93 protein-coding genes, 2 pseudogenes and 1 riboswitch (1 of these 96 running past the window's edge) are annotated in these 115,343 nt (G+C 70.2%); of the genes and pseudogenes, 32 read left to right on the top strand and 63 right to left on the bottom strand.

Annotated elements, in window-relative coordinates; translation table 11 throughout:
• Positions 1–1,555: amino acid adenylation domain-containing protein (locus ACZ6BG_RS35725; RefSeq protein ID WP_469009553.1), on the bottom strand; the 1,555-nt coding region annotated here is incomplete at its 3' end.
• Between the two features lie 864 nt (positions 1,556–2,419).
• Between ACZ6BG_RS35725 and ACZ6BG_RS35730 the strand changes: the two genes are divergently transcribed.
• The 3 genes and pseudogenes from ACZ6BG_RS35730 (at position 2,420) to ACZ6BG_RS35740 (ending at position 4,313) form a co-directional block, all read left to right on the top strand.
• Positions 2,420–2,815, top strand: coding sequence for a TOBE domain-containing protein (locus ACZ6BG_RS35730; RefSeq protein WP_469009555.1), 396 nt, complete (start codon positions 2,420–2,422; stop codon positions 2,813–2,815).
• Between the two features lie 116 nt (positions 2,816–2,931).
• Positions 2,932–3,539 (top strand): annotated as a pseudogene (locus ACZ6BG_RS35735) (molybdopterin cofactor-binding domain-containing protein); the annotation flags it as partial.
• 180 nt (positions 3,540–3,719) lie between these two features.
• Complete coding sequence (locus tag ACZ6BG_RS35740; RefSeq protein ID WP_469009557.1) at positions 3,720–4,313, top strand: MBL fold metallo-hydrolase; 594 nt, start codon at positions 3,720–3,722, stop codon at positions 4,311–4,313.
• Positions 4,314–4,376: 63 nt separating this feature from the next.
• On the opposite strand, the gene ACZ6BG_RS35745 is transcribed toward ACZ6BG_RS35740, so the two are convergent.
• Positions 4,377–4,616: a hypothetical protein gene (locus ACZ6BG_RS35745; RefSeq protein WP_469009950.1), complete on the bottom strand. Its 240-nt coding sequence runs from the start codon at positions 4,614–4,616 to the stop codon at positions 4,377–4,379.
• A gap of 18 nt (positions 4,617–4,634) precedes the next feature.
• Between ACZ6BG_RS35745 and ACZ6BG_RS35750 the strand changes: the two are divergent.
• Positions 4,635–4,921: pseudogene (locus ACZ6BG_RS35750) on the top strand (IS630 family transposase); the annotation flags it as partial.
• Between the two features lie 42 nt (positions 4,922–4,963).
• Here ACZ6BG_RS35750 and ACZ6BG_RS35755 read toward each other — a convergent pair.
• Together ACZ6BG_RS35755 and ACZ6BG_RS35760 are read right to left on the bottom strand one after the other, a co-directional pair.
• On the bottom strand, positions 4,964–5,311 hold the full coding sequence (locus ACZ6BG_RS35755; RefSeq protein WP_469009559.1) for an ASCH domain-containing protein: 348 nt from the start codon (positions 5,309–5,311) through the stop codon (positions 4,964–4,966).
• 518 nt (positions 5,312–5,829) lie between these two features.
• Positions 5,830–9,198 carry a type ISP restriction/modification enzyme gene (locus ACZ6BG_RS35760; RefSeq protein ID WP_469009562.1) on the bottom strand — a complete coding sequence of 1,123 codons (3,369 nt, stop codon included), beginning with the start codon at positions 9,196–9,198 and terminating at the stop codon, positions 5,830–5,832.
• 633 nt (positions 9,199–9,831) lie between these two features.
• On the opposite strand from ACZ6BG_RS35760, the gene ACZ6BG_RS35765 reads away from it, so the two are divergent.
• On the top strand, positions 9,832–10,224 hold the full coding sequence (locus tag ACZ6BG_RS35765) for a hypothetical protein (RefSeq protein ID WP_469009564.1): 393 nt from the start codon (positions 9,832–9,834) through the stop codon (positions 10,222–10,224).
• 5 nt (positions 10,225–10,229) lie between these two features.
• Positions 10,230–10,898: a nucleotidyl transferase AbiEii/AbiGii toxin family protein gene (locus ACZ6BG_RS35770; protein WP_469009566.1), complete on the top strand. Its 669-nt coding sequence runs from the start codon at positions 10,230–10,232 to the stop codon at positions 10,896–10,898.
• Between the two features lie 122 nt (positions 10,899–11,020).
• Here the strand turns inward: ACZ6BG_RS35770 and ACZ6BG_RS35775 are convergent, their stop codons facing one another.
• The 4 genes from ACZ6BG_RS35775 to ACZ6BG_RS35790 all read right to left on the bottom strand — a co-directional run bounded on the left by ACZ6BG_RS35775 (position 11,021) and on the right by ACZ6BG_RS35790 (position 19,469).
• The gene (locus tag ACZ6BG_RS35775) at positions 11,021–12,607 is read right to left on the bottom strand and encodes a hypothetical protein (protein ID WP_469009569.1); all 1,587 of its coding nucleotides are present in this window, start codon (positions 12,605–12,607) and stop codon (positions 11,021–11,023) included.
• A gap of 728 nt (positions 12,608–13,335) precedes the next feature.
• A complete protein-coding gene (locus ACZ6BG_RS35780) occupies positions 13,336–14,667 on the bottom strand; it encodes a class I SAM-dependent RNA methyltransferase (protein ID WP_469009571.1) in 1,332 nt (443 codons plus the stop codon).
• 318 nt (positions 14,668–14,985) lie between these two features.
• Positions 14,986–17,034 carry an APC family permease gene (locus ACZ6BG_RS35785; RefSeq protein WP_469009573.1) on the bottom strand — a complete coding sequence of 683 codons (2,049 nt, stop codon included), beginning with the start codon at positions 17,032–17,034 and terminating at the stop codon, positions 14,986–14,988.
• A gap of 176 nt (positions 17,035–17,210) precedes the next feature.
• Positions 17,211–19,469 (bottom strand): MMPL family transporter, encoded by a 2,259-nt coding sequence (locus tag ACZ6BG_RS35790; RefSeq protein ID WP_469009575.1) that lies wholly within the window; start codon positions 19,467–19,469, stop codon positions 17,211–17,213.
• A 249-nt stretch (positions 19,470–19,718) separates the two neighbouring features.
• Here ACZ6BG_RS35790 and ACZ6BG_RS35795 point away from each other — a divergent pair, with 249 nt between their 5' ends.
• The 4 genes from ACZ6BG_RS35795 (at position 19,719) to ACZ6BG_RS35810 (ending at position 21,804) form a co-directional block, all read left to right on the top strand.
• The gene (locus ACZ6BG_RS35795) at positions 19,719–20,075 is read left to right on the top strand and encodes an ArsR/SmtB family transcription factor (RefSeq protein ID WP_033263899.1); all 357 of its coding nucleotides are present in this window, start codon (positions 19,719–19,721) and stop codon (positions 20,073–20,075) included.
• Positions 20,072–20,311, top strand: a complete 240-nt coding sequence (locus ACZ6BG_RS35800) for a hypothetical protein (RefSeq protein ID WP_469009576.1) — start codon at positions 20,072–20,074, stop codon at positions 20,309–20,311. The genes ACZ6BG_RS35795 and ACZ6BG_RS35800 overlap by 4 nt, the downstream gene beginning before the upstream one ends.
• 156 nt (positions 20,312–20,467) lie before the next feature.
• Positions 20,468–21,136: a potassium channel family protein gene (locus tag ACZ6BG_RS35805; RefSeq protein ID WP_030357311.1), complete on the top strand. Its 669-nt coding sequence runs from the start codon at positions 20,468–20,470 to the stop codon at positions 21,134–21,136.
• On the top strand, positions 21,136–21,804 hold the full coding sequence (locus ACZ6BG_RS35810) for a potassium channel family protein (protein ID WP_030357312.1): 669 nt from the start codon (positions 21,136–21,138) through the stop codon (positions 21,802–21,804). The genes ACZ6BG_RS35805 and ACZ6BG_RS35810 overlap by 1 nt, the downstream gene beginning before the upstream one ends.
• 462 nt (positions 21,805–22,266) lie before the next feature.
• On the opposite strand, the gene ACZ6BG_RS35815 is transcribed toward ACZ6BG_RS35810, so the two are convergent.
• From ACZ6BG_RS35815 to ACZ6BG_RS35870, 12 genes are all read right to left on the bottom strand, one after another.
• Complete coding sequence (locus ACZ6BG_RS35815; protein ID WP_468456135.1) at positions 22,267–23,037, bottom strand: DUF3159 domain-containing protein; 771 nt, start codon at positions 23,035–23,037, stop codon at positions 22,267–22,269.
• Between the two features lie 3 nt (positions 23,038–23,040).
• Positions 23,041–23,451 carry an OB-fold nucleic acid binding domain-containing protein gene (locus ACZ6BG_RS35820; protein ID WP_190119441.1) on the bottom strand — a complete coding sequence of 137 codons (411 nt, stop codon included), beginning with the start codon at positions 23,449–23,451 and terminating at the stop codon, positions 23,041–23,043.
• Between the two features lie 163 nt (positions 23,452–23,614).
• Positions 23,615–24,298 carry a response regulator gene (locus ACZ6BG_RS35825; protein ID WP_087886167.1) on the bottom strand — a complete coding sequence of 228 codons (684 nt, stop codon included), beginning with the start codon at positions 24,296–24,298 and terminating at the stop codon, positions 23,615–23,617.
• A gap of 74 nt (positions 24,299–24,372) precedes the next feature.
• Positions 24,373–26,919 (bottom strand): ATP-binding protein, encoded by a 2,547-nt coding sequence (locus ACZ6BG_RS35830; protein ID WP_469009581.1) that lies wholly within the window; start codon positions 26,917–26,919, stop codon positions 24,373–24,375.
• 256 nt (positions 26,920–27,175) lie between these two features.
• Positions 27,176–28,402, bottom strand: a complete 1,227-nt coding sequence (locus ACZ6BG_RS35835; RefSeq protein ID WP_469009585.1) for an alginate lyase family protein — start codon at positions 28,400–28,402, stop codon at positions 27,176–27,178.
• A gap of 204 nt (positions 28,403–28,606) precedes the next feature.
• On the bottom strand, positions 28,607–29,329 hold the full coding sequence (locus ACZ6BG_RS35840) for a potassium-transporting ATPase subunit C (protein ID WP_469009589.1): 723 nt from the start codon (positions 29,327–29,329) through the stop codon (positions 28,607–28,609).
• A 5-nt stretch (positions 29,330–29,334) separates the two neighbouring features.
• A complete protein-coding gene (kdpB, locus tag ACZ6BG_RS35845) occupies positions 29,335–31,488 on the bottom strand; it encodes a potassium-transporting ATPase subunit KdpB (RefSeq protein ID WP_469009596.1) in 2,154 nt (717 codons plus the stop codon).
• Positions 31,485–33,149 (bottom strand): potassium-transporting ATPase subunit KdpA, encoded by a 1,665-nt coding sequence (kdpA, locus tag ACZ6BG_RS35850; protein ID WP_469009599.1) that lies wholly within the window; start codon positions 33,147–33,149, stop codon positions 31,485–31,487. Before kdpA ends, kdpB begins: the two co-directional genes overlap by 4 nt.
• 8 nt (positions 33,150–33,157) lie before the next feature.
• The gene (kdpF, locus tag ACZ6BG_RS35855; protein WP_033264828.1) at positions 33,158–33,247 is read right to left on the bottom strand and encodes a K(+)-transporting ATPase subunit F; all 90 of its coding nucleotides are present in this window, start codon (positions 33,245–33,247) and stop codon (positions 33,158–33,160) included.
• Between the two features lie 350 nt (positions 33,248–33,597).
• A complete protein-coding gene (locus ACZ6BG_RS35860; protein ID WP_468456147.1) occupies positions 33,598–34,368 on the bottom strand; it encodes a DUF3710 domain-containing protein in 771 nt (256 codons plus the stop codon).
• A gap of 1 nt (position 34,369) precedes the next feature.
• Positions 34,370–34,876, bottom strand: a complete 507-nt coding sequence (gene dut, locus ACZ6BG_RS35865; RefSeq protein WP_468456374.1) for a dUTP diphosphatase — start codon at positions 34,874–34,876, stop codon at positions 34,370–34,372.
• A gap of 20 nt (positions 34,877–34,896) precedes the next feature.
• Entirely contained in the window at positions 34,897–35,481 is a 585-nt protein-coding gene (locus ACZ6BG_RS35870) for a PaaI family thioesterase (protein ID WP_469009610.1), read from the bottom strand.
• Positions 35,482–35,539: 58 nt separating this feature from the next.
• Between ACZ6BG_RS35870 and ACZ6BG_RS35875 the strand changes: the two genes are divergently transcribed.
• Positions 35,540–35,986, top strand: coding sequence for a DUF3093 domain-containing protein (locus ACZ6BG_RS35875; RefSeq protein WP_469009615.1), 447 nt, complete (start codon positions 35,540–35,542; stop codon positions 35,984–35,986).
• A gap of 111 nt (positions 35,987–36,097) precedes the next feature.
• Here the strand turns inward: ACZ6BG_RS35875 and ACZ6BG_RS35880 are convergent, their stop codons facing one another.
• From ACZ6BG_RS35880 to ACZ6BG_RS35895, 4 genes are all read right to left on the bottom strand, one after another.
• Positions 36,098–37,123 carry a hypothetical protein gene (locus ACZ6BG_RS35880; RefSeq protein ID WP_469009619.1) on the bottom strand — a complete coding sequence of 342 codons (1,026 nt, stop codon included), beginning with the start codon at positions 37,121–37,123 and terminating at the stop codon, positions 36,098–36,100.
• A gap of 13 nt (positions 37,124–37,136) precedes the next feature.
• Entirely contained in the window at positions 37,137–37,433 is a 297-nt protein-coding gene (locus tag ACZ6BG_RS35885; protein WP_030357326.1) for a DUF4193 domain-containing protein, read from the bottom strand.
• A 393-nt stretch (positions 37,434–37,826) separates the two neighbouring features.
• On the bottom strand, positions 37,827–39,074 hold the full coding sequence (locus ACZ6BG_RS35890) for a sensor histidine kinase (protein WP_468456155.1): 1,248 nt from the start codon (positions 39,072–39,074) through the stop codon (positions 37,827–37,829).
• 4 nt (positions 39,075–39,078) lie between these two features.
• Entirely contained in the window at positions 39,079–39,732 is a 654-nt protein-coding gene (locus ACZ6BG_RS35895; protein ID WP_016639100.1) for a response regulator transcription factor, read from the bottom strand.
• 316 nt (positions 39,733–40,048) lie between these two features.
• Between ACZ6BG_RS35895 and ACZ6BG_RS35900 the strand changes: the two genes are divergently transcribed.
• Positions 40,049–40,222 carry a hypothetical protein gene (locus tag ACZ6BG_RS35900; RefSeq protein ID WP_469009624.1) on the top strand — a complete coding sequence of 58 codons (174 nt, stop codon included), beginning with the start codon at positions 40,049–40,051 and terminating at the stop codon, positions 40,220–40,222.
• Between the two features lie 145 nt (positions 40,223–40,367).
• Here the strand turns inward: ACZ6BG_RS35900 and ACZ6BG_RS35905 are convergent, their stop codons facing one another.
• Positions 40,368–41,183 (bottom strand): inositol monophosphatase family protein, encoded by an 816-nt coding sequence (locus tag ACZ6BG_RS35905; RefSeq protein WP_469009626.1) that lies wholly within the window; start codon positions 41,181–41,183, stop codon positions 40,368–40,370.
• 21 nt (positions 41,184–41,204) lie between these two features.
• The gene (locus ACZ6BG_RS35910; RefSeq protein ID WP_469009631.1) at positions 41,205–42,332 is read right to left on the bottom strand and encodes a ferrochelatase; all 1,128 of its coding nucleotides are present in this window, start codon (positions 42,330–42,332) and stop codon (positions 41,205–41,207) included.
• 163 nt (positions 42,333–42,495) lie between these two features.
• Between ACZ6BG_RS35910 and ACZ6BG_RS35915 the strand changes: the two genes are divergently transcribed.
• Together ACZ6BG_RS35915 and ACZ6BG_RS35920 are read left to right on the top strand one after the other, a co-directional pair.
• On the top strand, positions 42,496–43,770 hold the full coding sequence (locus tag ACZ6BG_RS35915; RefSeq protein WP_469009635.1) for an MFS transporter: 1,275 nt from the start codon (positions 42,496–42,498) through the stop codon (positions 43,768–43,770).
• On the top strand, positions 43,694–45,049 hold the full coding sequence (locus ACZ6BG_RS35920) for a D-arabinono-1,4-lactone oxidase (RefSeq protein WP_469009638.1): 1,356 nt from the start codon (positions 43,694–43,696) through the stop codon (positions 45,047–45,049). The genes ACZ6BG_RS35915 and ACZ6BG_RS35920 overlap by 77 nt, the downstream gene beginning before the upstream one ends.
• A gap of 18 nt (positions 45,050–45,067) precedes the next feature.
• Here the strand turns inward: ACZ6BG_RS35920 and ACZ6BG_RS35925 are convergent, their stop codons facing one another.
• On the bottom strand, positions 45,068–46,345 hold the full coding sequence (locus tag ACZ6BG_RS35925; protein ID WP_469009642.1) for a hypothetical protein: 1,278 nt from the start codon (positions 46,343–46,345) through the stop codon (positions 45,068–45,070).
• 499 nt (positions 46,346–46,844) lie between these two features.
• Here ACZ6BG_RS35925 and sepH point away from each other — a divergent pair, with 499 nt between their 5' ends.
• Positions 46,845–47,900, top strand: coding sequence for a septation protein SepH (sepH, locus tag ACZ6BG_RS35930; protein ID WP_469009644.1), 1,056 nt, complete (start codon positions 46,845–46,847; stop codon positions 47,898–47,900).
• Positions 47,901–48,141: 241 nt separating this feature from the next.
• Here sepH and ACZ6BG_RS35935 read toward each other — a convergent pair whose 3' ends face one another.
• The gene (locus tag ACZ6BG_RS35935) at positions 48,142–48,996 is read right to left on the bottom strand and encodes a sulfurtransferase (RefSeq protein WP_469009647.1); all 855 of its coding nucleotides are present in this window, start codon (positions 48,994–48,996) and stop codon (positions 48,142–48,144) included.
• Positions 48,997–49,426: 430 nt separating this feature from the next.
• On the opposite strand from ACZ6BG_RS35935, the gene ACZ6BG_RS35940 reads away from it, so the two are divergent.
• On the top strand, positions 49,427–50,239 hold the full coding sequence (locus ACZ6BG_RS35940) for a VOC family protein (protein WP_469009648.1): 813 nt from the start codon (positions 49,427–49,429) through the stop codon (positions 50,237–50,239).
• Positions 50,240–50,287: 48 nt separating this feature from the next.
• Here the strand turns inward: ACZ6BG_RS35940 and ACZ6BG_RS35945 are convergent, their stop codons facing one another.
• The 4 genes from ACZ6BG_RS35945 to ACZ6BG_RS35960 all read right to left on the bottom strand — a co-directional run bounded on the left by ACZ6BG_RS35945 (position 50,288) and on the right by ACZ6BG_RS35960 (position 56,004).
• Positions 50,288–50,947: a thymidine kinase gene (locus ACZ6BG_RS35945; protein ID WP_468456171.1), complete on the bottom strand. Its 660-nt coding sequence runs from the start codon at positions 50,945–50,947 to the stop codon at positions 50,288–50,290.
• Between the two features lie 92 nt (positions 50,948–51,039).
• The gene (locus ACZ6BG_RS35950; RefSeq protein WP_469009649.1) at positions 51,040–52,269 is read right to left on the bottom strand and encodes an alkaline phosphatase family protein; all 1,230 of its coding nucleotides are present in this window, start codon (positions 52,267–52,269) and stop codon (positions 51,040–51,042) included.
• A complete protein-coding gene (locus ACZ6BG_RS35955) occupies positions 52,269–52,865 on the bottom strand; it encodes a DUF5998 family protein (protein WP_380860305.1) in 597 nt (198 codons plus the stop codon). Before ACZ6BG_RS35955 ends, ACZ6BG_RS35950 begins: the two co-directional genes overlap by 1 nt.
• A 118-nt stretch (positions 52,866–52,983) precedes the next feature.
• Positions 52,984–56,004 carry a bifunctional acetate--CoA ligase family protein/GNAT family N-acetyltransferase gene (locus tag ACZ6BG_RS35960; RefSeq protein ID WP_469009650.1) on the bottom strand — a complete coding sequence of 1,007 codons (3,021 nt, stop codon included), beginning with the start codon at positions 56,002–56,004 and terminating at the stop codon, positions 52,984–52,986.
• Positions 56,005–56,182: 178 nt separating this feature from the next.
• On the opposite strand from ACZ6BG_RS35960, the gene ACZ6BG_RS35965 reads away from it, so the two are divergent.
• Positions 56,183–56,464 (top strand): HPr family phosphocarrier protein, encoded by a 282-nt coding sequence (locus ACZ6BG_RS35965; RefSeq protein WP_030357341.1) that lies wholly within the window; start codon positions 56,183–56,185, stop codon positions 56,462–56,464.
• 242 nt (positions 56,465–56,706) lie between these two features.
• On the opposite strand, the gene ACZ6BG_RS35970 is transcribed toward ACZ6BG_RS35965, so the two are convergent.
• The 4 genes from ACZ6BG_RS35970 to ACZ6BG_RS35985 all read right to left on the bottom strand — a co-directional run bounded on the left by ACZ6BG_RS35970 (position 56,707) and on the right by ACZ6BG_RS35985 (position 61,698).
• On the bottom strand, positions 56,707–57,393 hold the full coding sequence (locus ACZ6BG_RS35970; RefSeq protein ID WP_469009651.1) for a GntR family transcriptional regulator: 687 nt from the start codon (positions 57,391–57,393) through the stop codon (positions 56,707–56,709).
• A gap of 297 nt (positions 57,394–57,690) precedes the next feature.
• Positions 57,691–58,518 carry a M23 family metallopeptidase gene (locus tag ACZ6BG_RS35975; RefSeq protein ID WP_469009653.1) on the bottom strand — a complete coding sequence of 276 codons (828 nt, stop codon included), beginning with the start codon at positions 58,516–58,518 and terminating at the stop codon, positions 57,691–57,693.
• Positions 58,519–58,531: 13 nt separating this feature from the next.
• Positions 58,532–58,693: riboswitch (cyclic di-AMP (ydaO/yuaA leader) on the bottom strand.
• A 261-nt stretch (positions 58,694–58,954) separates the two neighbouring features.
• Positions 58,955–60,340 (bottom strand): M16 family metallopeptidase, encoded by a 1,386-nt coding sequence (locus tag ACZ6BG_RS35980; RefSeq protein WP_469009655.1) that lies wholly within the window; start codon positions 60,338–60,340, stop codon positions 58,955–58,957.
• On the bottom strand, positions 60,337–61,698 hold the full coding sequence (locus tag ACZ6BG_RS35985; protein ID WP_469009951.1) for a M16 family metallopeptidase: 1,362 nt from the start codon (positions 61,696–61,698) through the stop codon (positions 60,337–60,339). Before ACZ6BG_RS35985 ends, ACZ6BG_RS35980 begins: the two co-directional genes overlap by 4 nt.
• 417 nt (positions 61,699–62,115) lie before the next feature.
• On the opposite strand from ACZ6BG_RS35985, the gene ACZ6BG_RS35990 reads away from it, so the two are divergent.
• Positions 62,116–64,569, top strand: coding sequence for a DNA gyrase/topoisomerase IV subunit A (locus ACZ6BG_RS35990; protein WP_469009660.1), 2,454 nt, complete (start codon positions 62,116–62,118; stop codon positions 64,567–64,569).
• On the opposite strand, the gene ACZ6BG_RS35995 is transcribed toward ACZ6BG_RS35990, so the two are convergent.
• Positions 64,570–65,787 carry a CobW family GTP-binding protein gene (locus tag ACZ6BG_RS35995; protein WP_469009664.1) on the bottom strand — a complete coding sequence of 406 codons (1,218 nt, stop codon included), beginning with the start codon at positions 65,785–65,787 and terminating at the stop codon, positions 64,570–64,572. It abuts the gene before it with no gap.
• Positions 65,788–66,133: 346 nt separating this feature from the next.
• Here ACZ6BG_RS35995 and ACZ6BG_RS36000 point away from each other — a divergent pair, with 346 nt between their 5' ends.
• The 3 genes from ACZ6BG_RS36000 to ACZ6BG_RS36010 all read left to right on the top strand — a co-directional run bounded on the left by ACZ6BG_RS36000 (position 66,134) and on the right by ACZ6BG_RS36010 (position 68,181).
• Positions 66,134–66,634 (top strand): DUF6082 family protein, encoded by a 501-nt coding sequence (locus ACZ6BG_RS36000; RefSeq protein WP_469009668.1) that lies wholly within the window; start codon positions 66,134–66,136, stop codon positions 66,632–66,634.
• Positions 66,635–66,727: 93 nt separating this feature from the next.
• Positions 66,728–66,964, top strand: coding sequence for a hypothetical protein (locus ACZ6BG_RS36005; protein ID WP_469009672.1), 237 nt, complete (start codon positions 66,728–66,730; stop codon positions 66,962–66,964).
• 641 nt (positions 66,965–67,605) lie between these two features.
• Positions 67,606–68,181, top strand: coding sequence for a DUF6082 family protein (locus ACZ6BG_RS36010; protein WP_469009676.1), 576 nt, complete (start codon positions 67,606–67,608; stop codon positions 68,179–68,181).
• A 16-nt stretch (positions 68,182–68,197) separates the two neighbouring features.
• Here the strand turns inward: ACZ6BG_RS36010 and ACZ6BG_RS36015 are convergent, their stop codons facing one another.
• On the bottom strand, positions 68,198–69,382 hold the full coding sequence (locus ACZ6BG_RS36015) for a citrate synthase/methylcitrate synthase (protein ID WP_469009679.1): 1,185 nt from the start codon (positions 69,380–69,382) through the stop codon (positions 68,198–68,200).
• Positions 69,383–69,502: 120 nt separating this feature from the next.
• Between ACZ6BG_RS36015 and ACZ6BG_RS36020 the strand changes: the two genes are divergently transcribed.
• From ACZ6BG_RS36020 to ACZ6BG_RS36035, 4 genes are all read left to right on the top strand, one after another.
• On the top strand, positions 69,503–70,831 hold the full coding sequence (locus ACZ6BG_RS36020) for a citrate synthase (RefSeq protein WP_469009682.1): 1,329 nt from the start codon (positions 69,503–69,505) through the stop codon (positions 70,829–70,831).
• Between the two features lie 36 nt (positions 70,832–70,867).
• Positions 70,868–71,773, top strand: a complete 906-nt coding sequence (locus tag ACZ6BG_RS36025) for a sucrase ferredoxin (RefSeq protein WP_469009687.1) — start codon at positions 70,868–70,870, stop codon at positions 71,771–71,773.
• Positions 71,774–71,856: 83 nt separating this feature from the next.
• Positions 71,857–73,527 carry a sensor histidine kinase gene (locus ACZ6BG_RS36030; RefSeq protein ID WP_469009691.1) on the top strand — a complete coding sequence of 557 codons (1,671 nt, stop codon included), beginning with the start codon at positions 71,857–71,859 and terminating at the stop codon, positions 73,525–73,527.
• Positions 73,524–74,198, top strand: coding sequence for a response regulator (locus ACZ6BG_RS36035; protein ID WP_469009695.1), 675 nt, complete (start codon positions 73,524–73,526; stop codon positions 74,196–74,198). Before ACZ6BG_RS36030 ends, ACZ6BG_RS36035 begins: the two co-directional genes overlap by 4 nt.
• A gap of 4 nt (positions 74,199–74,202) precedes the next feature.
• On the opposite strand, the gene ACZ6BG_RS36040 is transcribed toward ACZ6BG_RS36035, so the two are convergent.
• The 6 genes from ACZ6BG_RS36040 to ACZ6BG_RS36065 form a co-directional block, all read right to left on the bottom strand.
• Complete coding sequence (locus ACZ6BG_RS36040; protein WP_469009699.1) at positions 74,203–75,795, bottom strand: solute symporter family protein; 1,593 nt, start codon at positions 75,793–75,795, stop codon at positions 74,203–74,205.
• Positions 75,792–76,292, bottom strand: coding sequence for a DUF485 domain-containing protein (locus tag ACZ6BG_RS36045; RefSeq protein ID WP_469009704.1), 501 nt, complete (start codon positions 76,290–76,292; stop codon positions 75,792–75,794). Before ACZ6BG_RS36045 ends, ACZ6BG_RS36040 begins: the two co-directional genes overlap by 4 nt.
• 113 nt (positions 76,293–76,405) lie before the next feature.
• Positions 76,406–77,191: a response regulator gene (locus tag ACZ6BG_RS36050; RefSeq protein WP_469009707.1), complete on the bottom strand. Its 786-nt coding sequence runs from the start codon at positions 77,189–77,191 to the stop codon at positions 76,406–76,408.
• Complete coding sequence (locus ACZ6BG_RS36055; RefSeq protein WP_469009709.1) at positions 77,188–78,279, bottom strand: sensor histidine kinase; 1,092 nt, start codon at positions 78,277–78,279, stop codon at positions 77,188–77,190. The genes ACZ6BG_RS36050 and ACZ6BG_RS36055 overlap by 4 nt, the downstream gene beginning before the upstream one ends.
• Positions 78,280–78,403: 124 nt before the next feature.
• Positions 78,404–78,910, bottom strand: a complete 507-nt coding sequence (locus ACZ6BG_RS36060; protein WP_469009713.1) for a DUF1453 domain-containing protein — start codon at positions 78,908–78,910, stop codon at positions 78,404–78,406.
• 243 nt (positions 78,911–79,153) lie between these two features.
• Entirely contained in the window at positions 79,154–81,277 is a 2,124-nt protein-coding gene (locus tag ACZ6BG_RS36065) for a DNA gyrase/topoisomerase IV subunit B (RefSeq protein WP_405662059.1), read from the bottom strand.
• Between the two features lie 431 nt (positions 81,278–81,708).
• On the opposite strand from ACZ6BG_RS36065, the gene ACZ6BG_RS36070 reads away from it, so the two are divergent.
• Entirely contained in the window at positions 81,709–81,939 is a 231-nt protein-coding gene (locus ACZ6BG_RS36070; protein WP_030357361.1) for a DUF7455 domain-containing protein, read from the top strand.
• 197 nt (positions 81,940–82,136) lie between these two features.
• Here ACZ6BG_RS36070 and ACZ6BG_RS36075 read toward each other — a convergent pair whose 3' ends face one another.
• The 7 genes from ACZ6BG_RS36075 to ACZ6BG_RS36105 all read right to left on the bottom strand — a co-directional run bounded on the left by ACZ6BG_RS36075 (position 82,137) and on the right by ACZ6BG_RS36105 (position 93,699).
• Complete coding sequence (locus tag ACZ6BG_RS36075) at positions 82,137–82,967, bottom strand: S1 family serine peptidase (RefSeq protein ID WP_469009722.1); 831 nt, start codon at positions 82,965–82,967, stop codon at positions 82,137–82,139.
• Positions 82,968–83,107: 140 nt separating this feature from the next.
• On the bottom strand, positions 83,108–84,655 hold the full coding sequence (locus ACZ6BG_RS36080; RefSeq protein ID WP_468456213.1) for an RNA polymerase sigma factor: 1,548 nt from the start codon (positions 84,653–84,655) through the stop codon (positions 83,108–83,110).
• 675 nt (positions 84,656–85,330) lie between these two features.
• Positions 85,331–86,221 (bottom strand): FadR/GntR family transcriptional regulator, encoded by an 891-nt coding sequence (locus ACZ6BG_RS36085; RefSeq protein ID WP_469009730.1) that lies wholly within the window; start codon positions 86,219–86,221, stop codon positions 85,331–85,333.
• 162 nt (positions 86,222–86,383) lie between these two features.
• The gene (locus tag ACZ6BG_RS36090) at positions 86,384–88,558 is read right to left on the bottom strand and encodes an ATP-binding cassette domain-containing protein (RefSeq protein ID WP_469009733.1); all 2,175 of its coding nucleotides are present in this window, start codon (positions 88,556–88,558) and stop codon (positions 86,384–86,386) included.
• A gap of 216 nt (positions 88,559–88,774) precedes the next feature.
• Positions 88,775–89,536 carry an NUDIX hydrolase gene (locus ACZ6BG_RS36095; protein ID WP_469009738.1) on the bottom strand — a complete coding sequence of 254 codons (762 nt, stop codon included), beginning with the start codon at positions 89,534–89,536 and terminating at the stop codon, positions 88,775–88,777.
• Between the two features lie 131 nt (positions 89,537–89,667).
• Positions 89,668–91,773 (bottom strand): glycogen debranching N-terminal domain-containing protein, encoded by a 2,106-nt coding sequence (locus tag ACZ6BG_RS36100; protein WP_469009742.1) that lies wholly within the window; start codon positions 91,771–91,773, stop codon positions 89,668–89,670.
• 216 nt (positions 91,774–91,989) lie between these two features.
• A complete protein-coding gene (locus ACZ6BG_RS36105; RefSeq protein ID WP_469009744.1) occupies positions 91,990–93,699 on the bottom strand; it encodes a DUF4192 domain-containing protein in 1,710 nt (569 codons plus the stop codon).
• A 133-nt stretch (positions 93,700–93,832) separates the two neighbouring features.
• On the opposite strand from ACZ6BG_RS36105, the gene ACZ6BG_RS36110 reads away from it, so the two are divergent.
• Both ACZ6BG_RS36110 and ACZ6BG_RS36115 read left to right on the top strand, forming a co-directional pair.
• The gene (locus ACZ6BG_RS36110; protein ID WP_469009747.1) at positions 93,833–96,019 is read left to right on the top strand and encodes a RecQ family ATP-dependent DNA helicase; all 2,187 of its coding nucleotides are present in this window, start codon (positions 93,833–93,835) and stop codon (positions 96,017–96,019) included.
• Positions 96,020–96,232: 213 nt separating this feature from the next.
• Positions 96,233–96,868, top strand: coding sequence for a hypothetical protein (locus ACZ6BG_RS36115; protein WP_469009750.1), 636 nt, complete (start codon positions 96,233–96,235; stop codon positions 96,866–96,868).
• A gap of 349 nt (positions 96,869–97,217) precedes the next feature.
• Here ACZ6BG_RS36115 and ACZ6BG_RS36120 read toward each other — a convergent pair whose 3' ends face one another.
• From ACZ6BG_RS36120 to ACZ6BG_RS36130, 3 genes are all read right to left on the bottom strand, one after another.
• Complete coding sequence (locus ACZ6BG_RS36120; protein WP_469009752.1) at positions 97,218–97,889, bottom strand: hypothetical protein; 672 nt, start codon at positions 97,887–97,889, stop codon at positions 97,218–97,220.
• A gap of 77 nt (positions 97,890–97,966) precedes the next feature.
• Positions 97,967–98,668, bottom strand: a complete 702-nt coding sequence (locus ACZ6BG_RS36125) for a ribonuclease HII (RefSeq protein WP_469009755.1) — start codon at positions 98,666–98,668, stop codon at positions 97,967–97,969.
• 108 nt (positions 98,669–98,776) lie between these two features.
• On the bottom strand, positions 98,777–99,391 hold the full coding sequence (locus ACZ6BG_RS36130; RefSeq protein ID WP_469009758.1) for a TetR/AcrR family transcriptional regulator: 615 nt from the start codon (positions 99,389–99,391) through the stop codon (positions 98,777–98,779).
• Positions 99,392–99,517: 126 nt separating this feature from the next.
• Between ACZ6BG_RS36130 and ACZ6BG_RS36135 the strand changes: the two genes are divergently transcribed.
• The gene (locus ACZ6BG_RS36135; RefSeq protein ID WP_469009762.1) at positions 99,518–101,074 is read left to right on the top strand and encodes an MFS transporter; all 1,557 of its coding nucleotides are present in this window, start codon (positions 99,518–99,520) and stop codon (positions 101,072–101,074) included.
• Between the two features lie 124 nt (positions 101,075–101,198).
• Here the strand turns inward: ACZ6BG_RS36135 and ACZ6BG_RS36140 are convergent, their stop codons facing one another.
• From ACZ6BG_RS36140 to ACZ6BG_RS36150, 3 genes are read right to left on the bottom strand one after another with little or no spacing between them, the layout of a single operon-like run.
• The gene (locus ACZ6BG_RS36140; protein WP_469009766.1) at positions 101,199–102,131 is read right to left on the bottom strand and encodes an ADP-ribosylglycohydrolase family protein; all 933 of its coding nucleotides are present in this window, start codon (positions 102,129–102,131) and stop codon (positions 101,199–101,201) included.
• A 12-nt stretch (positions 102,132–102,143) separates the two neighbouring features.
• A complete protein-coding gene (locus ACZ6BG_RS36145; RefSeq protein ID WP_468456238.1) occupies positions 102,144–102,803 on the bottom strand; it encodes a histidine phosphatase family protein in 660 nt (219 codons plus the stop codon).
• A gap of 34 nt (positions 102,804–102,837) precedes the next feature.
• The gene (locus tag ACZ6BG_RS36150) at positions 102,838–104,448 is read right to left on the bottom strand and encodes an ABC-F family ATP-binding cassette domain-containing protein (RefSeq protein ID WP_469009772.1); all 1,611 of its coding nucleotides are present in this window, start codon (positions 104,446–104,448) and stop codon (positions 102,838–102,840) included.
• 202 nt (positions 104,449–104,650) lie between these two features.
• On the opposite strand from ACZ6BG_RS36150, the gene ACZ6BG_RS36155 reads away from it, so the two are divergent.
• The gene (locus tag ACZ6BG_RS36155) at positions 104,651–105,283 is read left to right on the top strand and encodes a TetR/AcrR family transcriptional regulator (RefSeq protein WP_469009776.1); all 633 of its coding nucleotides are present in this window, start codon (positions 104,651–104,653) and stop codon (positions 105,281–105,283) included.
• Between the two features lie 130 nt (positions 105,284–105,413).
• Here ACZ6BG_RS36155 and ACZ6BG_RS36160 read toward each other — a convergent pair whose 3' ends face one another.
• Positions 105,414–106,019 carry a YdbC family protein gene (locus ACZ6BG_RS36160; RefSeq protein WP_469009781.1) on the bottom strand — a complete coding sequence of 202 codons (606 nt, stop codon included), beginning with the start codon at positions 106,017–106,019 and terminating at the stop codon, positions 105,414–105,416.
• Positions 106,020–106,052: 33 nt separating this feature from the next.
• On the bottom strand, positions 106,053–106,874 hold the full coding sequence (locus ACZ6BG_RS36165; protein WP_469009784.1) for an arylamine N-acetyltransferase family protein: 822 nt from the start codon (positions 106,872–106,874) through the stop codon (positions 106,053–106,055).
• Between the two features lie 121 nt (positions 106,875–106,995).
• Here ACZ6BG_RS36165 and ACZ6BG_RS36170 point away from each other — a divergent pair, with 121 nt between their 5' ends.
• Positions 106,996–107,523: a TerD family protein gene (locus ACZ6BG_RS36170; RefSeq protein WP_469009789.1), complete on the top strand. Its 528-nt coding sequence runs from the start codon at positions 106,996–106,998 to the stop codon at positions 107,521–107,523.
• Positions 107,524–107,659: 136 nt separating this feature from the next.
• On the opposite strand, the gene ACZ6BG_RS36175 is transcribed toward ACZ6BG_RS36170, so the two are convergent.
• Positions 107,660–110,551, bottom strand: coding sequence for a vitamin B12-dependent ribonucleotide reductase (locus ACZ6BG_RS36175; protein WP_469009792.1), 2,892 nt, complete (start codon positions 110,549–110,551; stop codon positions 107,660–107,662).
• A gap of 131 nt (positions 110,552–110,682) precedes the next feature.
• Complete coding sequence (nrdR, locus tag ACZ6BG_RS36180) at positions 110,683–111,225, bottom strand: transcriptional regulator NrdR (RefSeq protein WP_030362803.1); 543 nt, start codon at positions 111,223–111,225, stop codon at positions 110,683–110,685.
• A 494-nt stretch (positions 111,226–111,719) separates the two neighbouring features.
• Here nrdR and lexA point away from each other — a divergent pair, with 494 nt between their 5' ends.
• A complete protein-coding gene (lexA, locus tag ACZ6BG_RS36185) occupies positions 111,720–112,505 on the top strand; it encodes a transcriptional repressor LexA (protein ID WP_030362804.1) in 786 nt (261 codons plus the stop codon).
• A gap of 215 nt (positions 112,506–112,720) precedes the next feature.
• Here lexA and ACZ6BG_RS36190 read toward each other — a convergent pair whose 3' ends face one another.
• Together ACZ6BG_RS36190 and ACZ6BG_RS36195 are read right to left on the bottom strand one after the other, a co-directional pair.
• A complete protein-coding gene (locus ACZ6BG_RS36190; RefSeq protein ID WP_469009796.1) occupies positions 112,721–114,751 on the bottom strand; it encodes an ATP-dependent DNA helicase in 2,031 nt (676 codons plus the stop codon).
• A 40-nt stretch (positions 114,752–114,791) separates the two neighbouring features.
• Positions 114,792–115,343: the final stretch of an IucA/IucC family protein gene (locus ACZ6BG_RS36195; RefSeq protein WP_469009799.1), read on the bottom strand. Its footprint extends 1,404 nt past the window's final position; the window shows 552 of its 1,956 coding nt (coding positions 1,405–1,956); its start codon lies off the right edge, out of view; the stop codon is at positions 114,792–114,794.

Genomic DNA, 115,343 nt, shown 5'->3' on the forward strand with positions numbered 1-115,343 from the left:
CCGGCAACGCCTTCTTGTCGACCTTCCCATTCGTCGTCAACGGCAGCCGGTCAAGCACCACCACCGTCGCCGGCACCATGAAATCCGGCAACCGCTGACCGAGGTAGCCGCGCAGCTCACCGGTGGAGAAGCCCGAGTCGAAGGTCATGTGGCCGGTGCCGCCGCTCTTGGCGGCCTCTTCCCGCGCGGCCTCCGCGTCACCGGCTCCGGCCGGGACGACATAGCCCACGAGCTGCTTGCCGGTGCCCCGGCCCTCGTGGACGGTCACGACGGCGTGCGCGACGCGCGGGTGCGCGAGCAACGCGGCCTCGATCTCGCGCAGTTCGATGCGCAGACCGCGGATCTTGACCTGGGTGTCGGCGCGGCCGAGGAAGACGAGCTGTCCGTCGTCGCCCCACCGCACGAGGTCGCCGGTGCGGTACATCCGCTCGCCGGGCCCGCCGAACGGGCAGGCCACGAAGCGCTCACCGGTCATGGCGGGACGGCCCAGGTAGCCGCGGGCGAGGGGCGCACCGGCGATGTACAGCTCGCCCGGGCTGCCCTCGGGGACCGGCTTCAGGTCGTCGTCGAGGATGTACGCCTGGGTGTTGGACAGGGGCGCGCCGATCGGCGGGGCCTGGCCGTCGCCGGTCAGCGGGGTGCTGAGGGTGACGGCGACGGTGGTCTCGGTGGGGCCGTAGCCGTTGATCATCCGGCGGTCGGCGGCCCAGGTGGCGACGAGTTCCGGCGCGGTCGCCTCACCGGCGACCGCGAGGCTGCGCACGGTGGGCAGCGAGCCGGTCGGCATGGCGGCGAGCACGGCGGGCGACATGACGGCGTGCGTCACGGCGTGCCGGTTGATGGTCTCGACGAGCGGGGCGCCGGGGGCGAGGGCGTCCTTGTCGGCCATGACGAGGGTCGAGCCGGAGAGCAGCGACATGCCGAGCTCGCCCACGGACACGTCGAAGCTCGGGGAGCAGAACTGCAGGATCCTGCTGTCCGGCGTGACGTTCATCCGGTCGAGCATGGCGCCGACGAGGTTGGCGATGCCGGTGTGGGTGACGGTGACGCCCTTGGGGCGGCCCGTGGAGCCCGACGTGTAGATGACGTACGCGGCGTTGGCGACGGTCAGCGGGGTGGCGCGCTCGGCGTCGCCGACGTCCCCGGCGTCGTACGCGGCGACGGCGACGGTGACCGCCGGGTCGTCGAGGCGGACGACGGGGGCGGGCAGCTCGGGCAGCAGCCCGGCGGTGTCCTCGTCGACCAGGACCATGACGGCCGCGGAGTCCTCGACCATGTACGCGATGCGGTCGGCGGGATAGGCCGGGTCCACCGGCAGATAAGCGCCGCCGGCCTTCATCACGGCGAGCACCGTCACGCACCACTGGGGCGACCGGCGCAGCGCCACGCCGACGACGGTCTCCGCGCCGACGCCGCGCTCAATCAGAAAACGCGCGAGACGATTCGCGCGCGCGTCAAGGTCGGCAAAGCTCAGCGACTCGTCGCCGAAGACCACTGAGGTCGCATCCGGCGCCGCGACGACTTGCCGCTCGAACAGTTCAGGAATCGTCCCCACCGGTACCGGAACCTCCGTGTCATTGAGCTCGCCCCGCAACGCACCCTGCTCAAAAGAACACAAAGCGACCATCCCCCACAGTGGTTAGACGTTGGACCTGAAGCCAGGATCATTGATTAATCCGTGCCGCGGAGGCCGAGCGGCAAGCGCGCACGAATGACAGGGCGTGAAAACCCTATTCACCGGCGCAATTGATCGCCCGCATCGCTCGTTCGGTTCGGCCGAGCAGCCAGAACCCGCTCGCTGGGCAGCTCTTGTACTCCCGTTGCTCCGACAGGCTCGTACCTCGCGGCTACGGAGTCAACCGCCATCAAGATCACCCCGATTGCGCATCGCCGGAGCCCTCCGCACACCTTCACGCCGATACGTCAACCCCAAAGTCCCACCGCGGAAGACTCTTAACGAATAACATGCGCACACCGTTGTCCGCAGGCGTGGCGACGGCCACTCGGCGGAAATGCTGAGTGAAATAAAGAAGACCGGACGGCGGTCGCTCCTGAACCCCCGACGAGAAATGCCCCCGCTCCCGTGCAACGAGCCTATGAGCACCCTTCGGCAGGGGCAAGGAACGGCCCGTACGGGCACTTTGCGCCACCGGGAACGACAGCACGCGGAACACTCGCCCGGAAAGCGGAAGTGGCTCGGGAAACCGAACCGCACCCCGCGAAAGTGTCAACATTCAGCTCGCGAACACGCGATGGTTTGCCATGTCCCGTCGCCAGGACAGCACAAGTCGGGCGGCCGGACGGGGCCGCGTCCGGCTGACCGGCGACGCCGGGGAGCGCACCCGGAACCCAAGCGGAATCCAAAGTTCCGCCCAGCGGCGAGGACGGTGCGCTCCCCGTGGAGTGCGGCTGTGCGGCTGTGCGGTCTTACAGCATTGGGCAGGCAGCGGCGCTCCCCAGCGTGAGCGCGGAGACCGTCCGCCGGTGGGCGGACGGCGGTCGACTGCGGATGGAGCGGGACGGCACGGGGAACCGGACCGTCGACGGCCCCGCACTCGCGGCGTCCGCGAAGGAGCGGGCCGCGAGCCGGCATCCGGTTCCGGAGGGCGTGGCCACGTTCGTGCGCAACTCGTTCGCCGGGATCGTCACCGCGGTCCGGCTCGACGACGTGGCCGCGCAGGTGGAGATCCAGTGCGGCCCGCACCGCCTGGTGTCCCTGGTGACGCGGGAGTCCGTGGCGGAACCGGGCATCGAAGTCGGGGTGATGGTCACGGCACGGGCGAAGTCGACGAATGTCTGTGTCGATGTTCCCTGAGGCCCGTGTCCCCCGAAGGCCTGTACTCCCGGCGGCCGCTGCCCTCCTGAAGTCCGCGTCCCCCGCACGCCGTTCGCGCCTCAACGGCAGAGCAGGGCGGCCCGCGGGTCCATCCCGACGGAACGCACCAAGTGGCCGCAGGAACAGCGGAGTTCGGCAACGGCGCCACCACGGTCCACCAGCGATCACGGCAGGAGCACTGCACACGACGGAGGACCGGGTGACGATCCGCCAGTCGGACACGGCGACGGCCACTGGGGCGACACCCCGCGCTCGGCGGCGCTCAACGCACACTGGTTCAAGGTGGCCGTGGACCCCGGCACCAACGACATCCGCGTCCTGCGCAGCGTGCACGCCGCGGACGCGGGCAAGGTGATGAACCCGATGCAATGCCGCCGGCAGGTGGAGAGCGGTGTCGCCCAGGCGCTCGGCGCGACCCTCTTCGAGGAGACAAGCGTCGACGACCGCGGCGAGATCACCACAGCCGCGTTTCCGCCGCTACCGCCTACCGCAGTACACGGACGCCCCCCGCACCGAGGTCCACTTCACGCGGGCCAGGGACGCCATAGGCCCCCTGGGCGCCAAGTCCATGAGCGAGAGCCCTTTCAACCCGGCGGCCCCCGCCCTGACCAACGCCCTGCGCGACGCCACGGCCACCCACTTCACCACTCCCCGTGACCCCCGTGACCCCCGTGCCCCCCCGACCGGGTGCGGCTGGCGCTGACGGCCCCCGGATCACCGCCACACCCTGACCTTGGCCGTACCCCTGGCGCGCACCCCTGGCACAAACCACTGACACAAACCTCTGACACAAACCCTTGGCACAAACCCTTGGCACAAATCCTGCGATCGCAGGCAGAAGTGCCACTCGTGGGAGCTGACGGCACTCGGAAGAATCAAAGCCATGACGAACACACGGCTCGGCCGCACCGCCACCTACACCATCCTGACCACCGGCTACGTGGGCTCCACCGGCCCCGGCGTCGCCGCCACCGTCTCCTACATCGCCGACGCGGGCCGCCACATCATCTTCGACCCCGGCATGGTCGCCAGCCGCGACGACATCCTCGGCCCCCTCGCCGAACTCGGCCTCGGCCCCGACGACATCACCGACGTCGTCCTCAGCCACCACCACCCCGACAACACCCTCAACGTCGGCCTGTTCCCCCAGGCCCGCATCCACGACCACAAGGTCGAGTACCAGGGCAACTCCTGGACGAACCGGGACGCCGAAGGCCACGAACTCACCCCGTCCCTCCGCCTGATCCGCACCCCCGGCCACAGCCCCGAGGACATCACCCTCCTCGCGGGCACGGACTCCGGCGTGATCGCCTTCGCGGGTGACCTCTGGTGGCACTCGGCAGGACCGGCGGACGACCCCGTAGCCCCGGACCGCGACGTCCTGCGCGCGTCCCGCATCCGCGTACGCGACACAGCAGACGTGATCGTCCCGGGCCACGGCGCCCCGTTCACGCCCGACGACACCACACCCCTCTAGCCACCCGGCAGTTGACGGGCGACGAGGGGAGCCGTACGGAAACGAACTACCGCCGACGCTTCCTCACGGATGCCGATACTTCCACGCGGTCACGGGCGACCCGAGCCCGTGCAGAGCGACGCTGCCGAGCACGGTGACCACGAAGGCCGTCAGCACAAGAACGGCGTCGTCATCGAGGCTCAGCTCGTTGAAGGCCAGCAGCCCGAACACGATGGACGTGGTCCCCCGAGGCCCGAGCGACCCAATGAGCAGCCCTTCCCTGACGGGCACCCGCGACCCGATGAGCGAAACGATCACAGGCACGATCCGCACCACGGTGAGCGCCGCCGCACAGAAGAGAACAAGGTCAAGCTGTGCTTCACACCCACCTACGCGTCCTGGGCCAACCCCATCGAGGCCCACTTCGGACCGCTGCGGCAGTTCGCCCTGGCCAACTCGCACCACCCCAACCACACCGTCCAGACCGGGGGTCCCGCACGCCTACCTGAGCTGGCGCAACAACATTGCCCCGCCACCCCGACGTCCTGGCCGCCCAGCACCGTCAACGTGCCCGCATCCGCAGTGAGCGTCAGCAGTGCTGGGGCCACCCACGTCCCGAAGCGGCGTGATCATGCGGGGAGTCACTCCAGTCGATGCCTGAGGTCACTCGCTTATTTCGCCAACCGGAAGTGCACGATGGCGATGGTGTCGGTCGGCTCGATCTGGGGGTAGTGAAACCGCAGTCTGTCGTGAAGCTCGGCGAGATCACGGAAACCGTCCGCTCGGGCGTCCGACTCGCTCAGCTGGGCAATCGTCTTAGCAGTGACCTGCGTGACGACACCCGGTAGTGCCACCTCGTCGTCCAACTCGAACACCAGGCTCACCGGGCCCGTCTCCACCGGGTCACGGAAACGTACCGTGGTCGTCTTCTGTTCGGCGCGTACTGCATCGAGATAGTCAGGATGGAAGTACAGGGTCTGAGTCGCCGTCGAGTGCTGCCGTGAAGTGCTGTCGTCCATTCGGCGCACCCTAACGGAACGAGCAAACCCTCCGTGTCACACAGTCCGGTGGATGCCCCGGGCCCCGAGCCGGTGAACGCTACTGAGCCCCAAAGTGGGCCACAACCCACGGGTTTCCTCCAAGAGACAGCAGAGAAGCAACCCCGACAGGCCGCACCCGACGCATCGACACCAGCGCGAACGGCCGCCTGACGTTCCATCGGAATGTGCGTCAAACGTGCGTCACGTGCGTCACGTGCATCGGATATGCGTCAAGGCATCGCCCGAAACGCCCACAGCGCACATAATGCACACTCGGCGAATCAGCAGGTCAGCGACCCTTCTCGGCGGGCTCCAGAATCACCACGCACTCCACATGATGCGTCATCGGAAAGGTGTCAGCCTGAGTGAGTCATGGAAAGGACCAGTTCAGAGCAGCTTTCTTGGCTCGCTGAGCAGCGTGAGGGCGCCCAGAGCGTCACGACTGGCCGGACACACCCGCCCTCGGTACGGCAGGCGCGTCACCTTCATCAAGAGCTCTACGGATCTTGTCGCTTTCTGCGGGACGACTGCGCGGCGCCGGGGTTCCTACTCCTCCGTGGCAGCGTGGGAGCGTCGGCCGGAGAGGACTTCTCTACGGTGAGTGGCCTTACGGCGTGCGGCTCACGCCCCTCGATCCCCTCGGTCCCGGGGATAGGGTCGGTCTGCAACGGTGCGGGAGCAGAACGCTGGGCGTTGTCCGGGACGGGCAGGACGTTCCGACGCTGCAACTCGGCGACGCTCACCAGCGGTGACATAAGAACACGGTCGAGCAGCTCATTCTGAGCCGACTGCAGCTCGACCAGATGCCACAGAACGGACAACACGTACTGGAGTTCCTCACTCCAGGCAGGTAGCCACCGCTCGGGCCGGATGTGATCCAGCTGGCTGACGGCTCTGCGAGACGGCGGTCCCGTCCTACGTTTCAACCAGCCGTCGAGAACGTTCTGTCCGCTGACCTGGTAATCCCGCATTTGCTGAGTTACCGCACCGAAAACTCCTCGGCCGAAGTGGAGTTCCAGACGGTCGGAGTCGTAGACGAAACTCTCGGGTAGTTCGTCCCTGCCGACCTGTCTCCGGTACGTGATCGCCGGCTGTGCGGTCGTCCAGACCTCCTGGGGTCCGCCGGGCCTCCCCGCCACCGGGTCCACGAATCTCTCTCCGAAGGTGGAGGCCCAGATCACCTTCCGCCCGATGTGCAGCGCCTCCGACCACAGCGTGGCGTCACCGGTGAGCGGTACGCGGACGCCGACGGTGGTGAGTTCGTCATCGAAGCGGGACCGGAAACCAGGGTGGGCCGTGATTGCGGCGATGTACGCGAGCAAGTCCTCGGCGGAGACAGCCAGACCGCCGAAGGAGTTACGAAGGTGCTGGAGAAGGCCGGGGGTCACATTGGGGGTGCCGTCTTTCTGCAGGAAGGGGATCACCCTGCCACCACCCCAGCCAGCGAAGTGATGCATGTCCGGCATCAGCGCGGTGAACAGCGTGGCGGGGCCGTCACCGAACCGTTCTGAGTGCAGCTCCACGATGTGCATCTGGCCCTCGGCCCGGTTCTCCCACAGCTCCGGCGAGCACCTGTCAAGGACTCTGTTGTCCGGGATGATCCACTGCCGATCGAAAGGGCGGAAGGCCACAGGCACCGGCTCCGGACACTCGGGGCCCGCCTCCAGCATCGACCGCCTTCGCTGTGCCGATCCCGGGAGCGGCTTGACCGGCCGGTCGATGGTACGGCCGCCTTTGGTCTCCCTGAACAAGGCACGCTTCTCAGCCAGGTCCGTCTCGGCGGTCAACCTCCGCCATCGGGAGCGCAGCGTATCGGGGTCCGCGGAGTAGACCCACGTCCGCTTGGGCAAAATGCCGGGCACTGTCCATGGCAGCAGATCATCCAATGCGGGATACGTATCCCATGCTCCGATGGCCGCAGGGGTGAACGGAGCATGGGCATCCTGACGCACCGGGCGCCACTGGTCACTGTCCGGCCCGAGAGCCTCGAGCTGTGCGTACTTCTCCCCACGAGTGCTGCCGTCCAGGGCGACGTACCTGATACGGGCAGGTTCGGTGTCGGCTCTGCTGCGGACGAACACGGCGATCGTCAGTTGCTGCTGAACGCCCTCGAAGAGGCGTGTCCGTAAAGGTGGCTGGATACCCTCGGGGCTGAGGTCAATGATCCAGCCCTCGGAACAAGTCTCACGCAGGTACTTCCTCATCCCTCGGAAACCGGGCCCGCTGAGGAAGCCCGCGGTACTGATGAAGGCGACGATTCCGCGGTCCGACTCGGAACGGTGCTGTTCGAAGACCTTGAAGGTGGCCCAGCGCCAGAAGTAGACGTACAGGTTCTTGAGCTTGTTCTCGTGTACTCCGTTTCTGCCACCAAGGCGGAAGGCATCGAGCAGGGGTGCTTTGTCCTCCCCCTCGCGCCCCTTCTCCACCCAACCGCCCTCCCCCTCGGCCCTCTCCCGGTCCGGGGGGTTACTGATCATGACAGTGACCTTCTGCTCGCGCTTGATCCAGTCCGCCTTGCGGGTGTTCTCGACCAGAGGATCGCCATCGGGCAGGAACGTGAAGAGCGTGGCCCTCTCGTAGGGGTCTGCGAGGGTGTCGGCGAGATGGAGCCGCAGATCGCCGAGTTCAGTGTCGGTGACTTGCCTGCGGAGGGTCTGGGTGATTCTCATCTGGGCGACCGCGTAGGCGGCCATCTGACGCTCGAAGCCGATCAGCCGTCCCGCTAGCTGTTCCACCGCTTCGCCGCGGAAACCCTCCCCGCGGCGGGAGCGTTCTTCGGCGACCTTGTCGATAATCTCGCTGAGGAACGTGCCGGTGCCCATCGCAGGGTCGACGATCGTCACCTGCTCGTCGGCGAAGCCCTCCACACAGCCCAGGCGGGTACGCAGGACTGCGTCGGTGAAGCGAACCATCTCCTTCACCAGACGGGACGGGGTGTAGTACGTGCCGGAGCGTTTACGCAGATCGCGGTCGTACTCCTGGAGGAAATCCTCGTAGAGATGAACGTGGGCGTTGGGCGTCCGTGCTCGGATAGCCTCCCAGTCGACAGCGTCGATGACCTGCACGAGCGTGTCGATTCGGCGGGCGAACTCGGCGTCCACCGTCTCCGTCAGCAACTGCAGGGCTCGACCCATGACCGTGTTCTCTGCCTTCAACTCATGTGCAACATCAACGAAGTTGCGGTCGGCGAGCGGTACGTTCTCGATACGGGCCAGCAGCAGGGCGAAGGCGATCGTCTGGGTATAACGGTCGGCGAAGAGGTGATCGGGGTCTTGCCCATCGGTTGAGGGAAAGAGCACCTTGCTCCAGTGGTGTGCCAAGGCGGTGAACGGCTTGGGGACAAGTCGTCGGCTGCGAGTACCGTCTGGCGTTCTGCGTTCGAGGGCGAGCTGCTCCAGCACCTCCTCGCGCAAGTACTGACACAGCGGAGCAATAGACGACACCAACTGGCCAACAGTCGTGATGCGCCGGGGCTGCCACCCGAGAAATTCCCGCAACAGATCCCGAAACGCCGCTCCATCGGCTGCACTGATACGCAACCGGCTGCCGGACCGGTACAGATCACCTTCGAGCCGAACCGTGCGCAGAGGCCGCGACCCGCTTCGGTACAGGCACCAGGTGTGACCGTTGCTGTACAGCACATTCGGCAGTCGGCGCATCAGCTCCCACTGCTCCCGGTCCCGCTTCGTGAAGCCGTCAGGCGTGACGTCGTGCCCCGGGGCCTTCAGCTCGAGGAACCCGGTGATGCGCCCCGATGCCTCCACCGCGTAGTCCGGACGCACCCGGGCCTCGGGCAAGGAATACTCAGGATGAAGGCGAGGTCGCAGCTTCCAGCGCGCCCCGAATGTCTCCACCAGCTTCGCCACCGGCAAGCTGATAGACGCCTCCGTGTCGCTGACCCGCAGCCGCTCCCTGCACTCGGACCCAAAGTCCGACACGAGAGTCCGTATCCACTCCTCCGGCACCTTGTCCCCTCCAAGCTGTGGACGCGGACGGTGGATCACCGCAGACACAGCTTGTTGGAGGCGAAAGGACCGCCTCAGTGCGCACGGGGGGCGCGTGAGGGGCACGGACGGCGCGTTCCGTGACCGCTGGGAAAGGGGGGGGCGGATGTTGGTCGGGAAGAGACCTCCAGAGCCCGCTTGACCGCCCTCTCAGGCGGGAAGGCGCTCTCGGGACGCCATTCCCGATTTACTACCGGGGTGCTGGAATCCTTCCTTCATTCCGTCATCGCAGCGATGCACAGTGTGCGAATCACCGAAGGCGAGCGGCCCCTCTGCCCCGCCTTTCGAAAGTCCTACAGATGCTTGCCGCCATACACCCGCTGGACGGACGCCCCGAGGACGGGACCAGCGCCCGGCGGACTGCCAGGAGTCAGTACCGCTCACGGAATAGCAGACTGCGGCAACCAGCTCACCAGGAGATCCGTCCCTTCTCGCTCCGGACGCCAGCTCGCTCATCATGACACTCGCAACGTCTCCGGCCGCCACAATGGAGTCATGCCCTCCAGCCCACAGCACCCCGCACCCACCCCAAGGGACGTCTCGGGAGCGGACGCCGAGGACCTCGCGCTGTACCGGGAGAAGTTCCGTCGCCGTCTGCCGGAGTCGCTGGACGAGCTGCGCGGGCCGACACACGGTGTCGTGGATCTGCCGCTGCACCTGGCCTGGTCCGGGATGAACTCGTACGACCTGGGCAAGCCGCGCCAGCGTATGGGCCTGTACCGCACCGTCTTGCACGAGGGCCTGCACGACGACCTGCCCCGCTACCTCAACCAGGACCTGCTCCTCCATCTGTGGCCAGTGCTGCGCGCTCTCGTCGGCCGCACCGTGCGCGCCGTGTGGGAGGACGCCTTCCCCGAGCTCGCCTCGCGCACCCGGGCGGCCGCGTGACGGACATGCCGGAGCTGCACACGCGGCTCCTGGCGGATGTGATCGCGCTCGGTTCCCCGTATCCACTGGTTCTCACCGGTGGATACGCCGTGTGGGCACACCGCCTCGTTAACCGCCCCAGCCAGGACCTCGACGTCGCCACCGAGAACCCGGCGCCCATGGCCGACATCGCCACCACGCTGCACCCCGGCCTGGAAGCCCGTGGCGGGAAGGTGCACGCGCTGGAGACCGCCCCGCTGTCCGCCCGCTTCACCGTGACCGACCCGGCCACCGGGCAGGAATGCGAAGTCGACATCCTCAGGGAGAACTTCTGGCGGCCGGTCGCCCAGAGCCCGTACGGCCCCGTCCTTGCGGAGGAGGACGTGATCGGGACCAAGGTCCGCGCCCTCGCCGACCGCGGAGCGCCCCGCGACCTGATCGACGTGTTCGCAGCCTCCCGCCGCTGGACCAGTGCCGAGCTCGAAGAGTTCGGCCGCCGCCACGCCCGCGGCCGCTTCGAGCGCGAGGATCTGCAGGCGAACCTAACGGGCGCCGAGTGGACCGACGATGAAGCCTTTGCCGCCTATGGGCTCGATGACGCCACCATCACCGCTCTCCGCTCCTGGGCCGTGGAGTGGGCGGACGACCTCGCGACCCGTCTCCTCGAAGAGTCTGATGATCCACACATCGACTGATCACGTTCAAATGAGGGTTCGCACTGAGACTGCGGGGCTTGCGCGCTGAAATCCGCCGTACCGTACAGTGCCAGAGTGGTCACCATGAGTGCCCACGGATACAAGGTGCCCGCCGGGGCCGGCTACAGGTGCAGTCCCACATGGTTCACGATGAACCGCTTCTCCTCGGAGTCGAGAGCGAAGTAGATGCGTCCGACCTCATTGGGCGAGACGGCGTCCCGGACCTTAATGTGCGGCAGTCCGTCCCAACGCTTTCCTTTGAACTTGAAGTAGCGCTTGTCCTTGTCCTTGCTGAGTTTCTCGTCGTTGGGCGCGAATTTCAGTCCGTGGTTGTCGTAAAACCACTGGGCCAGCCTGGGCATCCTGCCGGAATTGGAGTACAGGTCAGTCGCAGCCTGCGCAAGGGCGGTCAGCCGGTCGGTCATCTCCTGGGGGTACGGGTAGCGGGAGTCCTTCCAGGCGCGCGCCGCTCTCGCCGTGAACGCGATGTGCCCCTCCGATGCCTTAACGAGAGCTTCGAAAGTGGGTGCGGCGTCCGTCCCCAGAGGAGGGATCTCGCTCCAGGCGTCGAATGTGGCCGCCTGCCCGCTCCCGCCCTTCGACAGGTTTAGGTACTCGTTCTTCCAGTAGTCCCGGTCCTGACGCAGGGCCTCAGCGGTGGCGGCATCGTCTCGCGCCTTGTCGCGTTCCTCCATGCAGCTCTGTGCCATGTCCTCCCAGGATGTGGCGTCCTCTTCGAGCTGCCGGACACGTTTCTGCAGCGCTTCGAGCTCGGCGGTCGTGTCTCCAGCAGCCTGGGCGCGCGACAACTGCTCCGCCACCCTGCGGGCTCCCGCGCGGTACGACGCCTGTCGCGCACGCTCCCACGCCGTGTCACTGCCGCGGGCGATGACAGAGAGATGAGCGAGCGACGGCATCAGCCGCCGTTCCACGAAGGACGTCTGAGACACCTCCTCCCGCGAGTAGGCGGGGTGCTCCAGGCCGAGGTCGGGCCAGACCAGCCGGGCGCCACCGCTGGGTACGGCCACCTGCTCGTGGGCTCGGCGGACGGCCTGTGCGGTCACGTAGTTCAGGGTCACCACCTGGGCCAGGCCCGCGAGTTGCCCCGACGCATCGGCCGCCGCGCTCCATCCCGCCTGGTCCCTGGGGTGCATCAGGAGAATGGGGAGGCGCGTGCGCAGCGCCAGGACGTCGAGGAGTACGTCAGCGTGACTCTCCTCCCGGATCCTCTCGTATCGCCCCGTGGCAAGCTGGCTCAGCACCCGCACTTCAAGTTGCTCGTCGCCTAGCACCGCTCGCAACAGGTTGGGGCGCTTGAGCGGCGGATCCTGCACCGGCGCTATCCAACCGTCGGGGATCTCCCTGCCCATGACGATCCTGAGCCCGCCGCCTTCCCCCGACTGGGAGACCGTGACCCGGGTGACAAACTGGGCCGGTCCCGTAGACAGCGGCTGGTGGATGGTCATGCGCAGGGCGCGGGTGAGTTCGTCGCCCGCCACGGTCCAGTTCACTGTGCGGTCACCATGGCCGGGAATCTTGCCGGCGAGCACCGCCCGGCCATCCCTGTCGAGTTCGGTCGCCGACGGTGCCTGTACACGTCCGTGGTGGCCGAGCCAGTCGGCGAGATGGCCGCGAAGGCTCTCGTAGACGTGGCCCGGCTGCTCCTGGGCGGACCTGATGTCGAAACTGACGGCATACAGCGCCTGCACGGCGGCTCCCCTCACCCCCGATGCCCTGTGCGACGACCGTTTCCCCCTCGAAAGCGGTCAGGGCACCGCTCGGAGAGCAACCGTATTACCGCCACGCTCAGGTGCGTAATGCCCTGGGCGTGGCTTCGGGGCCGACCGTCCGGTCAGGGGAGCCGTCGTGCACTCCGCCAGACCGTCTTGCCGGGCCGGGGCTGTCGCGTACGCCCCAGTCGGCGGCGAGCGGATCGACAAGAAGCAGTCTGTGACATCCGCCCTCGTCCGGATCGGGAGCCGGTCGCGCCGGCCGGGAGGGGTGAATGTCGGTCAACTCGATTCGGACGACGCCCAGACTCTCGTCGTGAGAAAGAGTGGGGCTAAGCACCGCCCGGGGCGCGGCCGTGGAGAACGGCGTTCGCGGCGAGTTCGGCGACGACCGTGTCGTGTGCCTCGGCACCGTGCGGGTGGCCCCCCACCCGGTTACTGACTTTCGAACTCCGAGAACTGAGCTGCCCGGTGTGGTGCGAGACGCCGAGATCATCCCGCGATGGCCTCAGTAATGCCCAGAGCCCCGAAGCGAGCGTCAGCCGAGCTTCAAGATTCCTCGGCGGAACCCCTGAAAACGCCGCCGAAGCGACCGTCTGCCTCAAGAAGTCGCAGGTCAGGCAACCTTCAAGGATCGATCCATCCATTCGACCCGCTGCATGGAGAGGAACAGGTCGGTCGAACCGCCTGCGACACAAAGCCGCAGGTCAAGCGCCCTTCACGGCCGGCTCCAGAATCGCCACGCACTCCACATGATGCGTCATCGGAAACAGATCAAACGCCCGAAGCATCCGCACCTTGTACCCGCCCTCCCGGAAATACCCCAAATCCCGGGCCAACGCCGCCGGATCGCAAGCCACATAAGCGATTCGGCGCGCGCCGAGGCCCGCCAGGTGGCGGACCGTCTGCTTGCCCGCGCCCGCGCGGGGCGGGTCGAGGACGATGACGTCGACCTCGGTGATGCCGGTGCGCGGGAGGACCGATTCGACCTTGCCCTGTTCGATGCGGACGCGTTCGAAGGAGGCGAGGTTGTGGCGGGCGTCCTCGACGGAGCGTTTGCCGGACTCGATGCCGAGGACGGCGCCCTCGTCGCCGACGCGGTCGGCGATGGCGCCCGCGAACAGGCCCACGCCGCAGTAGAGGTCGAGGGCCGTCTCGCCCTTGCGCGGGAGGAGGCCCTGCATGACGGCCGTGACCAGGGTGTCCGCCGCCTTGGGGTGGACCTGCCAGAAGCCGCCGTTGCCCACGCGGTACGTACGGCCGTCGGCGCGCTCGCGGACGAAGGGGCGGCCGTGGACCCGGTGCACCCCGCCGTCCTTCTCCTCCACGCGGAGGACGGAGACCGGCTTGTCCAACTCGACCAGAGGGAGGCGCGCCCCGGGACGGGGAGTCAGGATCACCTGGCGGTCCTGCGAACCCGTCGCCGCGATGGCCTCGACCGACGCCATGCCGGGCCAGTCGCGCCTCTCGACGCCCAGTTCGGTGACGCCCTCGGCCGCGATCATGCAGTGGTCGACCGGCTCCACCTCGTGCGAGCGGTGGCGGCGCAGGCCCGCCCGGCCGGTGTCGGGGTCGACGGCGTACTGGACGCGGGTGCGCCAGGACGGGACCTCCCCGGCGGGGAGCTTGTCGCCCTCGGCGGGCATGACCGTGCCGTCCCAGCCCGCCTCCTCGGGCGTGAGCCCGGCGAGCCGCTTCAGCTGTTCGGCGATCACCTCGCCCTTGAGGCGCCGCTGCGCGCCCGGCTTCGCGTGCTGCCAGTCGCAGCCGCCGCAGCGGCCGGGGCCCGCGTAGGGGCAGGGGGCCTCGACGCGGTCCTTGGAGGCCTCCACCACCGTCACGGCGTCGGCCCGCAGGAAGCGCGCGCCCTCCTCGCCCTCGGTGACGCGCGCGACGACCTTCTCGCCGGGCAGCGCGTGCCGTACGAAGAGGACCTGGCCCTCGGCCGTTCGGGCGACGCAGTGCCCGCCGTGCGCGACCGGCCCGACCTCGACCTCGTACTCCTCGCCCACCAGTGAGTTCTTCGGTTCAGCCTGCATGGCGGGGTGACTCCACAACGTAAGAGGTAAGGGCGGTGGTCGACGACGTCGAGAACATCGAGAACATCGAGAACGTCGAGAAACACGGGCGCCCGGACGACAGCCCACCAGTCTACGTTGACCTTGCCCGGCCGCCCGCCAGGGAGGGCCCGCCGGGCGAGGCCGAGCCCCGTCGAGGAGCGAGCCCTGTCGAGGACCGGGTCGCCCGCCAAGGAGGGCCCACCCGGCAGGGACGCGGGCCCCACCGGGGACGGGCCCCGCCGGGCCAGGGGCCCCGCCAGGGACCAGCCGGCCCCCCAAGGAGCGCCCCGCGCCCCCTCACCCCTTCTTGCTCGTCTCCTTCGCCCGCTTCTCCACCGGCCCCCGGCGCACCGAGCCCGGCGCGTTCCACTCCTGGCGCCTGCGCGCACGCCGCTTCGCGGCCTCGGAGGACTCCAGCTGGTAGGGGACGGAGGTGACCATCACGCCGGGCGTGAACAGGAGGCGGCCCTTGAGGCGGAGCGCGCTCTGGTTGTGGAGCAGGTGCTCGTACCAGTGGCCCACGACGTACTCGGGGATGATCACGCTGACGGCGTCGCGCGGGCTCTCCCGGCGCAGCGACTTCACGTACTCGATGACCGGGCGCGTGACCTCGCGGTAGGGCGAGTCGAGGACCTTCAGGGGCACGCTGATGCTGCGCCGCTCCCACTCCTCGCGCAGGGCCTTGGTCTCGGCCGGGTCGACGTTGACGCTCAAGGCCTCCAGGGTGTCCGTGCGCATCAGCTTGGCGAACGCGAGGGCCCGCAGCGTCGGCTTGTGGATCTTGGAGACGAGGACGATGGAGTGCACGCGGGAGGGGCGGACGCTGTCGTCGGAGGGGCCCTCGGCGGCCGCGATCTCGTGGGCGACCCGGTCGTAGTGGCGGCGGATCGCGGTCATCGTGGCGTAGAAGATGACCATGCCGAGCAGCGCCACCCACGCGCCGTGCGTGAACTTCGTGACGAGTACGACGATCAGGACCAGGCCGGTGAAGAAGGCGCCGAAGGTGTTGATCGCCCGGGAGCGGATCATGTGGCGGCGCTTGCCCGGGTCGCGCTCGGTGGCCAGGTGGCGGTTCCAGTGCCGGACCATGCCGATCTGGCTGAGCGTGAAGGAGACGAAGACGCCGACGATGTAGAGCTGGATCAGGCGGGTCGAGTCCGCGCCGTAGATCCAGACGAGCATGGCCGCGGCGCCCGCGAGGAGCACGATGCCGTTGGAGAAGGCGAGGCGGTCGCCGCGGGTGTGCAGTTGGCGCGGCAGGTAGCGGTCCTGCGCGAGGATCGAGCCGAGCAGCGGGAAGCCGTTGTACGCGGTGTTCGCGGCGAGGAAGAGGACCAGCGCGGTGGCCGCGGCCAGGACGATGAAGAGGAAGCTGCCGTCGCCGAAGACCGCCTCGGCGACCTGGGAGATCACCGGGTTCTGGACGTAGTCCCCGCCGAGCGGGACGCCGTTGTCGAGGAGGTCCTTGGCGGGCTTCTCGGCCATGTGGACGTTGGTCGCCATGGCGAGGCCGATGATGCCGCAGAACATGGTGACGGCGAGCGCGCCCATCAGGGCGAGGGTCGACGCGGCGTTCTTGGACTTGGGCTTGCGGAACGCGGGCACGCCGTTGCTGATCGCCTCGACGCCGGTGAGCGCGGCACAGCCGGAGGAGAAGGCCCGCAGGAGCAGGAAGACCATGGCGAAGCCCGCGAGGCCCTCGTGCTCGGCCTTGATCTCGAAGTCGGCGGTCGGGGCCTTCATGGTGTCGTCGAGGATCAGGCCGCGGTAGGCGCCCCACGCGATCATGATGAAGACGCCCGCCACGAAGACGTACGTCGGGATCGCGAAGAGCTTGCCGGACTCCTTCACGCCGCGCAGGTTCATCAGGGTCAGGAGCACGATGACGCCGACTGCGCAGAGCACCTTGTGCTCCACGACGAACGGGATCGCCGAGCCCAGGTTCTCGATGCCCGAGGAGATCGAAACGGCCACCGTCAGGACGTAGTCGACGAGCAGCGCGCTCGCGACGGTCAGTCCGGCCTTGGGCCCGAGGTTGGTGTTGGCGACCTCGTAGTCACCGCCGCCGCTCGGGTACGCGTGCACGTTCTGGCGGTACGAGGCGACGACCGTGAACATCAGCACGACGACCGCGACGGCGATCCAGGGGCTGAAGTGGTAGGCCGACACGCCCGCGACGGACAGGACGAGCAGCACCTCGCCGGGCGCGTACGCGACGGAGGACAGCGGGTCGGACGCGAACACGGGAAGGGCGATGCGCTTCGGCAGGAGCGTTTCTCCGAGCCGGTCGCTGCGCAGTGCGCGCCCGATGAGGATCCGTTTGGGCACGTCGGTCAGTTTGGACACGCAGAGGATCGTAAGCGCTGCGTCAGTGCGCCGCCCACCCAGTACCCCGGTCCTGTCAAGAGCTTCTGGTCAGAAGGTTAAAGAGATGTTCAAAAGGCGAGCGGGCGGACCGGTCGGCGTGCTTGCACCGCCCGGTCCGCCCACTCAGCGTTCACGGCCGCACGCCGCGCCTCCGCTCACCGCTCGCGGGCCGTTCCCGCCTCCGCCATCGGCTGCTGGGCGCTCTCGCCTGCCGGGGCCGCGTACCCACGGGTCAGGCGCTCCTCGGCCCGCCGCACCGCCTTCGACGGCCACCATGTCGCCCGGCCGAGCAGCAGCAGCGCCGCCGGCAGGATCATGACGCGGATCACGAACGCGTCGAGCAGGACGGCCACCGCGAGGACGAAGCCCATCTGCTTCATCTCCAGGATGTGCAGCATCACGAAGCTGGCGAAGACGGTGACCATGACGATGGCCGCGCTGGTGACGACCTTGGCGGACGCCGCGATCCCGTCGATGACGGCCTGCCGGGTGGGCACGCCGTTCAGGGCGGCCTCGCGGATCCGGCTGACCACGAACACCTGGTAGTCCATCGAGAGCCCGAAGAGGATCACGAAGAGGAACAGCGGCACGCGCGAGGAGATGCCGTGCAGGGAGACGAAGGACAGCAGGTCCTCGGCCCACTCCCCCTGGAAGACGAGCACGAGCAGCCCGAGCGCGGACGCGGCCGACAGCAGGTTCAGGCCGACGCCGAGCAGTCCGAGGACGACGGACCGGAACGCGTACACCGTCATCGCGAACGTCATCAGGAGCAGCAGTCCGAGGACCAGCGGCAGCTTCTGGCTCTGGTGGTCCACGTAGTCCACGCCGCGCGGCACGTCACCGCTGACGGCGGTCTCGACGCCGTCGAGCTTGCCGACGGTCGCGGGCAGGTAGTCGTCGCGGATGCGGTCGAGGGCCTGGACGGCCTTGTCGGAGTACGTGGCGTGCCGGGCGCCCAGGTCCAGGGTGCTGACGCGGCGGTCGGCGGAGGTCCTGATGGCGGGACGGTCGTGGCGGGCGAGGAGCGGATCGGCGGCGGCCCTGCGGTCGAGGGCGCGCAGGGCGTCCTTGACCTGACCGGCCCGGCCGGGCTCGGCGGCGACCACGACCTGGTAGCGGATGCGCAGGTCGGGGAAGGCGGCGAGCATCCGGTCGTAGCCCTGCATGGCGGGGATCTCGCGGGAGAAGCTGTCCCGGGCCGGGTCCTTCAGCTTCATGGTCGCGGCGGGGGCCGCGAGGCCGAGCAGGACCAGGACGGACAGGCACAGGGTGAGCGCGGGGCGCTTGCGGGCGGGGGCGAGCAGGGCGTCCCAGACCCGGCCCGGCTTCTTCTCGGCCTCGGACCGCACGGTCTTGCCCGCCGCCCGGCGCCTGTCCGCGCGGCGCTCCGCGCGCTTCCCGAGCTTGACGAGCATCGCGGGCAGCACGGTCACGGAACTGACCACGGCGACGGCGACGACCAGGATGGTGCCGGTGGCCAGTGAGTCGAAGATGACGTCCCCGGCCAGATAGAGCGCGGCGGTGGAGACGATCACGGCGAGCCCGGAGATCACGATGGCGCGGCCGGCGGTCGCGGCGGCGGCCTCGACCAGCGCCTCCGAGGAGAGCCTGCCGCCCGCGCGGGCCCGCTCCTCGCGTTCGCGCTTGAGGTAGAAGAGCGTGTAGTCGACGCCGACGGCCATGCCGATGAGCAGGATCATGTTCATCCCGACGCCGGTGTCGGGCAGCAGGTGCGAGGCGAGCATCGCCAGGCCCATGGTCGCCATGATCGAGGTGATGGCGAGCAGCAGCGGTACGCCGACCATCAGGACCGAGCCGAACACCAGGGCCAGTGTGATCAGCGTGACCGGCAGCGTGATCATCTCGGAGAACGCCAGGTCCTTGCCGCGCTGGTCGTTGACGCCCTTGCTCACGGACGCGGCACCGGTCTCCTCCACCACGACGTCCGGGTGGGCCTTCTTCACCTTCTCGGTCGCGGCCTGGAGCGGGACGACGTTCTTCTTGCCCTCCTGCTCCGGCCCCTTCAGGGTGACGGGCACCCGGACGACCCGGCCGTCCTGCGAGCGGACCGGCGGGGCGACCTCGTCGACCTCGGGCAGGGCCCGCATGCGCCGGGTGACGTCCTGGACGGCCGCGTCGACGGCGCGGGGGTCCAGGCGCCGTCCCGGCTCGGCGCTGATGAGGATCTGCTCGAGCGGCTTGATCTGGAGGTCGCCCCGCGCCGCCATGGCCTCGGCGCGCCCGGCCTCACCGACGCGGAAGTCCGCCGACGTCGCCTGATTCATCCCGGCCGTGATGCCCGCCCCCAGGCACAGCACCACGAACACGAACCAGCCGACGATCGCCCGCCCCGGATGCAGCGCGCTCCACCGCGCCACCCGCACCGTCATCGGCTGCCTCGCGCCGCGCCTCATGTCCGGCCCCCTCGCTGCCATAGCGACCCTCCCGTCCTTCATGTGTAAGTTGAGACTGACAGGTGAAGGTCCGAGACGTCAACTGTCAGGATCGAACGCGGCTGGGTGCGTGAGCAGGCACACGGCGTCCGTGAGCAGGCACGCAGGAATGGAAGAGTCCGATCGACGGAGGGTTTGACAGTGGTTCAAGCCATGCGTAAGCCTTGGCCGACGGGTATCGGGACGGCGCGAAGGCGGGCCATGCAGGCCATGAACAGCGAGGAGCTGCTGGCCTTTCTGGCGGCCGTGGGCCACGCCCAGCGCATCCGGATCATCACGGAGCTGGCCACGGGGCCGCTGTACGTGAGCGAACTCGCCCGCCGCCTCGGCGTCTCGCGGCCCTTGCTCTACATGCACCTGGAGCGCCTGGAGAAGGCCGGTCTGGTGATCGGCAGGCTGGAGCTCTCCGACGACGGCAAGGCCCTGAAGTACTTCGAACTCGCGCCCTTTGACGTGCAGTTGAACGTCGATACGATTCTCGCGGCTGCCCGCCTCGACGGGGCGGACGCTCCACCGGACGGGACGGGCGAAGCCGGAAAGCACTCACCAAAGGGGACGCCCCAATGAGCGACGCGATCATCCCGATCGCTTTCTTCCTGATCCTTGCCGGCGCAATCGTGACGGTGGCCAAATTCCAGACGCAGCGCAGCCGTGAGCGCGACCTCGAGTACGCGCAGGCGATGGAGGGCTACCGCAAGGCGCTGGACTCGGTCACGGCCCAGCAGGAAGCCATGCGGACCCAGCTCACCGAGCTGAACGTCCGGGTGCAGTCCATGGAGAGCATGCTGCGCGCCGTCGAGTGAGCCCCCGCCCGGTCCTGGACCGTCCCGCGGGATCCGACCCGGGTGAGGAAGCCGTTAACGTGGACTCGAGCAAACACGGGGAACATGCGAGGGCGAGAGTCATGAGTAGGGCATTTACGCAGGTCACGAGGGCCATGAGGAGCGCGGGGTAACGACGTGCACATCGTCATCATGGGCTGCGGGAGAGTCGGTTCCGCTCTCGCGCAGACCCTGGAACAGCAGGGGCACACGGTCGCCGTCGTCGACCAGGACCCCACCGCATTCCGCCGTCTGGGCTCCGGCTTCGGCGGCCGCCGTGTGACCGGCGTCGGCTTCGACCAGGACACCCTGCGCGAGGCCGGCATCGAGGACGCCGGTGCCTTCGCCGCCGTCTCCAGCGGCGACAACTCCAACATCATCGCCGCCCGGGTGGCCCGCGAGATGTTCGGCATCGAGAACGTCGCGGCCCGTATCTACGACCCGCGCCGCGCCGAGGTCTACCAGCGTCTTGGCATCCCCACGGTCGCCACGGTCCGCTGGACCGCCGACCAGATGCTGCGTCGCCTCCTTCCGTCCGGCGCGGAGCCGCTGTGGCGCGACCCCACCGGCGGTGTGCAGCTCGCCGAGGTGCACGCGTCGGCCGCCTGGATCGGCCACAAGATCAGCCAGCTGCAGGAGGAGACCGGCGTCCGTGTCGCGTTCCTCACCCGGCTCGGCGAGGCGGTCCTGCCGACGTCGCAGACGGTGCTGCAGGAAGGCGACCTGGTGCACGTGATGATGCGCACCGACGAGGTCGAGAAGGTCGAGGCGGCGTTCGCCGAAGGCCCCGAGGAAGGCGGTCACTGATGAGGGTCGCCATTGCCGGAGCCGGCGCGGTGGGCCGTTCCATCGCCGGTGAGCTCCTGGAGAACGGGCACGAGGTCCTACTCGTCGACAAGGCGCCGACGGCCATCTCCGTCGAGCGCGTCCCGCAGGCCGAGTGGCTGCTCGCCGACGCCTGCGAGATCACCTCCCTGGACGAGGCGGCGTTGCAGCGCTGCAACGTCGTGATCGCGGCGACCGGCGACGACAAGGTCAACCTCGTCGTCTCGCTGCTCGCCAAGACCGAGTACGGCGTCCCGCGGGTCGTCGCGCGCGTCAACAACCCCAAGAACGAGTGGCTCTTCAACGAGTCCTGGGGCGTCGACGTCGCGGTGTCCACGCCGCGGCTGATGTCCGCGCTCGTCGAGGAGGCCGTCAGCGTCGGTGACCTGGTGCGCCTCCTTCGCTTCAGCCACGGCGACGCGAACCTCGTCGAGCTGACGCTGCCGCCGGAGTCCGCCCTCGCGGGCACCCGCGTCGGTGACGTCCAGTGGCCCGAGGACACCTCGCTGGTCACCATCATCCGGGGTACGCGCGTGCTCGCGCCGACGCCGGACGACTCGCTCGAAGCGGGTGACGAGCTGCTCTTTGTCGCCGCGCAGGCGCGGGAGGAGCAGTTGGAGGACCTGCTGTCGGTCCGTCGCGACGTCTAGCCCCTGGGCTCTACGCAGGTGGGGGCGCCCGGAACGTTCCGGGCGCCCCCACCTGCGTGACCGCCGGACGGGCTCTCCCCCCGCCCACCCGCCCGAGCTTCCTCCGGCCTGATCGACAGCCCGGCACCCTCAGCCCTGAACGGGCCGCCCCCGGTCGCGCTCCGCGCTCGTCCTCAAAGGCCGGACGGGCTTTCTCCCACCCTCCCGCCCCCACCATTGCTTCGGATGGAGTGGTCCGCACCGCCTGCCCGGTGCCCTTCAACCCGCCTCGGCGAAGTAGCTCTCAGCCCGTCCGGCGATTGAGGACGAGGCGCGGAGCGCCGATCGGCGGCGGACCGTCCCACGGCAACGGGACACCCGCCCCCGGGGCCCAGGGGCGGAGCCCTGGGAACGGTGAAGGGGTGGGGCCCCTGGGAACGGTGCAGGGGTGGGACCGGGGCGCCCCGCGAAGGCCCGCCGGCGCTAGCCCTGGCGCTGCTGAGCGGCCGCCGCCTTCCGCTCCGCCTCGGCCTTCTCCTCGGCCTCCATCTCCGCGAACACATCGATCGGCGGCGGCGCCTTCGCCAGGAACACCCAGGTGAAGTAGACGGCGAGGACCATCGGCGGCAGCTTGAGGGCGATCAGGACCCAGCCGAGCTGCTCGGTGTCCGCCCACCAGTACAGCGGGAAGAGGATGGCGTACTTGGCGAGGAAGATCAGGCCCCAGGCGAGGGACGCCTTCGTGTAGGCCTTCTTGCGGCCCGGATTGCGGGTGCGCCAGGAGAGGTTCTCGCGGAAGACCGGGCCGAGCAGCAGCCCGAGCAGCGGATAGCCGACGAGCGCGGAGAGGAAGAAGGCCGCGCCGAGTCCGGTGCCGTAGATCATGCCGGGCAGGTAGAAGTCCTTGGCGTTGCCCGTGAACATGGCGAAGGCCACGCCGAAGGCGACGCCGAAGACGCCGCTGAAGGCATGCTTGACGGTGTCGCGCCGGACGAGGCGGACCACGACGAGGATCAGCGCCACGGCGAGGGCCGCGATGGCCGACAGGTGCAGGTCCTTGTTGATCGTGTAGATCAGCACGAACAGCAGGCCCGGCACCATCGTCTCGACCGTGCCGCGGATGCCGCCGAAGGCGTCGAACAACGCGGCCTGGGTGAGCGCCCTGGTCTCGGCGTCCTGGGCCGCGCGCGCGGCCTCCGCGTCCTGCGGGCGGTCGCCCACGGCCTGGTCGGTCGGCTTGTCGACTGACGTCACCGGTTACTCCCGTCCGAGCGGTCTGAGTTCGTACTTGGGGTTGAAGAGCACTCTGCGGCCGCGGTCTATGGAGATCCGCCCCGACGCGATCAGGCGGCGCCCCGGCTCGATCCCCACGATGGAGCGCCGGCCGAGCCACACCACGTCGAGCGCGGCGGAGCCGTCGAACAGCTCCGCCTCCAGGGCGGGGACGCCGGCGCGGGGCCGCAGGGTGACCGTGCGCAACGTACCAGTAACGGTGACTATCTGGCGGTCGTGGCAGTCGCCGATGCGCGTACAGCCGGCCGTCTCTGCGTCCTCGCGCAGCTCCTGCGACTCCAGGTCCTCCTGGGAGGACGACAGCCGGTCGAGCATGCGCCGGAAGCGGCCTGCCGGCTTGCCGGATCCAGGGGCAGAACCAGGAACAGCACTCATACCCGAAGCGTACCGGTGGTCACCGGCGGCCCCGCAATGGGTGCGCTCACCTGTGCTGATGCCCGCCCAGGACGGGCCTCAAGCCTCCGCCCGGCGAATCCCGACCACCGATCCGGCCGCCGATCCCCCGCGGTCACCGCTCCCCCGCCGTCACGCGACCGCGCTACCGCTCGAACCGGTATCCCATCCCGGGCTCCGTGATGAAGTGCCGGGGGTGCGCCGGGTCCGCCTCCAGCTTGCGGCGCAGTTGGGCCATGTAGACGCGGAGGTAGTTCGTCTCCGTGCCGTACGAGGGGCCCCACACTTCCTGCAGGAGCTGCTTCTGGCTGACGAGACGGCCCGCGTTGCGCACCAGGACCTCGAGGAGGTGCCACTCCGTGGGGGTCAGGCGTACGTCGCGGCCGTTGCGGTTGACCTTCTTCGCGGCCAGGTCGACGGTGAAGTCCTCGGTGTCGACCATCACGTCGTCCTCACCGGCACCGGTGGGCTCCGCGCGGCGGACGGCGGCGCGCAGCCGGGCGAGGAGCTCGTCCATGCCGAAGGGCTTGGTCACGTAGTCGTCGGCGCCGGCGTCGAGGGCCTCGACCTTCTCGTCCGAGCTGTGCCGGGCCGAGAGGACCAGGATGGGCACGCGGGTCCAGCCGCGCAGCCCCTTGATCACCTCCACGCCGTCCATGTCGGGCAGACCGAGGTCGAGCACGATCACGTCGGGGTGGCGGGCGGCGGCGAGCTGGAGGGCGGTGGCGCCGTCCGGGGCCGCGTCCACCTCGTACTTGCGTGCCTTCAGATTGATCACGAGGGCGCGTACGATCTGCGGCTCGTCGTCGACCACGAGCACCCGGGTCATTCCTACCTGCCTTTCGGGCTTGTCAGCGCCGCTGACGCGGCTTTCGGCGCCACGTACGGGGCGTTCGGTGGCGGTCACGAGGTCATCTGGGCGGAGAGGTCCGGTACGACGGGCGGTCGTCCGGCCGCCGCCTTCAGCGTGAGCACCATCGTGAGGCCGCCACCAGGAGTGTCCTCCGCATTGAGGGTTCCCCCCATTGATTCCACGAAGCCACGGGCAACCGCGAGACCGAGGCCTACGCCGCTTCCGCGTGGAGCGTCACCGTAGCGCTGGAACGGCTCGAAGATGCGGTCCTTGGCGTCATCGGGGACCCCGGGCCCCCGGTCGACGACCCGCAGTTCCACGCGGTCGCCGAGGGCGCTGGCCGAGACGAACACGGGTTCCTCCTCGGGCGCGTACTTGACGGCGTTCTCCACGATGTTGGCGACCGCGCGCTCCAGGAGGCCCTTGTCGACGGCGACCATCGGCAGGTCCTCGGGGATGTCGAGGTCGACGCTGCCGTCGGGGACGCCGCCGAGAGCCATCGGGACCACCTCGTCGAGGTCGATCTCGCGGATCAGCGGGGCGACCGTGCCGGTCTGCAGGCGGGACATGTCCAGGAGGTTGCCCACCAGGTGGTCGAGGCGGTCGGCGCCCGCCTCGATGCCCGCGAGCAGCTCGGCCTGGTCCTCCTCGGACCACTCCACGTCCTCCGAGCGCAGCGACGACACGGCGGCCTTGATCCCGGCGAGCGGGGTGCGCAGGTCGTGGCTGACGGCGGCGAGCAGGGCGGTGCGGATGCGGTTGCCCTCGGCGAGGGTGCGGGCCTGGTCGGCCTCGGTCTGCAGGCGCTGGCGGTCCAGGACCACGGCGGCCTGCGCGGCGAACGCGGCGAGGACCCGGCGGTCCTCGGCGGGCAGGACGCGGCCGCTCAGGGCGAGCGCCATGTGGTCGCCGACGGGCACGTCCACGTCGGCGTCCTCGGGGCGGCCGACGTGGGCGCGGGCGCCGACACTGCCCGCGCAGGTCCACGGCGTCACGTCGCTCTCGCGCTCCAGCAGGGCCACGGACTCCATGGCGAAGGTCTCGCGGACGGTCTCCAGGAGGGAGTCCAGGCTGTTCTCGCCACGCAGCACGCTGCCCGCGAGGTGGGAGAGGATCTCCGACTCGGCGCGCAGCCGGGCCGCTTGGTGGGTGCGACGCGCGGCGAGGTCCACGACGGAGGCCACGGACACGGCCACGGCCACGAACACGCAGATCGCGACGATGTTCCGTGAGTCGGAGATCGTCCACAGATGCAGCGGCGGGGTGAAGAAGTAATTGAGCAGCAGCGAGCCGACCGCCGCGGACGCGAGGGCCGGAAGCATGCCGCCGAGCATGGCCGCCGCCACGGTCAGCGTCAGGAACAGCAGCATGTCGTTGGCGAGACCGAGGTCCGTGTCGACGTTGGTGAGCAGCAGCGTCAGGAGCGCGGGCCCGACGATGCCGACCAGCCAGCCCCAGATGATCCGGGAGCGGCCGAGCCGGGCACCGCGTGCCACGGGCAGCCCGCGCCCCTTCGCCACCTCACCGTGCGTGACGATGTGGACGTCCAGGTCGGGCCCGGACTCGCGGGCGACGGTGGCGCCGACGCCGGGTCCGAAGATGTACTGCCAGGCCTTGCGGCGCGAGGAGCCGAGGACGATCTGGGTGGCGTTGACGCCGCGCGCGAACGCGAGGAGAGCCGCCGGGATGTCGTCGCCGATGACGTGATGGAACGTTCCGCCCAGATCCTCCACGAGGGTCCGCTGGACGGCCAGCTCCTTCGGCGAGGCCGCGGTGAGGCCGTCGCTGCGGGCGATGTAGACGGCGAGGATCTCGCTGCCCGAGCCCTTGGCGGCCATCCGGGCGGCGCGGCGGATGAGGGTGCGGCCCTCGGGTCCGCCGGTGAGGCCGACGACGATGCGTTCGCGGGCCTGCCAGGTGGAGCGGATGTTGTGCTCGCCCCGGTACTGCTGGAGGTATTCGTCGACCCGGTCCGCCACCCACAGCAGCGCCAGCTCGCGCAGGGCCGTGAGGTTCCCGGGGCGGAAGTAGTTGGACAGGGCCGCGTCGACCTTGTCGGCCTTGTAGATGTTGCCGTGCGCCATCCGGCGGCGCAGCGCCTGGGGCGACATGTCGACCAGCTCGATCTGGTCGGCGCGGCGCACCACCTCGTCCGGCACCGTCTCGCGCTGGCGGACACCGGTGATCGACTCGACCACGTCGCCCAGGGACTCCAGGTGCTGGATGTTGACGGTGGATATGACGTCTATGCCCGCTTCGAGCAGTTCCTCGACGTCCTGCCACCGCTTGGCGTTGCGCGAGCCGGGCACGTTGGTGTGCGGCAGCTCGTCCACGAGCGCGACGGCGGGGGCGCGACGCAGCACGGCGTCGACGTCCATCTCCGTGAACCGCGAGCCGCGGTACTCCAGCTCCTTGCGGGCGACCTGCTCCAGGCCGTGCAGCATCACTTCCGTGCGGGGACGGTTGTGGTGCTCCACGAAGGCCACGACACAGTCGGTGCCGCGTTCGATACGACGGTGCGCCTCGGCGAGCATGGCGTACGTCTTGCCGACGCCTGGTGCCGCACCGAGGTAGATCCGTAGCTTGCCGCGTGCCATGGCCTCATTGTCTTCCTGAAACTGCTGTGTACGCAGCGTCGACCTTACGGCCAATAATTACGGCAAACCGGACGAGGTCGACCTTCCTGAGGCTCCTTGACGCAACCCTGATGCCCTCCAGTGCGTCCGGGGCGGGGCGAAAGCCGCCATTTTCGGACAGCGCTCGGGGCCGCCCCGGCGAGCGGAGCGGCCCCGATCCGGACCAGTACGGCGGCGTACGGTCACGTACGGCCTCGTAGGGACCGATGCGTACAGGTCAGCGCGGATTGTCCCCGTGTGTCAGCGTCTCCCAGGCCACGAAGAGATTGTTGGACCCGGCCGGGCGGTTCCGCTCGGTCAGCCGCTGAGTGTTGGCCATGGGCAAGCCGAGACGATGGTGCAGGGCGTTGTAGCCGACCTCCGTGACCGGCCCGAGGCCGCGGTGCACGGAGCCGCCGCACAGCCATCCGGGCGGCGCCTCGCCCAACTCGTACTTGGCCTGGAAGCCGAGCGCGTGCTGGAGGCGCTCGCCGACGTCCGTGCCGTACAGGTCCTGGCCCTGGATCCGGCTGGTCTCGGCGACGTGCGCGATGGCGGAGATGCCGTAGCCGGTGTGCGTGAAGTCGCGGCAGGTCTCCTGGGTGAGCCCGGCGACGAAGGTGCCCTGCCCCTGCCAGTACTTGACGATCTTCTCGCGGGTGTCGAGGTTCTGGCTCGGCACGGTCTTGGGCAGCGCGCCGTCGGAGGGCAGATAGACGTAGGCGGCGGTGCGCGTGCGGAACTTCGCCATGGCCTTGTCGTACGACGCCTTGTCCTCCAGGAAGACGGAGATGCCGATCGCGGCCTCCATCATCGACAGCTCCCAGTTGCCGTTGGAGTGGGAGCCGTTGATGATCTTCGGAAGGTAGACGTTGCGCAGCATGGTCGCGAAGCGCCCGGAGTTCGCCCAGGTGCCCGTGTACGTGTGCTTGATGATCTCCGCGGCCCTGGGCCAGGAGGAGCCCGCCCAGCCGGTCTGGAGCGGGGCGTTGCTGTTGATGTGGTCCTTGATGGTGCCCGACCAGGCGTCCATCAGCTCGATCGACTTCTTCGCGTACCGCTCGTCACGGGTGACGTACCAGGCGAGGGCGGTGGTGTACGCGGCCAGCGCGTCCTCGCGCTCGTCGGTGCAGCCGTAGTTGGGGTTGGAGTACGAGCCGCACTCGACGATCGCGCGGGGCTTGGGGGTGCGCGAGAGGGAGGCGTACCTGCTCCCCATCATCTGGTCGTAGGCGCCCTTCCAGGGCTGGGCGCCCGCGTTCACCTTCTCGCGGGTGAAGTCCAACTGGCTCTTGGAGACGGTCACTCCGGGGTGCGCGAAGGCGGCGGGGGCCGCGTCGGCGCGGTCGGCGCCGGGCCAGGCGAGCAGGGTGGCGGCGAGGGCGGCCACGGCGGTGGCGGCGGTCGCGAGGAGGGCCGGGCGTGCTCTGCGGCGGTGGCGTACGGGTGTGGGGGTGGGCGCCATGAGGAGGCCATCCGTTCGTGTATGTGAACTTCAAGTGCCTTTCTGAACACGCGTGTTGAACGGTGACCATAGGTACGGACCTGACTTCCGTCAAGGCTTGAAGAAGGCGGGAAGCAGGCAGAAAGAAGGCGGGAGCAAGGTACGAAGAAGGCCCCCCGTGGTCCGGCGAACCGGACCACGGGGGGCCAAAGGCGCTCGGGAAGGTCAGCCCTTCTCCGCCACCAGGTGCTTCAACGCGATGTTGAGCTTGAGGACGTTGACGCGCGGCTCGCCCATGAAGCCGAGGATCCGCCCGTCGGTGTGGTCGTCGACCAGCTTCTCCACCTGCTTGACGTCCAGACCGTTCTTGTCCGCGACGCGGTGGGCCTGGAGGTCGGCGTACTTCGGGGAGATGTGCGGGTCCAGGCCCGAGCCCGAGGACGTCACGGCCTCCGCCGGGATGTCCGAGGGCTTGACCTTGTAGTCGGCCGTCTGGTTGTCCTTGATGACGGCGTCCCGGGCGGCGAGGACCTGGGCGCACAGCCCCTCCTCGGCCTTGGGGTCGCAGACCTCCTTGCCGTCCTTCGTCTTCATGGACCCGGAGTCGCCGGCCAGGTTGGTGGCGCCGGACAGGATCAGCTTGTACTGCGTGTTCACACTGTTCGCGCCGAGCCCGTTGGACGGCCGGGGCTGGAACCACTTCAGGTCCGGCTCCGGGGTCTCCTGGCCCTTCTTCAGCGGCAGGTCGTAGCGCTGTCCGATCAGCTCGGAGCCGACGACCTTGCCGCCGTCCTTGATCTCGGAGCCGTTGGCCTTGTTGTTGAACAGGGCCTGGGCGACGCCGGTCACGGCGAGCGGGTAGATCACGCCACAGATCACCGTGAGCACGAGCAGGGCCCTCAGTCCGGCGCCGAGCAACCGCGCGGTGTTTCCTACGGACTTGTTCATGGCGATCAACCGATTCCGGGGATGAGGGAGATGATCAGGTCGATGATCTTGATGCCGATGAACGGCGCCACCAGACCACCGAGCCCGTAGATGCCGAGGTTGCGCCGCAGCATCCGGTCCGCGCTCATCGGCCGGTACTGCACACCCTTGAGAGCCAGCGGTACGAGGGCCACGATGATCAGCGCGTTGAAGATGACGGCCGACAGGATCGCGGACTTGGGGCTGGACAGGTCCATGACGTTGAGCTTGTCCAGGCCCGGGTAGACCACCGCGAACATCGCCGGGATGATCGCGAAGTACTTCGCGACGTCGTTGGCGATCGAGAAGGTGGTCAGGGCGCCGCGGGTGATCAGCAACTGCTTGCCGATCTCCACGATCTCGATGAGCTTGGTCGGGTTGGAGTCCAGGTCCACCATGTTCCCGGCCTCCTTGGCGGCCGAGGTACCGGTGTTCATGGCCACGCCGACGTCGGCCTGCGCGAGCGCGGGCGCGTCATTCGTGCCGTCACCCGTCATCGCGACCAGCTTGCCACCGGCCTGCTCGCGCTTGATGAGCGCCATCTTGTCCTCGGGAGTGGCCTCCGCGAGGAAGTCGTCCACACCCGCCTCGTCGGCGATCGCCTTGGCCGTCAGCGGGTTGTCACCCGTGATCATGACGGTCTTGATGCCCATGCGGCGCAGCTCGTCGAACCGCTCCCGCATGCCCTCCTTGACCACGTCCTTCAGGTGGATGACGCCCAGGACGCGGGCGCCCTCGGTGTCCTCCAGGGCGACGAGCAGCGGCGTGCCGCCCGCCTGGGAGATCTTGTCGGTGAGCTCCTGGGCCTCGGGCGTGACGGTGCCGCCGCGCTCCTCGACCCAGGCGACGACCGAGCCGGTCGCGCCCTTGCGGACCTTGCGGCCGTCCACGTCCACACCCGACATCCGGGTCTGGGCGGTGAAGGCGACCCACTCGGCGTCCACCAGTTCGCCCTGGTGGCGCTCGCGCAGGCCGTACTTCTCCTTGGCGAGCACGACGATGGAGCGGCCCTCGGGCGTCTCGTCGGCGAGCGAGGACAGCTGGGCGGCGTCCGCCACCTCGGCCTCGGTCGTCCCGCGCACCGGCACGAACTCGGAGGCCTGGCGGTTGCCGAGCGTGATGGTGCCGGTCTTGTCGAGCAGCAGCGTGGAGACGTCACCGGCGGCTTCCACCGCACGGCCGGACATCGCGAGGACGTTGCGCTGGACCAGGCGGTCCATGCCCGCGATGCCGATCGCGGAGAGCAGCGCACCGATGGTCGTCGGGATCAGGCAGACAAGGAGGGCGGCCAGGACGATCATGGACTGCTCGGCGCCCGCGTACACCGCGAACGGCTGCAGCGTGACGACCGCGAGCAGGAAGACGATGGTCAGCGAGGCGAGCAGGATGTTCAGCGCGATCTCGTTGGGCGTCTTCTGCCGGGCCGCGCCCTCGACCAGGTTGATCATCCGGTCGATGAAGGTCTCGCCGGGCTTCGTCGTGATCTTGATGACGACGCGGTCGGAGAGGACCTTCGTACCGCCGGTGACGGCCGAGCGGTCGCCGCCGGACTCACGGATGACCGGAGCCGACTCACCGGTGATCGCCGACTCGTCGACGCTCGCCACGCCCTCGACGACGTCGCCGTCGCCGGGGATCACGTCGCCCGCCTCGCAGACGACCAGGTCACCGATCTTGAGCTCGGTGCCGGGCACCTGCTCCTCGGTCTTGCCGTCGCTGGAGAGCCGGCGCGCGACGGTGTCCGTCTTGGCCTTGCGCAGCGTGTCGGCCTGGGCCTTGCCGCGGCCCTCGGCCACGGCCTCCGCGAGGTTCGCGAAGATCGTGGTCAGCCACAGCCACGCGGTGATCGCCCAGCCGAACCAGTCGCCCGGGTCCTTCACGGCGAGCACGGTGGTGAGCACCGAGCCGATCAGGACCACGAACATCACGGGGGACTTGATCATCACCCGCGGGTCGAGCTTCCTGATGGCGTCCGGGAACGACTTCAGCAGCTGCTTGGGGTCGAACAGGCCGCCGCCGACCTTGCCGTCGTCCGGCTTGTGTCCGGTGGGCATGTCCTGGTGCGGCGCACGCGTCGGAGTAGCGGTGGACGTAGAGGACATGGAGCTGGGCTCCTCTTGCTTCCTGGTGTCGGTGGTCATGACGCGAGCCCCTCCGCGAGGGGCCCGAGCGCGAGCGCCGGGAAGTACGTCAGACCGGTAATGATCATGATGGTGCCGACCAGCAGGCCCGTGAACAGGGGCTTCTCGGTACGGAGGGTGCCCGCCGTGGCCGGGATCGGCTTCTGCTCGGCCAGCGAACCGGCGAGCGCGAGGACGAACACCATCGGCAGGAACCGGCCGAGCAGCATCGCGAGACCGATCGTGGTGTTGAACCACTGCGTGTCCGCGTTCAGACCGGCGAAGGCCGAGCCGTTGTTGTTGGCGCCGGAGGTGAAGGCGTACAGGATCTCGGAGAAGCCGTGCGCGCCGCTGTTGGTCATCGAGTCCTTCGGCGTGTCCATCGCCATCGAGGCGCCGGTGAAGCCGAGGACGAGCGCGGGCGTGACGAGGATGTAGCAGGCCGCGAGCTTGATCTCGCGGGTGCCGATCTTCTTGCCCAGGTACTCGGGCGTACGGCCGACCATGAGACCCGCGATGAAGACCGCGATGATCGCCATGATCAGCATGCCGTAGAGGCCGGAGCCGACACCGCCGGGCGCGATCTCGCCGAGCTGCATGCCGAGCAGGTTGATGCCGCCACCGAAGCCGGTGTTGGAGGAGTGGAAGGAGTTCACCGCACCCGTCGAGGTGAGCGTCGTGGAGACCGAGAAGATCGCCGAGCCGCCGATCCCGAAGCGGGTCTCCTTGCCCTCCATGGCGCCGCCCGCGAGGTCGAACGCCGGGCCGCCGTGGTGGAACTCGGTCCACATCATCAGGGCGACGAAGCCGAGCCAGATCGTCGCCATCGTGGCGAGGATCGCGTAGCCCTGCTTGACCGAGCCGACCATCTTGCCGAAGGTCCGGGTCAGGGCGAACGGGATGACCAGGATCAGGAAGATCTCGAAGAGGTTCGAGATCGGGTTCGGGTTCTCGAAGGGGTGGGCGGAGTTGGCGTTGAAGTAACCGCCACCGTTGGTGCCCAGCTCCTTGATGACCTCCTGCGAGGCGACCGCGCCGCCGTTCCACTGCTGCTCGCCGCCCATGAACTGGCCGACGCCGTGGATCCCGGAGAAGTTCTGGATCGCGCCGCAGGCGACCAGGACGATCGCGCCGATGACGGAGATCGGGATGAGGATGCGGACGACACCACGGACCAGGTCGGTCCAGAAGTTGCCGAGCTCACCGGTGCGCGAGCGCGCGAAGCCGCGCACCAGGGCGACGGCGACGGCGATGCCGACGGCGGCCGAGACGAAGTTCTGCACCGCGAGGCCGCCGGTCTGCACGACATGGCCCATGGCCTGCTCGCCGTAGTACGACTGCCAGTTGGTGTTCGCCACGAACGAGGTCGCCGTGTTGAACGCCTGGTCCGGGTCGATGGCCTGGAAGCCGAGCGAGCCCGGCAGCGAGCCCTGGAGCCGCTGCAGCAGGTACAGGAACAGCACACTGATCGCGGAGAAGGCCAGCACGCCGCGCAGATAGGCGGGCCAGCGCATTTCGGTGTTGGGGTTGGCACCGATGCCCTTGTAGATCCACTTCTCGACGCGCAGGTGCTTGTCGGAGGAGTAGACGCCGGCCATGTAGTCGCCGAGGGGGCGGTATGCGAGGGCCAGTGCGGCGACGAGCGCGAGCAGCTGGAGCACACCAGCGAGGACGGGACTCATTTCTTGACTCAGAACCTCTCCGGGAACACAAGGGCGAGGACGAGATAGCCCAGCAGGGCGACGGCCACGACGAGGCCGACGATGTTTTCGGCGGTCACAGCTTCGCCACCCCCTTGGCAACGAGTGCCACCAGCGCAAAGACCGCGATCGTGGTGACGACGAAGGCCACGTCGGCCATCGTGTGCTCCTAGATGAGATTCGGAATTACTGACGTGTTGAGGAAACCGCTTCGCTGGCGGGTTTCGATCGTCGTTGACACCTCCCTTACGGGCATTGGCGCCGCATTGACGACTCTCTTACGCGTTCCGTTTCAACCTGGGAAAACGCCGATGGGCCGCACTTCCCAATAAGGGAGTGCGGCCCATCGGCTCGCAACTTTTCCGATCAGCCAGGACCGCGGGACCGGTGTCCCGGGGTCACCCGTTCGGACGCGTCGGCGGCTGGATCGTCAACGTACTTCGGTGATTTCCGGCCCGCGCGCGAGCTGGCCCATGCCACCGGAGAACCGGGAGGTCTCCTGGTCCTCCTGCTGGACGCCCTCGGGCACCATCTGCGCGTCGTCCGGCAGCTTCAGGACGATCGGGTCGCGCGGGGCCATCGGACCCTCCCCGCGCACCACGACGGTGTCCCGGAAGATCTGCTCCAGGAGCCCGGCGGCCTGCGGCTGCACGGCCCCCTGCCCGGAGATCACACCCCGCAGGAACCAGCGCGGCCCGTCCACACCGACGAACCTGACCACCTGGAAGCCGCCCGTGCCGTCCGGCAGCTGCACCGGCACCTGCGCGCGCAGCTCCCAGCCGAGCGGACCCTCGACCTCGTCGATGACACCGCCCTGCTGCGTGATGCCCGAGGCGATCTCCTCGCGGACCTCGCCCCAGATGCCCTCGCGCTTGGGGGCGGCGAAGCCCTGCAGCTGCACGGCGCTGTCCTGGAGCACGACGGTGGCCGCGACGATCGCGTCACCGGCGACCTCCACGCGCAGCTCCATGCCCTCGACCCCCGGCACGAAAAGACCGCCCAGGTCGACCCGGCCCTCGCCGGGCTCACGGACCTCGGAGATGTCCCAGGGACCGTCGGGGCGCGGCTCCGGCTCCAGCCTCACCCGCTGCGACCCAGCGCCCTCGGAGTCCTCGGCCTCGTTGTCGATGCCGTCGACGACCTGCTCGGCCTCGCTCGCCGCGTCCTCGGCGGCACCGCTCTTCTTGCGACGTCCGAACACGTCACTGTCCTTCCCGGTCGGATACGACCGACGCGTATCGATTCCCACCCGTTTGTTCATCGGCGCTGACGCCCACGGCGGCATGACCCCCGGTGGACCCGAATCCCCCTTCGGCCCGCACCGAGCCGGGAAGCTCCGCCACCTCCTGGAAGCGCACCTTCTCGACCTGCTGGACGACCAGTTGGGCAATCCGGTCGAAGCGCTCGAACCGCACGCTCTCGCGCGGGTCGAGATTCACCACGATCACCTTGATCTCCCCACGGTACCCGGCATCAATCGTCCCCGGGGCATTCACCATGGCGACACCGCAGCGTGCGGCGAGGCCCGACCGGGGGTGCACGAAGGCCGCGTACCCCTCGGGCAGCGCGATGGAAACCCCGGTCGGCAGCACCGCCCGTTCACCGGGCGCCAGTTCGCAGGCCTCGGTCGTCCGCACATCGGCACCGGCATCGCCGGGCTGCGCGTACGACGGCAGCGGTACGTCGGGGTCGACGCGCCGGATCAGCACGTCCAAAGGGGCAGGGTGGGTCACGGGTTCACCTCGAAGGCGCGGGCGCGCCGGATCTGGTCCGGGTCGTTCATGGCCGCGCGGATCTCCTCCGGGCGGCCGTTTTCGATGAAGTGGTCCACCTTCACCTCGATGAAGAGGGCGTCGGCACGCACGGCGACAGGGCCTTCGGGCCCGCCGATCCGGCCGGTGGCGGTCGAATAGATCTTCCGTCCGGCCACGGCCGTCACCTCGGCCTCGAGGAACAGCACGGTGCCGACCGGAACAGGCCGCCGGAAGTCCGTCTCAAGACGCCCGGTCACGGCGATCACCCGCAGCAGCCAGTTCAGGGAGCCGAGCGTCTCGTCGAGCGCGGTGGCGAGCACGCCGCCGTGCGCGAGCCCCGGAGCCCCCTGATGCGCCTCGCGCACCGTGAACTCGGCGGTGATGGCGACGCCTTCACCGGCCCGCGCCTCCAGGTGCAGCCCGTGGGCCTGCCCTCCCCCGCACCCGAAACAGTGCTCGTAGTGCGCGCCGATGAGCTCGCCGGGCGCGGGCGCGTCCGGGTGGCGGGCAGGACGTATGGCGTCCGCCGGGGGTGTCAGAGCTGCTGATGTACCACTCACAGGCGCAGACCTTACCTCCGCGTCAGCGACCGTCGCGCACCGTGCCAAGCTTGGCTTCATGCAGCCTTACGAAGAACGCCTGACCGCGCCCCGTTCGTGGTGGCTCGTCTCGGTCCTCGTCGGTATCGCGGCGGGCCTGACGATGCTCCCGTTCGGCACGCTGCCCCTGCTGGGCGGCCTGGTCGGCGGGACGGCCCTGGCGGCGGTCCTCACCAGCACGTACGGCGCGGTGCGGATCCGTGTCGTGGCGGGCTCCCTGGTCGCCGGTGACGCGAAGATCCCGGTGACGGCGCTGGGGGCGGCCGAGCCCCTGGACGAGGACGAGGCCCGCGCCTGGCGGACCTACAAGGCGGATCCGCGCGCGTTCATGGTGCTGCGCAGCTACATCCCTACGGCACTGCGGGTAGAGGTGACGGACCCCGAGGACCCCACTCCGTACGTGTATCTGTCGACGCGGAACCCCGAGGGCCTGGCGGCGGCCTTGAACGCCGTACGCGCGGCGTAGTGCCCTTGGTCCCCCGATGGTCCCCCCGACGTGCCCTTGGCTCCTCGGCAGGCCGGTCCTCGACGACGAGTCGCTGACGGCGGAGCCGGGGCTTCGGGGACTTCGGGGGTTTCAGCCCCCGAGCTCCTTGGGCTTGTGACCGAGCCGCAGCGGATCGACGGGGGCCTCCAGCGGCGGCAGGCCCTCGAGCGCGTCCCACGGCACCTGGGTCCGGCGCAGGTCGGCCCGCACGCGCTCGGCGAGCTTCTTGGTGTCCCTGCGGTTCATCACGGCGCCGACCGCCGCGCCCACCATGAACGGCAGCAGGTTCGGCAGGTTGCGCACCATCCGCTTCATGATCTGCTGGCGCAGTTCCCGCTTCATCTGGCTGCCGAGCGCCGCGTTGATCGACGCGGGCTTGACCACGTCGATGCCGCGCTCCTCGGTCCAGGCGCGCAGATACGCGGCGCTGCGCTCCTTGAGGTTGCCCTCGGGCCGGCGGCCGTAGACCTCGTGCAGCTCCGCGACCAGCTTCAGCTCTATGGCCGCGACGCCGGTGATCTCGGCGGCCAGCTCGGCGGGCATCGCGGGCGGCACGGGCAGCATCGCCGCCGCGCCGATTCCGGCGCCCACCGTGGAGGTCGCGTTCGCCGCCCCGGCGATGAGCTTGTCCGCAAGCTGCTCGGGGCCGAGGCCCGGGAACTGCTTGCGGAGCGTCGCCAGGTCGCGGACCGGGACCCGCGGGGCGTTCTCGATGATCCGGTCGGCGAGATAGCCGATGCCGGCCTTGGCGCTGCGCCCGCCGCGGCGCACGCCGTTCTTCAGTCCGTTCGTGACGGCGGTGAGGCGGCGGCCCTTGCCGCGGGCCCCCTGCTCGTCCGTCTCCGTGCCTTCCCCGTCGAACTCCCTGTCCGCCGCTGCGAGAGCGGCCGTCTGCGGCACTGCCAGGGCGGAACCGCGCACCAACACGGGAACCGCCTCGTACGCCGCCTCAGCGACGTCCTGTGCCCTTGTGGCGCCGTCGCCGTGCGACGCGGCACCGGCAGGGTCGAGCGAGGCCTCAGGGCCCCGCTCGGCCTCCGACGCGCGCTCGGGCGCGTCCGCGTCCGCTCCCTGGTCCTGGAAGCGGTGCTTCCTGGGCGGGGTCGAGCCTGTCACGGCCGACCCCGCTTCAGTCGCAGTCGCGGCAGATCGGCTGGCCGTTCTTCTCCCGGGCCAGCTGGCTGCGGTGGTGCACCAGGAAGCAGCTCATGCACGTGAACTCGTCCTGCTGCTTGGGGAGCACGCGCACGGCGAGCTCCTCGTTGGACAGGTCCGCGCCGGGCAGCTCCAGGCCCTCGGCGGCCTCGAACTCGTCGACGTCTACCGACGACGTCGACTTGTCGTTCCGCCGGGCCTTCAGTTCCTCGATGCTGTCCTCGTTGACGTCATCGTCGGTCTTGCGTGGGGTGTCGTAGTCCGTTGCCATGTCGCTCTCCCCCTCTGGGTGTCTGCGGTGTCTCAGCGCACGTAACGCGTGAGAGGCCGGACTTGTGCCCGACCTGAGGCGGAGATTTTGCCTCACATCAAGGTCTGTTACTCAATCGACACCCAACCGCACCCCTGAAGAGGTGATCGGTTTGGATGGCGATCGGGACCGTACACGGTCCGAATGTCGCACTTCACGGGCGCCACCCCGAGTACTTCCCGTGATCAAGACCCCCGAAAACCCGGATTTTCCCGGCTTTCCGGCGACTTCAGCGGTCACGGAGAGTAGATGGCCGAAAAATCGCTCCTGTGATCGATCACACAGGAATCCCCGGGGAACAGGTCCCGAAAATTCCGCGTAAAGCGAACATCTTGGCGCTTGTGCGGCAGCATCTCAGATCGGCAGGGTGACTCGCATCACGAGCCCACCCCCCTCGCGCGGCTCCGCGATGATACGGCCCCCGTGGGCCCGCGCCACCGACCGGGCGATGGACAGGCCGAGACCGACCCCCTTGTCACTGCCCGTGCGCTCGGTGCGCAGGCGGCGGAAGGGCTCGAAGAGGCTGTCGATCTCGTACGCGGGCACCACAGGGCCGGTGTTGGTCACCACGAGGACGGCCTGGCCGTGCTGGGTCTCCGTGGCCACCTCGACCCAGCCGTCCTCGTGGACGTTGTAGCGCACCGCGTTCTGCACGAGGTTCAGCGCGATGCGCTCCAGGAGCACGCCGTTGCCCTGCACGACCGCGGGGCCCCGCTCGCCGCGGATCTGCACGCCCTTGGCGTCGGCCTCGGACAGCGCCTGGTCGACGGCGCGGTCGGCGACCTCCGCGAGGTCCACGGGCTTGCGCTCCACGATCTGGTTGTCGCTGCGGGCGAGCAGCAGCAGGCCCTCCACGAGTTGCTCGCTGCGCTCGTTGGTCGCGAGCAGCGTCTTGCCGAGCTGTTGCAGCTCCACGGGTGCGCCGGGATCGGACAGGTGCACTTCGAGGAGTGTGCGGTTGATGGCCAGGGGTGTGCGCAGTTCGTGCGAGGCGTTGCCGACGAAGCGCTGCTGGGCCGTGAAGGCGCGCTGTAGTCGCTCCAGCATCTCGTCGAAGGTGTCCGAGAGCTCCTTCAGCTCGTCGTCCGGGCCGTCCAGCTCGATGCGGCGGGACAGGTCGGAGCCCGCCACCGCGCGCGCGGTGCGGGTGATCCGGCCGAGCGGGGACAGCACGCGGCCCGCCATCGCGTAGCCGAAGGCGAAGGCGATGACCGCGAGGCCGAGCAGGGCGAGCAGCGAGCGGCTGAGCAGGTTGTCCAGGGCGACCTGGCGCTGGTGGTCGGTGCAGGCGCTGATCGCGGAGTTGAACTCGGGGATCAGCAGGTTGCCCGAAGAGGCCTGCGGACAGTTGTCGCTGGTCACCCGGATCTCCCGGCCGCCCACGATCTTGAACAGAGGTTCGTTGCCGGTGTTCAGGGCCTGCGCGGCGAGGAGGTAGATGATCGAGAGCAGCAGGATGCCCGCGATCAGGAACATCCCGCCGTACAACAGCGTGAGCCTTATCCGGATGGTCGGGCGCAGCCACGGGAAGGGCGGATCGATCTTCCTCGGGTCCCAGGTGGGCTTCGGGGGCGCCCCTGGCGGCGCGGGCGTCGCGGCCACCGGGTCAGATCCGGTAGCCGGAGCCCGGCACCGTCACGATGACGGCGGGCTCGCCGAGCTTGCGGCGCAGGGTCATGACGGTCACCCGGACGACGTTCGTGAACGGGTCCGTGTTCTCGTCCCAGGCCTTCTCCAGGAGCTGCTCCGCGGAGACGACCGCGCCCTCGCTGCGCAGCAGCACCTCCAGGACGGCGAACTCCTTGGGGGCCAGCTGGATCTCCTTGCCGTCGCGGAACACCTCGCGGCGGTTCGGGTCGAGCTTGATGCCGGCGCGCTCCAGGACGGGCGGCAGCGGCACGCTGGTGCGCCGACCCAGGGCACGCACCCGCGCGGTCAGCTCGCTGAACGCGAAGGGCTTGGGGAGATAGTCGTCCGCGCCGATCTCCAGGCCCTCGACGCGGTCGCTGACGTCGCCGGAGGCGGTGAGCATCAGGACGCGCGTCGGCATGCCGAGCTCGACGATCTTGCGGCAGACGTCGTCGCCGTGGACGACGGGCAGGTCACGGTCCAGGACGACCACGTCGTAGTCGTTCACGCCGATGCGTTCCAGGGCGGCCGCGCCGTCGTACACGACGTCGACTGCCATGGCCTCCCGGCGCAGTCCGGTGGCCACCGCATCGGCGAGCAGCTGCTCGTCCTCGACGACGAGTACGCGCACGTCGCTTGTCCTTCCTCTGTGCCCGGCGCGCGGACGCGCCAGGGCAGGCCTGTACGTGGAGTGAGACCTCCATCCTGCCCCTTTCGGCCATAAACCGGCTGTAAGGCGGCCTCGGACCCCGGGAATACGGGATTTTCTGCTCCGGTTGAGGTTTCCGTCGAAGGGGGCGGGGGGAGGACGGCCTTACACCCGCGATCACGCTTCGTATGTGGCACGCCACGACCTGCTTCACGCAGCGGGCGCCGGACGTGATCGCCCCTTCTCCACGGCACACCCCCGTGCCACCGACCCACGACCCAGCCGAGGGGGCGCAACCATGGACGCATTCACCGCAGGTCTCCTGCAGCGCATAAAGACCACGGAGTCCGACCTCACGCGGGCCCGCGAGACAGGCGACGACTTCCTGGCCGAGGTGGAACTGGCCGAGCTGGAGGATCTGCACCGCCTGGCAGCCGAGCACGGCGTGGAGGTCGCCGCCCCGACCCGCTGACCGACCCACTGACCGACCCACTGGCCGGGACGACTCCAGCGTCCGGTCCGGGCCGCACGCGACAGGGCCCCGACACCTCCTGGGAGGTGTCGGGGCCCTGTCGCGCGTGGGTCCGGGCGCGGGGCGCCGGGCTGGGCGGGCCAGGTCAGTCGTGCCAGGCGCCGAGGTCGTCGAGGAGGGCCTGGAGGGGCTCGAAGAGGCCGGGCGGGCCCGCCACCGTCAGCTCGCCCGAGAGGGGCTCTCCGGGGCGGCCGCCGGTCAGGGCGCCCGCCTCCCGGGCGATGAGGTCCCCGGCGGCGAAGTCCCAGGGGTTCAGCCCCCGTTCGTAGTACGCGTCCAGGCGTCCCGCCGCCACGTCGCACAGGTCGATGGCCGCCGAACCGGCCCGCCGGATGTCCCGCACCCGCGGCAGCAGGTGCCGGGCGACCTCGGCCTGGTGGGCGCGCCGCTCGGCGACGTACCCGAAGCCCGTGCCGACGAGGGCCTGCTCGAACGGCGGCGCCGGGCGGACCCGGGCGGGCCGGTCGTCGACGTACACGCCCTGCCCGAGCACTGCGCGGAACGTCTCGCCGCGCACGGGCGCGTGGACGACACCGACCAGGGTCTCGCCGTCCTTGCGGGCGGCGATCGACACCGCCCAGTCCGGGCGGCCGTACAGGTAGTTCACGGTGCCGTCGATGGGGTCGATGACCCACTGGACGCCGCTGGTGCCCTCGGAGCTCGCGCCCTCCTCGCCGAGCACGCCGTCGCCGGGCCTACGGTCGGCGAGGAAGTCCGTGATCAGCTTCTCGGAGGCGATGTCCATCTCGGTGACGACGTCGACGGCGCTGCTCTTGGTCGCGGCGACGCCGAGGTCGGCGGGGCGGCCGTCGCGCAGCAGCTCACCGGCGCGGCTCGCGGCTTCCAGGGCGACGGCGAGCAGTTCGGCCTTGAGCCGGTCCTTGGGGGCGGGGTCAGTCACGGTGCTCCTCGGTGCGGCGCGCTAGGCGAACGGGCTGTCGGCGCCCGCGGCCGCGGGCTTGGGGGTGCGGGCGGGGCAGCAGCCCACGGGGCACAGGTCGTGGCTCGCGCCGAGGGCACCCAGGGCGCAGGGCGCCGCGGCACGCCCGCTCTCGGTGGCGGCGCGCTCCAGGACCAGCTCCCGGACGGCGGCGGTGAACCGCGGGTCGGCGCCGACGGTGGCCGAGCGGCGCACCGGCAGGCCCAGCTCCGCGGCCTTCGCGGTGGCCTCGGTGTCGAGGTCGTACAGGACCTCCATGTGGTCCGACACGAAGCCGATCGGGACCATGACCACGGCCGGGGCGCCGGCCTCGTGCCGCTCCTCCAGGTGGTCGCAGATGTCGGGCTCGAGCCAGGGGATGTGCGGGGCACCACTGCGTGACTGGTAGACGAGTTGCCAGGGGCGGTCGACGCCGGTCTCCGCGCGGACCGCGTCGGCGACGAGGGCCGCCACGTCCAGGTGCTGGCGCACGTACGCGCCGCCGTCGCCGTGGGTCTCGGCGGGGCCGGAGGTGTCGGCCGCGGCGGTGGGGATGGAGTGCGTCGTAAAGGCCAGGTGGGCGCCGTCGCGGACGTCCTCGGGGAGGTCGGCCAGGGACTTCAGGACGCCGTCGATCATGGGGCGCACGAAGCCGGGGTGGTTGAAGTAGTGCCGCAGCTTGTCCACGCGGGGCACGTCGAGGCCCTCCTCCCGGAGGGTGGCGAGGGCGGCCGCGAGATCTTCGCGGTACTGCCTGCAGCCCGAGTAGGACGCGTACGCGCTGGTGGCGAGGACCAGGACGCGGCGGCGGCCGTCCTGGACCAACTCGCGCAGGGTGTCCGTCAGATACGGCGCCCAGTTGCGGTTGCCCCAGTACACCGGCAGGTCGAGGCCGTGCTCCGCGAAGTCCTTGCGCAGGGCGCCAAGGAGGGTGCGGTTCTGATCGTTGATGGGGCTCACGCCGCCGAACAGGAAGTAGTGCTGCCCCACCTCCTTCAGGCGCTCCTTGGGGATACCGCGGCCACGCGTCACGTTCTCCAGGAACGGGACGACGTCGTCCGGCCCCTCGGGGCCGCCGAACGAGAGCAGCAGCAAGGCGTCGTAGGGAGTGGGATCCAGCGCTTCGGACATGTATTTGATCCTGCCACTCGCCACTGACAGCGGTGAAACCGCCACCCGGCGGCGTGGAAAACACGGTGCGCTCACGCCCTGGCGGCCGTAAGCTGTATCGGCCATCTTCACGCCTTACCGGAGTCCGCTGTCCGAGCGCTCCGCCGCCCCCGCGGAGTCCCACGTGCCGAGCCCCTACCGCGCCATATTCGCCGCCCCCGGCTCCAAGGGGTTCTCCGTCGCGGGCTTCCTCGGGCGGATGCCGCTGTCGATGATGGGCATCGGCATCGTGACGATGATCTCCCAGCTCACCGGGCGGTACGGCCTCGCGGGCGCGCTGTCGGCCACCGTCGCGCTGTCCGCCGCGGCGATCGGCCCGCAGATCTCCCGGCTCGTGGACCGGCACGGCCAGCGGCGGGTGCTCAGACCTGCGACGCTGGTGTCCCTTGCCGCGGTGTCGGGGCTGCTGCTCGCGGCGAAGTTCGAGGCGCCGGACTGGACGCTGTTCGTCTGCGCCGCGTTCGTCGGCTGCGTACCGAGCGTGGGATCGATGGTCCGCTCCCGCTGGGCGGCGCTGTACCGCGACACCCCGCAACTGCACACGGCGTACTCCTTCGAGTCCGTCGTGGACGAGGTCTGCTTCATCTTCGGGCCGATCATCTCGATCGGCCTGTCCACGGCCTGGTTCCCCGAGGCCGGTCCGCTGCTCGCGGGCGCCTTCCTCGCCGTCGGTGTCTTCTGGCTGACGGCACAGCGGGCGACCGAGCCGGTGCCGCATCCGCGCGAACACCACACCGGGGGCTCGGCGTTGCGCTCAGGGGGCCTGCAGGTCCTGGTCGCCACGTTCGTCGCGACCGGCGCGATCTTCGGCGCGGTCGACGTGGTCACGGTGGCCTTCGCCGAGGACGAGGGCCACAAGGGCGCCGCGAGCCTGGTGCTCGCCGTCTACGCGCTCGGCTCGTGCCTGGCGGGCGTCGGCTTCGGGCTGCTGCACTTCAAGGGGGCTCCCGCACGCCGATGGCTGCTGGGTGTCTGCGCGATGGCCGTGAGTATGATCCCGCTTCAACTGGTCGGGAATCTTCCGTTTCTGGCCGCGGCGCTCTTCGTCGCGGGTCTGTCCATCGCGCCGACGATGATCACGACAATGGCCCTCGTCGAACAGCACGTCCCACGCGCGAAGCTGACCGAGGGCATGACCTGGGTCAGCACCGGACTCGCCGTCGGTGTGGCGCTCGGCTCCTCCATGGCCGGCTGGGTGATCGACGCCGCGGGCTCGCGCGCGGGGTACGTGGTCCCGGGGGTGTCCGGGGCGGTCGCGGTGGTGGTGGGATTCCTGGGGTATCGCCGGCTGCAACGGCCGGTTCCGCGACGGGGAGGGACCCATGAGCACGGGAACGGGCAGGGGCACGGGAGCGGGAACGGCAGCGATCGGCTCGAAAAGGCCGACGACGTGGCGTAACTGGGCGGGCACGGTCACCACGCGGCCCGCGCGCGAGGCGACGCCCGCCTCGGTCGACGAGCTCGTCGCCGCGATCCGAGGGGCCCGTGAGGACGGTCTGAAGGTCAAGCCCGTCGGCACCGGCCACTCCTTCACGGCCGCCGCCGCGACCGACGGCCTCCTGGTGCGGCCCGACCTCCTCACCGGCATCCGGGACATCGACCGCGCGGCCGGGACCGTCACCGTGGAGGCGGGCACGCCCCTGAAGCGCCTGAACGCCGCGCTCGCCCGCGAGGGCCTGTCGCTGACGAACATGGGCGACATCATGGAGCAGACGGTGTCCGGCGCCGTCAGCACCGGAACGCACGGCACGGGCCGCGACTCGGCCTCGATCGCCGCCCAGATCACCGCACTTGAGCTGGTCACCGCCGACGGCCGGGTCCTTACCTGCTCCAAGGACGAGCACCCGGACGTGTTCGCCGCCGCCCGTGTCGGGATCGGCGCGCTCGGTGTCATCAGCGCGATCACGTTCTCCGTAGAGCCCCTCTTCTTCCTCAGGGCCCGCGAGGAACCGATGACCTTCGACCAGGTCACCAGCGGGTTCGACCAACTCGTCACCGAGAACGAGCACTTCGAGTTCTACTGGTTCCCCCACACGGACAACTGCAACACCAAGCGCAACAACCGCAGCGTCGGCCCGGCCGCTCCCCCGAGCGCGATCAGCGCCTTCGTAGAGGACGAACTGCTCTCCAACGGCCTCTTCCAGGTGGCCAACTCGCTCGGCAGGGCGCTGCCCGCCACCATCCCCACCATCGCGAAGCTCTCCAGCAAGGCCCTGTCGGCCCGCACCTACACCGACATCCCGTACAAGGTCTTCACCAGCCCGCGCCGAGTGCGCTTCGTCGAGATGGAGTACGCCGTCCCGCGCGCGGCCCTGGTCGAGACGCTGCGCGAGCTGAAGTCGATGATCGAGCGGTCACCGCTGCGCGTCAGCTTCCCCGTCGAGGTCCGCACCGCCCCCGCCGACGACATCACGCTCTCGACGGCCTCGGGCCGCGAGAGCGCGTACATCGCCGTCCATCTCTACAAGGGCACGCCCATGCGCCGGTACTTCGGCGCCGCGGAGCAGATCTTCACCGCCCACGAAGGACGGCCCCACTGGGGCAAGCTCCACACCCGCGACGCCGCGTACCTGGCCAAGGCCTATCCGCGCTTCGGCGAGTTCACCGCCCTGCGCGACCGGCTCGACCCCGACCGCCTGTTCGCCAACCCCTACCTGCGGCGGGTCCTCGGCGACTGACGCGGCCCGCCCTACGGGTCACTGCTCCGGCGCCTGCTGCGGTTCCTGGCCGTCGCCGCTCCCGTTGCCGTCGCCGCCGCCGTTCGACGGGGTCGGCGTGGGCGTCGGAGTCGGCGTGGGGGTGGGCTTCGGGTCGGGCTTCGAGCCGTCGCCGGAGCCGTCCCCCTTGTCCGTGCCGCTGCCGGTGCCCTCGTCGCCCTTGTCCGTGCCGGAGCCGTTCCCGGAGCCGGTGCCCGAGCCGGTGTCGTCACCGGGCGAGGGCTTGCCCGACGGGTCCTTGGACGGGTCGTCGCCCTGTTGCGTGCCGTCGTCCGATCCGGGCGTGCCGTCGTCCGACTGCTGTCCGGGGTCGTCGGTGGACGGCTGGTCGTCCTTCTTCGACGAGGAGCCGCTGTTGGAGAAGACGTCCCGGACGGTGGTGCTCTTGTCGTCGCCGCTGAAGCTCGTGCCGCTCACCAGCTCGTACGTGGTGATCCCGGCGAGCGAGACGCCGAAGACCAGGGCGGCGGCCACCAACGGCCGCTTCCAGCTGCGCACGCGAGTGCGGTGAGTGGTCCCTTCGGAGAACTCGTCCGAGGGGAGCGGGGGGTCGGCCGGGGCGGGACCGCTGGGGGGCACGGGGCCTACGGGTCCGGCGGGAGCGGCAGGTCCGGCGTGGCCGTTGGGTCCGGCCTGGCGCAGAACGCGGGTCTGCTGGTCGTACGGCAGGAGCTGGGTGGCGTCCGCGGAGCCGAGCAGTTGGGTCCGCTCGGGGTCGGTTCCGGCCACGGGGAGCGCTGTCGTGGGGTCGGCGGGGTCGGCGGGATCGACTGCCGGGAGGGCGGCGGCGGGGTCGGCCGGGTGGACCGCCGGGAGTGCCGCAGTGGGGTCCGCCGGGTGGACCACCGGAAGCGCCGTCGTCGGGTCGGCGTCCGGGACGGCCCTCCCCCACGTCGTGGTGACCGGGCCGCCGCCCGCGTGCGCCCGCGCCTGGAACGTCTCCGGCACCGGCGTGGCCTGCGTCACCGGGACCTGCTGGGCCTTCGGCTTGGCCTGCACCGCCACGTCGCGTATCTGCTCGCCCGTACGCGAGAAGAAGTGCTGGAAGACCGTGCCGCCGCAGGTGGCGATGCCGCTCACCACACCGGCGCCGAGGATCGTTCCGTAGACGCCGAAGGAGGAGGCGAGCTTGGCGGCCACGACGGCCGCCACGGCGCTCCCCGCCACCTGCGGCACACTCAGCTCGAACCGCTTCTTCTCCGGCTCACCCTCCGTCGTGCCCGTCGACTCCCCGCCGGTTTCCGGCTTTTCACGCATGTGCGGACCTTGCCTGCCCTTCTCGACTTCACGCATGATTTACGCATTCACGTATGAGCTACGCGAGGTACATGAGAAAGGGACGTACACCCGAAGCAGATAGTTCCGTTTTTGGCTTTTTCGTGAAGAGCGCCACGCGCGCGCGGGGGACTCACGGCATCGACTGACGCCAACTCCCTTCCCCCATGAGAAGTTCGGCGGCGTGCCGGTCCACCCGGGTGGCCCGAATGGAGTAGTGTTGCGAGCCCTGGGTCCGGTCTCCAACCAGGGTGCCCGGGGCCAGCCAGGACCGCCGGGAGGGGGATCGCTGCACAGGGTGATCGAGTTGGTCACTTAGCGTTGCGAATCGGTAACCGTGCCATAACGGCGATCCAGGGCCCATGCCCGACACGCCGGGCAACTCGGCAAGGTTGTGGCAGGCTGCACCCGGGCAGGCCACACTCGACTAGCGGAAGCAGCGACGCACGTGACGTCGGCAGGCACCACCCGGGAGGTCCCCATGCCCGAACTGCGTGTCGTGGCCGTCAGCAACGACGGCACACGGCTGGTGCTGAAAGCTGCGGACAGCACGGAGTACACGCTTCCGATCGACGAACGGCTGCGCGCCGCCGTGCGCGGCGACCGGCCGCGGCTCGGACAGATCGAGATCGAGGTGGAGAGCCACCTCCGCCCCCGCGACATCCAGGCCCGTATACGTGCCGGTGCCAGTGCGGAAGAGGTCGCCTCGCTCGCCGGGATCCCCGTCGACCGCGTCCGCCGCTTCGAGGGCCCCGTGCTCGCCGAGCGTGCCTTCATGGCCGAGCGGGCCCGGAAGACCCCCGTGCGCCGTCCCGGCGAGAACACCGGACCCCAGCTCGGCGAGGCCGTGCAGGAGCGGCTGCTGCTGCGCGGCGCCGACAAGGAGACCGTCCAGTGGGACTCCTGGCGCCGCGACGACGGCACCTGGGAGGTCCTGCTCGTCTACCGCGTCGCGACCGAGCCGCACTCCGCGAGCTGGACGTACGACCCGCCCCGGCGGCTCGTCCAGGCCGTCGACGACGAGGCCCGCGCCCTGATCGGCGAGACCGACGACATCGCGGCGCCCGAGCCCAGCTTCCCGTTCGTGCCCCGCATCGCCCGGCTCCCCCGGGACCGGCCGCTCGACCGCGCCCTGGAGCGCCCGGGCGCACCCGAGACCGAGCAGGAGCCGGCCGCGCCCGCCGCCGTCGCCGAGCAGGAACGCGACTCGCTCACCAGCCTCCTGGAGGCCGTGCCGAGCTTCCGCGGCGACATGGTCGTCCCCGAGCGTCCCGCCGCGGCACCCGCCGAACTGCCGTCCGCACCGGAGGAGCCCGAGCAGGAGCCGGAGGCCGAGGAGCCGCCCGCGACCGCCGCGTCGGCCGGTTCCGCGTACGCGGACGTCCTGATGCCGCGCGCCGTGGCCAGCCACCGCGACCGCCTCGTCGGCTCCACGGACCGCCAGGCCGAGGCCGACGGCGTCCGCCCCGGCCGCCGCGCCGCCGTGCCGAGCTGGGACGAGATCGTGTTCGGCACCCGGCGCAAGAAGCAGGAGTAGCGGCGCCCCGCAGGACCGATCGGCGCGCGGCGCACACAAAAAGGGCCGGCGCACGCCGGTCCGAGCGGTCGAGAACACAGTGAATGGCCTGTACGCGATACGCGCACAGGCCCTTCACTCTTCCACCACGACTCACTCCGAGCGGCGCCCGCGCGCAGCGAACGGTCCCGGCCGCCCGACCCGGCTCGCGAGGCCGGGCGCTCGGTCAGCGGTGGCGGGCGCTCCGTTCAGCGATGCCGGACTACTGCGGCTCCGGCCCCGTCGCCACCGGACGCTCCGGGTCCGACGACCACTCCGACCACGAGCCGACATACAGCGCCGCCGGGATGCCCGCCACCGCGAGGGCGAGGACCTGATGGGCGCCGGAGACGCCCGAGCCGCAGTACACGCCGACCTCTGAAGTTCCGGACGCCCCCAGGGACTTGAAGCGGGCCGCCAGCTCGTCGGCGGAGTGGAAGCGGCCGTCCGCCGCGACGTTCTCCGTGGTGGGCGCCGAGACCGCGCCGGGGATGTGGCCGCCGACGCGGTCGATGGGCTCCACGTCGCCCCGGTATCGCTCCGCGGCGCGGGCGTCCAGGAGCAGACCCGAGCGGGCCAGGGCCGCCGCGCCGTCCGCGTCCACGCGCCCCACGGACTCCGGGACCGGCGTGAACGTGCCCGCCACCGGCGCGGTCACCTCGCCGGACTCCAGCTCCCCGGTCCACGCGGCGAGCCCGCCGTCCAGGACCCGCACCGACGGATGCCCCGTCCAGCGCAGCAGCCACCAGGCGCGCGCGGCGGCCCAGCCCTGCCCGCCGTCGTACACGACGACCGGCCGGTCCGCCGAGACCCCGGCCGCCCGCATGACCGCGCCGAAGTGCTCGACATCCGGAAGCGGATGCCTGCCCCCGGCACCCGCCGGGCCCGCTAGGTCCGCGTCGAGGTCGACGAAGACCGCCCCGGGAACATGCCCGGCCGCGTGCTCGGCCCGCCCGTCGAAGGCCGGCTCTCCGGCCGCCTTGGCCGTACTCAATTGCCAACGGATGTCGAGCAGCACTGGCGGATTCTCGCCCGCCAGGTCGCTCGCGAGTTCGGATGCGGAGATGATGGCATTCATGGGCCCCATCCTTGCGCACGGGGTGGCCGCCGCGCTCAGCTCCGGATACCCTGCTCGGCCGGACCACGCCCGGACACGCGGCGTACAGAAACGAGCACACCGCGTACCGCAGATGGACACAACCCTGCAATCGCGTGTTAACGGATGAGAAATGGTAAATCGGGCATCTCCGCGAGGGAGCCCACGAGCGCGGCGCGGCCGGGGCGCGCCGGGCGACAGGTGATGCGAGCATCTGCACGGACGGGCATACGCGCGGCGAAAGCACGCGCGTTCGGACAGCGAATCGAACCGGAATCGAAGCGGAGTGGCAGCGGCCGGGCGACGACGGATGACAGCTAACAGACAACAGGTGCCAAAACTCGAACTCTGTTAGTCGTGGTCCGTCGTCGCCGGGCCGCCGAAGTCACGAGGGCCCGAGGAGAGAGTGACGATGACCGAGGCACGGTGGCCGGACGACGGACGCGCCGAGGGCGCGCGGCGCACACCCGGCACGCCCTGCTGGGTGAGCCTGATGGCGCACGACCTGGCTGCGACCCAGGAGTTCTACGCGGCGCTTTTCGGCTGGGCCTATGAGCCCGGGCCGCAGCAGCTCGGCCCCTATGTGCGGGCGATGCTCGACGGCTGCGAGGTGGCGGGAATCGGACAACTGCCGGCCGACCGTCATCTGCCCATCGCGTGGACCCCGTATCTGGCGTCGGACGACGTGGGCGAGGTCGCCGAGAGGGTGCGGCACTGCGGCGGCACGGTCGGCGTGGGGCCGCTGGACGCGGGCGAGGCCGGGCGGATGGCGATCGCGTCGGACCCGGCGGGGGCGGTGTTCGGCATCTGGCAGGCGTCGTCGCACGTGGGCACGGCGGTCGCGGGCGTGCCGGGCACCCCGACCTGGAACGAGCTCCTGACGCGGGAGACGGAAGAGGTCGCGAAGTTCTACCAGATGCTGTTCGGCTACGTCGAAGAGGCCGCCGCCGACGCCGACTTGGACTACCTGACACTGCGTCTTGACGGCGTCCCGGTGGCGTCGGTGCGCGGTGTCGGGCAGGAGCTGCCGGGCGACCGGGGCGCGCACTGGATGACGTACTTCGAGGCGGCGGACGTGGACGCCTCGGTGCGGCGGGTGGTCGAACTGGGCGGCCATGTCGTCATCCCCGCGCGCGTGGGTCCCTATGGGCGGGTCGCGACGGTGGCCGACCCCGAGGGGGCAGTCTTCACGCTCATCCGCTCGGAGCGTCCCGGCGCGGAGTGACGCCTCCAGGTGTGGCCCTCCGGGGTGCGCGGGACGGCTCCAGGGCGGCTAGGACCGCTCCAGGGTGTCGACCGGCAGCACGTCGGGGGACAGCGCGCCCGCGCGCGCGGAGGCCGCCGTCATGCGGCGCCGGTAGTGGCGGCGGCACAGCACCTCGTAGCCCACCTTGTCGGACGCCTGGTTGACGTCGCCGACGACGACCTGGGCTCCCTCGACGACCATCTGGCCGCCGCTGGTGCGGGCGTTGTGGGTGGCGCGGGCGCCGCACCAGCACAGGGCCTCGACCTGGAGGACCTCGACGCGGTCGGCGAGTTCGACCAGGCGCTGGGAGCCGGGGAACAGCTTGGAGCGGAAGTCGGTGGTGATGCCGAACGCGAAGACGTCCACGCCCAGATCGTCGACCACGCGCGCGAGCTGGTCGATCTGCTCGGGCGCGAGGAACTGCGCCTCGTCGGCGATCACGTAGTCGGCGCGGGCACCGCGCGAGAGGTGGTCGACGAGGTAGGCGTAGATGTCGAGGTCGTCGGCCACCTCGATGGCCTCCGTGACCAGCCCGAGCCGCGAGGAGAGCTTGCCCTCCCCCGCCCGGTCGTTGCGCGCGAAGATCATGCCCTGCAGGCCGCGTGCCGAGCGGTTGTGCTCGATCTGCAGCGCGAGGGTGCTCTTCCCGCAGTCCATCGTTCCGGAGAAGAACACCAGCTCAGGCATGGGGGGTTGAGCGCCTTTCGGTGGGTGCGCGAGGAAGCGCGCGGGGGCGTACGAGGTGGGGTGCCGTCAGTGACGTACACGTCAAGAAGCAGCTAGGAGCGTACTTCGAGGAGCGGTACGAGTTGTTCGGCGGGGGTCATCGAGCCGTGGTTGCCGACCATCGCGGACTCCCTGGGCTCCTTCTGGGAGGCGGTGATGAGGACGTCGGCGTGGGCTGCGGCGACGACGTCCCCGATGCGTCCGAGGACGCGTTCGTCGACGCGCGGGCCGAACCAGCCGGCCGCGATCGCCTCGTCCCGGCTCGCCACCCAGAACTGCTCGCCGAGCACCTCGCGCCAGACGGTGAGGACGTCGGCCTCGGCTCCGGGCACGGCGTAGACGTGCCGGGCGCGGCCCTCGCCGCCGAGCAGGGCGACTCCGGCGCGCAGCTCCCAGTCTTCGTCGAAGTCGATGCGGGAGGCGTCGTCGAAGGGGATGTCGAGCATGCCGTGGTCCGCGGTGACGTACAGGGCGCTGCGCGGCGGGAGCTGCTCGGCGAGGCGCTGGACGAGCCGGTCGACGTACATGAGCTGGCCGCGCCAGGCGTCGGAGTCGACGCCGAAGCGGTGGCCCTTGCCGTCGACTTCGGCGTAGTACGTGTAGACCAGGGTCCGGTCGGCGGCGGCGAGTTGCTCGGCCGCGAGGTCCATGCGGTCCTCGCCGGAGAGGCGGCCGCGGAAGGTGCCGCCGCTCAGGGCGATCTTGGTGAGCGGGGTGTGCTCGAAGGTCGGCGAGGACACCTGGGCGGTGTGGATGCCCGCGTCGTGGGCGCGCTGGAAGATCGTCGGGTACGGCTGCCAGCCGTGCGGGTCGGTCCAGGGCTTCCAGCGGAGCTGGTTCATCAGCTCGCCGCTGTCGGGGTTGCGGACCGTGTACCCGGGCAGGCCGTGGGCGCCGGGCGGCAGGCCGGTGCCCACGGAGGCCAGGGAGGTCGCCGTGGTGGCCGGGAAGCCCGCGGTGATGGGGCGGCCGGTGCCACCGCGCGAGGAGCCGAGCAGCGAGGTCAGGAAGGGGGCTTCGGCGGGGTGGGCGCGCAGCTGCTCCCAGCCGAGTCCGTCGATCAGGAAGACGCAGTTCCGGTCGGCGGGGGCCAGCTCGGGGATGAGCGGGGCGAAGCCGTCCACTTCCTGGTGGGCGACCAGGGTGGGCAGCACGTCGGCGAGCGATCCCGTGCCGTACGCGGGCAGGGGCGCGGAGTCGAGGGCGAGCGGCTGGACGTCGTCCCAGGCGGCGGGCACGGAGCGCCCTCCGTCAGGGGAGGTGGCGGAAGACGGGTGGGACATCAGCGGCCGGTGTCCGTGCCGGCCGCGGTGGCCTCGGAGAGGGCCTGGGCGAAGGCGAGGGTCTGGCGGACGGTGTCGGGGCCGTCGCCCGCCTCGCTGACCCGCAGGCTCAGGTCGTCGGCGGTGGAGCTGCCGGTGTAGCCGTGGTCGGCCTCGCAGTTGGGGTCGCCGCAGGCGGCGGGCTCCAGGTCGATGCGGGAGACGGCGCCCCAGCCGATGGTCAGGACGACCTCGCGGGGCAGGGATCCCGGAACGTACTTCTCCGGGTTGGCGACGACGCGGCTGACGACCACGGACGAGATCCGGCCGATCTTCACGGACTCGGTGGAGGTGGTGGCGTACGGCGTCGGGGACGTGGAGTCGGCCGCCTGCTCGTCGGTGTGGCTGACGATGAAACGGGTGTCCGTGAGGACGAGGACCGTCACATGGCGGCGGACCTCGTTCGCGTCGAACGTGGTCTCCTGGTGGACCAGGTACGACCCGATGGTCTCGCCGCCGATCGCGGCCTCCACCGCCTCGGCCACGAGGGCCGGGTAGTAGCCGCTGCGCTCGATCGCCGCGCGCAGCCCCTGGGTCGTCGTACCGGTCTTTGCCATGCCGCCCATCCTACGGCCCGGCGCCTGGCCCAAGGTGCCCAGTGGCCGCGCGAGCACCCCCCGTGCGCATTCGTCGGCCACGCGCGCGGGGCGTCGGCGGGGCCACGGGCGCGCGCCGTCAGTACGCGGGCAGGGTGCGCGGGCCCAGGTCGTCGCGGGCGGGCGGCGGGGCGAGGCGGACGGCCGCACTGAGTACGGAAAGCCCTTCCTGGGCGACGACCACCGGCTCCAGTGAGACGGTGACCACTTCGGGGTGGTCGTCGACGAGCCGCGAGACGCGCATCAGGAGCTCTTCGAGGGCGGGGGTGTCCACCGGGGCCGAGCCGCGCCAGCCGAACAGCAGGGGCGCAGTCCGGATCGACCGGACGAGGGTGCCCGCGTCCCGGTCGGTGACCGGAATCAGTCGGTGAGCGGTGTCGCCGAGCAGCTCGGAGGCCGCTCCGGCGAGCCCGAAGGACAGCACGGCACCGGCGACGGGGTCGTGGCCCGCGCGCACGACGGTGTCCACACCGCGGGCCACCATGGCCTGGACGACGGGGCGCAGCTCGGCGGGCCTGCCGAGGGTGTGGGTCAGTTCCCGGTAGGCGCGCCGCAGTTGTTCCTCGTCGGCGAGGTCGAGGCGGACGCCGCCGAGGTCGGGGCGGTGGCGCAGGTGGGGCGCGGTGGTCTTGAGGGCGACGGGGTAGCCCGCCTCGCACGCGGCCCGGACGGCGGTGTCGGCGTCGGGGGCGGGCAGGGCCCTGCGGACACCGATGCCGTACCGCGCGAGCAGGTCGTGGGCGTCGTCGGCGTCGAGGGTGACGCCGCGGGCGTCGTCGGCCTTGGCCAGGAGGCGCTCGATCAGTTCGCCCGCGCCCTGTTCGTCGATGTCGTCGTACTCGGGCACCTTGCCGGGCTCGGCGATGTCCCGCCGCCACTGGGCGTACTTGACGGCCTCGGCGAGGGCACGGACGGCGCGTTCGGCCGCGGGGTAGGCGGGGATGCGGTGGTGGGGCGGGGGGTCGGCCTGGGGGGTGGGGGTCGGCGGGTCGGCCGGGGGCGGAGGCGTGCCGGGGCCGGCTTGCGGGCACGGGGGGTCGGCCGGGCGGGGAGGGTGGGAGGGGCGGGCCGGGGGCGTCGGTCCGCCCTGGTCCGCGGGGGCCGCTGGGTGGGCGAGGTCCGCGGGGTGAGCCTTGTCCACGGGGTGGCCCGATCCCGCCGGGCGAGCCGTGCCCACGGGGTGAGCCGGGTCCCCCTGGTCCCCCTGGTCCGCGATCGCCGCCGCGCGCGGACCCGTGCTCGCCGCGGCGGACAGGGCCTTGGCCAGGCCGCCCAGCTCCACGTGGACGACCGTGACCGGCTTCGTGGGGCAGCTCGCGGCGGCGGCGCGCAGGGCCGCCGCCAGGGACTTGTCCTCGCCCTGGCGGGTGGACTCGCCGAGGGACGGGATGACGGTGACGACGACCGCGTCACAGCCCTCGTCGGCCAGCGCTGCGGCGAGCGCGGTGCGGAAGTCGTCCGGGGACGCGGCGGTCGTCAGGTCGAGGGGCGGCAGCGGCCGCAGGCCTTCGGCGACGCAGGCGTCGTACGTGAGCAGGCCGAGCGACTCGGAGTTGCCGAGGATGGCGACGCGGGGTCCGGCGGGCAGCGGCTGCCCGGAGAGGAGCAGTCCGGCGTCGACGAGTTCGGTGACGGTGTCCACGCGGATCACCCCGGCCTGCCGCAGCAGCGCCGACACGGTGGCGTGCGGGAGGCGGGTGGCGGCGCCCGCGTGGCCGGTCGGCGCGATGCCGCTGTGCCGGGCGCCCTGGACGACGACGAGGGGCTTCACGGCGGCGGTGCGGCGGGCGAGGCGGGTGAACTTCCGGGGGTTGCCGATCGATTCGAGGTACATCAGGGCGACGTCGGTGTCCGGGTCGTCGTACCAGTACTGGAGTACGTCGTTGCCGGAGACGTCCGCGCGGTTGCCGGTGCTGACGCACGTGGACAGGCCCCACAGGCCCGAGCCGCGGCGGTGCAGCCGGGACAGGAGGGCGATGCCGATGGCGCCCGACTGGGTGAACAGGCCGAGGCGTCCGGCGGGCGGGAGGTCGGGCGCCAGGGAGGCGTTGAGGCGGGTCTCCGGAGAGGTGTTGATGACTCCGAAGGCGTTCGGACCGATGATGCGCATCCCGTAGGAGCGTGCTTGGCGGACGAGTTCACGCTGCCGTTCGCGTCCTTCGGGGCCGCTCTCGGCGTATCCGGCGGAGATGACGACGAGCCCCTGGACGCCGTGTTCGCCGCAGTCGGCGACGGCCTCGGGGACGCGTTCGGCGGGGACGGCGACGACGGCCAGGTCGACGGGTTCGGCGATGTCCCGCACGGAGCGGTGGGCGGGTACCCCGTCGATGTCGGTGGCCCCTTCGGGGAGGGCGCTGTTCACGGCGTACAGACGGCCGGTGAAACCCGCGCCCAGGACGTTGCGCAGAACGCCCCGGCCGACGCCGTCCGGGGAGCGGCCCGCTCCGATGACGGCGACGGAGCCGGGCGCGAGCAGGCGCTGCACGGAGCGCGCCTCGGCGCGCTGTTCGCGGGCCCGCTGGACGGCGAGGGAGCGATCGGTGGGCTCCAGGTCGAGTTCCAGGCGTACGACGCCGTCCTCGAAGCTGCGCTGCTGCTGATAGCCGGCGTCCGTGAAGACCTTGACCATCTTGGTGTTGGCGGGCAGGACCTCGGCGGCGAAGCGGCGGATGCCGCGCTCGCGGGCGACGGCCGCGATGTGTTCGAGCAGCGCGGAGGCTACGCCACGACCCTGGTGGGCGTCCTGCACGAGGAAGGCGACCTCGGCCTCGTCGGCGGGCGCGGAGGCGGGGCGGCCCTGGGCGTCGATGCGGTCGAAGCGGACGGTCGCGATGAACTCGCCGCCCACGGTGGCCGCGAGGCCCACGCGGTCCACGTGGTCGTGGTGGGTGAAGCGGTGCACGTCCTTGGCGGACAGCCGGGGGTACGGCGCGAAGAAGCGGTAGTACTTCGACTCGTCGGAGACCTGCTCGAAGAAGCTGACCAGGCGGTCGGCGTCTTTGGCGGTGATGGGCCTGATCCGGGCGGTGCCCCCGTCCCGCAACACCACGTCGGCCTCCCAGTGGGAGGGGTAGGGGTGCCGGTCCGGCGGGGTCTGCATGGGGCCAGGGTACGGGTCGCGCGGTCGCCCGGGCCGGGGCAGTGTAGGAGTGGTCGAAGGGCGACCGGGTAAGGGACGTACGTCCGTGGCGGGTGGTGACGGACGTCGGCAAGAGCATTCAGGTCGGCATGAGATAATGGTCTAGACAAGTGTGAGACACCTGGAAGGGCAGCAACACATGGCTGAGCGCCGCGTCAACGTCGGCTGGGCCGAGGGCCTCCATGCCCGGCCCGCCTCCATCTTCGTCCGCGCGGCCACGGCCGCCGGCGTCCCCGTCACGATCGCCAAGGCCGGCGGCAACCCGGTCAACGCCGCCTCCATGCTCGGGGTGCTCGGTCTGGGCGCGCAGGGCGGCGAGGAGATCGTGCTCGCTTCGGACGCCGAGGGCGCGGATGCCGCTCTCGACCGCCTGGCGAAGCTGGTCGCCGAGGGGCTCGAGGAGCTTCCCGAGACCGTCTAGTACGCCTGGCGCTCTGTGCGCAGAGAACGCCGCCCGGCACTACGCGAGGGGTCCGTCCTGAATCCAGGGCGGACCTTTTGCGTATCCGGCACATCTCATGACGTATATGAGGTCGCACGCCGACGCTTATTCGGTCGCGCACCGCACGCGCATTTCGACGCATATCTGAAGTCGAAAAGTCGAAATGCAGGCAGCGAAAAATGCCACCGCGAACACGTCTCTCTTTGTATACGGCGCCGCCGTTAATTCCGGACGCTCACCGTGTTGACGGCATGTTGCGAATCCCTCACACGCCCGGCGCGGGGGCCGGTCCGCGGCCTGTGTGCCGCGGCGGACCGTTCGGCGTGCAGCACGGTCAGCGTACGGGCCCGCTCCGCGTCGCCGCGGGCCACGGCGTCGACCACGGCGGCGCGCTCGGACCAGGTCTGCGCGGGGGCGGCCTGGGGCTCCGTGACGCACATCCAGGCGATCTTGTGGCGGAGCTGGGTGAGCAGGGTGATCAGGCCGGGGCTGGAGGAGGCCTGCGTGAGCGTCTCGTGGAACCAGCCGTCGAGCGAGCGGAGGTCCTCGGTGCCGCCGCGCCGGGAGCGCTCCTTGCCGAGCCGGACGAGCCCGCGCAGGACCTTCAGATGGGCGTCGGTGCGGCGCTGGGCGGCGCGGGCGGCCGCCAGGGGCTCCAGGAGCGCGCGGATCTCCAGGAGGTCGGCGGCGTCCTGCTCGGTGGGCTCGGCGACGCAGGCGCCCGCGTGCCTGCGGGTGACGACGAAGCCCTCGGCCTCCAACGTGCGCAGGGCCTCGCGCACGGGGACGCGGGAGACGCCGTAGCGGCGGGCGAGCAGTTCCTCGGTGAGGCGCGTGCCGCGTTCGTAGACACCGGAGACGATGTCGTCCCGGATGGCCGTGCATACCGAGTGCGCGGGAATGCGCATGACGGACCTCCGCTTTAATGCCCGCGAAACGCGTCGGTCGGCGCGTCGGCCGACGCGTCGAATGGCGCTCGTTCAACGACTCCATGGACCCTGCCGCCATGAACTCTATTGCAGAAGTCCGGGTTTTCCGACGGGAGGCCGGAATCCATGGATATCTTTTGGCCAAAGGGGCGTGCATACGCGTGAAAGCCCCGGCTCGGGTGAGCCGGGGCTTTCACGCGTCCGGGAGGGTCCCGACATCGGGATCCAGACGTTGACGCCGGGATGAGGTCGGGATGCGGACGTCGGCGTCGGGAATCAGACGCTGACGCCGTGCGAGCGGAGGTACGCCACGGGGTCGATGTCGGAGCCGTAGTCCGCGCCGGTGCGGGCCTCGAAGTGCAGGTGCGGGCCGCTGGAGTTGCCGGTCGAGCCGGAGAGGCCGATCTGCTGACCCGGGGTGACCGTCTGGCCGACCGTGACGCTGAGGGACGACATGTGGCCGTACTGCGTGTACGTGCCGTCGTTGTGGCGGATCACGACGTTGTTGCCGTAGGCGCCGCCCCAGCCGGCCTCGACGACGGTGCCCGCGGCGACCGCCTGGACCTGGGTGCCGGACGCGGCGTGGAAGTCGACGCCGGTGTGGCTGCCGGAGGACCACATGGCGCCGCCGGTCTTGTAGCCGGTGGAGACGTAGCTGCCGTCGATCGGCGAGACGTAGGAGCCAAGGCGCTTGCGCTCGGCCTCGCGGGCGGCGCGCTCCTTGGCCTCGCGCTCCTTCTGGGCCTTCGCCTTCGCGGCGGCCTCGGCCTTCCGCTTGGCCTCGGCGGCCTTGCGCTTGGCCTCCGCGGCCTGGGCCCGGGCCTCGGCCTCGGCCTTCTTCTGGGCCTCGGCCTCGGCGGCGGCGTGCTTCTGCGCGGCGGCCTGGGCGTCGATCTCGCCGGCCAGGGAGTCGCCGACGGAGATGGACTGGGTGAGGCCGGTGTGCGCGTACTCCGCGGAGCTGCCTTCGGCGGCGAGGGCCGGCGCGGCCAGGCCCGAGATGACTCCGGTGGTGGTGAGCGCGGCGACGCCCGCGGCGCTGGCGGTCGTGCGCGAGATGCGGCTCGGACGGCGGTGCTTGCCGGTCGGGCGGGTGAACGCCATGAAGCGGCTGATCCTTTCCTTCCTTCTCGCCTACCGGGTTAGCTGACGGGTTCGGAGCAGGAAGGTCTCCTACGGGCTCCTCGCCTCGCGGCAAGGGGTCCGATTCACCCCAGGGGACGTGTGGGTCCCCGGCTCCCCTGGCTCGCGCCGTACGGGGACTCGGCGATGGCTGTCCGGTGCCGCGGACGCGGCGTACTGCCTGACGGACAGCCGGACCGACGCTAAACGCCTCATCTTTCAATCGACAAACGAATCAGGCCTTTTGTAGCGCACGCCACAGGCCAGACGAGCAACCTCCATGTCAATTCGGACATATGGCGGCATGCAGGGACCCCAGCGGCTTCCTGAGCCACTGGGGTCCTTGTCCTCGCGAGGCGTTGATACCGCTATGTCCAGCTTTACGTCAGCGGCGGCCTCGGTCCGTCCCGTCCGGCAATCAGCCGGTGACCACCGTCACTTCACCGATGCCGAGCGCCTTGACGGGCTCCTCGATCTGCGCGGCGTCGCCCACGAGGACCGTCACCAGACGGTCGTCGGGGAAGGCGCTCACGACAGCCGCGGTGGCCTCCACGGTGCCCGTCTGCGCCAACTGGCGGTACAGGTGCGCCTGGAAGTCGTCCGGCAGGTGCTGCTCGACCTGGTCGGCGAGGGTGGCGGCGACGGCCGCCGCCGTCTCGTACTTCAACGGGGCGACGCCGACCAGGTTCTGCACGGCGACATCGCGCTCGGGGTCCGTCAGGCCCTCCGCGGCGAGCGTGCGCAGGACCTTCCAGAGGTCGTCCAGAGCCGGGCCCGTGTTGGGGGTGTCCACGGAGCCGCTGATGGCGAGCATCGCGGCGCCCGTCCCGTCCGGGGCGGAGCGAAGGACCTGGGCGAAGGCGCGCACTCCGTAGGTGTAGCCCTTCTCCTCGCGCAGGACGCGATCCAGGCGCGAGGTGAGGGTGCCGCCCAGGCAGTACGTGCCGAGGACCTGCGCGGACCACACGCGGTCGTGCCGGTCCGGGCCGACGCGGCCGATGAGCAGCTGCGTCTGGACGGCGCCGGGGCGGTCCACGATAACGACGCGGCCGCGGTCGTCGGCGGTCACCGGGGGCACCGGGCGCGGCTCGGCCGCCCCACCGGTCCAGGCGCCGAGGGTGTCGGCGAGGACGGCGTCCAGGTCGATGCCGGTGAGGTCGCCGACCACGACGGCGGTGGCCGTGGCGGGGCGGACATGCCTTTCGTAGAAGGCGCGTACGGCCGCCGAGTCGATGGCGGAGACCGTCTCCTCCGTGCCCTGGCGCGGGCGCGACATGCGCGAGGACGCCGGGAACAGCTCCTTGGAGAGCTCCTTGGCGGCGCGGCGCGCCGGGTTGGCGGCCTCGTGCGGGATCTCGTCCAGGCGGTTGCGGACCAGGCGCTCGACCTCGCTGTCGGCGAACGCGGGCGCGCGCAGGGCATCGGCGAGCAGGCCGAGGGCCTTGGGCAGGCGGGAGACGGGCACTTCCAGGGAGACCCGGACGCCGGGGTGGTCCGCGTGCGCGTCGAGCGTGGCGCCGCAGCGGTCGAGCTCGGCGGCGAACTCCTCCGCGGAGTGCTTGTCGGTGCCCTCGGAGAAGGCCCTCGCCATGATCGTGGCGACGCCGTCCAAGCCCTTGGGCTCGGCGTCCAGGGGGGCGTCGAGGTGGATCTCCACCGCGACGAGCTGCTGGCCGGGGCGGTCGCAGCGCAGCACCGTGAGGCCGTTGCCGAGCGCGCCGCGCTCGGGGGCCGGGAAGGCCCAGGGCTTGGCGGTGCCCGCCTGGGGCTGCGGGTGGAACTGCATCGTTGCGGCCTCGGTCACTTCGCCGCCTCCTCGTCTTCCTCGTCGGTGCCGGCGGCGTCTTCCGCGTCCACGGGGCCGGTGGGTTCGTACACCAGCACCGCGCGGTTGTCGGGGCGCAGGCGGGCCTTGGCGACCTCCTGGACCTCCTCGGCGGTGATGTCGAGGACACGCTGGACGGCGGTGAGGGCGAGCTGGGGGTCGCCGAACAGGACCGCGTACCGGCACAGTTCGTCCGCGCGGCCCGCGACCGTGCCGAGCCGGTCCAGCCATTCGCGCTCCAACTGGGCCTGGGCGCGCTCCATCTCCTCCGGGGTGGGGCCCTCCGCGGCGAACCGGGCCAGCTCCTCGTCGACGGCGGCCTCGATGACGGGGACTTCCACGTCGCCGGACGTCTTCACGTCGAGCCAGCCGAGGGAGGGCGCGCCGGCGAGACGCAGCAGGCCGAACCCGGCGGTGACGGCGGTGCGGTCACGGCGCACGAGGCGGTTGTAGAGGCGCGAGGACTCGCCGCTGCCGAGGACCGTGAGCGCCAGGTCGGCCGCGTCGCTCGCGCGCGTGCCGTCCTCCGGGAGGCGGTAGGCGGCCATGAGGGCGCGCGCGGGGACCTCCTCCTCGACGACCTCGCGCAGCTCCTTGCCGATGCGCTCGGGCAGCGAGCCGTCGCGCGGGGGCTGCTTGCCGTCGTGCGAGGGGATGGAGCCGAAGTACTTCTCGACCCAGGCGAGCGTCTGCTCGGGGTCGATGTCCCCGACGACCGAGAGGACCGCGTTGTTGGGCGCGTAGTACGTACGGAAGAACTCGCGCGCGTCTTCGAGGGTGGCCGCGTCCAGGTCTGCCATGGAGCCGATGGGCGTGTGGTGGTACGGGTGGCCCTCGGGGTAGGACAGGGCGGTCAGCTTCTCGAAGGCCGTGCCGTACGGAACGTTGTCGTAGCGCTGGCGGCGTTCGTTCTTGACGACGTCCCGCTGGTTCTCCATCGACTCCTCGTCGAGCGCCGACAGGAGCGAGCCCATGCGGTCGGCCTCCAGCCAGAGGGCGAGCTCCAGCTGGTGGGTCGGCATCGTCTCGAAGTAGTTGGTGCGCTCGAAGCTGGTGGTGCCGTTCAGCGAGCCGCCGGCGCCCTGCACCAGCTCGAAGTGACCGTTGCCGTGCACCTGCTTCGAACCCTGGAACATCAGGTGCTCGAAGAGGTGCGCCAGGCCCGTACGGCCCTTGACCTCGTGGCGGGAGCCGACGTCGTACCAGAGGCAGACCGCGGCGACCGGGGTCAGGTGGTCCTCGGAGAGCACCACGCGCAGGCCGTTGGCCAGCCGGTGCTCGGTCGCTGTCAGGCCGCCGGAGCCGGCCTCGGCTGTGGCCGTGTGACCCATGGGCATGTACGTCCCTTCGATCGCGAAATCCTCGATAAGTGCTGTCAAGTCCTGCCACTGTAAGCAAGGCCTCGGACCCCTGGCGAAGTTCCCGCTCCGCCCTCGGCGTAGTCGGGTTTCGCCCTCGGCGTGATCCGCAGCGGGTGCGGGCGCCGTCCGGCCGGGCGGGTGAGCGGCGGTGGCGGTGCGGGGGGTGGGGCGCGCGGCCGGTGCGGGTGCGCCGTGGGGTCGGTGTGGGTGCGCCGTACGGTCGGTGTGGGTGCGCCGTACGGTCGGTGTCGCGGGGTCGGTACGGGTGCGGCGCGCGGTTGACGCGCGGTCGGGGCCCGCCCGCCACCGGGTCGTGGTCGGCGTTGTCAGTGGGACAGTCCACAATGGTCGGCGTCAGATCCCGCACTTGTTGGTGAAGGAGCCGCAGCAGCGATGGCCCGCCGCAGCACGAAGACCCCGCCGCCCGACGACTCGTTCGAGGAGAAGATCCTCGACATCGACGTCGTCGACGAGATGCAGGGCTCCTTCCTCGAGTACGCCTACTCCGTCATCTACTCCCGCGCCCTGCCCGACGCCCGGGACGGCCTGAAGCCGGTGCACCGCCGCATCGTCTACCAGATGAACGAGATGGGCCTGCGCCCCGAGCGCGGCTATGTGAAGTGCGCCCGCGTCGTCGGCGAGGTCATGGGCAAGCTGCACCCCCACGGCGACGCGTCGATCTACGACGCCCTTGTGCGCATGGCGCAGCCCTTCTCCATGCGCCTCCCGCTGGTCGACGGCCACGGCAACTTCGGCTCCCTGGGCAACGACGACCCGCCCGCGGCGATGCGGTACACCGAATGCCGCATGGCCGACGCGACGTCCTTGATGACGGAGTCCATCGACGAGAACACAGTCGACTTCGAGCCGAACTACGACGGCCAGGAGCAGGAGCCGGTCGCGCTCCCCGCGGCGTATCCGAACCTCCTGGTGAACGGTTCCTCCGGCATCGCCGTCGGCATGGCGACGAACATGCCGCCGCACAACCTGGGCGAGGTCATCGCCGCCGCCCGACACCTGATCAAGCACCCGGGCGCGGACCTCGACACGCTGATGCGGTTCATCCCGGGCCCCGACCTGCCCACGGGCGGCCGTATCGTCGGCCTGTCGGGCATCAAGGACGCGTACGAATCGGGGCGCGGCACCTTCAAGATGCGCGCCACGGTCTCCGTGGAGTCCGTGACCGCGCGCCGCAAGGGCCTGGTCGTCACGGAACTGCCCTTCTCCGTGGGCCCCGAGAAGGTCATCTCCAAGATCAAGGACCTGGTCGGCTCGAAGAAGCTGCAGGGCATCGCCGACGTCAAGGACCTCACCGACCGCCAGCACGGCCTGCGCCTGGTCATCGAGATCAAGAACGGCTTCGTCCCGGAGGCCGTCCTGGAGCAGCTGTACAAACTGACGCCGATGGAGGAGTCCTTCGGCATCAACAACGTCGCCCTGGTGGACGGCCAGCCGCTCACGCTCGGCCTCAAGGAGCTCCTCGAGGTCTATCTCGACCACCGCTTCAACGTCGTGCGGCGCCGCAGCGAGTTCCGCCGCGGCAAGAAGCAGGCCCGGCTGCACCTGGTGGAGGGGCTGCTCGTCGCCCTCCTGGACATCGACGAGGTCATCCGCCTCATCCGCTCCAGTGAGAACTCCTCGCAGGCCAAGGAGCGCCTGATGGAGCGCTTCTCGCTGAGCGAGGTCCAGACGCAGTACATCCTGGACACGCCGCTGCGCCGCCTCACCAAGTACGACCGCATCGAGCTGGAGTCCGAGCGGGACAAGCTGAAGGCGGAGATCGAGGAGCTGACGCGGATCCTGGAGTCCGACGCGGAGCTGCGCAAGCTGGTCTCCGCCGAACTGGCCGCCGTGGCCAAGAAGTTCGGCACGGACCGGCGCACGGTGCTCCTGGAGTCGGCGGGCGCGCCCGCGGCCGCGGTGCCGCTGCAGGTGGCGGACGACCCGTGCCGGGTGCTCCTGTCGTCGACGGGCCTGCTCGCGCGCACGGCCAACGGCGAGCCCTTCGGGGAGAGCGACGGCAAGCGCGTCAAGCACGACGTGATCGTCTCCGCGGTGCCCGCGACGGCGCGCGGCGAAGTGGGCGCGGTGACGTCCGAGGGGCGCCTGCTGCGGCTCTCCGTGGTGGACCTGCCGCAGCTTCCGGACACGGCTTCGGCACCCAACCTCTCCGGAGGGGTGCCGGTCGCGGAGCTGCTCTCCCTGGAGGGGGACGAGAAGCTGATCTGCCTGATGACGCTGGACGAGTCCTCGCCCGGCCTGGCGCTCGGTACCGAACAGGGCGTCGTCAAGCGCGTGGTGCCCGACTATCCGGCCAACAAGGACGAGCTGGAGGTCATCACCCTCAAGGACGGCGACCGCATCGTCGGCGCGGCCGAGCTGCGCACGGGCGAGGAGGACCTGGTCTTCATCACGGACGACGCGCAGTTGCTGCGCTATCCGGCGGGGCAGGTCCGCCCGCAGGGCCGTCCGGCGGGTGGCATGGCGGGCATCAAGCTGGCGGACGGCGCGAAGGTCCTGTCCTTCACGGCGGTCGACCCGGCGGCGGACGCCGTGGTGTTCACGGTCGCGGGCTCGCGGGGCACGCTCGACGACTCGGTGCACACGACGGCCAAGGTCACGCCTTTCGACCAGTATCCGCGCAAGGGCCGGGCGACGGGCGGCGTGCGCTGCCAGCGGCTTTTGAAGGGCGAGGACTGCCTGAGCTTCGCCTGGGCGGGTCCGACGCCGCCACGCGCGGCCCAGCGCAACGGCCTTCCGGCGGAGCTGCCGGAGGTCGACCCGCGCCGGGACGGCTCGGGGGTGTCGCTGGCGAAGTCGGTGGCGGCGGTGGCGGGGCCGGCGTAGTCAGTCGTCGGAGCCGGGCTCGTCCGAAGCGAGTTCGTCCGGACCGGGCTCGTCCGGACCGGACGCGGAGGCCGCGTGCGAGTCCGGCCCCGGGACCGGCTCCACCTCCGGCTCCTGTACGTAGCGCAGGACGCCCCACATGCCGAACTCATCGGTGTGCGGGGCGTCCTCGTCGTTCTCCCGGCACAGCGTCAGCTCCCCGTCCAGGGCCGCGACGTCTATGCCGGAGCCGATGAGGACGAGCTGGGTGAGCCGCTTCTCGCCGGGTTCCCACGGCTCGGGGTAGAAGCGCAGGAAGCGCCCCACGGAGTGCACGGCGTAGCGGTTGCGGGCGTCGGCGGCGCCGAAGTCGACGTACCCCTTGATGCGGTACAGCCCCTCGGGCCTGCTGTCGAGGAAGGCCATCAGACGGCGCGGATTGAGGGGCGCTTCGGAGGTGAAGGCGAGGCTCTCGTAGCCGGCGTGCAGGTGGTGGTGGGCGGGGTCGTCGCACCCGCAGGGAGCGTGGCCGTCGGCGTCGGGCCGGTCGGAGTCGAGCCCCTCCGCGTCGGGCCGGTCGGCCTGTTCAGCGTGGTCGTGCAGGTCGTCGAAGGACAACTGCCCGACGCGTTCCCCCACGGGCTTGCGGTCGAGCAGGAGCGCCACGTCGACGCGTCCGTACGAGGCGGAGACCACGGCCGCGCGGTCGGTGAGGCGGTGCACCTCGGCGAGGACGCGCTCCCGCTCTGCGTCACTCACCCGGTCGGCCTTGTTGACCACGACGAGGTCGGCGATGCCCAGGTGCCGGTCGACCTCCGGGTGCCGCTGCCTGGTGGCGTCGAACTCGGCGGCGTCGACGACCTCCACGAGGCCGCCGTACACGATGTTCGGGTTCTCGCTGGCCAGCACCATCCGCATCAGCTCCTGCGGCTCGGCGAGCCCGCTGGCCTCGATGACGATGACGTCGATACGGGCGGCCGGGCCGGTGAGCCGCTCCAGGTACTCGTCCAGTTCGCTGGCGTCCACGGCGCAGCACAGGCAGCCGTTGCCGAGCGAGACAGTGGAGTCGCCGAGCGCTCCGGCGACGGCCATCGCGTCGATCTCGATGGACCCGAAATCGTTGACGATCGCGCCGATCCGGCTGCCTCCGCTGCGGTGCAGCAGATGGTTCAGGAGTGTCGTCTTTCCGGAGCCCAAAAAGCCAGTGAGGACGACAACCGGAATCTGCTGTTCACGCACGTGCGGCCCCTCGCGTCAACTCTCATCAAGATGGATCAAGTCGCTCAAGACGTGTACACATCGCGGGCGACGAAGCTGTACGACGATTGAAGACCGCTCCAGGATATGTGCGCGTAGACGCGCCGGTTGGTGAACGATTGTTAGCGGCGCTCGCGGGGCACACACTGGGCACGGCGCAGGGAAATGTGGGCACCCTTTCCTTCCGTGCGCCTCCTCTCCGCCTCCCGGCCGATCAGAGCCGCTCGGCACCCTGGGAGACGGCAAGCGCCGCCCATCGCTCGCCGGTCCGCACCCTGTCGCCCCGCACCCGACGACCGGCGGACGGTCGCCTGATTCGGGGGTTGACATGACCACACAGAAACGCTGGACACGAAGGGTAGGCTTCGCCGCTGCCGCCGGGCTCGGGTTCGCACTCGGGACGCTCACCACGCGCAGCGCTCAACGGGGCAGTCAGGCCGCGCTCACACAACAGCATCGTCTCCACTTCGACCTGCTGTGCAGGGCCATGAACGACGCCGCCCTAGCCGCCGTACTGGACACGTACGACAGCAACGTGCCATTGGACAAGCAACGCCAGTACCTCTTTGCCAACGCCCTCTACACCAACGCATTGCACGCGCACCGCATAGGCGCCCTGGACATCGAAGAGCTCTACGGACACCTGCGAGTGATGTGCCAGAATCAAATCTTCCGGGACTACTGGGAGGCGACGCGGCACCATCGCGCGAGCTTGCACAGCGCCTCCGCAGAAGCTCAATTGGGCCGAATGATGGACCGGCTGACCCGTGACCTCGCGGACGCGGACACCGACGATTGGTGGGTCGTGGGCGAACCGCCCACTCAGTAGGTTCGGTTGGTGGCAGTCACAGCACTCGATCCCGGATCAAGCCGCTAATCTGTCCCCGCCGTGACCACCTATCCCCCAAGGACCGGGATCCCCTTGAAGATCGTGCGCCGAATCGGCGCGCCTCCGCGCGAGCGGGGCAGCGCAACCGGCCAGACATGCCCCGACATCTTCGAGCTCAGCGACGGCAACTTCGCCGTCATCGGGACAGACAGGACCGAGGCGCTCGAACGCGAACTGCCGAGCGACGCTGCACGTGCCGACTACGAGCGCATCGTCGTCATCGACCGGGCCACCCTCATCCGAGCCAAGGCCGACATCCCTGAGGCCTGAGGGGCCCGTACAGCCGTCGTTGCGCCACACCCCGGCCCGCAACACGGCCCTCTGGTCACAAAAAGTGAACACCCTTTCACAGCAGTGACACTTCACCCCTTTGCCTGGCGCAAGGACCGCAGAATGGCTGCTACTCCCGGGCATGAGGCTGCCCGCCCACTCTACATAAGGCGCCGAATAGGCCGTGCCCCGCACCGTCGGGGCAGCCTCACCGGCACAACCTGCCCGATATCTTCGAACTCAGCGACGGCAACTTCGCCGTCATCGGAACAGACAGAACCGACGGGTTCCGACACCTCTTGGCGGCGGAAAGCGAGGATACGCGCGTCGTTGTCATCTCGCGCGAGACACGCGTCTACGCCAGGGCGTCCATACCTGACACGTAACAGCGATTGCCGCCAGCTGATCAAGGGATCTGGGCGGCAACCGCCGTCGCAAGCCTCGGCCTCATCCCAAGGCCGGGGCCCGTTTCCCTCTCCACACCACGGGAAGGATTCCGCGGACCCAGGGAGGCGCTGATGGTACGGCAGCGAACATGGCGTTCGGCACGCTGGTTCCTCTGGTGGGCCACGGCGGCCACAGCAGGGGTTGCCCTCGTCGGTGTCGCCTCCGTCGCAGTCAGCGGCTGGCTCATACAAGGCGTGGAAGCCGTCAACGGCGACAGGCGCACGGCTGCGGAGCGCAGTTCCCTCGGCGACTACTTCGGAGGAGTGAGCGCGGTCTTCTCCGGCCTCGCCCTACTTCTCCTCGTCATCACGCTCTTGTTCCAACAGCGAGAGCTACGCATGCAGCGCCGCGAACTCTCCCTGCAACGGGCAGAGCTGACCGCATCCCGTGACGAACTGCGCCGAAGCGCCGAGGCCGACATGCGCGCTCTGCACGTCCAACTGACACAGATGGCCATGGACGATCCGGACCTGGCTGCAGTATGGAACGACCACCCGGACATGGCCCACCCCCCGTTACGCCAACACCTCTTCGCCAACCTCACCTTCAATCACTACGTGCTCGCACTCAGCTGGGGCAGCTACACCGAAGCCGACCTGCTCATCCATGCGAGGAGCCTGCTCGACAGTCCTACCTTCCGTGACTACTGGCATGCCGCTCGAGCACGCAAGGCTGAACTGCCCGCCGACAGCTTCGAGGGACGATTGTTTCAACTATTCGAACAGGCCTACGCCGACTCAGGGAGGGGCGTGCCTCCGTCGTCAGCGTAGGCCTGCCCCGCTCGCTTCAGACGGACCCCTCCGGCGCGGGCACCGGAACCGGCGGGACCGGCCCCGCATACCGCGCCGCAGGCCGAATGATCTTCGAGTCCTCCGCCTGCTCCAGGATGTTGGCGCTCCACCCGACCACTCGCGCCGAGGCGAACGTCGGCGTGAACATCTCGCGTGGCAGCCCGCACAGTTCCATGACCACGCCCGCGTAGAACTCCACGTTCGTGTGGAGTTCGCGGCCCGGCTTGAGCTCCGCGAGGATCGCCTCGACCTGCCGCTCCACCTCGACCGCGAACGCGACCAGCTCCCCGCCGAACCCTTGCGCGATCCCGCGGAGCATCCGGGAACGCGGGTCCTCGGTGCGGTACACCGGGTGCCCGAAGCCCATGATGCGTTCACCCGCGAGGACCCGTTCGCGGATCCATGGGTCGATGCGGTCGGGGGTGCCGATGGCGTCGAGCGTGTCCAGGGCCCGGCTCGGGGCGCCACCGTGAAGGGGCCCCGACAGCGCGCCGACGGCACCCACGAGACAGGCGGCCACATCCGCACCGGTCGAGGCGATGACCCGGCCCGTGAACGTGGACGCGTTGAATCCATGGTCAATGGTGGAGATCAAGTATTGCTCGACCGCACGGGCCCGGTCGGCGTCCGGCCGTGAACCCGTGAGCATGTAGAGGTAGTTGGATGCGTACGGAAGGTCGTCACGCGGCTCGACCGGGTCGAGGCCTTGGCCCAGCCGGTACAGCGCGGTGAGCAGCGTCGGTACGACGGCGGACGCGGCGAGCGCGTCGGCGCGCCGCCCGTCACCGTCGATGTCGTACACCGGGCGGAAGCCCTTGGCGGCCCCGAAGAGCGAAAGGGCCGAGCGCAGCCCGGCGAGCGGCCCCGACAGGGCGCTGGCCCGGGCGATGCCGGGCAGGGCCGCCCGCACCTCCTCGGGGAGGTGCCGCAGCGCGGCGGTCTGTTGGGCGAAGGCGGCTCGCTGCGCGGCGTCCGGCAGCGAGCCGTGGAACATCAGGTGCCAGACGTCCTCGAAGCTGCGGGTCTGCGCGAGCTCCACGGCGGAGTACTGGCGGTAGTGGTAGAAGCCCTCGCGCCCCCGGACGTCACCGAGTTGAGTCTCGGTGACGACGACGCCCGCGAGTCCACGTGGGACCTGGACGGGAGCGGTGGGGGTGGCGGCGGAGCCATTGATCGGCATGTTGTTCCTCGACTTCCTCCCTGGACTTGATTCGACTGTCCATGCTTGACTGAAACTCTGTCAATATTGATTGAATCAATATGCTGATGCGGATATCGGGACATGGATACCGTGACGCCCATGACGGATCAAGAAGCGGGGCACAGCGCCTCCGCGCGCGCAGACCGCCGCCTCAGCACCAAGGAAGCCGCGGAACTCCTCGGCGTGAAGCCGGAGACCGTGTACGCGTACGTGAGCCGCGGCCAGCTCAGCAGCCGCCGCGGCCCCGGCGCGCGGGGCAGCACCTTCGACCCCAAGGAGGTCCAGGCGCTGGCCCTCAAGAACAGGCGCGAGCCCGCCGCGGCCTCCGGGGCCAACGAACTCTCCGTACGCACCCGCATCACCCTGATCGAGAAGGACCGCTACTACTTCCGCGGCGTGGACGCGGCCGCGCTGGCCCTGCGCCATTCCTACGAGGAGGTCGCCGAGTGGTTGTGGACCGGCGTGCTGCGGCCGGGCATCCACTTCACGGCACCCCCGGAGCCGTCCGGCTCGGCACGTCTGGCCGTGCGCGCGCTCCCGGAGCACTGCGGCCCCACGGACCGTCTGCGCGTGGCGGCCATCGCCGCGGGAGCATCCGACCCGCTCCGCTTCGACCTCTCCGAGGAAGCCGTCATCGGCACGGCCCGCACCCTGATCCCGACACTCGTGGCCGCGCTCCCGCCCCTGCTGCCCACCCACCGGGACGGCGGCCCGCTCGCCGGACGCCTGTGGGGACGCCTCAGCGTCCGCAAGCCCGACGACGCGTCCCTGCACGCCCTGGACACCGCGCTCGCCCTGCTCGTCGACCACGACCTGGCGGCGTCCACACTCGCAGTCCGCGTCGCGGCATCGGCACGCGCCCACCCGTACGCGGCCGTGTCGGCGGGGCTCGGCGTCCTGGAGGGCCCCCTGCACGGCGCGGCCAGCGGCCTCGCCCACCGCATGATCCTGGAGGTCCTCGACCGCGGCACGGCGGCGCCCGTCGTCGCGAACGAGCTGCGCGCGGGCCGCCGCGTCCCCGGCCTGGGCCACCGCGTCTATCAGGGCGAGGACCCCCGCGCGCAGGCGCTGTTCGGCCTCCTGGAGACGATGCCGAAGGCCGGCCCGGCGTTGGCGGCGGCCCGTGACGTGATGGCCACCACGGCCCGCCACACCGACCTGCACGCCAATGTCGATCTCCCGCTCGCCGTCCTCACGGCGTCGTCCGGCATGGCCGCGGAGGCGGGCGAGGCCGTCTTCGCCGTGGCGCGCACCGCCGGGTGGATCGCGCACGCCCTGGAGGAGTACGGGGAGCAGCCCATGCGGATGCGTCCCGTGGGGCAGTACGTCGGGGTGCGGCCGCCCCAGCCGCTGCCGGAGGCGCAGAGCCTGCCCGGCGCGACCGAGCTACCCGGCGCGACCTCCGCGCCCGGCTCACCCAGCAGGTGAAACCGGCTGGTCCGGGCGCGGGTTAGGCTCACCTCCGTGAGTACGTGCGCGACCGCCTCGCGGGATCTGGACGAACCTCTGGCGGGCACCGCGGCCACCGCCAGGACCTGGCTGCTCCTGGAACAGCCCGGCCCCTGGGGCGCCAAGGCACTGACGTCGAGCCATCTCGATCCGGACGTGGGCCGCGCCCTGGAGCGGGCGGCCGAGTCGACCGGCGTACGGGTCGCCCTCATCCGGCGCCCGGGGCGTCACGCCGACTGCCACACACCCGCGCGGCACCGCGTCTACGTAGCTCACACCGTCCCGGGCAACGCCTGGCTGCGCTCCCATGTGGTGGATGAACCACGGCAGTTGCTGGACCTTGACTTCGCGGCGCTCGGCGCGGGTGACCACGGGGGTTTCGGCACGCCGCACACGGGCGAGCCGCTGGCGCTCGTGTGCACGAACGGCAAGCGCGACCGCTGCTGTGCCTTGCTCGGCAGGCCGCTGGCCGACGAACTGACCGCCTCCGGAGAGGAAGGCGTCTGGGAGATCACTCATCTGGGTGGTCATCGCTTCTCCCCCACGCTCCTCGTCCTGCCGCACGGCTACGCGTACGGCCGCACGGAGGCGCACGCCGTCAAGGAGGTCCTGCAGGCGGTGCGTGAGGACCGCGTCGTCACCGAAGGGTGCCGGGGCTGCTCCGCCTGGGAACGCCCCGGTCAGGCCGCGGAGCTGGCGGTGCGCACGGCCGCGCGGGAGGACACGCTGGGAGCGCTCAGCGTCGTGGGCACGACGGGTGGCGCTCCACGCTGGGAGGTGACGGTCACCCACACCGACGGTCGGCGTTGGCGGGTCACCGTCGCGCAGGGTGCCTCGTTGCCGCCGCGTCCGGAGAGCTGCGGGGCGGCGCTGGGGTCGCCCGCGCGGATGGACGTGATGGCGGTGCGGGAGATCGTCTAGGGCCGCACGGCCGACGGGCTCCCGGGAGATCCACGCCACACTCCCTTCGGAGCGGGCCACCCCTCGCCGTACCGTTCGTACACATGAGCCCGACTCCACCTGCCCGACGCCTACGCCTCGGCCTGCCGCGGCGCGTCTTCTCGCAGGTGCTGCTGATGCAGCTGGCGATCGCCGCCGGGGTTGCCGTGCTCGCCACCGGGCTCTTCCTCGCGCCGCTCAGCGACCAGTTGGACGACCAGGCGATGCGCCGGGCCCTCGCCATCGCGCAGACGACGGCCGCGCAGCCCCGGATCGCCCAGGATCTGGCCTCCTCGCGCCCCGCGGCCGACGGACCGGTGCAGGCCGCTGCGGAGCGGATCCGCAAGGCCAGCGGCGCCGAGTATGTCGTGATCATGAACAAGGAGGGTGTGCGCTGGTCGCACACGGACCGCGACGAGGTGGGCAGGGTCGTCTCGACGGACCCCAGCGACGCGCTCGCCGGCCGCGACGTCATGGAGATCGACAACGGCACGCTCGGCCGCTCCGCGCGCGGGAAGGTGCCCTTGCGGGACACGAGCGGCACGATCGTGGGTGCTGTCTCCGTAGGCATCGAGTACGACAGCGTGCGCGCCCGGCTGATCCATACGATCCCGAGCCTGTTCGCGTACGCGGGCGGGGCGCTGGCCGTCGGGGCGCTCGCCGCCTATCTGATCTCGCGCAGGGTGCACCGTCAGACGCGTGACCTCGCGTTCTCCGACATCTCGGCGTTGCTCGCGGAGCGCGAGGCGATGCTGCACGGCATCCGTGAGGGTGTCGTCGCCCTGGACCGCGGCGGCAGGATCCGGCTGCTCAACGACGAGGCGCAGCGGCTCCTGGGGATCGGTACGGAGGCCATCGGGGAGTCCCTGGAGGCGGCGCTCGGCGAGGGCCGCACCACGGATGTCCTGTCGGGTCACGTCACCGGCACCGACCTGCTGACGGTACGCGGCCAACGTGTCCTGGTCGCCAACCGCATGCCCACGGACGACGGCGGCGCCGTCGCGACCCTGCGCGACCGCACCGAACTGGAACAGCTCGGCCGGGAACTCGACTCCACGCGCGGCCTCATCGATGCCCTCCGCGCCCAAGACCACGAGCACGCCAACCGCATGCACACACTGCTCGGCCTGCTCGAACTGGAGATGTACGAGGAGGCCGCGGAGTTCGTGGGCGAGGTGGCGGGCGCGCACCGGGTGACCGCCGAGCAGATCACCGAGAAGATCCACGACCCGCTCCTGTCGGCCCTGCTGGTCGGCAAGGCGACCGTCGCCGCGGAGCGCGGCGTGACACTCGCCGTCTCGGCGGACACCGCTCTGCCCGACCGGCTCGTCGACCCCGGTGGTCTCGTCACGATTGTCGGCAACCTCGTCGACAACGCGCTGGACGCGGCGGGAACCCTGCGGCCCGGGGCGGCAGGCATCGGGCACGCGCGCGTGGAGGTGGCTCTTCGCACCGAGGGGCCGGAGGGGCGCACGGTGGTGCTTCGGGTACGCGACTCGGGTCCCGGTGTGCCGGCGGAGCAGCGTGAGTCGGTGTTCACGGAGGGCTGGAGCACCAAGGAGCCGCCGGCGCACGGGAAGCGCGGTATCGGGCTCGCTCTGGTGCACAGGCTCGCCGAGCGGCAGGGCGGGAGTGTGGCGGTCGGTGCGGCGCCCGGCGGTGGCGCCGAGTTCACGGTCGTACTGCCCGAGGGGCTCGCGGAACTACGACCGGTGGCCACGGAGGATGCACGATGATCGAGGTTCTGGTCGTGGACGACGACGTGCGCGTGGCGAACGTCAACGCGGCCTACGTGGAGAAGGTTCCGGGTTTCCGGGTGGCCGGGCGCGCGCACAGCGCCACCGAGGCGCTGCGCCTCGTCGAGGAGCTTCCGGTCGACCTGGTGCTACTTGATCACTATCTGCCGGACGAGACGGGCCTGGCCGTGGTCCGCTCGCTGCGTGAGCGCGGGCACCAAACCGACGTGATCATGGTGACGGCGGCCCGTGACATCGCCACGGTGCAGGCCGCAATGCGTCACGGCGCGCTGCAGTACCTGGTCAAGCCCTTCTCGTACGCGGGACTTCGCGCCAAGCTCGACGCGTACGCGACGCTGCGCCGCACTCTCGACGGCGGCGGCGAGGCGGAGCAGGCCGAGGTCGACCGCATTTTCGGTGCCCTCTCGGCCACACCGGCGCCGGAGCTGCCCAAGGGGCACTCCCCCACGACCGCGGAGCTGGTCCGCAGGGCGCTGATGGCGGCTGAGGGGCCGATCTCCGCCCAGGAGCTGGCGGAGTGCACCGGGTTGAGCCGCCAGACCGCACAGCGCTATCTGAAGCTTCTGGAGCGCACTGGCCGTGTGCGGCTGAGCCTGAAGTACGGCGACACGGGGCGCCCTGAACACCGCTACGCGTGGTCGTCCTCCTGACCTGCTACGCGGCGCCCGCTCCGGTCAGCGAGCGCACCTCTGTCTCCGCGTGCTTGGCCTTGTCCGCGGGGTCCGACGAGGTGACCGTGCCGAACCATCCCGCGAGGAAACCGAGCGGAATCGACACGAGGCCGGGGTTCTCCAGCGGGAAGTACTGGAAGTCCACACCGGGGAAGAGGGAGTTCGGGCCTCCTGAGACCACGGGCGACAACACCACGAGCACCAGCGAGGGCAGCAGCCCGCCGTAGACGGACCAGACGGCGCCCCGTGTGGTGAACTGCCGCCAGAACAGCGAGTAGAGCAGCACCGGCAGGTTCGCGGACGCCGCGACCGCGAAGGCCAGGCCGACGAGGAACGCGACGTTGAGGTCGCGGGCGACCAGGCCGAGCGCGATCGCGACCGCGCCGATCCCCACCGCCGCGACCCGCGCCACCGCGACCTCACTGCGCGGCTTGGCGTTCTTGCGCCGCAGCGAGGCATAGAGGTCGTGGGCCACGGACGCCGAGGAAGCGAGCGTGATCCCGGCGACCACGGCAAGGATCGTGGCGAACGCGACGGCAGCCACGACCGCGAAAAGAACCGTTCCGCCCGTGGAGTCCGCACCGCCGCCCAGATCGAGCGCGAGCAGCGGAACCGCGGTGTTCCCTGCCGCGTTCGAACCGCGCACCGCGTCGGTCCCGACGATCGCCGCCGCGCCGAAGCCGAGCACGATCGTCATCAGGTAGAAGCTGCCGATGAGGCCGATGGACCAGACGACCGAGCGTCGGGCGGCGCGTGCGGTCGGCACCGTGTAGAAGCGCGACAGGATGTGCGGCAGTCCGGCGGTGCCGAGCACCAGCGCGAGACCGAGGCTGATGAAGTCGAACCGCGAGGTCCAGTCCCCGCCGTACTTCAGCCCGGGCGCCAGGAACTGCCCGCCGTACCCACTGCGGTCGGCGGCCGTCCGCAGCAGTTGGTCGAAGTCGCCGTGGAAGCGCATCAGTACGAGCACGGTCAGCGCGATCGCCCCGGCCATCAGCAGGACCGCCTTGACGATCTGGATCCACGTGGTGGCCCGCATCCCTCCCATCGACACATAGATGACCATGAGCGCGCCGACGCCGATCACCGTCCAGGTCTGCGCCGCCTCGCTCGTCCCGCCCAGCAGCAACGCGACCAGCGAGCCCGCCCCCACCATCTGCGCCACCAGATAGAGAACGGACACGGTCACCGAGGAAGTTCCCGCGGCGATCCGCACCGGCCGCTCCCGCATCCGCGCCGCCACCACGTCGGCGAGCGTGAACCGCCCGCAGTTGCGCACCAGTTCGGCCACCAGGAACAGCACGACGAGCCAGGCCACCAGGAAGCCCACCGAGTAGAGCAGCCCGTCGTAGCCGTAGAGCGCGATCAGCCCGGAGATACCGAGGAACGAGGCCGCCGACATGTAGTCGCCCGCGATGGCAAAACCATTCTCCATGGGCGAGAACAACCGACCGCCCGCGTAGAACTCCTCCGCGGAGCCGTGCCGGTTGCGGCTCACATACGTCGTGATCCCCAGCGTGACCGCGACGAACGCCCCGAACAGGACCAGCGCCAGTGTCTGGTGATCCCCCGTCACCGCTCGGCCCCCTGGCGCAGCTCCTGCTCCCGCTTCTGCTCGAACACGACCCACCGCAGATCGAGCGCCGCCTTGTCCCGCCGCAATCGGGCATGCCGTGTGTACGCCCATGTCAGCAGGAACGTTGTGGCGAACTGCGCGAGGCCCGCGACCATCGCGACGTTCACCGCTCCGCTGACGGGGCGCGCCATCAGCCCCGGCGCCGCCGTCGCGGTCACGACGTACGCCACGTACCAGGTGAAGAAGGCTGCCACGGCGGGGATCACGAACCGTCGATACCGGCGGCGCACCTCCTGGAAGGCCGCGCTCGCCTGCACCTCCAGATAGATGTCGGCGGCACTCCGCTCCGGCGCGGCGGCCGGCGCCGGTACGGCGGGCGCCGTGGGTGCGCCGGTGCCGTCCAGCTCGCCCCATCCGGAGGCCAGCTCGTCGTACCACGGATCCTTCAGATCACCGGGTCGGACCCGCCCGGCGTCGCGGCCGTCGTGCTTCTCCACCGAACTCTCCTTGTCCGCGGCCTGATCCGGCCGCGTGCCCAAGGATGGGCAGATCGGGAAGATCCGTGACTCCGCTCTCCCCGCTCTTCACCCCATCAGGTGACGTAAGCTCCTCACCCCCGTGTTCTGCCAGGCGGCTGCGCGAGACCGTGCCGGTAGGCGTAACGCACCGCCTGCGCACGGTCCTTGAGGCCCGCCTTGGCGAAGAGGTTGTTGATGTGGGTCTTCACCGTGGCGGTGGAGACGTGCAGTGCCCGCGCGATCTCCTGGTTCGTCATCCCTTCCGCGATCAGAGCGATCACCTCCGTCTCCCGCAAGGTCAGTCCGTCGGGGGGCTCCGCCGGGCGCGTGGTCTCCGAGGGCTCCGAAAGCCGCTCGAGGAGGCGCCGCTGGATCTTCGGCGAGAGCCCCGCTTCCCCCGAGAGCACGTCCTCGACGGCCCGCACGATCTCCTCACCGCCCGCGTCCTTGGTGAGATAGCCCCGCGCCCCGGCCTTGAGCGCAGGGAACAGCGACTCGTCGTCGGCGTACGTCGTGAGCACCACGACCTGCGTGCCCGGATACTGCGACCGGATCCGCCGCGTGGCCTCCGCCCCGTCACAGCGCGGCATCCGCAGGTCCATCAGGACCACGTCCGGCGAGAGTTCCGCGACGAGCCGCACCGCCTCCTCGCCGTCGCCCCCGGCCCCGACGACCTCAATGCCCGGCAGCAGCCCCAGCAGCATCACGATCCCCTCGCGCACCACGGTCTGATCGTCGACCACGACCACCCGCGCGGGCGGCCTGCCCCCACCACCAGCGCCAGCGCCCCGCGGACCCACGCCCTCACCACCACTGCCCGTACCCCGCCGACCGGCGACGCCAGCACCAGCCTCGTGGGAGCCGTCGCCCATCGTCATCCCGGCACCTTCAACCGCACCGCGAAGCCTTCCTGTTCAGGACCTGCCTCCAGCGAGCCGCCCAACAGCTCTGCGCGCTCCCGCATGCCCAGCAGACCGTACCCGGCTCCCGAAGCCGCGAGTTCGCCCGGCGAACCGCCCGAGTCCCGCACGTCCAGCGTCACCTCCCCCTCCCCGTACTCAAGGAGGACCGTCACCTTGGCCCCCCGCGCGTGCTTGCGCACGTTCGTCAACGCCTCCTGAGCCACGCGGCGCACCGCCTGGGAAGCCTCCGCCGTCAGGGCCCGCCGCTCCCCTGTGACCGCCACCGATGCCCCGTCCGAGGCCACCAGTTCCCGCAAGAAGTCCTCCACCGGCGTCATCTCACCACGCAGCGCGGACAGTGCCTGCCGCGTCTCAGCCAGTCCTTCCGAAGCCATGGACCGGGCGGCCACCACGCGCCCGAGGATCTGCTGCCGGTCTCCATCACCCTCGATCAACAGCCGGGCCGCCTCCAGGTGGACGAGCTGGGCGGACAGGCTGTGCGCGAGCACATCGTGGATCTCCCGGGCGATCCGCCCCCGCTCGGCCAACGCTGCCGACTCGGCCTCGGCAACGCGTGCCGCACGCTCCTGGGCCAGCAACCGCTGAGCGTTGCCCCGGGCTTCCGCGTCCAGCCGCAGCACGTACCCGGCGAGGGCGAGCCCCGCGGTGACGGCCGCCGTCGTCGGCCAGGGGTCCTCATTCACCAGCGCGAACGCCCCGAGTGCCGTCCCTGTGGCGATCACAGCCGCCCCCAGGGGCAACCGCTCCATCGACATGATGGCGGCAGCGCACCACAGCACGGCCGCCGGAAGGTCGAAGCCGGTCGCGTGGGCCGCGAAGCCCACCGCCAGGACAAGAGCGAGCGACCCCAGGGACAGCCACAACCGCTGCTCCAGCGTGGCACGGAAGTACGCCACGAGGGATGCCCCGCAGGCGACGATGGCGACCAGCCCCAGCGCCACCCCCCAGCCCGGGATCCCGCCTCGGAAGAGGGTGCTCCAAAGCAGCAGGCCGATGAACACCGCGCGCACGAGCCAGCTGAGCAGCCGCCGGGGGCGCGTCATCCTCTCGCTGGACAGGGCCTCTCGCGACGGCCAGCGCGTCCAGGTGTCACGTGTGACGGACGCCCCGCCTCCTCGGGGAGCCCCGGGGCCGACGGGATCTGTCCCCATCAGTGTGGGCATTTTGTCACCGTACGCCGCCGGCCAGGGCCCGCGCCGGGCGCAGGACCTGGGCCCGCAGTTCCAGGATGCCCGCGCGCACCAGCAGCGACGCGGCCAGGCCGACCAGGAGCGCGCCGGAGCCCTGGTGGATACCGATGAGGAGGCCTGCCCCCATGAGCCCGAGCCGGGCGGCTATGCCGGCGACCCAGACGACCGCTGTGGACTTGGTGCCACGGTTCCACACGGATCCGTCCTGCTCGGTCCAGACGCGGCTGGTCCAGGCCCAGGCGGCGCCCATCAGCAGCCCCACGACGATCTCGCCGCCGAGCAGCACGAGGGAGGCCGTCTCATGCTGGGGGTCGACGACATCGGAGCCCTTGAGGCCGATGTAGCCGAGCACCACGGGCAGCAGCCACCAGCGCTTGGAGCCGGTCATGCGCTGCGGCTGCGTCTGGCGTATGACGACGAGAGCGACTGCGGCAAGGATCAGCAGCGCGTTGGCGAACCCGGGCATCACGGCCTCCGATGGCATGCGCGGACGAAGAAGACGGAGGAAGAAGTACGCCTTCGACGCTACGGAATCAGCCTGGTCAGAGGATCGGAGCGAGGGTGGATCATGGGTGGATCCGGCAACTCCACCCGTGGGTGGAGAGGCCCGTCACGAAGCCCTCCGGTCGCGCGGACGCGAGCGCCCCGCGAGCTCCGGAAGCCCCTGCGAGGACACATCCGGCACACACGGGGCACTCACACGTTCAAGTACGCGCCCGCACGGATCTCACGCGTCGATGCGCGACCGGTCCAGCGTCGCCGCCGAGCTCGTGATGAACTCCTTGCGCGGCGCGACCTCATTGCCCATGAGCAGGTCGAAGACCTGCTCCGCCGACTCGAGATCGGAGATGTTGATCCGGCGCAGGGTGCGATAGCGCGGGTCCATCGTCGTCTCGGCCAGCTGGTCGGCGTCCATCTCGCCCAGGCCCTTGTAGCGCTGGATGGAGTCCTTGTACCGCACGCCCTTGCGCTCGAACTCGAGCAGGGTGTCGCGCAGCTCACGGTCCGAGTACGTGTAGACGTACTTGTCCTGGCCCTTCTTGGGCTGGATCAGCTCGATCCGGTGCAGGGGCGGCACGGCGGCGAACACACGGCCCGCCTCGACCATGGGCCGCATGTACCGCTGGAACAAGGTCAGCAGCAGGATGCGGATGTGCGCGCCGTCGACATCGGCGTCGACCAGCAGGATGATCTTGCCGTAGCGCGCCGCGTCGATGTCGAAGGTCCGGCCGGACCCGGCTCCTATGACCTGGATGATCGCGCCGCACTCGGCGTTCTTGAGCATGTCCGAGACCGAGGCCTTCTGGACGTTGAGGATCTTGCCGCGGATGGGCAGCAGGGCCTGGAACTCAGAGTTGCGAGCGAGCTTGGCGGTGCCGAGGGCGGAGTCTCCCTCGACGATGAACAGCTCGCTGCGGTCGACGTCGTCGCTGCGGCAGTCGGCGAGCTTCGCGGGCAGCGAGGAGGACTCCAGGGCGGTCTTCCGGCGCTGGGCGTCCTTGTGCTGGCGGGCCGCGATGCGCGTGCGGGCAGCGGCGACGGCCTTCTCCATGACGGAGCGCGCCTGCGCCTTGGCGTCACGCTTGGTGGACGTCAGGAACGCCTTGAGCTCCTTGGCGATGACGTTGGCGACGATGCGGTTGGCCGCCGACGTGCCAAGGACTTCCTTCGTCTGACCCTCGAACTGGGGCTCCGCGAGGCGCACGGTGACGACGGCGGTGAGGCCTTCCAGAGCGTCGTCCTTGACGATGTCGTCCTCGGCGACGCGCAGCAGCTTCTGCGCGCGCAGTGCCTCGTTCATCGTCTTCGTGAGCGACCGCTCGAAGCCGGTCACGTGCGTGCCGCCCTTGGGGGTGGCGATGATGTTGACGAAGGACCTGACCGTCGTGTCGTACCCGGTGCCCCAGCGCAGCGCGACGTCCACGCCGAGCTCCCGCGTGACCTCGGTCGGCGTCATCTGGCCGTGGTCGTCGAGGACGGGCACGGTCTCCTTGAAGGTTCCCTGGCCGGAGAAGCGCAGGACGTCGCAGACGGCCTTGTCCTGCGCCAGGTATTCGCAGAACTCGCTGATTCCGCCGTCGAAGCGGAAGGATTCCTCGCCCTTCGTGCCACCCTCACCGAGGCCGAACTCGTCCCGCACGACGATGGTCAGTCCGGGCACCAGGAAGGCCGTCTGGCGGGCGCGCTGGTGCAGGTTCTCCAGGCTGAGCCTGGCGTCCTTGAGGAAGATCTGGCGGTCGGCCCAGTAGCGCACGCGCGTGCCGGTGCGGGTCTTGGGGATCTTCTTGACCTTGCTCAGCCGTGCCGCCGGGTCGAACGCCGCGTCCGCGCCGGGCTTGGCGAAGGCTCCGGGGACACCGCGCCGGAAGCTGATGGCGTGCGTGTGCCCGGCGCGGTCCACCTCGACGTCGAGACGTGCCGACAGGGCGTTCACCACGGAGGCGCCCACGCCGTGCAGACCGCCGGAAGCCGCGTACGAACCGCCGCCGAACTTGCCGCCCGCGTGCAGCTTGGTCATGACGACCTCGACCCCGGAGAGCCCGGTCTTGGGCTCGACGTCGACCGGGATGCCTCGGCCGTTGTCCCGGACCTCTACGGAGGCGTCGTCGTGGAGGATGACCTCGATGTGGTCGCAGTACCCACCCAGGGCCTCGTCGACGGAGTTGTCGATGATCTCCCAGAGGCAGTGCATCAGACCGCGGCTGTCCGTCGACCCGATGTACATGCCCGGGCGCTTGCGGACGGCTTCGAGCCCCTCCAGGACGAGAAGGTGCCGCGCGGTGTAGTTGGAACCGTCCCGGTCTGCTCCGGTCAGCAACGCTGTGGACGGCACGGACGTCTCGGCGGTCACGCGGTTCGCTCCTCGCTGAATTTCAAGGGAGGCCCTTTGGGGTAAGGGCCCGGCTTCTACTGCCCGTCAGAGGGTACCGAGGCCTGGTAGAGCCGTTGTCACGCCACCCTCGACTCGGCCCAGACTAGTCCAGAAGCGTACGCATGTTCGATAGCCCGATGGAGTGAAGCACACATCACGTTCCCTTCCAGGCATGAACCATTTAGGCTCCGGGCACGTCCTCATGAACAACCGGCAAGCCAGCCGGCGAGGATCTGACCTGACAGACAGCGCGAAACCGTACGACAGCAATACGGCACATTCGCCGCCAACCGGCAGCAGACAGCCACCCCGAATGAAAAATTCGAGGAAAAGCCACGAGCGGGAACGTTTTCGGCCTGGTTGGATGTTGACCCTGGTACGACAGCTCGTCGAGCTAGAGAAGAGGCGACGTGACTACTGTTCTGACCCCCGCGAGCCCCCTGACGGCCGCTGACCGCTGCGACCGCTGCGGCGCCCAGGCGTACCTGCGCGTCGTCCTGTTGAGCGGCGGTGAACTGCTCTTCTGCGCCCACCACGGTCGCAAGTTCGAGCCGGAACTCAAGAAGATCGCCGCCGAGATACAGGATGAGACGGAGCGCCTGACCGCTGTGCCGGCCAGCTCATCCGAAGAGGAACGCTGAAGCCTCACACGACGACGAGCGAGCGCCGGACCAGCAGACCGGCGACCGGGCGGCTGCCCCTGTGACCCAGGAGCAGCCGCCCGCTCACGTCCTCAGGGCGCCCCACAGCCCGCGATTCCGGGCCGACCGAGGTCCTGGCCGCACCGGCGCCCAACGAGCCCGTGCGGGCCGCCCAGCGCCCCGCACGGCCCGTTAGCTCACCGACCCTGGTTCATCACCCGCACGACGTCCGAGATCCGCGTGTATACCCCCGGACTGCCCGCGCGGCCGCAGCCGTCCCCCCACGACACCAGCCCGATGAGCCGCCCACGCGCGACCAGCGGCCCACCGCTGTCGCCCTGGCAGGCGTCCCGGCCGCCCTGCGGTTCGCCCGCACACAGCATGGACGCGGGTGTGTACGTGCCGTCAGCACTGCCGGGGTACGCCTCCTCGCACACCTTGTCCGCGAGGACCGTCACATCGGCGGCACGCAGCGACCGGGCGTAGTCGCCTCGCCCCGTGGTGTCACCCCAGCCGTACACCTTGGCACTCGTGCCGGGGTCGTAGGCGGTGTCTCCGGCGCCCGCCTTCGCGATCACGTGGCTCTGCGGCAGCGGCTGCGACAGGGTCAGCACCGCGAAGTCACCGGCGTTGGTGTAGCTGTCGTAGCCCCGGTTGATCCGCACGCGGCTTACGGAGATCTCCCTTCCCACATTCGTGGCCAGGTCCTCACGGTCGGCGATGACCTTCAGGTCCGCTACCTCGCCGACGGGCACACCGAGGACTTCCTCACGCATGCAGTGCGCCGCGGTGAGGACTGTCGAGCGCGCGATCACGACACCGCCGCAGAACTGGCCCGACCGCGTACCCCCGAACCGGTCACGGCTCGCGAGGGCCACCGTCCAGGGGCTGTCGGCCACCCGCACCGGCTGGCCTCCGATGATGACGGTGTCGGCCGCCGCGGGGGCCGTGGCGGCCAGGGGCAGCGCGGCTGCCGCGGCCCCCAGAACCAACGTTGACGCCAGCGATCGGGCGATGGGACGACGCATGCGATCTCCTCACTCCGGGTTGCAATCGCACACCCAGAGTCAGCTACTGTCCCATGCCCCGCACGTGCGCCACGCGGGCAGGCGAAAGGCCCGGAGTCCCCTGTGGGACTCCGGGCCTTTCTGTGGCACTGTGCCGTGACTCAGTCCAGGTAGTCGCGCAGGACCTGCGAGCGCGACGGGTGGCGCAGCTTCGACATCGTCTTCGATTCGATCTGGCGGATGCGCTCGCGCGTCACTCCGTATACCTTGCCGATCTCGTCGAGGGTCTTCGGCTGACCGTCGGTGAGACCGAACCGCATGGAGACGACACCTGCCTCGCGCTCGGACAGAGTGTCGAGCACGGAGTGGAGCTGCTCCTGGAGGAGCGTGAAGCTGACCGCGTCGGCCGGGACGACGGCTTCGGAGTCCTCGATGAGGTCACCGAACTCGCTGTCGCCGTCCTCGCCCAGCGGCGTGTGCAGGGAGATGGGCTCCCGGCCGTACTTCTGGACCTCGATGACCTTCTCCGGGGTCATGTCGAGTTCCTTGGCCAGCTCCTCCGGGGTGGGCTCGCGGCCCAGGTCCTGGAGCATCTGGCGCTGCACGCGCGCGAGCTTGTTGATGACCTCGACCATGTGCACCGGGATACGGATGGTGCGGGCCTGGTCGGCCATGGCGCGGGTGATGGCCTGACGGATCCACCAGGTGGCGTACGTGGAGAACTTGTAGCCCTTGGTGTAGTCGAACTTCTCGACCGCGCGGATCAGACCGAGGTTGCCCTCCTGGATGAGGTCCAGGAAGAGCATGCCGCGGCCGGTGTAGCGCTTGGCCAGGGAGACCACGAGGCGGAGGTTGGCCTCCAGGAGGTGGTTCTTGGCGCGGCGGCCGTCCTCGGCGATGATCTCCAGCTCGCGCTTGAGCTTCGGCGCGAGCTTGTCGGCGTTGGCCAGCTTGTCCTCGGCGAACAGACCGGCCTCGATGCGCTTGGCGAGTTCGACCTCCTGCTCGGCGTTGAGCAGGGGGACCTTGCCGATCTGCTTCAGGTAGTCCTTGACCGGGTCGGCGGTGGCGCCCGCGGCGGCGACCTGCTGTGCGGGCGCGTCGTCCTCGTCCTCGTCGGAGAGCACGAAGCCCTGCGCGCCCTCCTCCGCGGGCTCGCCCTCGCCCGGCTTGCCGGCGGCGGGCGTCTCCTCGGTGGCCTCCTCGTCCAGAAGCTCACCGGCTTCCTTCTTGGAGGTGGTCTTCTTGGCCGCCGTCTTCTTGGCGGTCGTCTTCTTCGCGACGGCCTTCTTGGCGGTCGTCTTCTTGGCAGCGGCCTTCTTGGCCGTACCGTCCTCGGCGGCTTCGGCGGTGACCGGCCTCTCGGGCGCGGCCGCGGAGGTGGCCGGCTTCGCCGTGGCGGTCTTGGCCGCGACCGTCTTGGTCGCGGTGCGCTTGGCCGGGCTCTTCGCTGCGACGCTCTTGCGGGGGCGCTTCGGCTCCGCGGCACTGACCATCAGCGTCACACCCTCTTCCTCGAGGATCTGGTTGAGGCTGCGCAGAACGTTCTTCCACTGAGTGGCCGGGATCTGGTCAGCTTCGAAGGCACGACGAACGTCGTCGCCGGCGATCTGCCCATCAGCCTTTCCCCGCTCGATGAGCGCCATGACAGAGACGGATTCGGCGATCTCCGGCGGGAGCGTACGGGATGTGCTGGCCGACACGAACAACCTCTCGGAACGTTGGAAAACGGCTTCCGGCCCCGTCCACTGTGGACCGGAGCCGACGACCGACGGCTGGGGATTTGGGCCGACGGCGCGGGCGGGACCGTGGAGCTCGGACAGCGCCGTGAACGACGGCTGTATTCCCTCCTCGGCTATCACCTCTTAGGTCATCGCGCTGTTCGTAGGAGCGTTACGCCCAATCTACGTGGCCCGAGTCACACCCCGTAAGCGCTCAAAAGCAGCTAGATGCGGTCAGAAGCGACGCGAGTTCCGTCATCCTCCAGTCGGATGCGTACGTCGGGGTCCTCGTGGCTGCACCTACGTCGGCACACTCACGGCCGCATCAACATTCCGCGACATGCATCAACATCCTTCGATGTACGTCGGCGTCCTTGGGGTGTACGTCAGGATCTTTCTGTGTACGTCAGCGTCCTTCGCCCCAGGCCATGACGCCACCCGGGCGCCGGGGCTCGCGGCCGCCGCCTGCCCACGAAGTCGGCGCCGTCCGCCCGCGAAGCCATCGACTTCCCCGCGATCCCCCATGTCATTCCCCGCCGCTGCCGCCGGACCCACCCTGCCCCTGACGGAGCGCGGGAGTCCGGCGACACAGACGGCGGTGTCGGGGCAGCGAAACGATGCTGCGGGGGCGGGGCACGGGTTGCCGTGCTGACGCGGGAGGGTTCAGTGCTCGCGGGGAGCGGGCACCACGCGCTCCACTTCCGGGTGGACGGTGAGCAGCTGCCGCATGGCGGCCTCGGCGGCGGCTCCGTCACCCGCGGCAAGGGCGTCGACGATCCGCGAGTGGTGCACCAGGGAAGCCTCGGTCGGACGGTCACAGCCGGTGACGGGCCCTCCGGACACGTGGAGTGCGGCGGAGACGATGCCGGAGAGGTGCTCCAGCATGCGGTTGCCCGCGACCTGGATGAGCAGCGAGTGGAACTCGGCGTCCGCGCGGGAGAAGGTGATCGCGTCACCCTGGGCCAGCGCGTGGCCCATGATCTCCACCATGTCGGCGAGCCGCTGCTGCACCTCCTCGCGGCCGTGCCCGGCGGCGAGGCGGGCGGCCAGGGGCTCGATCGTCCAGCGCAGCTCGCTGAGTTCGCGCCGCTGGTCGTCACGCTGCGGGCCGAAAGCCCGCCATTCGATGATGTCCGGGTCGAGCAGGTTCCAGTCGCTGACCGGGCGGACGCGCGTGCCGACGTTCGGGCGGGCGCTGACGAGGCCTTTGGCCTCCAGTACGCGCAGTGATTCGCGGACGACGGTGCGGGAGACCTCGAACCGCTGGCCGATCTCCTCCGGGACCAGGGGCCGGTCGGCTCCGAGGTCACCGGAGACGATCATCTGGCCCAGCTGCTGGACCAGTTGGCCATGCAGTCCGCGGCCGCGGTTGCCTGCGGCCCGTCGGCCCACGCGGCCCAGGTCCTGGTCCGCGCCGTCCCACACGGGGGCGACCACGCGGTCGGCGCCGGGAGCCTCCGCGTAGGGGTAGCGGTCGAGTTCGCCCGCCGGGCCGGCGAGGCCGGCGTCTGCGGAGCGGGCGGTGGTCATCATGGTGTGCGCAAGGGTACTCACGGATGAGTTGTCGGCTTGGCCCTCAAGTCCCTTGAGGTCTTTGGTGAAAAGCACACGAAAGGGTGATCGCTTACCTCGCTCCAATTGACGCGTTATCGGAAAGAAGTGGCTGCCTCCCGGAGAGTTGCGCGCAATGCGGGAACGAAAGGCAGCAGATTGCGGTCAGCCAGCCCTGTTTCGCGTCGCGGTGAGCAGATAAGCGCAGAGCAGCGCGGTGACCGACAACGTCAGTGCGCCGCCGACGGGTTGGGCCACCATCCGGAATCCCCCGGCCAGATACCGCTCGACCCCGAAGGGCCATTCCACGAGTGTGAGCTGCCGCAACCTCCCTGGCAGACCGACCGCCGATCGCACAGACGGACCCGTCAGCCCCTTTTGTACGAGGGGTACGACGACAATCGGAACGGCGACGACAGCAGCGAGCCCGGCGGTGGTGGACCGGAACACTCCGGCGGCCAGCACCCCCGCCCAAGCACAGCCGATCATGAAAGTGATCCAACTCGTACTCAAGGAAAGCCAGTCAGCGGGAACTTCGGTGAGCTCCGGTCCGTATACGAGATGGAGCACAGCGGCGTCGCAGCCCACGGTGAGCGCGGCCAGGAGCAGGGCGGTGGCCGCGGCGACCACGAGTTTCGCAGCAAGGAGACCGAGGCGGCGCGGGACGGTGCCTCGGTCCGTGGCGAGCGCGGGGTGACGGAACTCTTCACCGAAGGCGAGTGCACCCAGAAGCCCGGCGCCAAGGGCTGCGGGCGGCAACGGAAGTTCGGTGGGCCAGGCCGCGAGCAGCCGGGGCTGCGGCGTATGGCCGGTGCGGCCGAGGAAGACGCACAGCAGTGCGGATACGACGAGAACAGCGGCCACCAAGAAGTATCCGGTGCCGATTCCGGTGGCACGGCACAGTTCGTAGCGCAGAGGGCGCAGGGGCCCGCGAACCGCGCGGGCGGCGATAGGGGGCGGCAGGGGCGATGCGGGGGGCTGCGAGGGTTGGGACGGGGATGGGTGCGGAGCCTGGGGCCGGGGCTCCGTGGGTGCCGGTGGACCGGTCACGGAGGTGGGCGGCTCGCCGCCGTCCAGCGAGCGGAGCGGAATGAGTCGGGGTGAGGGCTCGGCGGGACGTTCGGGCTCGTCCCGGGGCTCTCTCCTGGGCTCGTCCAGGGGCTCGGCGACGGGCGACCCTGCTCGCAGGGTGGGCTCCGCTTCTACGTCCGGCTCCGTCGGAGGCTCATGCTCAGGCTCCGCCTCTGACCGGCCAGGGCTGATGTACTTCCTTTTCCCAGGCGGGAGTTGAGCCATCAGCGCTGGATCCGGCGAGGTCGGGGACGGAAGGGTGTCGCCCGACGCGTGGGTGACGTCTGGCGGCGCGGTGCCACCATCGCGCGGGCCATGCGGGGGGCTCCCGGTGGATACGCCGGGCGCGCGCTCCGGCGCTGTCGCCTCCGGGGCCCGCCCAAGGCCCGCCGACGCCCCCGCGTCCCCGATCTCGTCCGCGAGGTGATGAACGAGAATGCCGTGCCGGAACGCGGTCTCGCCCACATCCGCGCACGTGCTGCCGTACACCGAAAGCCTGTTGCCGCCCTCCTCCACCACCCCCACGGGCCTGCGGCGTGCGCGTGCCTCCTTGGCCAGGAGGACAGCCAGGCGCGCGGCGTGCGGCGTGCGGACGGCCACGCGGGGGCGCAGCCGGGTGCGAGCGAACTCCCTTGCCTCCTGGTCGGCGACGATGCGTCCGGCTTCGAGCGTGATGACTCGGTCAGCGGTTCGCGCGGCCTCCTTGGAGTCGCTGGTGGCATACAGGACAGTGCCGCCTCTTGCCGCGTGCGCCCGCAGGAAGCCGTGCAACCAGGCACTCTCCCGGGCCGAAAGCCCCTCGGCGGGACCGTCCAGGACGAGCGTGTGCGGGTCGGCGAGCAAGGCGCAGGCCAGCGCGAGCCTGCGGTCCATGCCGCGTGAGAGGGTGCCGAGTGGCTGCTCGCGAAGACTGACGAGCCCGACGGCCTCCAGCACGTCGTCAGCACGTAGCGCGGGCACGCCGACGGCGGCGCAGAGCATCCGCAGATGGCCTCGCACGGAGCGGGCCGGATGGCCGGGGACTTCACCGAGCAGCACACCGACCTCCCGGGAGGGATGGGCGATGCAGTGCAGGGGACGACCTCTGAAGTAGGTGACCCCGCGGCCCTGTTGGAGTTCGAGCATCAACCTGAGCACCGTCGTCTTGCCCGCGTCAGGGGCGCCGAGCAGCGCGGTGACACGGCCCGCGCGTGCCTCGAAGGACACGTCGTCGACAGCGGGCGGGAGCTCTTTGCGGCTCTTGCTGGTCAGTCCGATGGCCTGGATCATCGCTTCTCTCGCGGGATGTGCGACCGCTCGGCGGCCGGGGCGAGTCCGCCGAATCGGGGACGGACGAACCCCGTGGGTACCGCAGCAAGATAACGCGACATTTCCGGCTTTTCGCTCAGGTGATGGGTCGCGGGTGTCAACCGCGGTGCCTGAGGCGCCGAGTGGTGCACCCCGAACGCGCAGCCAGGAGCGGGCGTACGTGATCGAGGGGTGTCCTCAGACGTCCGGTCGCAGCATCGGCGGGTTGAGGAGTGTGGCGCCGCCCGCCCGGAACAGCTGAGCCGGCCGGCCGCCCTGTCGCGTCGTCGTACCGCCGGTGGGGACGAGAAAGCCCGGCGTGCCCGTCACCTTGCGGTGGAAATTGCGTGGGTCGAGCGCCACACCCCACACGGCTTCGTAGACCCGGCGCAGTTCACCGACCGTGAATTCGGGCGGGCAGAAAGCCGTGGCCAGGGAAGAGTATTCGATCTTCGAACGGGCGCGCTCCACTCCGTCGGAGAGGATCTGCGCATGATCGAACGCTAGGGGCGTCGCCTGTTCGCCCTCGCGGCCGTAGCCGCCCTGGGCGAGCAGGGCGTCGACCGGTGCCCAGCGCGCGCTGTGCGCGTCACCGCCCGCCCTGGGCGCGGGCAGATCGGGTGCGAGCGCGAGGTGCGCGACGCTGACCACCCGCATGCGCGGATCACGCTTCGGGTCGCCGTAGGTCGCCAGCTGCTCCAAGTGCGCCCCATTGGCTTGAACCGGGCTGTCCGGATCATGGGCGCACAGCCCCGTCTCCTCGATCAGCTCCCGCGCCGCCGCGGACGACAGGTCCTCATCGGGCCGCACGAACCCGCCGGGCAGCGCCCAACGCCCCTGGAACGGTGACTCACCTCGACGTACGGCCAGCGCGCACAGCGCGTGGCGACGCACGGTCAGCACGACCAGGTCGACGGTGACAGCAAAGGGCGGGAAGGCCGACGGGTCGTAGGGCGACATGCCGCGATCATAGTCGTCTGCCTGACGATAAACACCTCCTACGTCATCTCCCGCAACATCTACTTCCGGCCCCGATTCCTGGAGTCCGCGACCGCGGCCCGTCGCACCCTCCGCACCGCCACCCAGCGCTCTCACACCCCCAACTGCAGCCGGTCGGCCGCTTCCTCGACCATGGCGAGCCCGAGCCTGCTCACCCGCACCGAGAACGGGGCTCCCGCGACTCGCAGCGCCGTCAGCCCGAGCTCACCCAGCGGGGCGCTGCGGACGGGGTTCAGCGTCACCGTGCCCGCCGGGGCGTCCGGGCGAATACCGGCGAGCACGGTCAGGAGCTGCACCCCGGCCGCCGCGGTCATGGCTGCCGGGCGACACGCCGCCGGGTGTGGCAGCGGCGCCCCGCCCTCCGCGCGTTGCTCGCTCGCGTACATCTCGGGGAGTCGGTGGCCGAAGGCCTCGGCCGCGGCGAGCACTCCGCGCAGCAGCGACCCCGCTTCCTTCTCGTAGCCCGCAGCGGCCAGTCCCGCGACCGCGACGGCCGTCTCGTGCACGCGCACCGCCCCGCTCCGGTGCCCGAACGGGTTGTACGCGGCCTCCTTCACGCCCATGCTCCGCAGTCCCCAGCCCGAGTCCATGGCCGGGCCGCCGAACAGCCTGGCGACCTGTTCCGTCTGCACCTTGTCGAGCAGGCCGGGCGCGAGCGTCCCGGACCCGAGCAGTCCTGTGTCCAGAAGGTGGGCAGCGCTCCCGGTGAGGTACGCAACCAGTCGGCCGTCCGACAACCGCGCCGCCGCAGGCCTGCCGCCCGCCCGGTCCGCCGCCCAGAACTCCTTCCGGAACCGGGCACGCAGCCGCCCTGCCCACTCCCGCAGCTCGCCACCGCCCGTGCGTCCATGGGCGTCGAGCAGGTCGGCGCCGAGCAGCGCCGCGCGGTGGGCGTGGGCCTGCGTCTCGCAGCGGGCAGGGCCGCCGGGGTGGGGGTCCTGGAGGAAATCGGTGTCGCCCACGGCACTGAGGAGCCACCGCAGGCACCTCTCGGCGGGCGGCAGCAGCTCCTCCACGTCCGCCTCCGGTGTGCCCCAGCGCCAGGCCTCGGCCAGGACCACGGGGAACAGGAGCGTGGCTTCGATGCCCGTGCAGCCGGGAGGCAGCAACGGTCCCGCGTTGCGCATCGGCCCCGGGATCATGCCTGCCCGCATGCCCGGTGTGCCGATCTGGCTGCGGGCGAGGGTGCGCAGAGTACCGACGGCGAGCCTGGTGCCGAGCGGCAGAGCCATCCGGGCCGCCATGAGCGCTTCGGCGGGTGCGAGGCCGCAGCGCCAGGGCGCCCCGGCTGCCACGTACACGTCCGTTGGATGCGCGGGATCCCGCAGCAGCAGCGCCCTCAGGTCCGCCGTGGAGGTCTCCAGGAGCCGCCCCACCGTCGGCTCGTCGCCGACCGCCCGGGCCGGGGACAGCGGGCTGCTCGCACCGTGCCCCACCGGCCGCACCGGCCCACCGCCGTCCGGGCGGACCCGCAGCTCCACGCTCTGGCTGCCTCCCGGCGGCAGCTGCACTTCCCAGCGGAGCAGCCCGGCGGAGGCCAGCGCGTCCTTGGGTGCCGGGACGGCGGTGACCACGCAGTGGCCCTTCCCCGAGGACCAGCGCATACCGGAGTCGTGCACGCTGGCCGGCAGTTCCGGACCGGCTCTGCCCGAGGCGACCGCGCCCAGTTCCGCGAGGTCCGTGCCGAGCGACACCTCGACGGGCAGCCTGAGAGGGCGGCTGGCCGCGCTGTGCAGCGTGATCCGCTCCGTGCCGTCGGCGTGCCGGGTCCGCTCTACGACGACGTCCGGGTCCGGCCCGCCTTCGGTGGACGGCAGGACGGTGGCCACGAAGCGGGCACTGTCGGCCGAGAGCATCCGTGCCTGCACGGCGACCGGTTCCCGTCCGGCCACCCGCACCTGACAGCGTGACAGCATGCGCCGACCCGAGCGGTAGAACCCTTCGAGCCCACGTCCGTTCAGTTGCCCCTGGTCCGTGGAGACGGCCAGCGCGGGCAGCGCGACACAGACCAGCGAGGCATGCACGGGCGGCAGCGCGCCGGGGCGACGAGAAACGGGAGCGGGGGTCTGTCCGACGGGTGGGCGCCGGGCAGCCGGGGCGGGCAGGTGGATGCTGTTGTCCTGCCCGCCGTCGGGTCTCTTGGGCCTGCCGGAGAAACCGGACAGGCCGGAGGCAGGAGACGGGGCGGGAACATGCATGGGGCGGCCTCTTCTGCGTTGTCTGCGCTGCGGAGACTCGGTCGCGGTGCAGCGGCGCGACCCGGACGTGGGTACCGCCACTCAGGTGAACGGGCCTGGGCCGCCCCAAGTCACGCACGCGCCTCAGGAAGCCGCCCATACGGCGGCGCACCGCTGCGACGACCGCCGTGGCTCGCCCCCGTACAGGTCGCCGCCCGCGGCGCCCCTCTCCCGTGTTCACCTGCCGTTCCTCGTGTCACGCCGGACCGAGGGTCGCCGGTGCCGCGGCCCCGTCCCCGCGCCACCGCCTGGGCGTGTCCCACGGGTGGCGGAGCGGGCAGCACGGCGATGGGCAGGGGACGTGGGGCCGACGCCTGTGTCGGCCCTGGGTTCGGCTCCCGCCGCGGCGTCGGAACCCGCGTCGGCACCGGCGCCCGACCCCGCGGCGGAAGCCGCGGCGACAGGCGTCGAGAGGGAAGCACCGGCGGGGGCCGGAACAGACGCGCTCAACCGATCCGCACCCCCTGGAGGTTCGGGAATGTCCTCAAGGGCAGCGGCACGATCGGCACCGGGTCCGGCGAGGGGGTCGGCGCCGTCCACAACCCCTTCCACCGAGTCGATCGGGGCCTCCAGGTCGATGAGTCCCTCCGGGCCGATCGGGATCTCCGGGTCGTCCGACTCGCGCTCGGCCCGCTCGCCGCGCAGGATGCGACGAATCGGCTCCGGGTCTTCGTCCGCACCGCAGGCGGGGTAGAGCAGCAGGGCGAAGGTGTAGTGAGGGTCGGCCTTCAGGGCCATGGTCAACGCCTCCTGGCCCTCGATGAGGTCGCCCAGGGACCAGGCGACCCAACCGGCCAAGGCCAACGGCGCCGCCGCGTGCTCGTGGAAGGGGCCGACGCAGCGGCGTGCGAGCGCCCGCCAGAGCCTGAGGGCGGGCTTCGCTTCCGCACCCTCCATCCACTCCGCCGCCCGGTCCCGGGTCGTGCGGTCCTGGATGCCGAGGATCAGAGCAGCGGCCTCGTCATGGGCCAACAACTCGTCGTCCTGGAGGTCCGCGGCCAGCGGGTCGCCTTTCGGGGGCGCCTCAGCGAGACGAGCCATCACGCGGAGGGCGAGGTCGATCGTCTCGTCGGAGACGTCATCGTGGCCGCCCTCGTCCAGAATCCTGGGCACGAGCGCGATGGCCGCCCCGTGCAGTGCGCTCTCCTGAGCGGCCGCCGCGTCGGTCCGCCACGGCGTGAGTCGCGCCCGCAGTTTGCCCTGGTCGAGACCCACCAGGCGTCCCGAGTACGCGGTGGCCGCAGCGAGGACCGACGTGCCCGCGGGAAGCAGCCGCGTGCCCTCCGCCGGGCAGCACCGCTGGTCAGGGCAGCAGTACGTCCAGAAGCGTCCGTCCGAGATACAGACGACCTCCAGGACCGGGACGTCGAGGCTTCCGCAGGCGGTACGCAGCGCCTGGGCCAGCGGCCGGAGGCGCTCCACGACCTGCCCTCCGGAATTCGCGGAGGCTTCCCCCGCCTCCCCTCGCCCGGAATTCCCCGTGGCTCCCCCGGCCTCTCCTTGCCCGGACTGCCCGGAGGTGTCCCCCGCGGACCCTCCCGGCTCCTGGCAGAGGAAGGCGACGACGCCGTCCGGTCGGGCCTCGCGCCGTTCGCAGCCGCTCACGAGACACTGCGCGAGTTGCTCCGCGACCGTCGGCCAGTCCTCCGCATGCGTCGGAATACCGAGGCGCGCTCGTCCGCCGAACCGTCCGCTGCGGCCGTGCAGCGCGATGAGGACGACGCTGTTCTCAGGCTTGAAACCGAGCAAGTACGGCAAGGCGTCGGCCAGTTCGGCGGGAGTGCGCAAGGTGACCACGCACTCGGCGACGGGGTCCGTGCCTGGATCTTCGATGGGGCCTTCGATCGGGTCTTCAATCGGGCCGACTGATTCGCTGTGATTCGTCATGCGCCGACTCTGCACCGGATCCTGTCATTCCGGTTGACCCTGTGGATAACCATGATCAGGGGCACTTCAAGAGTTATCCACAGACTGACGGACTCGTTCGCCCGATGTCGTACCCATCAGGTTGCATGGAGCCATGAGTAACGAAGACCTGCGCGCGGCGGCCGACGCCGTCCTCGCCCGCCTTGTCGGCGGCCCCTCTCCCGATTCCGGCGGGGCGCCGCCGGACAGCCCCAGGCTGCGCGAGGACCAGTGGCGCGCGATCGAGGCGCTGGTCGCCGAGAAGCGCCGAGCGCTCGTCGTGCAGCGGACGGGCTGGGGCAAGTCCGCCGTGTACTTCGTCGCGACGGCGCTGCTGCGGGAGCGGGGCAGCGGTCCCACCGTGATCGTCTCTCCGCTGCTCGCGCTCATGCGGAATCAGGTGGAGTCGGCCGAGCGCGCCGGCATCCGCGCCCGCACGATCAACTCGTCCAACACGGAGGAGTGGGACACCATCCAGGACGAGGTGGCGGCGGGTGAGGTGGACGTCCTGCTGGTGAGCCCGGAGCGGCTCAACAACCCGGACTTCCGCGATCAGGTACTGCCGAAGCTGGCCGCCGCGACGGGCCTGCTCGTGGTCGACGAGGCCCACTGCATCTCTGACTGGGGACACGACTTCCGGCCCGACTACCGCAGGCTGCGCACCATGCTGGCCGACCTTCCACCCGGTGTCCCGGTCCTGGCCACGACGGCGACGGCCAATGCCCGTGTGACGGCCGATGTCGCCGACCAGCTCGGCACCGGCGGCGGGTCGGACGCCCTCGTCCTGCGCGGCGCGCTCGACCGGGAGAGCCTGAGCCTCGCCGTGCTCCAACTGCCCAACGCGGCGCACCGGCTGGCGTGGCTGGCCGACCACCTCGACGAGCTGCCGGGCTCCGGGATCATCTACACCCTCACGGTGGCCGCGGCCGAGGAAGTGACGGCGTACCTGCGCCATCGCGGGCACACCGTCACCTCGTACACCGGCAAGACGGAGAACGCGGACCGGCAGCAGGCCGAGGAGGATCTGCTCGCCAACCGGGTCAAGGCGCTTGTCGCCACCTCCGCGCTGGGGATGGGCTTCGACAAGCCGGACCTCGGTTTCGTCGTCCACCTCGGCTCGCCGTCCTCACCGATCGCCTACTACCAACAGGTGGGCCGAGCGGGCCGCGGCGTCGCCCACGCGGAAGTCCTGCTGCTGCCGGGCAAGGAGGACACGGCGATCTGGAACTACTTCGCCTCGCTCGCCTTCCCGCCGGAGGAGCAGGTGCGGCGCACGCTGGACGTGCTGGCACAGGCGGACCGGCCCATGTCTCTTCCGGCCCTTGAGCCTCTCGTCGAGCTGCGCAGGTCACGCCTTGAGACGATGCTCAAGGTCCTCGACGTCGACGGCGCGGTCCGGCGTGTCCAGGGAGGCTGGATTTCCACCGGCAGGCCATGGACGTACGACACCGAGCGCTACGCCTGGGTGGCCAAGCAGCGGCAGGCGGAGCAGCAGGCGATGCGGGAGTACGCGACGACGACCGGCTGCCGCATGGAGTTCCTGCGGCGCCAGCTCGACGACGAGGGGGCCGCGCCGTGCGGGCGCTGCGACAACTGCGCGGGCGGTAGGTTCAGCGACAACGTGTCGTCCGCGGCGCTGGAGACGGCACGCGGCGAGCTCGCTCGCCCGGGTGTCGAGGTCGAGCCGAGGAAGATGTGGCCCACAGGTCTGGCCGCCGTGGGGATGGCGTTGAAGGGGCGCATTCCGGCCGGTGAACTGGCCGCCTCCGGGCGGGCCCTTGGCCGACTCTCGGACATCGGATGGGGTAACCGGCTGCGGCCGATGCTCGCGCCCCAGGCTCCGGACGGGCCAGTTCCGGACGATGTGGCGAAGGCCGTCGTGGAAGTGCTGGCCGACTGGGCGAAGGGGCCGGGCGGCTGGGCCTCGGGAAGCTCCGACGCGGGGCCGCGTCCGGTGGGAGTGGTGACCATGGCATCGCGCTCGAAGCCGCAGTTGATCCAGTCCCTGGGCGCGCGGATCGCGGAGATCGGGCGCCTGCCGCTGCTCGGCTCCCTGGAGTACGTCGACGGGGCGGAGACCGCGCATGCGCCGAGGAGCAACAGCGCCCAGCGGCTGCGAGCCCTGGACGGCACGCTGACCGTGCCGCCCGCGCTGGCCTCGGCCCTCGAGGAGTCGGACGGGCCCGTGCTCCTGGTGGACGACTCGACGGAGACCGGCTGGACGCTCGCCGTGGGGGCGCGCATGCTGCGGCGGGCCGGAGCCAAGGGGGTGTTGCCGCTGGTCCTGGCTGTACAGGGGTGAAACGGGCTTGGGTGAGGGACACCCTGGGCAGGGATATGCGAGACGTATCACCGGATACAGGGCAACGGCTTCAATTGCTCGTTGCCGCAAGCCAGTACGACGGGAAGAATTGGAAGCGCTCCCGCGCGGCTCCCGTGGTCCAGTAGGGCTCTGCTGCGGTGCGCCCCAGTCCGACGCCGCCCTCTGCAGGGGCGTGTAGCCGAAGGGAGGATCGTGACCTTCGGATTCACTCCGTCCACAGCGGCATCGACGTCGGATTCATCGGCCGCCGCCGCGATACCTGATCCCGCTCAGTCGCCCACTCGCCTGCTCGAGCCCGCCGAGTGGTCGGCCGCCGAGATCCCGCTGCTGCGGAACCCTCGCGAGGTCGTCAGTGGTCTGCACGCCCGGCACCGGCCCACTCCGGCCACGGCGGTCGTCGCCGTCCTCGACCAGGAGGAGCGGGTCAGGGCGTCCGCGTCGTTCGCGAGGCGGTCGAATGTGGCCGATGGCTGGGTGTTCCGCAACGCCCTGCTCGCGCAGTTGCGCCGGGTCATCCCGCACGATCTGCGCCGACGCACTCCGGTGCGTACGGCAGTGTTGCTCTACTGCCGGGACGGGGATGGGCTGTGGACGCAGGAGGACGGCGCGTGGATGTGGGGACTGCGGGACGCGTGCACGCTACACGGGCTGCGCTGCGGGGCGTACATCACGCTGACCCGGGAGGGCTGGCAGGTGCTCGGCGAAGGCCGCGCGGGCCGTCGGCCGAGCGCCGATTCACGTCCTGAGGACCTCGCCGAGGTCGAGACGCCTCCGCCGCGCATGGGTGGCGCGGCATCGGAGTTGTTACGTCGCGTCGCCGCCCGTTGAAATGCCGTAGGGTCTGGGCCGCCCCAGGGTGGGACGAACAGGTGCTGCCGGACGCGCCTCGTGCCGAGCACCACCGCTGCGTGCCACCCATGCACCCACCGCAGGCGTAGCCGACACCAAGCACCAAGCACCAAGCACCAAGCACCAAGCACCAAGCACCAAGCACCAAGCACCAAGCACCAAGCACCAAGCACCAAGCACCAAGCACCAACGACAGCACACGCGTCGCGTCGACCTCACGCTTCACATGCGCGTGCGGCGTGGAGCCACGCGGGTGGTCGCGGTTCAGCGCGATATGGCGCGTGGCGCCGCGGCGCGAGGCCGCGGCGTGGCCCGCTGGGCGGGAGCGTCAGACGCCCGCGCCCAGCATCGCGTTGATCCGCTGCGGGTCGCCGCAGACGACCAGCAGGGTTCCGGCCCGGGTGAGCGCCGTCGGCAGGGCCGCGACGGCGACTTCTTCGCTGCCGCCGTTCAGGACCACGACGACCACGGGACGAGCCGAGGCACGGGGCAGAGCGGCAGCGTCGGCGTAGAAGACGTCGTCACCGGCGTCGTGCTGGGCCCAGTAGGCGTCGTCGCCGAAGGACAGCTCGTGCGTCGCCCACGGGTGCGGTTCGCCGGTGGTGATCACCAGGACGTCACCCGGAGCGCGGCCCGAATCGAGCAGCAGGTCGACGGCTTCCTCGGCGGCGTCCAGCACGCCCTCGGCCGAGGCCGGGATCAGCTGGATCTGCGGGAGCGCCGCGGCGGTGTCGACGGCGGAAGTTTCGGGGGCAGCCGGAGCCGTGGGCTCCGGCGTGGGGGCCAGGGCGGTGGGCCCGGGCTTGGCGGCCGGTTCGCGCGTCGCGCGCTGCGCGGGCGGCGTCGGCCGTGCGGGACCCGGACGTCCGGGCCGCGGCGGCGCCGCGGGACGCGGGCCGGGTACGGGGCGGGGGGTCGGCGCGGTACGGCTGCTGGCCGGCGTGGCGCGGGGACCCTGGGCACTCTCGTGAATCTGAGGCTCCTCGGGAATGAGAGGCATGCGTTGTTGTCTATCAAACGCCGATGCGACACGCGTCGGCGGGTGGCACATGAGTGCGACCGGAACTGCGGAAAACATCAGAAGTCAAAGCCGAGCTGGCCCTCGATTTCCGGAACGTTTCCCTCCGCCCAGCTGCGGGCTTTCTTGAGATGCCGCCACTGGGGCAGCGCATCAAGATACGCCCACGTAAGCCGGTGGTAGGGGGTGGGCCCCCGTTCCGCCAGCGCGGCCTTGTGCACCGGCGACGGATAACCGGCGTTGGCCGCAAAACCGAAGTCTGCATGTTCGATGCCCAGTTCGGCCATCATTTTGTCGCGCCGAACCTTGGCGATCACCGATGCGGCCGCGACGGCCACACAGGACTGGTCGCCCTTGATGACCGTACGGACCCGCCACGGCGCCCCGAGGTAGTCGTGCTTCCCATCGAGAATGACCGCCTCCGGACGGACCGGCAGGGCCTCCAGGGCCCGGACCGCGGCCAGCCGCAGCGCGGCCGTCATGCCCAGGTCGTCGATCTCCTCGTGCGAGGCGTGACCGAGGGCGTGCGCCGTGACCCAGCCCTCCAGCTCGTCGGCGAGCTCGGCACGTCGCTTGGGGCTGATCAGCTTGGAGTCGGTGAGCCCTGCGGGCGGCCTGCGCAGTCCCGTCACCGCCGCACAGACGGTGACCGGTCCCGCCCACGCCCCGCGTCCGACTTCGTCGACACCGGCGACGACCTTCGCTCCGGTGGTGGCGCGCAGGGAGCGCTCGACAGTGTGGGTGGGTGCTTCGTACGGCATGGCGCCAGACAGCGTACGCCGCCGATGACCACTCGCGACACCCCGGTTCGCCAAGCCCTGTCCGGTTTCACGCCAACGCCCCGCGCGTGCGCCTCGGCCGCCCCCGCGCTACACGCGCAGCAGCGGCACCATGACCTGATCGATCAGGCCGATGAATTCCTCGTCTGTCCATTCGCTCCCGCACACTTTGGAGCGATACATCATCATCGCGGGAATCACATCGCAGACGAATGGGTCCGTCGCTCCGGAACGCACCTCTCCGCGCTCCATTCCGCGCCGCATGACCTCTCTGATGAGTTCCACACTCGGCTCGATGACGCCTTCGAGGATCACGGCATGGAAGCGCTCCGCGGTTACCGTGTCGCACTCGTGAAGAACGGCCATGAGGGCATAGCCAGGGCGCGACGTCATGGCCGTACGCATCTGACGACACAGTTGCAGCAGGTCCTCCCGAACGCTTCCATGATCCGGGACGCCCACAAGGTCCGGCAGCCCGGCCTGCAGCGCGTCGACGACGAGGTCCTCTTTGGACGGCCAGCGCCGGTACACCGCGGCCTTGCCCGTCTGGGCACCCGCGGCCACACCCTCCATCGTCAGCCCGCTCCAGCCGACCGTACTGAGCTGCTCCAGCGCGGACTCGAGAATCGCGCGCTCCAGCACGGGGCCTCGGCGGCGCGAGGAGACCGCCTGCGCGGAGGCAGCCGTCCAACGCGAAGTAACCATCTACACATCTCCGTTGAGCAATCAAGGAAGTTCCAGTGAACGCTTGCGTTCACTGTCAGAGTTTCACTACCGTAAGCCGCGGCAGTGAACGTCTGCGTTCACTAACGCACTTGTGGGGGACCCATAGTGACAACCTCTCAGTTAAGCCAAGATCAGAAGCCGGGCGCGGCCCGCCGAGAAGGCCGCCCTGGTGTGGCGCTCACCATCATCGCCGCCTGCCAACTCATGGTGGTCCTGGACGCGACGATTGTGAACATCGCGCTCCCGCACATTCAGGACGCGCTCAAGTTCTCCACGACGGACCTCACTTGGGTCGTGAGTGCGTACACCCTCACCTTCGGCGGCCTGCTGCTTCTGGGTGGCCGCGCCGGTGACATCCTCGGTCGTCGCCGGGTCTTCATGACCGGCATCCTGCTCTTCACACTCGCCTCGCTGCTCGGCGGATTCGCCCAGGAGCCCTGGCAGTTGCTGGCGGCCCGCGCCCTGCAGGGCGTCGGTGGCGCGATCGCATCGCCCACCTCGCTCGCGTTGATCACGACCACGTTCCCCGAGGGTCCCGAACGGAATCGCGCGTTCGGTGTCTTCGCGGCCGTCTCGGCGGGTGGCGGCGCGATCGGCCTGCTGGCGGGCGGCATGCTCACCGAGTGGCTGGACTGGCGCTGGGTGCTGTTCGTGAACGTGCCCATCGGCGTGCTGATCGCCTTCCTCACCCCGCTCTACATCAGCGAGTCCGAGCGCCATCCCGGCCGCTTCGACTTCGTGGGCGCGCTGACCTCGACCGCCGGTATGGCCGCGCTCGTGTACGGCTTCATCCGGGCGTCCGAGGACGGCTGGCGCGACGGCCTCACTCTGGGGTCGTTCGGCGCGGCGGTCGTGCTGCTCGTCGCCTTCGTCCTCATCGAGAGCCGGGCGAAGGAACCGATCACACCACTGAGGATGTTCGCCGACCGCAACCGGTCGGGCACCTACGTGATCATGCTCAGCCTGGCCGCTGCCATGTTCGGCATGTTCTTCTTCATCGTCCTCTTCGTTCAGAACGTGTTGAGCTACACCCCCATCGAAGCCGGTCTCGCCTTCCTGCCCGTGACGGTCGCGATCGTGATCGGTGCGGGGCTTTCGCAGCGGTTCCTGCCGGTTCTCGGACCCAAACCGTTCATGGTGACCGGCTCCGCCATCGTCGCCCTGGGCCTTGGGTGGCAGACGTTCATCACTCCGGACAGCTCGTACGTCAGCGGAGTCCTCGGGCCGATGGTCCTGTTCGGCTTCGGCATGGGGCTGAACTTCGTGACGCTGACACTGACCGCGGTGTCGGGCGTCGCGGTGCACGAGGCGGGCGCCGCGTCCGGACTGCTCAACGCGACGCAGCAGGTGGGCGGTTCGCTGGGCCTGTCCATCCTGACGACGGTCTTCGGTACGGCGAGCCGGGACGAGGCCAAGGATCAGATCCCGGACTTCATGGCGAAGGCCTCCCCGGAACAGAAGGCCGAGTTCGCCAAGTCCGGAGAGCTTCCCGCTCCCTGGGGCCACGAGGTGCTGTCCACCGGTATCTCCACGGCCTTCCTACCAGCCGTCGGCATGGCCTTACTCGCCCTGATCACGGCCTTGCTGGTGATCCGAGTACGCAAGAGCGACCTGGACGCGCTCTCCGGTACGGCGAGCGCGGCAGGTCAAGCGGGGGGCTGACGGGGGCCGTGTGTGCCGGGCCGTTCGCGACGGCGAGACCGGCCCGGCACACACGGGGTCAGCTCACCCCCGAGGTCCACTGGCGCGTGTCCGCAGCGTACGAATCACCGGGCTTTACCGGCCTTCAGGCAGCAGCCACCGGCACCCAAGCGGGCAACGGCTCGGTCCGCTCCAGCCAAGCGGCCGGGGGCGCCCCACCGGCATCAGCTCCGGCACCAGTGCCAGCACCCGCGGCGACGACCCCACCCACAATGGCGCAAGTGGTGTCCATGTCACCGCCCACCCGCACGGTCGCCCAGAAGCCCGCTTCGTAGTCGCCGAGCGCACGTGCCGCAGACCAGAGCGCGAACGGCACCGTGTCGTGCGCCGTCGTACGGCGCCCGCACCCCAGCACCGCCGCCACCGTCCCGGCATCGCCGTAGTCGAGCATGTCCCGGGCCCTGCGCAGCCCGGCACCCACAGCGCTGCGGGGCACGAGGTCGATGACCCCGTCGAGCAGCGCCTTGGGAGCCGGCGGCCCCGCGGGGTCGGCCGCCAGTGCCGCCGCGGCAGCCACCGCCATGGCTCCGACGACGGCCTCGCGATGCTGGTGGGTGGGGTACGCCGAGATCTCCGCCTGGTGGGTCGCCTGCTCCGGGTCGTCGGCATACCAGGCGCCGAGCGGAGCGATCCGCATGGAAGCGCCGTTGCCCCAGGACCCCTGCCCCTTGAACAGAGCGGAGGCCAGCTCCCGCCAGTCCCCGCCGTCCCTGACCCGGCCGAGCAGCTGGTCCACGGCGGGTCCGTACCCCCGGTCGGTGTGGTGGTGCTCGGCGAAGGAGCGGGCCAGCTCGTCCTGGTCGATCCTGCCGTGGGCGGCGAGGACGGACAGCACGGAGCAGGCCATCTCGGTGTCATCGGTCCAGGGCCAGGGGCCTTCGGGCAGCTCGCGCCGCTTGAGCAGTGGGTAGTGCGCGGGCGTGAAGAACTGGGAGCCCAGCGCGTCTCCCACCGCAAGACCACGCAGGCTGGCGAGGGCGCGGTCCAGGCGTTGGTCTGGAGAGAGGTCAGCGGTCATCGCTCTGTCACTCTATCCGGTGATGCCGTACGGCTCGGGTTCACGCCAGCGCTCAAACGGCCGGTCGAGTGTGTACTTGCCGTCCTCGCCGAGCAGCAGCGTCCGCGTCTCGCCGTTGCCGGGGTTGGACAGCGACTCGAACTCCGCCACCGACCAGTGGAACCAGCGCATGCAGAACAGCCGCATGGTCAGCCCATGAGTCACCAGGAGGACGTTCGGCGGATGGTCAGGGGCCTCGAAGCTGCGGTACAGGCTTTCCAGGAAGGAGCCGACGCGGTCGTAGACGTCGGCACCGGACTCACCCTGGGCGAAGCGGTAGAAGAAGTGGCCGTAGGCGTCGCGATAGGCCTTCTGGAGTTTGACGTCGTCTCTGTCCTGCCAGTTCCCCCAGTCCTGTTCCCGCAGTCGCGGCTCTTCCCGCACCCGCACCCGGTCGGGGTCGAGGCGCAGGGCCCGGAAGGTCTCGTGGGTGCGGCGGTACGGCGAGACGTACACGCTCACCCGCTCCTGGCCGAACAGCTCCCGCAGGTGTTTCCCGGTCTCCTCCGCCTGGCGCCACCCGGTTTCGGTGAGTGCCAGGGCATGGTCGGGTTCGCGTTCGTACACGGTGTCGTCGGCGTTGCCGGCCGACTCGCCGTGCCGGACGAGGACGATGCGCCGCGGTCGTGCCATGGGTCGACCCTAGATCGGCGACACCCCGGGCGGGTCAGGAGGGTAGCCGTCCGGACTCCATCCGGCGTATTCGCCCGGTGAAGCGGCCGCGCAGTAGCCGGTCGTGAGAGACGACCACAAGGGCTCCCGTCCATCGCCCAAGGGCTTCCTCCAGTTCCTCCACGAGGGCGAGCGCCAGGTGGTTGCCCGGCTCGTCGAGCAGGAGCAGGTCCGCGGGTCTGGCGAGCAGCCGGGCCAGGGCGAGTCTCCGGCGTTGTCCGGCGGAGAGCGAGCCGACGGGGGTGCGCAGGTCGCGGGGGTGGAACAGACCGTAGGAGAGCAGCAGTTCGGCCTTCTCGTCGGCGGTGAGCGGCAGGCCTTTCCCGAAGGTGTCGAGCACGCGCTCCGCCGGTCGGTGCACCGGGATCTCCTGGGCGAGGTAGCCGATGCGACCCCGGCGGACGACGGAGCCCTCGTCCGGTTCGAGCACGCCCGCCATGGTGCGCAGCAGAGTGGACTTGCCCGCGCCGTTGCCACCGTGGATGAGGAGCCGCTCGCCCGCCGACACCGTGAGCTCCGGGATGCACAGCCGGTCCCCGACCCGCACGTCCCGCAGTGTCACCAGGTCTCCGTCCACAGCCCCGGCCTCTGGGCGGACGGCAAAGCGCAGTGGCTCCGGCGGCTTGGGCACGGGGTCGTCATGCAGTCGGCGCAGTCTTTCCTGCGCGTTGCGCACGCGCCCGGCGACGGAGGACTGTACGCGGCCTCCCGCGCGGTCGTACGCCATCTTGTTGTTGTCCTTCATGCCCCGGCCACCCGCCACCGCGCGTGCCGTGGTCGCCGCGAACTCCTCCAGCCGTCGGGTCTCCTCGCACCACTCCGCGTAGGCCTGCTCCCAGCGCCTTCGCGATGCCGCACGCTCGGCCAGCAGACCCTGATAGCCGCCCCCGTACCGCACGACGGCACGGCGGGCCTCGTCCACTTCGAGAATCGCGGTGGCCACGCGCTCCAGGAAGGTCCGGTCGTGCGAGACCGCGACAACCGTGCCATGGTGCGCCAGCAGGGAGGTCTCCAGCCAGTCGAGGGCGCTCTCGTCGAGGTGGTTGGTCGGCTCGTCCAGGAACATCACTTCCGGGGCGGCGGCGATGAGGCAGGCCAGGCCCAGGCGGGCCTGCTCGCCTCCCGAGAGGCTGCCCAGCTCCCGCCCGCGGTCTATGTGGGCGAGCCCGAGGCCGTTCATGGCCTTGTCGACACGGGCGTCGGCTTCGTATCCGCCGCGCAGCTCGAAGGCCGTGAGCAAGTCGCCGTACTCACTGAGCACCGCCTCGGATGCCGCGCCGAGACCCTCCTCCAGCTCACGCAACCGTCGCTCCATGAAGCGCAGCTCGGCCAGGGCCGCGTCGATCGCGTCCCCCACGCAACGGTCCGCCGGCAGCTGCGGCGTCTGCGCGAGGAACCCCGCACCGCCCTCCGCGACCGTGACCACATCACCGGAGTCCGGCCGGTCGCGCCCAGCCAGGAGGCGCAGCAGGGTCGACTTCCCCGCCCCGTTCTCGCCCACGATCCCGATCCGCTCGCCGGGCCGGACCGCGAAGGAGACGTCGCCGAGCAGGAGGCGTTCACCCCTGGCCTTCGTCACGCCACGTACCGAGATTTGTGTAGGCATGGGCACCCCCGTTTCCTTGCATGCCACTTCCGCACACCGCGAGCAAACGCAACGCTTGTCGCATTACGATGAGTGTGGCACAGTCGCCCTCGCTAACGCAACAGCCGTAGCAGTTGAGTGCGGCCGTACCCGGCATGGCCGGAAAGGCAGGCCGGCACGGATGGCTGGACAGATGGCCTGACAGACGAAGCGAAGGACCGAGATGACGAACGAGGGCGTTCACACCGACGAGCACCCGGCACCCGGCACGCGCCGCCCAGGCGGCCGCACCGCCCGCACCCGCGCGGCGGTCCGCGACGCGGTCCTGAGCGGGCTCGGCGACCACGGATACCCGGGCCTGACGATCGAGTACGTCGCCGAACACTCCGGCGTGCACAAGACCACGCTGTACCGGCGCTGGGGCGGCCTGGAGGGCCTGGTGGCCGACGCGCTCGACCTGGCGGGCGAGGACACGTGGACCCCGCCGGACACGGGCAGCCTCGAAGGTGATCTGCGCGCGCTCGCACATGAGGTCGTCGACGCGTTCGCCGACGAGTCGAAGGCCGCGGCGCCGACCGCCTTCATCGCCGCCTCGTTCCAGTCCCCGCGCGCAGCCGACGCCCTGCAAGCCTTCTACGCCGAGCGGTTCTCCCGCTGCGAGGCCGTTGTCGCGCGGGCCGTGGAGCGGGGCGAAGCAGACCGGGAAACCGACGCGGCGGCACTTGTGCGCGCCGTCTCCGCGCCGCTGATGCTCCGCCTGTTCGTCACACGGGAGCCGATCGACGGGGCGCTCGCCGACCAGTCCGCGGCCGTGGTCCTTGCGGCGACGCGCGCGGGGGCATTCACGAGGCGCTGACTACGGGCGGGCCGCGGCAAAGGGCCTGCACCTCTGCACAGGGTCACCTCCAAGCGAACGCCCCCAGACGGCCCTTCGCCGCCGCCCCGGCACCAACACCAACACCAACCTTGCTACGGAACCCGCCGCCTCACACCGTCCACGAAGGTTCCAGCTGCACGACGTCCCCCGAGATCGCCGCCACATCCACCTCCGTCTGCGCACGCAGCGCGAGCCGTTCCACCCGTTCCACGCGGTACTTCCCGTGCTCGGCGGCCGACTGCCACATGGAGAGGACCAGGAACTCATGGCCCGGGGCCTCCCCGAAGAGCCCTCGGACCATGCCGGGCGAGCCCGCCATGGCCGGGTTCCAGACCTTCTCCTGCATCAGCGCGAAGTTCTCCACCCGCGCCTCATGAACGCGACAGTGCGCCACCCGCACCACATCCGCGTCCGTGAAACGCGGCTCGAACCCCGTCTTCACGTCGAAGCGGTGGTCGAAGAGCTTGGCCTGCAGGTCCTTGTACGTGCCCACCTGCGCCGAGGCCAGCCGGTCGTGCGAGCGGGCCATGAAGGAGTCGTAGAAGGCGCGGCTCTCCCAGAACGCGAAGACATGCGCCACATCCGGTCGACCGCGACTCCACCCTCCGCCCTGTCCCCGGAACCCCGGCTCCCCCAGAAGCCCCGCCCACTTTCGCTGCGCCCGCTCGAAACCCCGGCGGTCCACCACGGTGCAGCGAATCCACTTGACCAGCACCGCGCCATCGTACGGCGCGGCGCGTGGCCAGGGTCACGCTCCGGCGTAGTGCACCCGGATCAGCTCCGCGAACTCGTCGTCCCTCAACTCGACGCCGAACTCCCGCACGAGCGTGTCCCGCAACTCGCTTACAGGTACGTCGCGTTCCTCACGGGAACCATCGGGGCGCGTGAGAGTCAGTTGCGCGCCGACCAGTCGGCGCCGCACCTCGGGGGCGGCCTGTTGCAGCACCGGGCGCCGGATGAAGGGAGATTTGGGATGAGTCGAGGTGTAGTGGTTCATCACTACGTAGTCGACGGGCAAACACCGGGTCGTCGCGTACGCATAGAGGTCGAACCAGCCGTCGGAGTTCTGAGTGCGAAGGACCCGCACTCCTTCCTCCTCGCTCTCGATGCCGAACCGCCACTCTCCTTGTCGTACGTCGACGCCCGCACGCATCGGGATGGGTTCGAGCAGCCCGTCGGCGCCGAACCCGACATCGCAGTGCCACTGTTCACCGTCCGCCTCGACGTCCAGGAGCATGTGCGTCACCGCGCGCGCGGTGGACGCTCCCGCCCTGACCCGGGCGCCGAGTCCCCTGACCGCGAAGCCGATGCGCTCCAGGGCCGCGGCGAACAGCAGGTTCTGTTCGTAGCAGTAGCCACCGCGCCGCCGGTTCACCATTTTGTCCTGCAGTGCCGCCAGGTCCAGCAGGACCGGTCGGCCGAGCATGATCTCCAGATTTTCGAAGGGGATCGAGCGCACGTGCCCGCGGTGAAGCGCGCGCAGCGTCTCCAGGTCCGGCTTCGCCTCGCCCTCGTACCCGATCCTGGCCAAGTAGGCCTCGACGTCCAGTTCTTCCCCGTTCCATGTCATGCGCTCAATGATCGCCAGCGCCGCCCCGTACGCAAACCGGATAGTTCTTGGCACCGATGTCAGTGGCAGGCTTTAGCGTGTTCCGTAGCACTGACAACGCACCAAGCACGAGGGGGAGTTCGTGAGCAGCATCCGGAAGGGGCTCAAGAAGGTCGAGGTCGGGCTGAAGTGGGACCCGAGCCCTGTCGGGGCGTCGGCCCACGACCTGGACATAGTGGCCGCGACGTACACCGCCGATGACCCCCTGGGCCGACCGGCCTACCTGGTGCACTTCGACAGCCGCTCCCCCGACGGCACGATCACGCTCAGCCGGGACAGCAAGACCGGCCAGGGATTCGGGTTCGACGAGGTCATGGTCCTGGAACTGGAGCGGCTGTCCGAGCGGTACACACGCGTGATCGTCGGAGTGGCCATACAGCAGCCTCCGGAGGGACGGGTCTTCGGCGACGTGGCGAACGCCTCGGTCCGCGTCCGGGAGGGGCACACCGATCTGGCGCAGCACGACTTCGCAGAGGTCGCCGGTTCCACGGCCGCAGTGATCGCTGAGTTCTCCCGGGACCCGGGCGGGAAGTGGGCGTTCCGCGAACTGCTCCGCGGATTCGACACGGACCTCGCGGCCTTCGCCACCGAAATGGGCAGCGTGCACTGACCGCCCCCCTCGCCGTGGGATCCCGCCCCTGAGCGGTCCGGAAACCGCAGCACCGGGAAGACGTAAGACCGGGAAACAGTGAGGGGCGGCGGGGCCGTCCTGGCCCCGCCACCCCTCACCTCACGGCGTCAAGCGGTCAGCTGCACCCGCTGGTGGAGCCGCAGCCCTCGCAGATGTAGCACGAACCCGCGCGCTGCATCTTCGTGCCGCAGGAGAAGCACAGCGGCGCGTCGGCCTGGATGCCCAGCTGCATCTCGACCAGCTCCGCGCTGGTGTGCGCCTGCTGCGGAGCGGCCTCCTCGGTCTCCGGCTTCGGCGTGGCGACGGCCTTCAGGACCTCCGTCTGCCGCGGGGCGGACTGGGCCAGGCCCTCGACGTCGACGTCCTCGTCGGCCGGCTCGTACGAACCGGTCTCCAGGTGACGCTGACGCTCCTCGGCGGAGTGGATGCCGAGCGCGGAGCGGGTCTCGAAGGGCAGGAAGTCCAGCGCCAGACGGCGGAAGATGTAGTCGACGATCGACTGCGCCATCCGCACGTCCGGGTCGTCCGTCATGCCGGCCGGCTCGAAACGCATGTTCGTGAACTTGGAAACGTACGTCTCCAGAGGCACGCCGTACTGCAGGCCGACAGAGACGGCGATGGAGAAGGCGTCCATCATGCCCGCGAGGGTCGAACCCTGCTTGGACATCTTCAGGAAGACCTCGCCCAGACCGTCGTCCGGGTAGGAGTTCGCCGTCATGTAGCCCTCGGCGCCACCGACCGTGAAGGACGTGGTGATGCCGGGACGGCCCTTCGGCAGACGCTTGCGGACCGGGCGGTACTCGACCACCTTCTCGACCGCGCTGCGGATCGTGCCCTCGGCCTTCTCGGCGATCTCGGCCTTCTCCTCCTCCTTCTTCTTGGCGGAGAGGGGCTGACCGACCTTGCAGTTGTCGCGGTAGATCGCGAGCGCCTTGACGCCGAGCTTCCAGGCCTCGAAGTAGACCTCCTCGACGTCCTCGACAGTCGCGGTCTCCGGGAGGTTGACCGTCTTGGAGAGCGCACCGGAGATCCACGGCTGGATGGCCGCCATCATCCGGACGTGACCCATCGCGGAGATGGAGCGCTCACCCATGGCGCAGTCGAAGACCTCGTAGTGCTTGGTCTTCAGGCCCGGGGCGTCGATCACATTGCCGTGCTCGGCGATGTGGGCGACGATCGCCTCGATCTGCTCCTCCTGATAGCCGAGGCGACGCAGGGCCTGCGGCACGGTGCCGTTGACGATCTGCATCGAGCCGCCACCGACGAGCTTCTTGAACTTGACCAGTGCCAGGTCGGGCTCGAGGCCGGTCGTGTCGCAGGACATGGCGAGACCGATGGTGCCGGTCGGCGCGATGACCGAGGCCTGCGAGTTTCGGAATCCGTTCTTCTCGCCGAGGCGCAGGACGTCCTGCCAGGCCTCCGTGGCGGCGGCCCAGATCGGGGTGTCCAGGTCGTCGACGCGGACGGCCGAGGCGTTGGCGTCGGCGTGCTGCTTCATGACGCGCTTGTGCGGGGTGGCGTTGCGGGCGTAGCCGTCGTAGGCGCCGACGACCGCCGCGAGCTCCGCGGAGCGCTTGTACGAGGTGCCGGTCATCAGCGACGTGATGGCACCGGCGAGGGCGCGGCCGCCGTCGGAGTCGTAGGCGTGGCCGGTGGCCATCAGCAGGGCACCCAGGTTGGCGTAGCCGATGCCGAGCTGGCGGAAGGCGCGGGTGTTCTCGCCGATCTTCTGGGTCGGGAAGTCCGCGAAGCAGATGGAGATGTCCATCGCCGTGATGACCAGCTCGACGACCTTGGCGAAGCGCTCGGACTCGAACGACTGGGTGCCGTTGCCGTCGTCCTTGAGGAACTTCATCAGGTTCAGCGAGGCGAGGTTGCAGGACGTGTTGTCCAGGTGCATGTACTCACTGCAGGGGTTCGAGCCGTTGATGCGGCCGGACTCCGGGCAGGTGTGCCAGGCGTTGATGGTGTCGTCGTACTGGATGCCGGGGTCGGCGCAGGCCCAGGCGGCCTCGGCCATCTTGCGGAAGAGCGACTTGGCGTCGACCTCCTCGATGACGTCGCCGGTCATGCGGGCACGCAGACCGAACTGGTCGCCGTTCTCCACGGCCTTCATGAACTCGTCGTTCACACGGACCGAGTTGTTGGCGTTCTGGTACTGGACGGACGTGATGTCGTCGCCGCCCAGGTCCATGTCGAAGCCCGCGTCACGCAGCGCGCGGATCTTCTCCTCTTCCTTGACCTTGGTCTCGATGAAACCCTCGATGTCGGGGTGGTCGACGTCGAGGATGACCATCTTGGCCGCCCGGCGCGTGGCGCCACCCGACTTGATCGTTCCTGCGGACGCGTCGGCACCCCGCATGAAGGAGACCGGACCCGAGGCGTTGCCTCCGGAGGACAGCAGTTCCTTGGAGGAACGGATACGGGAGAGGTTGAGGCCGGCGCCGGAGCCGCCCTTGAAGATCATGCCCTCTTCCTTGTACCAGTCGAGGATCGACTCCATGGAGTCGTCGACGGACAGGATGAAGCAGGCGGAGACCTGCTGCGGCTGGGGCGTGCCGACGTTGAACCACACCGGGCTGTTGAAGCTGAAGATCTGGTGCAGGAGGGCGTACGCCAGCTCGTGCTCGAAGATCTCGGCGTCGGCGGGCGAGGCGAAGTACTTGTAGTCCTCGCCGGCCTTGCGGTACGTCTTCACGATGCGGTCGATGAGCTGCTTCAAGCTCACCTCGCGCTGCGGCGTGCCGACCGCGCCGCGGAAGTACTTGCTCGTGACGATGTTGACCGCGTTCACCGACCAGAATTCGGGGAACTCGACGCCGCGCTGCTCGAAGTTGACCGAACCGTCGCGCCAGTTGGTCATGACGACGTCACGGCGCTCCCAGACCACCTCGTCGTACGGGTGCACGCCCGGGGTCGTGTGGATGCGCTCGATGCGCAGGCCCTTGCCGCCCTTGGGTCCCTTCGCGCGCGAACCTCGCGCGGGGCCGCTCGTCGTCTCGGTCATGCCGCCTCCCTGTATCAGGCTAAAACGCCCTGAAGTGCCACGTTCTTCCCGCAGCACGGTGTGTGTCTTGTGTCGCGGGCACCACTAAGGGCGACCGCGACAGGTCTGGTTCGCCGTCGGACCGTGAAAGGTCAGTCGCCGGCGGTGGCAGGCTGCGGGACTTCGGCAGTCCCACCGGGCCCGCGGCCGGTCGCGTCACGTTCCGCTCCGGAGCCGTCCGGCGCGGCGTCGCGTCGCTCCCTCAGCTCTTCGACCGCGGCCTCGAAGTCCTCGAGCGAGTCGAACGCCCGATACACGGACGCGAAGCGCAAATAGGCGACGAGGTCGAGTTCCTGCAGCGGGCCGAGTATGGCCAGTCCCACGTCGTGGGTGGTCAGTTCGGCACTTCCGGTGGCCCGGACCGCTTCCTCGACGCGCTGGCCGAGCTGAGCCAGCGCGTCCTCGGTCACAGGCCGCCCCTGGCAAGCCTTGCGGACGCCGTTGATGACCTTGGTGCGGCTGAAGGGCTCGGTGACGCCGCTGCGCTTGACGACCATCAGGGAGCAGGTCTCCACGGTCGTGAAACGACGCGAGCAGTCCGGGCACTGACGGCGCCTGCGGATCGACGTGCCGTCATCAGTGGTGCGGCTGTCGACTACGCGGCTGTCGGGGTGCCTACAGAAGGGGCAGTGCATGGATCTCCCAACCCTCCTTCATGGCACGACACAGAGGCCTCCAAGGACCCTTGGGCCCCTCGAAGCAGCCCCAAGCATAGGCGATGCCCGCACCCCCGGAAGACCGGGGACCACAACTTCTAGGCTGCGGTCGCAATCCAACCACTACATCTGGGGTTTGCTCGTCATCCTCGATGTCACCGCGTGTCGCGGAGCCCGTCGGACGGGCGGGCGCGCGCGGGCCTTCGCCGACGCCACCCGAGAGATCCCAGTGCCCAGTTGACGGGGCACCGAGTGGCACTATGGGTCCCTCACCGGCAGGGCCTGGACCCCGGCGGTGAAGCGTACCGTAATGAACCGAAATTCCTTTCGGCCCGAACGTCAGCCATACACCCAGGCACATGATCAGGACAGGGAATCTACGATTTTTCACTCGAACGTGTGTTTGGCGCAACCTTTCGAAAGCAACTACCGTTGGCTAACTAGGGAGAACATCTCGAGAGGGGCCGACCGACGTGACCACCACCGCAGACAGCGCCACCATCACAGCCCAGGACCGCTCCCAGAGCCGATTCGAGCCGGTGCATGCCATGAATGACGCAGCCACGAACCAGGAGGGGCCCAAGCCCACACGCTCCCTGCCGGGCCGACCTCCAGGAATCCGTGCCGACAGCTCCGGGCTCACCGATCGCCAGCGCCGGGTGATCGAGGTCATCAGGGACTCGGTGCAGCGGCGTGGCTACCCGCCGTCGATGCGGGAGATCGGTCAGGCAGTCGGCCTCTCCAGCACCTCGTCGGTGGCCCACCAGCTGATGGCTCTCGAACGCAAGGGCTTCCTGCGCCGCGACCCGCACCGCCCCCGGGCGTACGAGGTCCGGGGCTCGGACCAGCCCAGCACCCAGGCCACGGACACCACGGGCAAGCCGGCCGCTTCGTACGTCCCCCTGGTCGGCCGCATCGCGGCGGGCGGCCCGATCCTCGCCGAGGAGTCCGTCGAGGACGTATTCCCCCTCCCCCGCCAGCTCGTCGGCGACGGTGAGCTGTTCGTCCTGAAGGTCGTCGGCGACTCCATGATCGAGGCCGCCATCTGTGACGGGGACTGGGTCACGGTCCGCCGTCAGCCCGTCGCCGAGAACGGCGACATCGTCGCCGCCATGCTCGACGGCGAAGCGACCGTCAAGCGCTTCAAGCGCGAGGACGGGCACGTCTGGCTCCTGCCGCACAACTCCGCGTACCAGCCGATCCCCGGCGACGAGGCAACCATCCTCGGCAAGGTGGTCGCGGTCCTGCGTCGCGTGTGAGCCTCCGCCCCTGACACGGGCCCCGGAACCTACTGCGCCGGTTCCGGGGCCCGTCTCTTGCGTTCTGACCGCCGCGTCCGCGTTCTGACGGCCGCGTCGTGCGCTTCTGCGTGTCCTGACCTTGCTGGTGTCCTGGCTTCGCACAGTCTGCGGCTCAGCCCCGCCGCCCCGCCGACCACGCCCTGCTGGCCCGCGGACCGCAACGGGGCGACGGACTATCCCTCCGAGGCCTCGACCGCCTCCGGCTCCCCGGCCCCGCCCGACGCCGCCTCTCCCGACGCCTCCGCGGCCGTCGCCGCCGCGTCGATCGCCGCCAGGGAGCGGCGCACCTGGTTCCGGTCCGTCGTGTACCAGAACTCCGGCAGCGAGGCCCGCAGGTAGCTTCCGTAACGCGCGGTGGCCAGGCGCGGGTCCAGGACCGCCACCACACCGCGATCCCCCGACGCCCGGACGAGACGACCGGCGCCCTGGGCCATCAGCAGCGCCGCATGGGTCGCCGCGACCGCCATGAAGCCATTGCCGCCCGCCTCGTCCACCGCCTTCTGCCGGGCGCTCATCAGCGGGTCGTCGGGACGCGGGAACGGGATCTTGTCCATGATCACCAGCTGGCAGTTCGCACCCGGCACGTCGACGCCCTGCCACAGGGAGAGCGTGCCGAACAGACACGTCCGCGCGTCGGCCGCGAACCCCTTGATCAGCTCGCCCAGTGTCTCCTCACCCTGCAACAGGATCGGCATGTCGAGCCTGCCCCGCAGCTCCTCGGCGGCCGCCTGGGCCGCCCGCATCGAGGAGAACAGGCCGAGCGTCCGCCCGCCCGCCGCCTCGATCAGCTCGGTGAGTTCGTCCAGCATGTCCCCGCGCGTGCCCTCGCGCCCCGGACGTGCCAGGTGCTGCGCGACGTACAGGATGCCCTGCTTGCGGTAGTCGAAGGGGGAACCGACATCGACGCCCTTCCAGACGGGCGCGTCCTCGGTGTGGGTGCCCTCGGGGGACAGTCCGAGCGACGCCCCGACGCCGTTGAAGTCGCCGCCGAGCTTGAGCGTGGCGGACGTGAGGACCACCGAGCGGTCGGTGAAGAGCTTCTCGCGGAGCAGGCCCGAGACGGACATGGGTGCCACCCTCAGGGAGGCACCGAAGCGGTCGTGGCGTTCGTACCAGACGACGTCGTACTCGGAGCCGTTCGTGATGCGCTCCGCCACGTCGTGGATCGTCTCCACGGAGGCCAGGGCCTGCTTGCGGACCACGTCCTCGTCCTGGACGGACTTGTCGCGGGTGGAGCCGAGCGCCGAGATGACCGTGCGGGCGGCGTCGCGCAGCGCCATCAGGGCATAGCCGAGGTCTTCAGGGACCTCCTCGAGGCGGCCCGGCAGCGCCAGCTCCATCAGCCTCTCGAAGCCCTCCGCGGCGGTCTGGAGCTGATCTGCCGCCTTCTCGTTGACCAGCTTCGCCGCGCGCCGCACCGCGCGGTTGACCTGTCCCGGGGTGAGCTCGCCGGTGGCGACACCGGTGACGCGGGACACCAGCTCATGGGCCTCGTCCACGATCAGCACCTCGTGCTGGGGCAGGACGGGGGCGCCCTCGATGGCGTCGATCGCGAGCAGCGCGTGATTGGTGACCACGACCTCGGCGAGCTTCGCGCGCTCGCGGGCCATCTCGGCGAAGCACTCCTGACCGTACGCACACTTCGAGGCGCCCAAACACTCCCTGGACGAGACGGACACCTGCGCCCAGGCGCGGTCGGAGACGCCCGGGGTCAGGTCGTCACGGTCGCCGGTCTCCGTCTCGTCCGCCCAGTCCCGCATGCGCAGCAGGTCCCGGCCGAGCTTGCTGGTGGGCGTCGCCGCCTCGAACTGGTCGAACAGCCCCTCTTCCTCGTCCTGCGGCACGCCCTCGTGCAGGCGGTGCAGACACAGATAGTTCGACCGGCCCTTGAGCATGGCGAAGTCGGGGCGGCGGCGCAGCAGCGGATGCAGCGCGTCCACCGTCCGCGGCAGGTCGCGCTCGACCAGCTGACGCTGCAGCGCCAGGGTGGCCGTCGCGACGACGACCCGCTCCCCGTGCGCCAGCGCGGGCACCAGATAGCCGAGGGACTTGCCAGTGCCGGTGCCGGCCTGGACCAGCAGATGGGAACCGTCGTCGATCGCCTCGGCGACGGTCTCGGCCATGGTCACCTGGCCGGGGCGCTCCGTGCCGCCGACGGCGGCGACAGCGGCGTGCAGGAGCTCGGGGAGGGAGGGCTTCGTCATAGCTCGACCACCCTACGGTGCCCCACTGACAACACTGCGATCAAGGCTGATGGAGGGGGTTGGCCACGGTCCCGTGGACAGCGGCGTGCGGGCGCTCGGGGCGGTCGCGATAACCGTCGAGGTGGAGCCGGTTGCGGTTCAGACACAGGCGCTCGATACGTGGTGTGAGCAGGTCGAATGTCTCGTACCGCTCCTTCAGCTCGGGGGCGCGGGCCTGGTGCCGCAGAATCTCGGCCCGTACGAGGGACCAGAAGTCGGCCTCCGGGACACCCAGTTGGTCCTCGCACAGGGGTGCAAGGTAGCGGAAGACGCCCACGAAGAGCCCGGCGTGGATGAACTGGGTCAGGAAGGCCGGTGGCTCGGTGAGCAGGATGTCGCGGACGTCGTCGGGCATGGAGGCGTGCTCCGGTAGGGGCTCCGCGCTGACATTGACGTCGTCTACGAAGTCCTTGACCGCGAGACGCACGGGGACGTCCTTGTCGTCGAAGACGACGATGGCGTTCTCCCCATGAGGAGAGAACACCGTTCCGTAGCGGTAGAGGAACTGCAGCAGGGGCGGCAGCAGCGCGGCGAACAGATGCGTCAGCCAGGC

Source organism: Streptomyces sp. NPDC041205 (genome assembly GCF_055591765.1).

Bases quoted from the DNA above. Each gene is read 5' to 3' on its own strand.
- ACZ6BG_RS35810 (WP_030357312.1), top strand. From the start codon at position 21,136: ATGAGGGTCGCCATTGCCGGAGCCGGCGCGGTGGGCCGTTCCATCGCC.
- ACZ6BG_RS36175 (WP_469009792.1), bottom strand. From the start codon at position 110,551: ATGACCGAGACGACGAGCGGCCCCGCGCGAGGTTCGCGCGCGAAGGGA.
- kdpA (WP_469009599.1), bottom strand. From the start codon at position 33,149: ATGAGTCCCGTCCTCGCTGGTGTGCTCCAGCTGCTCGCGCTCGTCGCC.
- ACZ6BG_RS35825 (WP_087886167.1), bottom strand. From the start codon at position 24,298: ATGACCCGGGTGCTCGTGGTCGACGACGAGCCGCAGATCGTACGCGCC.
- ACZ6BG_RS35790 (WP_469009575.1), bottom strand. From the start codon at position 19,469: ATGAGGCGCGGCGCGAGGCAGCCGATGACGGTGCGGGTGGCGCGGTGG.
- ACZ6BG_RS35830 (WP_469009581.1), bottom strand. From the start codon at position 26,919: ATGGCACGCGGCAAGCTACGGATCTACCTCGGTGCGGCACCAGGCGTC.
- ACZ6BG_RS36100 (WP_469009742.1), bottom strand. From the start codon at position 91,773: ATGCATGTTCCCGCCCCGTCTCCTGCCTCCGGCCTGTCCGGTTTCTCC.
- ACZ6BG_RS36015 (WP_469009679.1), bottom strand. From the start codon at position 69,382: ATGCCGATCAATGGCTCCGCCGCCACCCCCACCGCTCCCGTCCAGGTC.
- nrdR (WP_030362803.1), bottom strand. From the start codon at position 111,225: ATGCACTGCCCCTTCTGTAGGCACCCCGACAGCCGCGTAGTCGACAGC.
- ACZ6BG_RS35820 (WP_190119441.1), bottom strand. From the start codon at position 23,451: ATGAGTGCTGTTCCTGGTTCTGCCCCTGGATCCGGCAAGCCGGCAGGC.
- ACZ6BG_RS36190 (WP_469009796.1), bottom strand. From the start codon at position 114,751: ATGACGAAGCCCTCCCTCCCCGAGCTCCTGCACGCCGCTGTCGCCGCC.
- ACZ6BG_RS36060 (WP_469009713.1), bottom strand. From the start codon at position 78,910: ATGCCATCGGAGGCCGTGATGCCCGGGTTCGCCAACGCGCTGCTGATC.
- ACZ6BG_RS36000 (WP_469009668.1), top strand. From the start codon at position 66,134: ATGACCACACAGAAACGCTGGACACGAAGGGTAGGCTTCGCCGCTGCC.
- ACZ6BG_RS35985 (WP_469009951.1), bottom strand. From the start codon at position 61,698: ATGCCCATGGGTCACACGGCCACAGCCGAGGCCGGCTCCGGCGGCCTG.
- ACZ6BG_RS35740 (WP_469009557.1), top strand. From the start codon at position 3,720: ATGACGAACACACGGCTCGGCCGCACCGCCACCTACACCATCCTGACC.
- ACZ6BG_RS35990 (WP_469009660.1), top strand. From the start codon at position 62,116: ATGGCCCGCCGCAGCACGAAGACCCCGCCGCCCGACGACTCGTTCGAG.
- ACZ6BG_RS35960 (WP_469009650.1), bottom strand. From the start codon at position 56,004: ATGCAGACCCCGCCGGACCGGCACCCCTACCCCTCCCACTGGGAGGCC.
- ACZ6BG_RS36150 (WP_469009772.1), bottom strand. From the start codon at position 104,448: ATGCCTACACAAATCTCGGTACGTGGCGTGACGAAGGCCAGGGGTGAA.
- ACZ6BG_RS36140 (WP_469009766.1), bottom strand. From the start codon at position 102,131: ATGACCGCTGACCTCTCTCCAGACCAACGCCTGGACCGCGCCCTCGCC.
- ACZ6BG_RS35800 (WP_469009576.1), top strand. From the start codon at position 20,072: ATGAGCGACGCGATCATCCCGATCGCTTTCTTCCTGATCCTTGCCGGC.
- ACZ6BG_RS35770 (WP_469009566.1), top strand. From the start codon at position 10,230: ATGCCGGAGCTGCACACGCGGCTCCTGGCGGATGTGATCGCGCTCGGT.
- ACZ6BG_RS35955 (WP_380860305.1), bottom strand. From the start codon at position 52,865: ATGGCAAAGACCGGTACGACGACCCAGGGGCTGCGCGCGGCGATCGAG.
- ACZ6BG_RS36035 (WP_469009695.1), top strand. From the start codon at position 73,524: ATGATCGAGGTTCTGGTCGTGGACGACGACGTGCGCGTGGCGAACGTC.
- ACZ6BG_RS35875 (WP_469009615.1), top strand. From the start codon at position 35,540: ATGCAGCCTTACGAAGAACGCCTGACCGCGCCCCGTTCGTGGTGGCTC.
- ACZ6BG_RS36110 (WP_469009747.1), top strand. From the start codon at position 93,833: ATGAGTAACGAAGACCTGCGCGCGGCGGCCGACGCCGTCCTCGCCCGC.
- ACZ6BG_RS35795 (WP_033263899.1), top strand. From the start codon at position 19,719: ATGAACAGCGAGGAGCTGCTGGCCTTTCTGGCGGCCGTGGGCCACGCC.
- ACZ6BG_RS36155 (WP_469009776.1), top strand. From the start codon at position 104,651: ATGACGAACGAGGGCGTTCACACCGACGAGCACCCGGCACCCGGCACG.
- ACZ6BG_RS36075 (WP_469009722.1), bottom strand. From the start codon at position 82,967: ATGCGTCGTCCCATCGCCCGATCGCTGGCGTCAACGTTGGTTCTGGGG.
- ACZ6BG_RS36125 (WP_469009755.1), bottom strand. From the start codon at position 98,668: ATGCCGTACGAAGCACCCACCCACACTGTCGAGCGCTCCCTGCGCGCC.
- kdpB (WP_469009596.1), bottom strand. From the start codon at position 31,488: ATGACCACCGACACCAGGAAGCAAGAGGAGCCCAGCTCCATGTCCTCT.
- ACZ6BG_RS36165 (WP_469009784.1), bottom strand. From the start codon at position 106,874: ATGACATGGAACGGGGAAGAACTGGACGTCGAGGCCTACTTGGCCAGG.
- ACZ6BG_RS36130 (WP_469009758.1), bottom strand. From the start codon at position 99,391: ATGGTTACTTCGCGTTGGACGGCTGCCTCCGCGCAGGCGGTCTCCTCG.
- ACZ6BG_RS35940 (WP_469009648.1), top strand. From the start codon at position 49,427: ATGACCGAGGCACGGTGGCCGGACGACGGACGCGCCGAGGGCGCGCGG.
- ACZ6BG_RS36050 (WP_469009707.1), bottom strand. From the start codon at position 77,191: ATGACGATGGGCGACGGCTCCCACGAGGCTGGTGCTGGCGTCGCCGGT.
- ACZ6BG_RS36030 (WP_469009691.1), top strand. From the start codon at position 71,857: ATGAGCCCGACTCCACCTGCCCGACGCCTACGCCTCGGCCTGCCGCGG.
- ACZ6BG_RS36105 (WP_469009744.1), bottom strand. From the start codon at position 93,699: ATGACGAATCACAGCGAATCAGTCGGCCCGATTGAAGACCCGATCGAA.
- ACZ6BG_RS35950 (WP_469009649.1), bottom strand. From the start codon at position 52,269: ATGTCCCACCCGTCTTCCGCCACCTCCCCTGACGGAGGGCGCTCCGTG.
- ACZ6BG_RS36120 (WP_469009752.1), bottom strand. From the start codon at position 97,889: ATGCCTCTCATTCCCGAGGAGCCTCAGATTCACGAGAGTGCCCAGGGT.
- ACZ6BG_RS36095 (WP_469009738.1), bottom strand. From the start codon at position 89,536: ATGTCGCCCTACGACCCGTCGGCCTTCCCGCCCTTTGCTGTCACCGTC.
- ACZ6BG_RS35975 (WP_469009653.1), bottom strand. From the start codon at position 58,518: ATGGCGTTCACCCGCCCGACCGGCAAGCACCGCCGTCCGAGCCGCATC.
- ACZ6BG_RS35935 (WP_469009647.1), bottom strand. From the start codon at position 48,996: ATGAATGCCATCATCTCCGCATCCGAACTCGCGAGCGACCTGGCGGGC.
- ACZ6BG_RS36020 (WP_469009682.1), top strand. From the start codon at position 69,503: ATGACGGATCAAGAAGCGGGGCACAGCGCCTCCGCGCGCGCAGACCGC.
- ACZ6BG_RS35755 (WP_469009559.1), bottom strand. From the start codon at position 5,311: ATGGACGACAGCACTTCACGGCAGCACTCGACGGCGACTCAGACCCTG.
- ACZ6BG_RS35900 (WP_469009624.1), top strand. From the start codon at position 40,049: ATGGACGCATTCACCGCAGGTCTCCTGCAGCGCATAAAGACCACGGAG.
- ACZ6BG_RS35840 (WP_469009589.1), bottom strand. From the start codon at position 29,329: ATGAACAAGTCCGTAGGAAACACCGCGCGGTTGCTCGGCGCCGGACTG.
- ACZ6BG_RS35780 (WP_469009571.1), bottom strand. From the start codon at position 14,667: ATGCAGGCTGAACCGAAGAACTCACTGGTGGGCGAGGAGTACGAGGTC.
- ACZ6BG_RS35910 (WP_469009631.1), bottom strand. From the start codon at position 42,332: ATGTCCGAAGCGCTGGATCCCACTCCCTACGACGCCTTGCTGCTGCTC.
- ACZ6BG_RS36145 (WP_468456238.1), bottom strand. From the start codon at position 102,803: ATGGCACGACCGCGGCGCATCGTCCTCGTCCGGCACGGCGAGTCGGCC.
- ACZ6BG_RS35835 (WP_469009585.1), bottom strand. From the start codon at position 28,402: ATGGCGCCCACCCCCACACCCGTACGCCACCGCCGCAGAGCACGCCCG.
- ACZ6BG_RS36055 (WP_469009709.1), bottom strand. From the start codon at position 78,279: ATGACGCGCCCCCGGCGGCTGCTCAGCTGGCTCGTGCGCGCGGTGTTC.
- ACZ6BG_RS35765 (WP_469009564.1), top strand. From the start codon at position 9,832: ATGCCCTCCAGCCCACAGCACCCCGCACCCACCCCAAGGGACGTCTCG.
- sepH (WP_469009644.1), top strand. From the start codon at position 46,845: ATGCCCGAACTGCGTGTCGTGGCCGTCAGCAACGACGGCACACGGCTG.
- ACZ6BG_RS35920 (WP_469009638.1), top strand. From the start codon at position 43,694: ATGAGCACGGGAACGGGCAGGGGCACGGGAGCGGGAACGGCAGCGATC.
- ACZ6BG_RS35970 (WP_469009651.1), bottom strand. From the start codon at position 57,393: ATGCGCATTCCCGCGCACTCGGTATGCACGGCCATCCGGGACGACATC.
- ACZ6BG_RS35965 (WP_030357341.1), top strand. From the start codon at position 56,183: ATGGCTGAGCGCCGCGTCAACGTCGGCTGGGCCGAGGGCCTCCATGCC.
- ACZ6BG_RS35925 (WP_469009642.1), bottom strand. From the start codon at position 46,345: ATGCGTGAAAAGCCGGAAACCGGCGGGGAGTCGACGGGCACGACGGAG.
- ACZ6BG_RS36090 (WP_469009733.1), bottom strand. From the start codon at position 88,558: ATGATCCAGGCCATCGGACTGACCAGCAAGAGCCGCAAAGAGCTCCCG.
- ACZ6BG_RS35945 (WP_468456171.1), bottom strand. From the start codon at position 50,947: ATGCCTGAGCTGGTGTTCTTCTCCGGAACGATGGACTGCGGGAAGAGC.
- ACZ6BG_RS35885 (WP_030357326.1), bottom strand. From the start codon at position 37,433: ATGGCAACGGACTACGACACCCCACGCAAGACCGACGATGACGTCAAC.